Source organism: Pseudomonas sp. DY-1 (assembly GCF_003626975.1).
Taxonomy (GTDB): Bacteria; Pseudomonadota; Gammaproteobacteria; order Pseudomonadales; family Pseudomonadaceae; genus Metapseudomonas.
The window spans coordinates 4,130,001-4,241,928 of the sequence record NZ_CP032616.1; the positions used below are offsets into that span (position 1 = coordinate 4,130,001).

At 64.3% G+C, this 111,928-nt stretch carries 103 protein-coding genes (1 of these 103 running past the window's edge); 47 read left to right on the forward strand and 56 right to left on the reverse strand.

Annotated features, from left to right (window positions below):
• Window positions 1-3: 3 nt before the first annotated feature.
• Both D6Z43_RS19520 and D6Z43_RS19525 read right to left on the reverse strand, forming a co-directional pair.
• Complete coding sequence (locus D6Z43_RS19520; protein ID WP_120653725.1) at window positions 4-1,227, reverse strand: CaiB/BaiF CoA-transferase family protein; 1,224 nt, start codon at window positions 1,225-1,227, stop codon at window positions 4-6.
• Between the two features lie 63 nt (window positions 1,228-1,290).
• Complete coding sequence (locus D6Z43_RS19525; protein ID WP_120653726.1) at window positions 1,291-2,472, reverse strand: acyl-CoA dehydrogenase; 1,182 nt, start codon at window positions 2,470-2,472, stop codon at window positions 1,291-1,293.
• A 192-nt stretch (window positions 2,473-2,664) separates the two neighbouring features.
• On the opposite strand from D6Z43_RS19525, the gene D6Z43_RS19530 reads away from it, so the two are divergent.
• The 13 genes from D6Z43_RS19530 (at window position 2,665) to D6Z43_RS19590 (ending at window position 18,815) form a co-directional block, all read left to right on the forward strand.
• Window positions 2,665-3,573, forward strand: a complete 909-nt coding sequence (locus D6Z43_RS19530; protein WP_120653727.1) for a LysR family transcriptional regulator — start codon at window positions 2,665-2,667, stop codon at window positions 3,571-3,573.
• A gap of 188 nt (window positions 3,574-3,761) precedes the next feature.
• Window positions 3,762-5,528, forward strand: coding sequence for a DUF1302 domain-containing protein (locus D6Z43_RS19535; protein ID WP_120653728.1), 1,767 nt, complete (start codon window positions 3,762-3,764; stop codon window positions 5,526-5,528).
• Window positions 5,529-5,545: 17 nt separating this feature from the next.
• Window positions 5,546-6,913 (forward strand): DUF1329 domain-containing protein, encoded by a 1,368-nt coding sequence (locus D6Z43_RS19540; protein WP_120653729.1) that lies wholly within the window; start codon window positions 5,546-5,548, stop codon window positions 6,911-6,913.
• Between the two features lie 158 nt (window positions 6,914-7,071).
• Window positions 7,072-9,591, forward strand: coding sequence for a LuxR C-terminal-related transcriptional regulator (locus D6Z43_RS27975; RefSeq protein ID WP_162945856.1), 2,520 nt, complete (start codon window positions 7,072-7,074; stop codon window positions 9,589-9,591).
• 620 nt (window positions 9,592-10,211) lie between these two features.
• Window positions 10,212-11,333, forward strand: coding sequence for a Re/Si-specific NAD(P)(+) transhydrogenase subunit alpha (locus D6Z43_RS19550; protein ID WP_120653730.1), 1,122 nt, complete (start codon window positions 10,212-10,214; stop codon window positions 11,331-11,333).
• Window positions 11,334-11,345: 12 nt separating this feature from the next.
• Window positions 11,346-11,660 (forward strand): NAD(P) transhydrogenase subunit alpha, encoded by a 315-nt coding sequence (locus D6Z43_RS19555; protein ID WP_016490057.1) that lies wholly within the window; start codon window positions 11,346-11,348, stop codon window positions 11,658-11,660.
• Between the two features lie 2 nt (window positions 11,661-11,662).
• Window positions 11,663-13,099, forward strand: a complete 1,437-nt coding sequence (locus tag D6Z43_RS19560) for an NAD(P)(+) transhydrogenase (Re/Si-specific) subunit beta (protein ID WP_120653731.1) — start codon at window positions 11,663-11,665, stop codon at window positions 13,097-13,099.
• Between the two features lie 244 nt (window positions 13,100-13,343).
• Window positions 13,344-14,837: an acetyl-CoA hydrolase/transferase family protein gene (locus D6Z43_RS19565; protein ID WP_120653732.1), complete on the forward strand. Its 1,494-nt coding sequence runs from the start codon at window positions 13,344-13,346 to the stop codon at window positions 14,835-14,837.
• A gap of 329 nt (window positions 14,838-15,166) precedes the next feature.
• The gene (locus D6Z43_RS19570; RefSeq protein WP_028627123.1) at window positions 15,167-15,382 is read left to right on the forward strand and encodes a DUF1127 domain-containing protein; all 216 of its coding nucleotides are present in this window, start codon (window positions 15,167-15,169) and stop codon (window positions 15,380-15,382) included.
• 335 nt (window positions 15,383-15,717) lie between these two features.
• The gene (locus D6Z43_RS19575) at window positions 15,718-15,927 is read left to right on the forward strand and encodes a DUF1127 domain-containing protein (RefSeq protein WP_120653733.1); all 210 of its coding nucleotides are present in this window, start codon (window positions 15,718-15,720) and stop codon (window positions 15,925-15,927) included.
• Window positions 15,928-16,032: 105 nt separating this feature from the next.
• Window positions 16,033-16,350: a DUF2388 domain-containing protein gene (locus D6Z43_RS19580; RefSeq protein WP_120653734.1), complete on the forward strand. Its 318-nt coding sequence runs from the start codon at window positions 16,033-16,035 to the stop codon at window positions 16,348-16,350.
• A 166-nt stretch (window positions 16,351-16,516) separates the two neighbouring features.
• Complete coding sequence (locus D6Z43_RS19585) at window positions 16,517-16,837, forward strand: DUF2388 domain-containing protein (protein WP_120653735.1); 321 nt, start codon at window positions 16,517-16,519, stop codon at window positions 16,835-16,837.
• Between the two features lie 37 nt (window positions 16,838-16,874).
• Window positions 16,875-18,815 carry a DUF4105 domain-containing protein gene (locus D6Z43_RS19590; protein ID WP_256661043.1) on the forward strand — a complete coding sequence of 647 codons (1,941 nt, stop codon included), beginning with the start codon at window positions 16,875-16,877 and terminating at the stop codon, window positions 18,813-18,815.
• 118 nt (window positions 18,816-18,933) lie between these two features.
• Here D6Z43_RS19590 and D6Z43_RS19595 read toward each other — a convergent pair whose 3' ends face one another.
• Complete coding sequence (locus tag D6Z43_RS19595) at window positions 18,934-19,335, reverse strand: GFA family protein (protein WP_120653736.1); 402 nt, start codon at window positions 19,333-19,335, stop codon at window positions 18,934-18,936.
• Between the two features lie 102 nt (window positions 19,336-19,437).
• On the opposite strand from D6Z43_RS19595, the gene D6Z43_RS19600 reads away from it, so the two are divergent.
• From D6Z43_RS19600 to D6Z43_RS19610, 3 genes are all read left to right on the forward strand, one after another.
• Entirely contained in the window at window positions 19,438-20,346 is a 909-nt protein-coding gene (locus D6Z43_RS19600; protein ID WP_120653737.1) for an AEC family transporter, read from the forward strand.
• Window positions 20,347-20,608: 262 nt separating this feature from the next.
• Window positions 20,609-21,916 carry a CitMHS family transporter gene (locus D6Z43_RS19605; RefSeq protein ID WP_120653738.1) on the forward strand — a complete coding sequence of 436 codons (1,308 nt, stop codon included), beginning with the start codon at window positions 20,609-20,611 and terminating at the stop codon, window positions 21,914-21,916.
• Between the two features lie 102 nt (window positions 21,917-22,018).
• On the forward strand, window positions 22,019-22,777 hold the full coding sequence (locus D6Z43_RS19610; RefSeq protein ID WP_120653739.1) for a TerC family protein: 759 nt from the start codon (window positions 22,019-22,021) through the stop codon (window positions 22,775-22,777).
• Between the two features lie 153 nt (window positions 22,778-22,930).
• On the opposite strand, the gene D6Z43_RS19615 is transcribed toward D6Z43_RS19610, so the two are convergent.
• Window positions 22,931-24,772, reverse strand: a complete 1,842-nt coding sequence (locus tag D6Z43_RS19615) for a C1 family peptidase (RefSeq protein ID WP_162945857.1) — start codon at window positions 24,770-24,772, stop codon at window positions 22,931-22,933.
• Window positions 24,773-25,044: 272 nt separating this feature from the next.
• Here D6Z43_RS19615 and D6Z43_RS19620 point away from each other — a divergent pair, with 272 nt between their 5' ends.
• Entirely contained in the window at window positions 25,045-25,416 is a 372-nt protein-coding gene (locus D6Z43_RS19620; RefSeq protein ID WP_120653741.1) for a phage infection protein, read from the forward strand.
• A gap of 220 nt (window positions 25,417-25,636) precedes the next feature.
• Here the strand turns inward: D6Z43_RS19620 and recD are convergent, their stop codons facing one another.
• The 3 genes from recD to recC form a co-directional block, all read right to left on the reverse strand.
• Window positions 25,637-27,481, reverse strand: a complete 1,845-nt coding sequence (recD, locus tag D6Z43_RS19625; RefSeq protein ID WP_256660887.1) for an exodeoxyribonuclease V subunit alpha — start codon at window positions 27,479-27,481, stop codon at window positions 25,637-25,639.
• Window positions 27,481-31,008 (reverse strand): exodeoxyribonuclease V subunit beta, encoded by a 3,528-nt coding sequence (gene recB, locus D6Z43_RS19630; RefSeq protein ID WP_120653742.1) that lies wholly within the window; start codon window positions 31,006-31,008, stop codon window positions 27,481-27,483. Before recB ends, recD begins: the two co-directional genes overlap by 1 nt.
• Window positions 31,009-31,245: 237 nt before the next feature.
• Window positions 31,246-34,491: an exodeoxyribonuclease V subunit gamma gene (recC, locus tag D6Z43_RS19635; RefSeq protein WP_120653743.1), complete on the reverse strand. Its 3,246-nt coding sequence runs from the start codon at window positions 34,489-34,491 to the stop codon at window positions 31,246-31,248.
• Window positions 34,492-34,809: 318 nt separating this feature from the next.
• On the opposite strand from recC, the gene D6Z43_RS19640 reads away from it, so the two are divergent.
• Together D6Z43_RS19640 and D6Z43_RS19645 are read left to right on the forward strand one after the other, a co-directional pair.
• Entirely contained in the window at window positions 34,810-36,507 is a 1,698-nt protein-coding gene (locus tag D6Z43_RS19640) for a Na/Pi cotransporter family protein (RefSeq protein WP_120653744.1), read from the forward strand.
• 45 nt (window positions 36,508-36,552) lie between these two features.
• Window positions 36,553-37,572 (forward strand): AraC family transcriptional regulator, encoded by a 1,020-nt coding sequence (locus tag D6Z43_RS19645; RefSeq protein ID WP_120653745.1) that lies wholly within the window; start codon window positions 36,553-36,555, stop codon window positions 37,570-37,572.
• A 61-nt stretch (window positions 37,573-37,633) separates the two neighbouring features.
• On the opposite strand, the gene D6Z43_RS19650 is transcribed toward D6Z43_RS19645, so the two are convergent.
• Both D6Z43_RS19650 and D6Z43_RS19655 read right to left on the reverse strand, forming a co-directional pair.
• Complete coding sequence (locus D6Z43_RS19650; RefSeq protein ID WP_120653746.1) at window positions 37,634-38,632, reverse strand: SDR family oxidoreductase; 999 nt, start codon at window positions 38,630-38,632, stop codon at window positions 37,634-37,636.
• Window positions 38,620-39,534, reverse strand: a complete 915-nt coding sequence (locus D6Z43_RS19655) for a bile acid:sodium symporter family protein (RefSeq protein WP_120653747.1) — start codon at window positions 39,532-39,534, stop codon at window positions 38,620-38,622. The genes D6Z43_RS19650 and D6Z43_RS19655 overlap by 13 nt, the downstream gene beginning before the upstream one ends.
• 189 nt (window positions 39,535-39,723) lie before the next feature.
• On the opposite strand from D6Z43_RS19655, the gene D6Z43_RS27980 reads away from it, so the two are divergent.
• The gene (locus tag D6Z43_RS27980) at window positions 39,724-40,227 is read left to right on the forward strand and encodes a GNAT family N-acetyltransferase (RefSeq protein ID WP_162945858.1); all 504 of its coding nucleotides are present in this window, start codon (window positions 39,724-39,726) and stop codon (window positions 40,225-40,227) included.
• A gap of 91 nt (window positions 40,228-40,318) precedes the next feature.
• On the forward strand, window positions 40,319-41,362 hold the full coding sequence (locus D6Z43_RS19665) for a DUF5924 family protein (RefSeq protein WP_120653749.1): 1,044 nt from the start codon (window positions 40,319-40,321) through the stop codon (window positions 41,360-41,362).
• A gap of 102 nt (window positions 41,363-41,464) precedes the next feature.
• Here D6Z43_RS19665 and D6Z43_RS19670 read toward each other — a convergent pair whose 3' ends face one another.
• Together D6Z43_RS19670 and gltP are read right to left on the reverse strand one after the other, a co-directional pair.
• On the reverse strand, window positions 41,465-42,691 hold the full coding sequence (locus D6Z43_RS19670; RefSeq protein ID WP_120653750.1) for a nucleoside recognition domain-containing protein: 1,227 nt from the start codon (window positions 42,689-42,691) through the stop codon (window positions 41,465-41,467).
• 182 nt (window positions 42,692-42,873) lie between these two features.
• A complete protein-coding gene (gene gltP, locus D6Z43_RS19675; RefSeq protein ID WP_120653751.1) occupies window positions 42,874-44,205 on the reverse strand; it encodes a glutamate/aspartate:proton symporter GltP in 1,332 nt (443 codons plus the stop codon).
• A gap of 307 nt (window positions 44,206-44,512) precedes the next feature.
• Between gltP and wrbA the strand changes: the two genes are divergently transcribed.
• A complete protein-coding gene (gene wrbA / locus D6Z43_RS19680) occupies window positions 44,513-45,109 on the forward strand; it encodes an NAD(P)H:quinone oxidoreductase (RefSeq protein ID WP_120653752.1) in 597 nt (198 codons plus the stop codon).
• A 312-nt stretch (window positions 45,110-45,421) separates the two neighbouring features.
• Here the strand turns inward: wrbA and D6Z43_RS19685 are convergent, their stop codons facing one another.
• The 4 genes from D6Z43_RS19685 to D6Z43_RS19695 are packed head-to-tail and all read right to left on the reverse strand — an operon-like array spanning window position 45,422 to window position 46,478.
• Complete coding sequence (locus D6Z43_RS19685; RefSeq protein WP_120653753.1) at window positions 45,422-45,886, reverse strand: inhibitor of vertebrate lysozyme family protein; 465 nt, start codon at window positions 45,884-45,886, stop codon at window positions 45,422-45,424.
• Between the two features lie 10 nt (window positions 45,887-45,896).
• Window positions 45,897-46,058 carry a DUF1328 domain-containing protein gene (locus D6Z43_RS19690; RefSeq protein ID WP_069081432.1) on the reverse strand — a complete coding sequence of 54 codons (162 nt, stop codon included), beginning with the start codon at window positions 46,056-46,058 and terminating at the stop codon, window positions 45,897-45,899.
• Between the two features lie 25 nt (window positions 46,059-46,083).
• Window positions 46,084-46,218, reverse strand: coding sequence for a hypothetical protein (locus D6Z43_RS28420; protein WP_256660888.1), 135 nt, complete (start codon window positions 46,216-46,218; stop codon window positions 46,084-46,086).
• Between the two features lie 20 nt (window positions 46,219-46,238).
• The gene (locus D6Z43_RS19695) at window positions 46,239-46,478 is read right to left on the reverse strand and encodes a hypothetical protein (RefSeq protein WP_120653754.1); all 240 of its coding nucleotides are present in this window, start codon (window positions 46,476-46,478) and stop codon (window positions 46,239-46,241) included.
• Between the two features lie 450 nt (window positions 46,479-46,928).
• Here D6Z43_RS19695 and algB point away from each other — a divergent pair, with 450 nt between their 5' ends.
• Both algB and D6Z43_RS19705 read left to right on the forward strand, forming a co-directional pair.
• Window positions 46,929-48,275, forward strand: a complete 1,347-nt coding sequence (algB, locus tag D6Z43_RS19700; RefSeq protein ID WP_120653755.1) for a sigma-54-dependent response regulator transcription factor AlgB — start codon at window positions 46,929-46,931, stop codon at window positions 48,273-48,275.
• A gap of 13 nt (window positions 48,276-48,288) precedes the next feature.
• On the forward strand, window positions 48,289-50,064 hold the full coding sequence (locus D6Z43_RS19705) for a KinB sensor domain-containing domain (RefSeq protein ID WP_120653756.1): 1,776 nt from the start codon (window positions 48,289-48,291) through the stop codon (window positions 50,062-50,064).
• Between the two features lie 163 nt (window positions 50,065-50,227).
• Here D6Z43_RS19705 and D6Z43_RS19710 read toward each other — a convergent pair whose 3' ends face one another.
• Window positions 50,228-51,007, reverse strand: a complete 780-nt coding sequence (locus tag D6Z43_RS19710) for an N-acetylmuramoyl-L-alanine amidase (RefSeq protein ID WP_120653757.1) — start codon at window positions 51,005-51,007, stop codon at window positions 50,228-50,230.
• Complete coding sequence (locus tag D6Z43_RS19715) at window positions 51,004-51,597, reverse strand: MarC family protein (protein ID WP_120653758.1); 594 nt, start codon at window positions 51,595-51,597, stop codon at window positions 51,004-51,006. The genes D6Z43_RS19710 and D6Z43_RS19715 overlap by 4 nt, the downstream gene beginning before the upstream one ends.
• A 262-nt stretch (window positions 51,598-51,859) precedes the next feature.
• On the opposite strand from D6Z43_RS19715, the gene D6Z43_RS19720 reads away from it, so the two are divergent.
• Entirely contained in the window at window positions 51,860-53,278 is a 1,419-nt protein-coding gene (locus tag D6Z43_RS19720; protein WP_120653759.1) for a DASH family cryptochrome, read from the forward strand.
• A gap of 5 nt (window positions 53,279-53,283) precedes the next feature.
• Here the strand turns inward: D6Z43_RS19720 and D6Z43_RS19725 are convergent, their stop codons facing one another.
• From D6Z43_RS19725 to D6Z43_RS19745, 5 genes are all read right to left on the reverse strand, one after another.
• Window positions 53,284-55,236: a GGDEF domain-containing protein gene (locus D6Z43_RS19725; RefSeq protein ID WP_120653760.1), complete on the reverse strand. Its 1,953-nt coding sequence runs from the start codon at window positions 55,234-55,236 to the stop codon at window positions 53,284-53,286.
• Window positions 55,237-55,256: 20 nt separating this feature from the next.
• Window positions 55,257-56,111, reverse strand: a complete 855-nt coding sequence (locus D6Z43_RS19730; protein WP_120653761.1) for an endonuclease/exonuclease/phosphatase family protein — start codon at window positions 56,109-56,111, stop codon at window positions 55,257-55,259.
• Between the two features lie 16 nt (window positions 56,112-56,127).
• Window positions 56,128-56,760, reverse strand: coding sequence for a thiol:disulfide interchange protein DsbA/DsbL (locus D6Z43_RS19735; RefSeq protein WP_120653762.1), 633 nt, complete (start codon window positions 56,758-56,760; stop codon window positions 56,128-56,130).
• 142 nt (window positions 56,761-56,902) lie between these two features.
• Window positions 56,903-57,508 carry a cytochrome c gene (locus D6Z43_RS19740; RefSeq protein WP_120653763.1) on the reverse strand — a complete coding sequence of 202 codons (606 nt, stop codon included), beginning with the start codon at window positions 57,506-57,508 and terminating at the stop codon, window positions 56,903-56,905.
• A 51-nt stretch (window positions 57,509-57,559) separates the two neighbouring features.
• Window positions 57,560-57,850, reverse strand: coding sequence for a cytochrome c5 family protein (locus D6Z43_RS19745; RefSeq protein WP_077527577.1), 291 nt, complete (start codon window positions 57,848-57,850; stop codon window positions 57,560-57,562).
• 173 nt (window positions 57,851-58,023) lie between these two features.
• On the opposite strand from D6Z43_RS19745, the gene yihA reads away from it, so the two are divergent.
• Window positions 58,024-58,665 carry a ribosome biogenesis GTP-binding protein YihA/YsxC gene (yihA, locus tag D6Z43_RS19750; RefSeq protein ID WP_120653764.1) on the forward strand — a complete coding sequence of 214 codons (642 nt, stop codon included), beginning with the start codon at window positions 58,024-58,026 and terminating at the stop codon, window positions 58,663-58,665.
• A 277-nt stretch (window positions 58,666-58,942) separates the two neighbouring features.
• Here yihA and polA read toward each other — a convergent pair whose 3' ends face one another.
• Window positions 58,943-61,693 carry a DNA polymerase I gene (polA, locus tag D6Z43_RS19755; RefSeq protein ID WP_120653765.1) on the reverse strand — a complete coding sequence of 917 codons (2,751 nt, stop codon included), beginning with the start codon at window positions 61,691-61,693 and terminating at the stop codon, window positions 58,943-58,945.
• 74 nt (window positions 61,694-61,767) lie between these two features.
• On the opposite strand from polA, the gene D6Z43_RS19760 reads away from it, so the two are divergent.
• A complete protein-coding gene (locus D6Z43_RS19760; RefSeq protein WP_069081419.1) occupies window positions 61,768-62,049 on the forward strand; it encodes a DUF2782 domain-containing protein in 282 nt (93 codons plus the stop codon).
• 29 nt (window positions 62,050-62,078) lie between these two features.
• Window positions 62,079-63,029 (forward strand): homoserine kinase, encoded by a 951-nt coding sequence (locus D6Z43_RS19765; protein ID WP_120653766.1) that lies wholly within the window; start codon window positions 62,079-62,081, stop codon window positions 63,027-63,029.
• Window positions 63,030-63,088: 59 nt separating this feature from the next.
• Here the strand turns inward: D6Z43_RS19765 and D6Z43_RS19770 are convergent, their stop codons facing one another.
• The 3 genes from D6Z43_RS19770 to D6Z43_RS19780 all read right to left on the reverse strand — a co-directional run bounded on the left by D6Z43_RS19770 (window position 63,089) and on the right by D6Z43_RS19780 (window position 67,079).
• Complete coding sequence (locus tag D6Z43_RS19770) at window positions 63,089-63,775, reverse strand: NrdJb (protein ID WP_077527573.1); 687 nt, start codon at window positions 63,773-63,775, stop codon at window positions 63,089-63,091.
• Window positions 63,776-63,791: 16 nt separating this feature from the next.
• Entirely contained in the window at window positions 63,792-65,939 is a 2,148-nt protein-coding gene (locus D6Z43_RS19775) for an adenosylcobalamin-dependent ribonucleoside-diphosphate reductase (protein ID WP_120653767.1), read from the reverse strand.
• A gap of 225 nt (window positions 65,940-66,164) precedes the next feature.
• A complete protein-coding gene (locus D6Z43_RS19780; RefSeq protein WP_120653768.1) occupies window positions 66,165-67,079 on the reverse strand; it encodes a zinc ABC transporter substrate-binding protein in 915 nt (304 codons plus the stop codon).
• 64 nt (window positions 67,080-67,143) lie between these two features.
• Between D6Z43_RS19780 and D6Z43_RS19785 the strand changes: the two genes are divergently transcribed.
• Genes D6Z43_RS19785 through znuB form a run of 3 tightly spaced genes read left to right on the forward strand, consistent with a single transcriptional unit; the run spans window position 67,144 to window position 69,219 of the window.
• On the forward strand, window positions 67,144-67,644 hold the full coding sequence (locus D6Z43_RS19785; protein WP_120653769.1) for a Fur family transcriptional regulator: 501 nt from the start codon (window positions 67,144-67,146) through the stop codon (window positions 67,642-67,644).
• Window positions 67,641-68,441 (forward strand): zinc ABC transporter ATP-binding protein ZnuC, encoded by an 801-nt coding sequence (gene znuC / locus D6Z43_RS19790; protein WP_120653770.1) that lies wholly within the window; start codon window positions 67,641-67,643, stop codon window positions 68,439-68,441. The genes D6Z43_RS19785 and znuC overlap by 4 nt, the downstream gene beginning before the upstream one ends.
• Entirely contained in the window at window positions 68,434-69,219 is a 786-nt protein-coding gene (gene znuB, locus D6Z43_RS19795; protein WP_120653771.1) for a zinc ABC transporter permease subunit ZnuB, read from the forward strand. Before znuC ends, znuB begins: the two co-directional genes overlap by 8 nt.
• Here the strand turns inward: znuB and D6Z43_RS19800 are convergent.
• A complete protein-coding gene (locus D6Z43_RS19800) occupies window positions 69,191-70,819 on the reverse strand; it encodes a GMC family oxidoreductase (RefSeq protein WP_120653772.1) in 1,629 nt (542 codons plus the stop codon). The two genes, znuB and D6Z43_RS19800, sit on opposite strands and share 29 nt — an antisense overlap.
• A 201-nt stretch (window positions 70,820-71,020) precedes the next feature.
• Between D6Z43_RS19800 and D6Z43_RS19805 the strand changes: the two genes are divergently transcribed.
• The 4 genes from D6Z43_RS19805 (at window position 71,021) to D6Z43_RS19820 (ending at window position 74,534) form a co-directional block, all read left to right on the forward strand.
• Window positions 71,021-71,866, forward strand: a complete 846-nt coding sequence (locus D6Z43_RS19805) for a PA5502 family lipoprotein (RefSeq protein ID WP_120653773.1) — start codon at window positions 71,021-71,023, stop codon at window positions 71,864-71,866.
• A gap of 164 nt (window positions 71,867-72,030) precedes the next feature.
• The gene (locus D6Z43_RS19810) at window positions 72,031-73,038 is read left to right on the forward strand and encodes a methionine ABC transporter ATP-binding protein (protein ID WP_120653774.1); all 1,008 of its coding nucleotides are present in this window, start codon (window positions 72,031-72,033) and stop codon (window positions 73,036-73,038) included.
• Window positions 73,038-73,703: a methionine ABC transporter permease gene (locus tag D6Z43_RS19815; RefSeq protein WP_120653775.1), complete on the forward strand. Its 666-nt coding sequence runs from the start codon at window positions 73,038-73,040 to the stop codon at window positions 73,701-73,703. Before D6Z43_RS19810 ends, D6Z43_RS19815 begins: the two co-directional genes overlap by 1 nt.
• Window positions 73,704-73,757: 54 nt before the next feature.
• Complete coding sequence (locus tag D6Z43_RS19820; RefSeq protein WP_120653776.1) at window positions 73,758-74,534, forward strand: MetQ/NlpA family ABC transporter substrate-binding protein; 777 nt, start codon at window positions 73,758-73,760, stop codon at window positions 74,532-74,534.
• Window positions 74,535-74,661: 127 nt separating this feature from the next.
• On the opposite strand, the gene D6Z43_RS19825 is transcribed toward D6Z43_RS19820, so the two are convergent.
• From D6Z43_RS19825 to D6Z43_RS19845, 5 genes are read right to left on the reverse strand one after another with little or no spacing between them, the layout of a single operon-like run.
• On the reverse strand, window positions 74,662-75,297 hold the full coding sequence (locus tag D6Z43_RS19825; RefSeq protein WP_120653777.1) for an SCO family protein: 636 nt from the start codon (window positions 75,295-75,297) through the stop codon (window positions 74,662-74,664).
• Complete coding sequence (cyoE, locus tag D6Z43_RS19830) at window positions 75,294-76,199, reverse strand: heme o synthase (RefSeq protein ID WP_120653778.1); 906 nt, start codon at window positions 76,197-76,199, stop codon at window positions 75,294-75,296. The genes D6Z43_RS19825 and cyoE overlap by 4 nt, the downstream gene beginning before the upstream one ends.
• A gap of 12 nt (window positions 76,200-76,211) precedes the next feature.
• Window positions 76,212-77,297 carry a heme A synthase gene (locus tag D6Z43_RS19835; RefSeq protein ID WP_120653779.1) on the reverse strand — a complete coding sequence of 362 codons (1,086 nt, stop codon included), beginning with the start codon at window positions 77,295-77,297 and terminating at the stop codon, window positions 76,212-76,214.
• A 37-nt stretch (window positions 77,298-77,334) separates the two neighbouring features.
• Window positions 77,335-77,916, reverse strand: coding sequence for a hypothetical protein (locus tag D6Z43_RS19840; protein ID WP_120653780.1), 582 nt, complete (start codon window positions 77,914-77,916; stop codon window positions 77,335-77,337).
• Window positions 77,891-78,619 carry an SURF1 family protein gene (locus D6Z43_RS19845; RefSeq protein WP_120653781.1) on the reverse strand — a complete coding sequence of 243 codons (729 nt, stop codon included), beginning with the start codon at window positions 78,617-78,619 and terminating at the stop codon, window positions 77,891-77,893. Before D6Z43_RS19845 ends, D6Z43_RS19840 begins: the two co-directional genes overlap by 26 nt.
• A 69-nt stretch (window positions 78,620-78,688) precedes the next feature.
• Here D6Z43_RS19845 and D6Z43_RS19850 point away from each other — a divergent pair, with 69 nt between their 5' ends.
• Window positions 78,689-78,892 (forward strand): twin transmembrane helix small protein, encoded by a 204-nt coding sequence (locus D6Z43_RS19850; RefSeq protein ID WP_120653782.1) that lies wholly within the window; start codon window positions 78,689-78,691, stop codon window positions 78,890-78,892.
• 41 nt (window positions 78,893-78,933) lie between these two features.
• On the opposite strand, the gene D6Z43_RS19855 is transcribed toward D6Z43_RS19850, so the two are convergent.
• The 4 genes from D6Z43_RS19855 to coxB are packed head-to-tail and all read right to left on the reverse strand — an operon-like array spanning window position 78,934 to window position 83,146.
• Complete coding sequence (locus D6Z43_RS19855; protein ID WP_120653783.1) at window positions 78,934-79,821, reverse strand: cytochrome c oxidase subunit 3; 888 nt, start codon at window positions 79,819-79,821, stop codon at window positions 78,934-78,936.
• 25 nt (window positions 79,822-79,846) lie between these two features.
• Complete coding sequence (locus tag D6Z43_RS19860; protein WP_120653784.1) at window positions 79,847-80,398, reverse strand: cytochrome c oxidase assembly protein; 552 nt, start codon at window positions 80,396-80,398, stop codon at window positions 79,847-79,849.
• Window position 80,399: 1 nt separating this feature from the next.
• Window positions 80,400-81,989 (reverse strand): cytochrome c oxidase subunit I, encoded by a 1,590-nt coding sequence (ctaD, locus tag D6Z43_RS19865; protein WP_120655313.1) that lies wholly within the window; start codon window positions 81,987-81,989, stop codon window positions 80,400-80,402.
• 29 nt (window positions 81,990-82,018) lie between these two features.
• Window positions 82,019-83,146: a cytochrome c oxidase subunit II gene (gene coxB / locus D6Z43_RS19870; protein ID WP_162945859.1), complete on the reverse strand. Its 1,128-nt coding sequence runs from the start codon at window positions 83,144-83,146 to the stop codon at window positions 82,019-82,021.
• A 384-nt stretch (window positions 83,147-83,530) separates the two neighbouring features.
• On the opposite strand from coxB, the gene D6Z43_RS19875 reads away from it, so the two are divergent.
• Window positions 83,531-84,190 carry a hypothetical protein gene (locus tag D6Z43_RS19875; protein WP_120653786.1) on the forward strand — a complete coding sequence of 220 codons (660 nt, stop codon included), beginning with the start codon at window positions 83,531-83,533 and terminating at the stop codon, window positions 84,188-84,190.
• A 15-nt stretch (window positions 84,191-84,205) separates the two neighbouring features.
• Here D6Z43_RS19875 and D6Z43_RS19880 read toward each other — a convergent pair whose 3' ends face one another.
• From D6Z43_RS19880 to prlC, 7 genes are all read right to left on the reverse strand, one after another.
• Window positions 84,206-85,723 (reverse strand): SulP family inorganic anion transporter, encoded by a 1,518-nt coding sequence (locus D6Z43_RS19880; RefSeq protein WP_120653787.1) that lies wholly within the window; start codon window positions 85,721-85,723, stop codon window positions 84,206-84,208.
• Between the two features lie 111 nt (window positions 85,724-85,834).
• Window positions 85,835-86,566 carry a carbonic anhydrase gene (locus tag D6Z43_RS19885; protein ID WP_120653788.1) on the reverse strand — a complete coding sequence of 244 codons (732 nt, stop codon included), beginning with the start codon at window positions 86,564-86,566 and terminating at the stop codon, window positions 85,835-85,837.
• Between the two features lie 324 nt (window positions 86,567-86,890).
• The gene (locus D6Z43_RS19890; RefSeq protein WP_120655314.1) at window positions 86,891-87,598 is read right to left on the reverse strand and encodes a carbonic anhydrase; all 708 of its coding nucleotides are present in this window, start codon (window positions 87,596-87,598) and stop codon (window positions 86,891-86,893) included.
• 110 nt (window positions 87,599-87,708) lie between these two features.
• Complete coding sequence (locus tag D6Z43_RS19895) at window positions 87,709-88,767, reverse strand: PA0069 family radical SAM protein (protein WP_120653789.1); 1,059 nt, start codon at window positions 88,765-88,767, stop codon at window positions 87,709-87,711.
• Window positions 88,768-88,945: 178 nt separating this feature from the next.
• Window positions 88,946-89,719, reverse strand: a complete 774-nt coding sequence (locus tag D6Z43_RS19900) for a DUF1835 domain-containing protein (protein ID WP_120653790.1) — start codon at window positions 89,717-89,719, stop codon at window positions 88,946-88,948.
• Between the two features lie 21 nt (window positions 89,720-89,740).
• Window positions 89,741-90,007 (reverse strand): YheV family putative zinc ribbon protein, encoded by a 267-nt coding sequence (locus D6Z43_RS19905; RefSeq protein WP_120653791.1) that lies wholly within the window; start codon window positions 90,005-90,007, stop codon window positions 89,741-89,743.
• Window positions 90,004-92,052, reverse strand: a complete 2,049-nt coding sequence (gene prlC / locus D6Z43_RS19910; protein WP_120655315.1) for an oligopeptidase A — start codon at window positions 92,050-92,052, stop codon at window positions 90,004-90,006. Before prlC ends, D6Z43_RS19905 begins: the two co-directional genes overlap by 4 nt.
• A gap of 112 nt (window positions 92,053-92,164) precedes the next feature.
• Here prlC and D6Z43_RS19915 point away from each other — a divergent pair, with 112 nt between their 5' ends.
• Both D6Z43_RS19915 and D6Z43_RS19920 read left to right on the forward strand, forming a co-directional pair.
• On the forward strand, window positions 92,165-92,710 hold the full coding sequence (locus D6Z43_RS19915; RefSeq protein ID WP_120653792.1) for a gamma carbonic anhydrase family protein: 546 nt from the start codon (window positions 92,165-92,167) through the stop codon (window positions 92,708-92,710).
• Between the two features lie 4 nt (window positions 92,711-92,714).
• Window positions 92,715-93,359: an HAD family hydrolase gene (locus D6Z43_RS19920; RefSeq protein ID WP_120653793.1), complete on the forward strand. Its 645-nt coding sequence runs from the start codon at window positions 92,715-92,717 to the stop codon at window positions 93,357-93,359.
• A 133-nt stretch (window positions 93,360-93,492) separates the two neighbouring features.
• Here D6Z43_RS19920 and D6Z43_RS19925 read toward each other — a convergent pair whose 3' ends face one another.
• Both D6Z43_RS19925 and D6Z43_RS19930 read right to left on the reverse strand, forming a co-directional pair.
• Window positions 93,493-93,726 carry a DUF1161 domain-containing protein gene (locus D6Z43_RS19925; protein ID WP_120653794.1) on the reverse strand — a complete coding sequence of 78 codons (234 nt, stop codon included), beginning with the start codon at window positions 93,724-93,726 and terminating at the stop codon, window positions 93,493-93,495.
• A gap of 58 nt (window positions 93,727-93,784) precedes the next feature.
• Window positions 93,785-94,861 (reverse strand): aminopeptidase, encoded by a 1,077-nt coding sequence (locus D6Z43_RS19930; protein WP_120653795.1) that lies wholly within the window; start codon window positions 94,859-94,861, stop codon window positions 93,785-93,787.
• Window positions 94,862-94,917: 56 nt separating this feature from the next.
• Between D6Z43_RS19930 and D6Z43_RS19935 the strand changes: the two genes are divergently transcribed.
• Both D6Z43_RS19935 and D6Z43_RS19940 read left to right on the forward strand, forming a co-directional pair.
• Complete coding sequence (locus D6Z43_RS19935; protein ID WP_120653796.1) at window positions 94,918-95,334, forward strand: hypothetical protein; 417 nt, start codon at window positions 94,918-94,920, stop codon at window positions 95,332-95,334.
• A gap of 53 nt (window positions 95,335-95,387) precedes the next feature.
• Window positions 95,388-95,813 carry a hypothetical protein gene (locus D6Z43_RS19940; RefSeq protein WP_120653797.1) on the forward strand — a complete coding sequence of 142 codons (426 nt, stop codon included), beginning with the start codon at window positions 95,388-95,390 and terminating at the stop codon, window positions 95,811-95,813.
• 57 nt (window positions 95,814-95,870) lie between these two features.
• Here the strand turns inward: D6Z43_RS19940 and D6Z43_RS19945 are convergent, their stop codons facing one another.
• From D6Z43_RS19945 to D6Z43_RS19960, 4 genes are all read right to left on the reverse strand, one after another.
• Window positions 95,871-96,869, reverse strand: coding sequence for an LLM class flavin-dependent oxidoreductase (locus D6Z43_RS19945; RefSeq protein ID WP_120653798.1), 999 nt, complete (start codon window positions 96,867-96,869; stop codon window positions 95,871-95,873).
• 169 nt (window positions 96,870-97,038) lie between these two features.
• Window positions 97,039-97,263: a DUF1161 domain-containing protein gene (locus tag D6Z43_RS19950; protein WP_120653799.1), complete on the reverse strand. Its 225-nt coding sequence runs from the start codon at window positions 97,261-97,263 to the stop codon at window positions 97,039-97,041.
• A gap of 155 nt (window positions 97,264-97,418) precedes the next feature.
• A complete protein-coding gene (locus D6Z43_RS19955; RefSeq protein WP_120653800.1) occupies window positions 97,419-97,634 on the reverse strand; it encodes a dodecin in 216 nt (71 codons plus the stop codon).
• A gap of 59 nt (window positions 97,635-97,693) precedes the next feature.
• A complete protein-coding gene (locus tag D6Z43_RS19960; RefSeq protein ID WP_120653801.1) occupies window positions 97,694-98,584 on the reverse strand; it encodes a LysR family transcriptional regulator in 891 nt (296 codons plus the stop codon).
• A 107-nt stretch (window positions 98,585-98,691) separates the two neighbouring features.
• Between D6Z43_RS19960 and trpB the strand changes: the two genes are divergently transcribed.
• Both trpB and trpA read left to right on the forward strand, forming a co-directional pair.
• A complete protein-coding gene (gene trpB, locus D6Z43_RS19965; RefSeq protein WP_120653802.1) occupies window positions 98,692-99,900 on the forward strand; it encodes a tryptophan synthase subunit beta in 1,209 nt (402 codons plus the stop codon).
• Window positions 99,897-100,706, forward strand: a complete 810-nt coding sequence (gene trpA, locus D6Z43_RS19970) for a tryptophan synthase subunit alpha (RefSeq protein WP_120653803.1) — start codon at window positions 99,897-99,899, stop codon at window positions 100,704-100,706. The genes trpB and trpA overlap by 4 nt, the downstream gene beginning before the upstream one ends.
• Before the next feature lie 120 nt (window positions 100,707-100,826).
• Here trpA and D6Z43_RS19975 read toward each other — a convergent pair whose 3' ends face one another.
• Window positions 100,827-101,195, reverse strand: a complete 369-nt coding sequence (locus D6Z43_RS19975; RefSeq protein WP_120653804.1) for a DOPA 4,5-dioxygenase family protein — start codon at window positions 101,193-101,195, stop codon at window positions 100,827-100,829.
• Complete coding sequence (locus tag D6Z43_RS19980) at window positions 101,192-102,145, reverse strand: LysR family transcriptional regulator (protein WP_120653805.1); 954 nt, start codon at window positions 102,143-102,145, stop codon at window positions 101,192-101,194. The genes D6Z43_RS19975 and D6Z43_RS19980 overlap by 4 nt, the downstream gene beginning before the upstream one ends.
• Window positions 102,146-102,256: 111 nt before the next feature.
• On the opposite strand from D6Z43_RS19980, the gene betC reads away from it, so the two are divergent.
• The 3 genes from betC (at window position 102,257) to D6Z43_RS19995 (ending at window position 106,414) form a co-directional block, all read left to right on the forward strand.
• Window positions 102,257-103,762, forward strand: a complete 1,506-nt coding sequence (gene betC, locus D6Z43_RS19985; protein ID WP_120653806.1) for a choline-sulfatase — start codon at window positions 102,257-102,259, stop codon at window positions 103,760-103,762.
• A gap of 24 nt (window positions 103,763-103,786) precedes the next feature.
• Window positions 103,787-104,713, forward strand: coding sequence for a choline ABC transporter substrate-binding protein (gene choX, locus D6Z43_RS19990; RefSeq protein WP_120653807.1), 927 nt, complete (start codon window positions 103,787-103,789; stop codon window positions 104,711-104,713).
• A 141-nt stretch (window positions 104,714-104,854) separates the two neighbouring features.
• Complete coding sequence (locus D6Z43_RS19995; protein WP_120653808.1) at window positions 104,855-106,414, forward strand: SulP family inorganic anion transporter; 1,560 nt, start codon at window positions 104,855-104,857, stop codon at window positions 106,412-106,414.
• 73 nt (window positions 106,415-106,487) lie between these two features.
• Here D6Z43_RS19995 and aroE read toward each other — a convergent pair whose 3' ends face one another.
• Together aroE and hemF are read right to left on the reverse strand one after the other, a co-directional pair.
• On the reverse strand, window positions 106,488-107,315 hold the full coding sequence (aroE, locus tag D6Z43_RS20000; protein WP_120653809.1) for a shikimate dehydrogenase: 828 nt from the start codon (window positions 107,313-107,315) through the stop codon (window positions 106,488-106,490).
• Window positions 107,312-108,232: an oxygen-dependent coproporphyrinogen oxidase gene (gene hemF / locus D6Z43_RS20005; RefSeq protein WP_120653810.1), complete on the reverse strand. Its 921-nt coding sequence runs from the start codon at window positions 108,230-108,232 to the stop codon at window positions 107,312-107,314. The genes aroE and hemF overlap by 4 nt, the downstream gene beginning before the upstream one ends.
• 135 nt (window positions 108,233-108,367) lie before the next feature.
• Between hemF and D6Z43_RS20010 the strand changes: the two genes are divergently transcribed.
• Window positions 108,368-109,345: an NADPH:quinone reductase gene (locus D6Z43_RS20010; RefSeq protein ID WP_120653811.1), complete on the forward strand. Its 978-nt coding sequence runs from the start codon at window positions 108,368-108,370 to the stop codon at window positions 109,343-109,345.
• On the opposite strand, the gene D6Z43_RS20015 is transcribed toward D6Z43_RS20010, so the two are convergent.
• The 3 genes from D6Z43_RS20015 to D6Z43_RS20025 form a co-directional block, all read right to left on the reverse strand.
• Window positions 109,335-109,889: an L-threonylcarbamoyladenylate synthase gene (locus D6Z43_RS20015; protein ID WP_120653812.1), complete on the reverse strand. Its 555-nt coding sequence runs from the start codon at window positions 109,887-109,889 to the stop codon at window positions 109,335-109,337. The two genes, D6Z43_RS20010 and D6Z43_RS20015, sit on opposite strands and share 11 nt — an antisense overlap.
• A gap of 42 nt (window positions 109,890-109,931) precedes the next feature.
• On the reverse strand, window positions 109,932-111,026 hold the full coding sequence (gene dprA, locus D6Z43_RS20020) for a DNA-processing protein DprA (RefSeq protein WP_120655316.1): 1,095 nt from the start codon (window positions 111,024-111,026) through the stop codon (window positions 109,932-109,934).
• An 84-nt stretch (window positions 111,027-111,110) separates the two neighbouring features.
• Window positions 111,111-111,928, reverse strand: the 3' portion of a protein-coding gene (locus D6Z43_RS20025) for a LysM peptidoglycan-binding domain-containing protein (RefSeq protein WP_120653813.1). 208 nt of this gene lie beyond the right edge of the window; the window shows 818 of its 1,026 coding nt (coding positions 209-1,026); its start codon lies off the right edge, out of view; the stop codon is at window positions 111,111-111,113.

The following is a 111,928-nucleotide window of genomic DNA, read 5'->3' on the forward strand; positions in this document are numbered from 1 at the left end:
CGGTTAGATAACTTCCTCCTTGCGTAGGGCCTCCACCTGTTCCGCCGCCAAGCCCAGTACGCGCTGCAGCACTTCCTGAGTGTGCTCGCCGAGAAGGGGTGGAGGCATGCGGTATTCCACAGGCGTTTCGGAAAGGCGCAATGGACTGGCAACTTGGGGGACGACACCTGCCAAGGGATGTTCTAGTTCGACACGAAGACCACGCGCTAGAACTTGGGGATCGGAGAAGACTGCCGCCAGGTCGTTGATTGGCCCACAGGGAACACCGACTTCTTCCAGTGCGCTGACCCACTGAGCCGTCGTCTTGAAGACAGTGGCCTGGCGAATGAGCGGAATCAGCTCGGCGCGATGTGCCACGCGAGCCTTGTTGGTTGAAAAACGCGAGTCGTCCGCCCACTCCCGATGACCGGCGACCTCGCAAAACTTTCGGAACTGGCTGTCGTTACCCACGGTGAGAATGAAGTCCCCATCCGCAGTCGGGAAGTCCTGATAGGGCACGATGTTCGGGTGGGCATTACCCAGACGCTTGGGCGGATTGCCCGTGGTCAGGTAGTTCATCGCCTGGTTGGCGAGGCAGGCCACTTGTACGTCGAGCAAGGCCATGTCGATGTGTTGGCCCTTGCCGCTGATATCCCGGGAGGACAGTGCAGCCAGCATCGCCACCGAGGAATAGAGCCCGGTGAGAATGTCGGTTAGCGCTACACCCACCTTGACCGGACCGGCACCATCTTCCTGATCGGAGCGGCCGGTAATGCTCATCAACCCGCCCAAACCCTGGATCATGAAGTCGTAGCCGGCACGCTTGGCATAGGGGCCAAACTGGCCAAACCCGGTGATCGAGCAATAGATGAGGCGTGGGTTGATGGCTTTCAGCGACTCATAGTCCAGCCCGTAGGCCGCCAAGCCGCCTACCTTGAAGTTCTCAATGAGAATGTCGGACTTTGCCGCCAGTTCACGAACCAGCTTCTGGCCTTCGGGGCGCGTGAAGTCGACAGTAATCGACTGCTTGTTGCGGTTGGCCGAAAGAAAGTAAGCCGCTTCACTGGTGTCCCGGCCATCGGCTCCCTTGAGGAAGGGCGGCCCCCAGGCACGGGTGTCATCACCGGAGCCTGGTCGTTCGACCTTGATTACCTCGGCCCCCAGGTCCGCGAGGATCTGGCCGGACCAGGGTCCGGCCAACACGCGAGAGAGATCGAGCACACGGATATGGGAGAGAGCGCCAGCCATGGTGTCACCTGAGTTCGTGAAGGGACTCGGGCCTCTCTATATATAGAGAGGCCCGGCCTGAGGTCAGAAGAACGCCTGGATGCCAGTCTGTGCACGGCCAAGGATCAGCGCGTGGACGTCGTGGGTCCCTTCATAGGTGTTCACCACTTCCAAGTTGACCAGGTGACGGGCCACGCCGAACTCGTCGGAGATGCCATTACCGCCAAGCATGTCGCGGGCCATACGAGCGATGTCCAGCGCCTTGCCACAGGAGTTGCGTTTCATGATCGAGGTGATTTCCACCGCGGCGGTGCCTTCATCCTTCATCCGACCAAGGCGCAGGCAGCCTTGCAGTGCCAGGGTGATCTCGGTCTGCATGTCGGCCAGCTTCTTCTGGATCAGCTGGTTGGCGGCAAGCGGGCGACCGAACTGGTTACGGTCCAGCACGTACTGGCGCGCGGTGTGCCAGCAGGCTTCGGCGGCACCCAGGGCGCCCCAGGAGATGCCATAGCGAGCGGAGTTCAGGCAGGTGAACGGACCACGCAGGCCACGCACATCCGGGAAGGCGTTCTCTTCCGGTACGAAGACGTTGTCCATCACGATCTCACCGGTAATGGAAGCGCGCAGACCGACCTTGCCGTGAATCGCCGGAGCGGACAGGCCCTGCCAGCCCTTCTCGAGTACGAAGCCGCGGATCTCGCCGGCATCATCCTTGGCCCAGACGACGAAGACGTCGGCGATCGGGCTGTTGGTGATCCACATCTTGTTGCCGGTCAGGCGGTAGCCGCCATCGACCTTCTTGGCGCGGGTGATCATCGAACCCGGATCGGAACCGTGGTTCGGCTCAGTCAGGCCGAAGCAGCCGATGTATTCGCCGCTGGCCAGTTTCGGCAGGTACTTCTGCTTGGTGGCTTCATTGCCGAACTCGTTGATCGGCACCATCACCAGGGAAGACTGCACGCTCATCATCGAGCGGTAGCCGGAGTCGATGCGCTCGACCTCACGGGCAATCAGGCCGTAGCACACATAGTTCAGGCCACTGCCGCCGTAGGCCTCCGGGATGGTTGCGCCGAGCAGGCCGGTCTCGCCCATCTCGCGGAAGATCGCCGGATCGGTCTGCTCATGGCGGAAGGCTTCCAGCACACGCGGTGCCAGCTTGTCGGCGGCGAACTGCTGGGCACTGTCACGCACCATGCGCTCTTCTTCGGTGAGTTGCTGATCCAGCAGCAGCGGGTCGATCCAGTTGAAGCTTGCTTTGGCGGCCATGGGGAGTGTCCTCGGTAAGCGGAGTTCAGGGGCGGGCCATCGCGGGCCACTGCCTTATTAGTGTTGACGCATCCTAGACAGCCTAGGTCGGATCAGACAAACGAGGATTTCGCATGCTGTTGTGCTAATTTCTCACTCCGAAAAGCCAAAGCACCCTATTTCAAGCCATCACTTGTGATGCAGAGGTACAGTATGCGTCGGAAGATCCCCAGCACTGCCGCCCTGGTCGCCTTCGAATCCGCTGCCCGCCATCAGAGTTTCACCAAGGCCGCCGATGAGCTGGCACTGACCCAGAGTGCAATCTGTCGTCAGGTCGCAGGACTGGAGGAATTCCTGGGACTGGAGCTGTTCCGGCGCTCCCGGCGTGGCGTGAAGCTCACTGAAGCCGGCCTGGCCTATTCCCGTCGCATCGCCGCCCAGCTCGATGCGGTGGAGCGCGACACCCTCGCGGTAATGGGCCAGCAGGGCGCGATGACGGTGGAGCTGGCCATCGTGCCGACGTTCGGTACCCAGTGGCTGGTTCCCAGGCTGAAGGGCTTCCAGCGCCTGCACCCGGAGGTAACGGTCAACCTGACCAACCGCACCCGCCCCTTCCTCTTCGCCGACACTGATTTCGATGCCGCTCTCTACTTTGGCGATGCCGAATGGTCAGGCACTCGCGCCGATTTCCTGATGCACGAACACTCGGTTCCGGTGTGCAGCCCGGCCTTGCTTGAAGGACACGGCAGCCTGGAACCCGATGCCATCGCCCGCCTGCCCCTGTTGCAGCAGACTACGCGCCCCTATGCATGGCGCCAGTGGTTCAGCTCCCAGGGTATGAATGTCGCCCGCGATCTCAGCGGCCCGCGCTACGAGCTTTTCTCGATGCTTGCCCAGGCCGCCATGCATGAAATGGGGGTGGCGCTGATCCCACCCTTCCTGATCCAGCGCGAACTGGCCGACGGTCGCCTGGTAATTGCCCATCCCCACAGTTTCCGCAGCGACAAGGCCTATTACCTGATCATTCCCGAGCGCAAGCTCGAATCCGCCGCCCTCGGCGCCTTCCGCGACTGGCTGGTTGAAGCCGCCCGTACGTATCGAAGCGGGGCCGGTCTGGAGTGAGCTGTAACCACCAGTAGCACCGACCAACCATCTCCCGCACGTCGAACGACCTAAAGCCCTTCCCTGCCCCTCGCACAGCGTCCGCATCACCCACTCGGGTGATGGATGAAATCGCCCGTTCAGGCAGTTATGGCGGGAGGTAGCGCTGATTAGCATGAGGCCTCCCAAGACCCGCTCTGGAGAGCCGCATGACAACAAGAACAATGCGCGGAATCTTCCGGCCGCACACGCTGGCCGCCGCCATCGCCCTGGGCTGCAGCGCCCAGGCCTCTGCCATCACATTCAACATTGGTGAAATCGAAGCCCAGTTCGACTCCTCCCTCTCGGTCGGCGCCAGTTGGGCAGTGCGCTCACCGGACCCGGAATTCATCTCCACCGCCAGCGGTGGCGAGGCACTTTCGCGTACCTCGGACGACGGCCGCCTGAACTTCAAGAAAGGGGAGACTTTCTCGAAGATCTTCAAGGGCATTCACGACCTGGAGCTGAAATACGGCGATACCGGCGTCTTCCTTCGCGGCAAGTACTGGTATGACTTCGAGCTGAAGGACGAACACCGACTCTTCTACGACATCGACGACCACAACCGCAAAGAGGGCGCCAAGTCCTCCGGTGCGCAGCTGCTCGATGCCTTCCTCTATCACAACTACAACCTGGGCGACCTGCCGGGGAGCTTCCGTGTCGGCAAGCAGGTGGTGAGCTGGGGTGAAAGCACCTTCATCGGCAACAGCATCAACTCGATCAACCCGATCGACGTGGCCGCCTTCCGCCGTCCCGGCGCCGAGATCAAGGAAGGCCTCATCCCGGTCAACATGATCTATGTGTCGCAGAGCCTGACCGACAGCCTCTCCGCCGAGGCCTTCTATCAACTGGAATGGGACCAGACGGTGGCCGACAACTGCGGCACCTTCTTCTCCACCTCGGACGTGGTGGCCGATGGTTGCGTCGACCGCCTGGTAGTCAACGGCCCCGATCTGCCGCCCGGCGTTTCAACCAACACCGGCGCCACGCTCTACATCCCCCGCGCCGGAGACCGTGACGCCCGGGACAGTGGCCAATTCGGCGTCGCCCTGCGCTGGTTCGTGCCGGAGATGAACGATACCGAGTTCGGCGCCTACGCGATGAACTACCACAGCCGCGGCCCGATCTTCAGCACCATACGCACCCGAACGCCAAGCGCGGCGATCATTCCCGGCGCCCCCGGCGCGCGCTACTTCATCGAGTACCCGGAAGACATCCGCCTCTATGGCCTGAGCTTCCAGACCAACGTCGAAGGCACTTCGCTGGCCGGCGAAGTCAGCTTCCGGCCGAACATGCCATTGCAGCTCAACAGTACCGACCTCTCCTTCGCCGCCCTTGGCGTGCCCAACTCACCAATCTTCGAAAGCGGCCATTCCCGCAATCGTGCAGGTGAAGAGCTGCATGGATATGTGCGTAAACCGGTTACCCAGGCCCAGGTCACTGCCACCCAGTTCATCGACCAGGTCATGGGCGCAAGCCGTCTGACCCTGGTAGGCGAGGTGGGCTACAACCACATCGGCGGCCTGAATGACGACATCGGCGAACTGCGCTACGGCCGCGACCCCATCTACGGCCCCGGCCAGCTGTCCTCCCGGGCCGTGTGCCTGGCGCTCACCGCCGCCAGCCCCCAGCAACGCGAGTGCAACGACAAGGGTTTCTACACCAGCAGCTCCTGGGGCTACCGCGCCCGCGCCAGCCTTGAGTACAGCAACGTCATCGCCGGTATCAACCTGACCCCGAGCGTCGCCTGGTCTCACGACGTCGACGGCTACGGCCCGAACTTCAACGAAGGCTCCAAGGCCATCAGCGTCGGCCTCAATGCCGAGTACGCGAACACCTATACCGCCAGCCTGTCGTACACCGACTTCTTCGGCGGCCACTACAACGTGACCACTGACCGCGACTTCGTCGCCCTCAGCTTCGGCCTCAACTTCTGATCACAAGGATTCCCGCAATGAAGAGAAGCATCCTGCAAAGTGGCGTCCTGGTCCTCAGCCTGCTCGCCGCCAACGTCATGGCCGCCGTCAGCCAGGAAGAGGCAGCGCAGCTCGGCAACAGCCTCACTCCGCTGGGCGCGGAGAAAGTCGGCAATGCCGATGGCAGCATTCCGGCCTGGACCGGTGGCCTGCCCACCAACGCTGCAGTGGTCGACGCCAACGGCTTCGTCGGCAACCCCTATGCCAGCGAGCAGCCGCTGTTCACCATCACTGCCGCCAACGCCGAGCAGTACAAGGACAAGCTGTCCCCCGGGCAGATGGCGATGTTCAAGCGCTACGCCAGCACCTACAAGATTCCGGTCTACCCCAGCCATCGCAGCGCCGCCGCGCCCCAGGCGATCTACGACGCGGCGAAGCAGAGCGCCATCAATACGCAGCCGGTGGATGGCGGCAACGGCTTGTCCAACTTCGCCGACAGCCACTACTACGCGTTCCCGATTCCCAAAGATGGCGTGCAGGTCCTGTGGAACCACATCACCCGCTACCGGGGCGGCAACGCCCGGCGCCTGGTGGTCCAGGCCACGCCGCAAACCAACGGTTCCTTCACGCCGGTGCAGTTCCAGGACGAGGTCGCCTTCCCCGCGGACATGAACGAGCTGGACAAGGCGAAGTCGGCCAACGTGCTGCTCTACTTCAAGCAGCGCGTGCTGGCACCATCGCGCCTCGCCGGTAACGTACTGCTGGTCCACGAGACCATCGACCAGGTCAAGGAACCGCGTCTGGCCTGGCTCTACAACGCCGGCCAGCGCCGCGTGCGTCGTGCCCCGCAGGTCGCCTACGACGGTCCGGGCACCGCCGCCGACGGCATGCGCACTGCCGACAACTTCGACATGTTCTCCGGTGCACCGGATCGCTACGACTGGAAGCTGATCGGCAAGAAGGAGATGTACATCCCCTACAACAGCTACAAACTGGAATCGCCCAATCTCAAGTACAAGGAGATCATCCAGCCGGGCCACCTGAACCAGGACCTGACGCGCTACGAGCTGCACCGTGTGTGGGAAGTGGTCGCCACCCTGAAACCCAACGAGCGGCACATCTACGCCAAGCGTCACTACTTCATCGACGAAGATAGCTGGCAGATCGCCTATGCCGATCATTACGACGGCCGCGGCCAGCTCTGGCGCGTAGGTGAAGGTCATGCCAGCTACCACTACCAGCGCCAGGTCAGCACCTACGCGGTGGAGGCTCTCTACGACATCATCGCCGGACGCTACATCGCTCTCGGGCTGAAGAACGAAGAGAAGCACGGCATCGAGTTCGGATTCGCCGCCACCGGCGCCGACTACACCCCCGCCGCCCTGCGCAACGCAGGCATCCGCTGAGCACTTCGGACGCCCCGCCAAGCGGGGCGTCCGTTTCCTGCCCATGCCCGTTATGGCGCTGCATAAGCGCTGTCCATGCTGCTTCTAGCCCACCGATTGGCCAACTAGTCTGCGAGGGTCCGGTTCATCCATAACAACAACGCAGTGAGAACCGCCCCATGCCCCGCTCCGGCCAGACATCGCCTGTCCTTCCGTCTCGCCTGCCGCGACTGCCGCCGGCCCACGTTCCACGCCCCAGGCTGGTCGACAGCCTAGCCGCCCAAGATGCCCAGCTGCGCCTACTCTGCGCTCCCGCCGGCTTCGGCAAGAGCGTCCTGCTCAACGAATTCCTCCGTGCCCAGACCGAACCCGGCCTGATCATCTGGATCAACCTCGCCGGCCAACCACTTACCCCGGAACAGCTGCTCGCCGAGCTCGCCACCGAACTCGGCGAAGGTGTTCCCGCGCTGCCTGCCGCCCAGGCACTGCAACAACTGCTGGCCCATCGCGGCGAATGCACCTGGCTGGTCCTGGACGACTACCCGGGCCATCCGCCGGCCGGCCTCGATGACTGCATCGACCAACTCCTCGCTCGCGCCCTGCCGGGACTACGCCTCCTGGTCAGCGTGCGCCAGCGTCCAGCCTGGAACCTTCCGCGCCTGCTGCTGGCGGGCGAGCTGCTGGAACTGGACGCACCCCAACTGGCGCTCGATCGCCAGCAACACGAGCAACTGGTGGATCAGCTCGCACCGCAGACCAGCGCCGCCCTGCGCGAGGAGCTCTGGCAAGAAACCGAAGGCTGGTGCGCCGGTGTACGCCTGCACCTGTCCGGCAAGGCACCGTCCAGCGCCAGTGGCAATCACTGCTGGCTCAAGGAATACCTGGACCACGAACTGCTTAACCGCCTGAGCCCGGAAGAAGCGGCCTGTCTGTTCGCCCTGGCACACCTGCCGAAGGTTTCCGCCGAGCTTTGCCAGCACCTCTGGGAGGACAGCGACGGCGCCGAGCTCTTCGAGCGTCTGCTGGCGCGCCAAGCCTTCTGCATGCCCCTGGACGAACACGGCACTTGGTACCGGGTGCTCCCCGCCGTAGCACGCACCCTGCGCAACCGCATCAGCGAAGCGGCAGCTACACGCCTGCATCTCAGCGCCTGTCGCATGTTCATCGCCGCCGGCCAGGTGGAAGACGCAATCGAACAGGCGCTCTGCGCTGGCCAGCCGGAAGCGGCGGCCAACTACCTGGAACGCCTCGGCCAGGAATGGCTGACCGGCGAACAGCACCTGGCCCACCTCCTGGAATGGCGTGCGCGCCTTCCCGCCGCGCTGCTGGAGAGCACCCCGCGCCTGCTCAGCCTGAACGCCTGGGGACTGCTGATTTCCTGGCGCCTGGACGAAGCCGAAGCCTGCATCACCAAGCTCGGCCACTTCCTGCCGCAGCCAACCGCCCTGCGCAACCGCAAGTTGCTGGCCAACAGTCAGGCCCTGCATGGCGTGCTCGCGGCCCTGCGCAGCCAGGACATAACCAGTGCGCGGCAACACTGCCGCGAGGCCCTGGCACACCTGCCCGAGCACGACTGGATGCCCATTCTGTTCTGCTACTCCAGCCTGGCGCGGGTGGCCATGGCCAGTGGTGCTCCCGAGGATGCACCGCAATATCTGCACAAGGCCCTGGAGATTGCCCGCCGCCACGGCAGCCTGCTCTTCGAAGTGCTGATCAACCTCGACCGCATTCGTCTGCTCCTTCTGCGCGGCGAGTTCGGCCGCGCGCAGACTCTGCTGCAGCAGAGTTTCGCGTTGATCGGCCAGCGCAAGCAGGTCGACAGCCTGATGCTCGGGCGCCTGTATCTGATCCAGGCCGAGCTGCACCTGGTCGCCGACCGCCTGGACGACGCCGAGCGCACCTTGCATGCAGGCCTGGAGCAGGCCCAGGGCTGTCTCGACCCTTTCGCCTTGCACGGTTTCCTCGGCCTCGCGGAGCTCCGTGCCCGCCGCGGGCAGTTCGACCAGTCCTATCAGGAACTGCGCGAGGCCGAACGGCAGATGCATTGCCGCCAGGTCTGGCGCTACGCATACAGCGGCGTGTTGAACCTGCAAGGCATGCGTGTGCTTGCGCGCCAAGGCCGCTGGGATCGAATCGAACCTGTCGCCCTGCGCATTCAGCGCTACTTCGTCGGCGACTGCGCTTGGATGGCGCCACTCGACTACCCCACCCTACCCCTGCGTAATCAATTGCTGCTGGCTCGTGCGCAACTGGAGTCCGGTCGCGCCGAGCAGGCCGAAGCCCTGCTGCAGCCATTGCTGGAGCGCTGTCAGGCGCTCCAGTTCGCGCCATTGGCTTGCGAAGTACGCCTGGCCCTGGCCGCCGCCTGGCGCGCGCTCGACCGCGCCGACGCGGGCTCGCTGCAACGCCAGGCATTGGAACAGGCCGAACGCCTGGGTATGCATGGGCTGCTGCGCGACTATCCGCGCTGTGACAACGCAGCGACCATCGACGGCGACCCGGTGAGCCTGCTCAGCCAGCGCGAGCGCGCCGTGCTGCAGCTGCTGGCCGAGGGCTTTTCCAACCAGGAGATCGGCGGCTACCTGTTCATCTCGGTCAATACGGTGAAAACCCATACCAAGAAGATCAACAGCAAACTCGGCGTGAAACGCCGTACCCAGGCAGTGATGCGCGCCAAGACCCTCGGTTTGCTGGTGTGAGCCCCCCGGTAGCGTGCGCCGCGCGCATCGGAACCCCGCTGGTGCGCATAGTGCCCCCTACGGCCAGCCCCAGGGTCTGGACTGACGACCCCGCGACAATATGGCGCAGCCCGCGAGGCGACTGGCCTGTGCGCGGACTACGCTTCTCCTGGAAAACAGCAAAAATCCAATTCCTGACTCTGTAGTCAACCATTCTAAAAAACTACAGAACGCCCATTTTCCGCAGCCTTATGGCAACTATTAAAAAGTCTGATTAACAGTGCTCCAGCCATTAACGGCAGGATGTTGCGGACTGAAAGCCCGTACTGACGCTGCTTTGATGGAAAGTCATTCAGGACCGGGATACGACTCGACCCTGTCTCGACCGACCAAACGACCTCCTCACTTAGGGTGACGGGGCCTGGAACAGAAACCAGGGGCAGGTGGTCGCAATGTGACTTGTAGTTATTTTATCGTTTGACTCCAGAACTGCTTGAAGGCCTTGCGGTTCCGATTGCAGAATGCCGCGCCACCAAGGTTTCGGCCGTTGCGGTACCAGGCTGTTGAAAGGCGGATTCGCCTCGCCAGAGCACCACACGCAGTGCACTGGTTCACCAGATCGATCACGCAGGAGATTTGAAGTGCACATCGGTGTTCCTCTCGAAACCCACGCCGGGGAGACGCGGGTTGCCGCGACACCCGAGACCATCAAGAAGCTGGTGAGCCAAGGCCACCAGGTGACGGTGCAAAGCGGTGCCGGCGTCAGCGCCAGCATCCCGGACAGCGCCTTCGAAGCCGCTGGCGCCACCATCGGCAACGACTCTGCTGCCTTCGGCGCCGACCTGGTGTTGAAAGTGGTCGCCCCGACCGAGGGCGAGTTGGCGCACATGCGCGCTGGCGCCGTACTGGTTGGCATGCTCAACCCCTTCAGCAACGAAGTCATCGCGCGCATGAACGCTCGTGGCATCACTGCCTTCGCCCTCGAAGCCGCGCCGCGTACCTCCCGCGCCCAGAGCCTCGACGTGCTGTCGTCCCAGGCCAACATCGCCGGCTACAAGTCCGTGCTGCTGGCGGCCCACCACTATCCGCGCTTCATGCCGATGCTGATGACCGCTGCCGGTACCGTGAAGGCCGCGCGCATCCTCATCCTCGGCGCCGGTGTGGCAGGCCTGCAGGCCATCGCCACCGCCAAGCGCCTGGGTGCTGTGATCGAGGCTTCCGACGTACGTCCGGCGGTGAAGGAACAGATCGAGTCCCTCGGCGCCAAGTTCGTCGATGTTCCCTTCGAGACCGATGAAGAGCGCGAATGCGCCCAGGGTGTCGGCGGTTACGCCCGCCCGATGCCGGCTTCCTGGATGGAACGCCAGGCCAAGGCCGTGCACGAACGCGCCAAGCAATCCGACATCGTCATCACCACCGCGCTGATCCCGGGCCGCAAGGCGCCGACCCTGCTCCACGAGGCCACCGTCGCCGAAATGAAGCCGGGCTCCGTGGTCATCGACCTGGCAGCCGCCCAGGGCGGCAACTGCCCGCTGACCGAAGCTGACCAGGTCGTGATCAAGCACGGCGTGACCATCGTCGGCCACAGCAATCTGGCCGCCATGGTGCCGGCGGACGCCTCCGCCCTCTATGCGCGCAACCTGCTGGACTTCCTCAAGCTGGTCATCGACAAGGACGGCCAGTTCCATCTCAACCTCGAAGACGACATCGTCGCCGCGTGCCTGATGTGCCGCGACGGCCAGGTCGTCCGTAACAACGGCTAAGGGGAAGCGGACATGGATCTGATTTCAGACGGCATCTACAACCTGATCATCTTCGTGCTGGCCATCTATGTCGGCTACCACGTGGTGTGGAACGTCACCCCTGCCCTGCACACCCCGCTGATGGCCGTGACCAACGCCATCTCGGCGATCGTGATCGTCGGCGCCATGCTGGCCGCCGCCCTCACCGTCACCCCGCTGGGCAAGGCCATGGGCACCCTGGCCGTGGCACTGGCCGCGGTCAACGTCTTCGGTGGCTTCCTCGTCACCCGACGCATGCTGGAAATGTTCAAGAAGAAAGCGCCGAAAGCGCAGGCGGAGAAGCACTGACCATGAGCATGAACCTGATCACTGTTCTCTACCTCGTCGCCTCGGTGTGCTTCATCCAGGCGCTCAAGGGCCTGTCGCACCCGACTTCGTCGCGTCGCGGCAACCTGTTCGGCATGGTCGGCATGGCCATCGCCGTGCTCACCACTGTCGGCCTCATCTATAAGCTCGGCGCCGAGCTGGCCACCCAGGGCATCGGCTACGTGATCGTCGGCCTGCTGGTCGGCGGCACCGCCGGTTCGATCATGGCCAAGCGCGTCGAAATGACCAAGATGCCGGAGCTGGTTGCCTTCATGCACAGCATGATCGGCCTCGCCGCGGTGTTCATCGCCATCGCCGCCGTGGTCGAGCCGCAGTCGCTCGGCATCGTGGCTGCCCTGGGAGACGCCATCCCGGCCGGTAACCGCCTGGAACTGTTCCTCGGCGCAGCCATCGGTGCCGTCACCTTCTCCGGTTCGGTAATCGCCTTCGGGAAGCTGTCCGGCAAGTACAAGTTCCGCCTGTTCCAGGGTGCCCCGGTGCAGTTCGCCGGCCAGCACAAGCTGAACCTGGTGGTCGGCCTGGCCATCATCGGTCTGGGCCTGTACTTCACCTTCACTGGCAACATCGCAGCCTTCGCCCTGCTGGTGGCGCTCGCCTTCGTCATCGGCGTGCTGATCATCATCCCGATCGGCGGCGCCGACATGCCGGTGGTGGTGTCGATGCTGAACAGCTACTCGGGCTGGGCCGCAGCTGGTATCGGCTTCTCGCTGAACAACTCGATGCTGATCATCGCCGGCTCCCTCGTGGGCTCCTCGGGCGCGATCCTCTCCTACATCATGTGCAAGGCGATGAACCGCTCCTTCTTCAACGTCATCCTCGGTGGCTTTGGTGCCGAAGCTGACGCTGGTGCCTCGAGCGGCAGCAAGGAACAGCGTCCGGTGAAGTCCGGTTCGTCCGACGACGCCGCCTTCCTGCTGACCAACGCCGACAGCGTGATCATCGTCCCCGGCTACGGCCTGGCGGTGGCCCGTGCCCAGCACGCGCTGATGGAGCTGTCCGAGAAGCTGAGCCACCGTGGCGTGAACGTGAAGTACGCGATCCACCCGGTTGCCGGCCGTATGCCGGGCCACATGAACGTCCTGCTGGCCGAGGCCGAAGTGCCGTACGAGCAGGTGTTCGAGATGGAAGACATCAACTCCGAGTTCGGCCAGGCCGACGTGGTACTGGTGCTCGGTGCCAACGACGTGGTCAACCCGGCCGCGAAGAACGATCCGAAGTCGCCCATCGCCGGCATGCCGATTCTGGAAGCCTTCAAGGCCAAGACCATCATCGTGAACAAGCGTTCCATGGCCAGCGGCTACGCCGGCCTGGACAACGAACTGTTCTACATGGACAAGACCATGATGGTGTTTGGCGATGCCAAGAAGGTGATCGAGGACATGGTCAAGGCTGTCGACTGATCCTGTTCCGCGATATCAGGAACCCCGGCCTTGTGCCGGGGTTTTTGTTTACCTGGCGCATACCTTTTTGTGGGAGCGAATTCATTCGCGAATGAATTCGCTCCCACAAGGATTAACACGGCTCGGCAAGCGAACCGACAAAAGGCCCTGAATAGAGCCATCTCTTCGACCTTGGTATAGAAGTCGGGCGCCCCGCCAGCCCCTAGACTGCGCGGCTCCTACCCCGTTGCCCGAGGTTTTCCCGATGTACTCTGATCGCGTGCGCCTGTCCTCCCTGCTGGGCAAGGTGATGAGTGCGGCCGAGGCCGCTGCCCTGATCGAAGACGGCATGACCGTTGGCATGAGCGGCTTCACCCGTGCCGGTGAAGCCAAGGCCGTGCCGCAGGCGCTGGCCGTGCGCGCCAAGGAGCAGCCCCTGCGGATCAGCCTGATGACCGGCGCGAGCCTCGGCAACGACCTCGACAAGCAGCTCACCGAAGCCGGTGTGCTCGCCCGGCGCATGCCGTTCCAGGTGGACGGCACCCTGCGCAAGGCGATCAACGCCGGCGAGGTGATGTTCATCGACCAGCACCTGTCGGAAACCGTCGAGCAGCTGCGCAACCACCAGCTCAAGCTGCCGGACATCGCAGTCATCGAAGCTGTGGCCATTACCGAAGAAGGCCACATCGTGCCGACCACTTCCGTGGGCAACTCCGCCAGCTTTGCGATCTTCGCCAAGCGCGTGATCGTCGAGATCAACCTGGCGCACAACCCCAACCTGGAGGGCCTGCACGACATCTATATCCCGACCTACCGGCCGACCCGCACACCCATTCCGCTGACCCGCGTGGACGACCGCATCGGTGGCACCGCAATTCCGATCGACCCGGCGAAAATCGCCGCCATCGTCATCACCGAACAGCCGGATTCCCTGTCCACCGTGCTGCCGCCGGATCACGAAACCCAGGCCATCGCCGACCACCTGATCGACTTTTTCAAGCGTGAAGTGGAAGCCGGGCGCATGAGCAACAACCTGGCGCCGCTGCAGGCCGGCATCGGCAGCATCGCCAACGCCGTGATGTGCGGCCTGATCGAGTCGCCCTTCCAGGACCTCACCATGTATTCCGAGGTGCTGCAGGACTCCACCTTCGACCTGATCGACGCCGGTAAGCTGCGCTTTGCCTCCGGCAGCTCCATCACGCTGTCCGCGCGCCGCAACAGCGATGTCTTCGGCAACCTGGAGCGCTACAAGGACAAGCTGGTACTGCGCCCGCAAGAAATCTCCAACCACCCGGAAGTGGTAAGGCGCCTGGGAATAATCGGCATCAACACCGCGCTCGAGTTCGACATCTACGGCAACGTCAATTCGACCCACGTGGGCGGCACGAAAATGATGAACGGTATCGGCGGCTCCGGCGATTTCGCCCGCAACGCCCACCTCGCCATCTTCGTCACCAAGTCCATCGCCAAGGGCGGTGCCATTTCCAGCGTGGTGCCCATGGTCAGCCATGTGGACCACACCGAGCACGATGTGGACATCCTCGTCACCGAGCAGGGGCTGGCCGACTTGCGTGGCCTGGCGCCCCGCGAGCGTGCGCGGGCGATCATCGACAACTGTGTGCACCCGGATTTCCGTCAACCGCTACAGAACTACTTCAGCGCGGCTTGCGCCAAGGGCGGCCATACCCCACATCTGCTGCGCGAAGCCATGTCCTGGCATATCAATCTGGAAGAAACCGGGCGGATGCTGGCCAACTGATCTGGTATGAGCAAAACAGTTATGGGCTTGTAACCTTTGATTCTGACAAAAAGGTCAAAAAACAGTTTCTAAAAAACCGGAACTGTACCGTTCAAAAAGCCTGCCTTTCGTTTATTACACAGGAAAAACTACGGTTTCCCGTTGGATCACGAGCGATTCAACGGGATACCCATACAGTTGCGCTCAATTTCAGCAAAACAGTTGATAAGCATGCTAATAAAGACCAACACAATTTAGAGCAACTGTGACTACAGTCGCGGCTGTTCCGGGTAGATCATAGGCACCAGTTGATAACCAAGCCCCGTCACAAGCGGGAAGGACCTGCCGCCATGGAACGTACCCTCAGTTCCGACCTGATTTTCGAAAGCGCCGAACAATCCCCGAAATCCTCGTGGGCCCTGCGCACTATCTCCACCCTGCTGCTGTGGCAGCGCCGCATCGCCAGCCGTCATCAACTGGCCATGCTGGACCACCGCCTGCTGGCTGACGCTGGCATCAGCGAAGCCCAGCGCGAAGCCGAACTGAACAAGCCCTTCTGGCGCTAAGCAGTTCACCGGGCCAAGCGGCCCGACAGCAACACCCCAGACAGAACCCGTCGCCGCCCGCGACGGGTTTCGTCGTTTCTGGACCCTGGAATTTTCAATTTTTGCCGGGTGCGCCATGCGCGGCAGTGCAGGAATGTCAGTCTGTACATCGCGCCCTACGCTCGGCCCTTCAGTGGTTTCGACACAGCTGACGCGAATCAGACCAATACAGTTCACAACAAGAGCAATCTGATGCAGCACAATTCAATCTCACTGTGACTGCACAGTTTTCCTGCGGGACGTGATCATGTCATTCCATAACCCATCCCCGCCCTGCCGCGGGAAGGACAAGCGCCATGGACCGCACCCTCACTGCCTCCGCCCAGTTCCAGACCATCAGCCCGCGTACGCATTGGTACCTGCGACTGTTCGCTACCATCGCCCTGTGGCGGCGCAACGCCCGCACGCGGCACCAGCTCGCGCAGCTGGATTCCCGAGCGCTGGCAGATGTGGGTATCAGTCCGAGCGACCGCTATCAGGAACTGGAGCGCCCCTTCTGGCGCTAGCACACGCACCTGGCCAGTACTGGCCCGCAAGCTTCACTTTGACTAGGCTTTCCCCCAGCCGGCAGCGCTTCTCGTGCTGCCGCACTGGTCTAAAAGGAGCCCCCCATGACCTCACTTCGCCTGCTCAGTGCCGCAGCCCTGCTGGCGCTCGCCACCAGCGCATCCGCTACCAGCTTCGTGGTGACCACTGACGCCGTGGTTGGCGCCATCAAGGCCACCTCGGATGCCACCTCGGACATCACCTCTTCCTTCAACGACGACAAGATCGTGCTCGCCGCGCGTGAAGACGCTGCCAGCTTCGTCGCCAGCGACGGTGACATCCGCGGGGCCCGGCTGGAGGCCGCGTTCAAGCACATCCGTGGCCTGCAACCCCAACTGGCTGCTAGCGACCTACAACTGGCCCAGGCCATTCTCACCCTCTGACCCCGCCTTCCGGGCCGTGCACTGCGCGGCCCTTTGGGCTGCATGCCCCGCAGCGCTTGGCCCTCACCCGCCCATTCCGCTAACCTTCGCGCCCTGTGCCCGCGGCAGAGAACTGCCGTAGGGTATTTCCGTCCAATACCTTAGAAATTTCCTTCGGAGAGCTTCCATGCGCCGCTCGCTGTCTGTCGCAGCCATCGCCCTTTCCCTCGTAGCCGGTGCCGCCCAGGCCCAGACCCTGGTGGCGACCAGCAACATCATCGTCCGCGCGCTGGAGCGCACTCTCGACTTCACCTCAGACACCACGACTTCGATCCGCGACATGAAAGTGGTCGTGGCCGCCCGCGACGACGCCGCCAGCTTCGTCGCCAGCGCCGGTGAGATTCGTGGCGCCCAGCTCGAGGCCGCTTTCGCCGCCCTGCGCGATCAGTTCCCGCAAGCCCGCGAGGCCAGCGATCTGGCGCTGGCGGAAACCATCGTCGCCCTCTGACCTACGCGAGCATCAGCCCCTGAACACCTGGTTGCGCCTGATCGGCCTGGGCGTCCTGCTATTGGCGGGCACTGCCCAGGCCGAGTTGCGCCTGTTGCTGGATGACGAGGGACTTACCACGGCTCAGCGTCAGGCCAGCCAGCAGCTTCTCGATGAAGCTCTCGCAGCCCTGCCACCGACCTTCGTCCACCGACTGGACCGGGACGTTACCGTGGGTTGGAGCGATGACCTGCCCGAGAACGGTTACGGCCGCGCGACACGTTTCGATGCCCTGGTGCTCAACCGCGACCTGTTGACCGGCCTCACCGACGGCACAGCGGCCACGCAGAAGACCGCTCGCGTTCACGGAACGGTGCGCCGCGAAATGCTCGCCACCGTGCTTCACGAGCTGACGCACATCTACGACCGCGCCCGCCTCTGGTCCCCCGCCGAGAAGACGCAACAGTTCCGCTGTCGCAACCAGGCTTCCAGCAACGGCCGTATAGGCCTGCCTGGCGACTGCCGGGGTCAGACCGAGCGCCGCTTCACCTTGAGCGACGATCCGCGCCTTCTCGACCTTGCCGGCTGGCCGCAGTACGTCGGCAAGCGCGGTCAGCGCGAGCAGGAAAACCACCAAGTGGCGCGAAGCCCGGATATCTACGAGCTGAAGAACGCCCGCGAGTTCGTTGCCGTGAACATGGAGTACTTCCTCCTCGATCCGGCCTACGCCTGCCGCCGCCCGGCGCTATACCGCTATTACCGCGAACATTTCGGCTGGGGCCCTGAACTGCAGGCCCCCTGCAACGACGGCTACGCCTACCTCAATGCCGGCCGCGACTTCGGCAAGCAGCCCCTGGGCAAACTCGACCCGGACCGGGTCTACGAAGTCGACTACCTGTTCGCCGAGGCCAACCAGAACTGGGTCAGCCGCTGGGGCCACAGCATGCTGCGCCTGGTGATCTGCGCCCCCGGCCGACCGCGCGGGCCGGACTGCCGCCTCGACCTCGACCAGCATCTGGTGCTGTCCTACCGCGCCTTCGTCGGGGACGTGCAGCTATCGAGCTGGGACGGCCTCACCGGCGCCTATCCCTCGCGCCTGTTCGTGCTGCCGCTGCATCAGGTGATCGAGGAATACACCAAGGTGGAGCTGCGCAGCCTCGCCTCGGTGCCGCTCAAGCTCAGCCGCGAGGAAGTAGAAGCCCTGGTGGAGCGCGCTGCCGAGATGCACTGGAGCTACGACGGCGACTACTGGTTCCTCTCCAATAACTGCGCGGTAGAAACGCTCAAGCTGCTGCGCAGCGGTACTGACCACCCGGCGCTGCGTGATCTCGACAGCATCATGCCCAACGGCCTGCTCAAGCTGCTGGAGGGGCGTGGAGTGGCCGACCGCACGCCACTGGACGATCCCAAGGAAGCGCTACGCCTGGGGTATCGCTTCGATTCCTTCCGCGACCGCTACCAGGCCATGTTCAAGATCCTTCGCGAGCGCCTGAAGGTGCCCCAGGAAGAGGTCGAGGACTGGCTTCAACTCACCGCCGAGCAACGCCGGCCCTGGTTCGACAAGGCCGACCTGCGCGCCAGCGCCGCCCTGCTCCTGCTGGAACAGGCCGCCCAGCGCCGCCAACTCTTGCTGGCCCAGGACGAGCTCAAGCGCAATTACCTCAGCTCCCGCGAGCAGGCCGGGCAAACCCGCTTCGCCAAGGCCGGCGGCACCCTGGAGCAAATGCTCGCCAACAGCGGATTCCTCAGCCGCCCGGCTGAGCTGCTGCAGGGTGGTTACGGCCTGCCGCAGAGTGCGGAGTGGCAGCGCCTGGAATCCGAAAGCAGCACCCGCCAGCAGACCATGCGCAAACTCAGCGACGACCTCGACCGCGAAGTTCGCAGCCTGCTGGAGCCCCAGCGCATGGCTGAGCTGAACGCCACCGAGGCCAACCTCAAGGCCATCGGTGCGCACCTGCGCCAATTGCACAAGGACGCCGGAGGGCTCGTGCTTCCCTGAGCCTTTGTAGCTAGCAGAGTGGAGCCCAACGATCCTGCACTCGGGCCGTCGGGTTTCGCGGAGCCCTACCCAACCTACGAATTGATTGAAATCCCTTTACGTAGGGTACGGCCTCGATTCACAACTGTTCCTCATCCTCCTCCGGCAACTGCGGGTCCAGATGCAGCCAGGGCAAGCGGCTGCTCACCCAGATGTGCCGATCCGCCGGAACGGCCTCCGGATGGTCCAGGGTGGCGATGGTGAGGTCCAGGGTGCTGGGACTGAGGCTGGTAAGCAGCGCCAACTGGCTGCTGCAATGCGGACAGAAGTATCGGATGCAGGTCGCAGATGAGGTGTACTCGGCTGGTGTTCCGGTCGTCCAGCGGAAGCTCGCCAGTGGTACGGTCGCCCAAGTTGTGACTATGCCGCCGGTAGTGCGCCGGCAGATCGAGCAATGGCAATGGGCGACATCGCGCAGCGGTGCTTCAACGACGTAGCGCAGCTGCCCGCAATGACAGCCGCCGGTATGGTGTTCGGCCATGGGGTTCTCCGGCTTGAGCTCTGCCTTTCACCCTAGCAGGCGGTTGCATGCCACCGAGCCGGAACTGAAGATAGAGCGTCCCCAGCTGACCCGGATGTCGCCGTGCTGACCCTTCTCGAAGCCCTCTGGCCGCTCTTTGCCCTGATCGTCGGCGGCTACCTGCTACGCCGCTGGGACTTTCCCGGCGAAGTCTTCTGGCCCGCAGCCGAGCGCCTGAACTACTTCATCCTGTTCCCCGCCCTGCTCTTCAGCAGCCTGGCCACAGCGCCGCTCGACAACCCGGCACTGCCACGCCTTGCCCTGGCGGTTTTCCTCGGCCTCGGGGCCGGTTGGGCCGCCCTGCTTCTGGCGCGGCGCCTGCTGGGCTGGCCGACGACGCGCTTCGGCGCGATCACCCAGGGCATCCTGCGCTTCAACACCTATCTCGGCCTCGCGGCCATCGGCAGCCTCTACGGCAAGGACGGCCTGGCGATGGCCGCGCTGATGCTGGCGCTGATGGTTCCCACGGTGAACCTGATGTCGGTCTGGGCCCTGACCGCAGAGCACGGCGTGAGCCTGCGCGGCCTGTTGCTGCCAATGGGGAAGAACCCGCTGATCCTCGCCTGCCTGGCCGGTGCCCTGGTCAATCTCGCCGGGTTCGGCCTGCCCGGCGGCACCGACCGCCTGCTAAACCTGTTGGCGGTAGCCAGCCTGCCGCTGGGCCTGCTCTGCGTCGGCGCCGCGCTGCGTCCGCAGGAGCTGGCCGGTGAAGTTCCGGCCCTGGCCTGGAACTGCGCCTTGCGCCTGCTGGCCATGCCCGTACTCGCCTTCGCAGTGGCCCGCCTGCTCGACCTGCCCGCCATGGAAAGCAGCATCCTGGTACTGTTCTTCGCCCTGCCCACCGCACCCACGGCCTATGTGCTGACCCGCCAGCTCGGCGGCGACAGCCATCTTATGGCCGGCATCATTACCCTGCAGACCCTGCTCGCCGCGGGCAGCCTGTTGCTGGTGATGCGCACGCTAGCCAGCTGACGCCCCGGCAGTCTGGCCGCCGTTCGTCGACAAATCGCTACGTAATCGGCTCCGATCACCGCCGAAAGCTGGCTGAAAGGTTGCGCGCTTAGCATCCGCCCCATTGCCGGCACGAGACCGGCAACCCGACAACAACAAGATTGGTGATCGCCATGTTCCGTTCCTGCTGCCGTCCCGGCACCCCTCCGCCCGTTCTCCGCACGTCTTCGGCCACGCGCTGACCCGCCCCCCATCCCGCCCGAATCACGCCCGGAGAACTGCCATGCTGACTCTGCTCGGCTTCGCCATGGTCATCTGCTTCATGTACCTGATCATGACCAAGCGCCTGTCCGCCCTGATCGCCCTGATCATCGTCCCCATCACCTTCGCCCTGATCGGCGGCTTCGCCGCGGGCATCGGCCCGATGATGCTGGAAGGCATCAGCAAGCTCGCCCCCACCGGCGTGATGCTGATGTTCGCCATCCTCTACTTCGCGCTGATGATCGACTCCGGCCTGTTCGACCCGGCCGTGCGCAAGATCCTCAAGCTGGTGAAGGGTGACCCGCTGAAAGTGTCGATGGGCACCGCCGCCCTGGCCCTGATCGTCTCCCTCGACGGCGACGGCGCCACCACGTACATGATCTGCGTCGCCGCCCTGCTGCCGCTGTACAGCCGCCTGGGCATGAGCCCGCTGATCATGGCCGGGCTGATCATCCTCGCCGGCGGGATCATGAACATGACCCCCTGGGGCGGCCCCACCGCTCGCGCCGCCAGCGCCCTGCACGTGGATCCGTCGGATATCTTCGTGCCAATGATCCCAGCCATGATCGCTGGCGCCGTCGCCCTGTTCGGCCTGGCCTGGGCCTATGGCAAACGCGAGCGCGCCCGCCTCGGCGTGCTGCACCTGCCGGATGACCAGCTCAACCATGACGAAATCAGCGTTTCGCAGTTCCCGGAAGCCCGCCGGCCCAAGCTGCTGTGGGTGAACGGCGCGCTGACCGCCGCTCTGATGGTGACCCTGATTACCGGTCTGCTGCCGTTGCCGGTGCTGTTCATGATCGCTTTCAGCATCGCCATGATCATCAACTACCCCTGCCTGCAGCAGCAGAAGGAAAGGGTCGCGGCCCATGCCGGCAACGTGTTGGCGGTAGTCGGCCTGATCTTCGCTGCGGGCATCTTCACCGGCATCCTGTCCGGCACCGGCATGGTGGAAGCCATGTCCAAGAGCCTGCTGGCGGTCATCCCGCCGTCCATGGGCCCTTACATGGCGGTGATCACCGCGATCGTGAGCATGCCGTTCACCTTCTTCATGTCCAACGACGCTTTTTATTACGGCGTGTTACCGGTTCTGGCCGAGGCTGCGAGCCATTACGGCATCAGCCCGGTGGAGATGGCGCGAGCGTCTATCGTAGGCCAGCCGGTGCATCTGCTCAGTCCACTGGTACCGTCCACCTACCTGCTGGTGGGGCTGGCCAAAGTGGAGTTCGGTGACCACCAGCGCTTCACGTTGAAGTGGGCGGTGATGATTTGTCTGTGTATCCTCCTCGCCGCCTTGTTGCTGGGTGTGTTCCCGCTCTTCGGATCGCACTGACAGCCGCTGAATGACACCCCGATCAAGCCGGAATCTGCGTAAGCTCTTTCCGGCTTGTTCGTACTCTCCCCAAACCAAGAAACTCACGAGGATCAACGCATCATGGAATGGCTGACCAGCCCGGAAATCTGGGTCGCCTTCTTCACCCTGACCGCCCTGGAGATCGTCCTGGGCATCGACAACATCATCATGATCGCCATCCTCGTTGGCCGTATGCCGCCGCACATGCAGGCACGCACCCGCCTCTTCGGCCTGGCCCTGGCGATGATCACCCGCATCCTGCTGCTGCTCTCCATCACCTGGATCATGCGGCTCACCACTGACCTGTTCCACCTGTTCGGCCAGGGCATCTCCGGCCGTGACCTGATCCTGTTCTTCGGCGGCCTGTTCCTGCTATGGAAAAGCACCACCGAGATGTACCACAGCCTGGAAGGCGAAGATGAGACCGACGCGGCGCCCTCCGGCGCGGCGCGCAACTTCATCGGCACCATCATCCAGATCGCCATCATCGACATCGTGTTCTCCCTGGACTCGGTGATCACCGCCGTCGGCATGGTGTCCCACGTGCCGGTCATGGTCGCCGCGATCATCGTCGCCGTCCTGGTGATGATGCTGGCCGCCGGTACCATCAGCGACTTCATCGACAAGCACCCGAGCCTGAAGATGCTGGCCCTGGCCTTCCTGGTAGTGGTCGGTACCGTGCTGATCGCCGAATCCTTCGAAGTCCACGTGCCGAAGGGTTACGTCTACTTCGCCATGGCCTTCTCCCTGGCCGTGGAGGCGCTCAACATCCGCATGCGCATCGCGCGTGGTCGCAAGGAAGATCCGGTGAAACTGCGCAAGGACATTCCTGGGCAGTAAGCCGAAGCAATGAAGAACGGGGCCGATTGGCCCCGTTTTTCATTGCTCACGGTTTACTTGTAGGGGCGAATTCATTCGCCAAGGGCTGCGCAGCTGCCCCCCCCCGCGGTCCAAGGGCAGGCCTTCGGCCTGCCTGGCGAATGAATTCAATATTCAATACCCCTTCAATTCCTCCGCCTTGAAGCCACGGAAGCTGCCACCGCCCAGCAGCAGTCTCAGCAGGCTGTCCATGGTCTGCAGGTCGTTGTCGAAACCGCCATGGCTGGTGCTCCGGCTGGCCGGGCTGCCGGTGTCGGCCACCACCAGGGAACTGCCGGGCGGCTGCTGGGGCGGCTGGAACTTCTGCATACCGAGCAGCGGTACCCGCCGCTGCTTGTCTTCCAGCGCATTGGAAACCAGGTAGAGCAGCGACTTGCGGTAAGCCCCGGCAACGTTGTCCTCCTGCTCAGCCTGATCTGACAGGATGAACAGAGTCTGCTGGCGAATGCCCTTGCCCAGCGCCTTGAGGAAGGTCGACTGGTATAGCTCCAGGGTGCAGGCCGGGGCAAACAGCACGAGATTGTCGATGACAGGACCATTCAGCGCCTGCCAGACCTGCAACAGACGGGCATGCCAGATGGAGCCGGCGCTGTGCCCAACCAGATGCACCTTGGGCGCCTGCGCCCCCTGGGCCGCCAACCAGCCGACCAGGCGTTGCAGCGCCAGCGTGCCCGCCGCACCCTTGCGGAAGGCCCGCTCGACGTCCAGCTTCATTTCCTGCCAGAGTGCGAACCCGGCCGGCTGCACCAGGCTCTCCATCTGGTTATCCCACCACGAGCTCACCGATCCCACGCGTTCCCCCACCAGCGGCAGCTTGCGGAGCAGGATGTCGCCCAACTCGGCCAGCAGCCCGGTTTCCCAGATGAAATGCAGTTCGTGGATCTCGTTATCGCGACACGCCGGTCGCCACTTGAAGGCGCGCATGGCCGAGCCGTTCACGCTGTTCAGGCCGCCATGGGCATAGAGCAGCAAGTGCTGCGGCCGGCTGTGCTGCAGCTCTTCGATGATGGCGTCCAACTGGGTCAGGTCCGAGGCGTACTGGCCCAGGCCGTCGAAGTGGCCATCGTCGATGTGCAGGTAATGCAGGTAGATGGCCTCCTGGGGCGGGCCCTGCAAGGCCAGGCGCGCGGTGCCGCCATCGGACACGTATCGGGTCGCGGTATCGGTGACGCCATGGTTCACCGCAACGCCCAGCTGGGCGACCCAGACATCCCAGACATTGGCCTCGAAATCGGCATAGCTCCACAGCGCCACACCGGCGTACACGGCCTTGCCCTGACGGTAGCCGCCCCAATCAGGCCCCCAGGAGTTCTGCACCAGGAAGCCGTCACGGGTGTAGCCGACGATGGCGAAGGCGTGCCCACCGCCAACGTCCAGCGCATCCGGCTTCCAGTCGATCACCCCGCGCCGTGGCGAGCGCCAGCCCTCGTGGGTACGCGCCGAGGCGAACAGCACGCCGACGTCACGCAAGGCCGCCTGGACGTCGTTGATCCGCGAGAAGACCCGGAAATACGCGCCCAGCGGCATATCCAACGCCTCCTGCTGAATCGCCGGGGTCAGGCCGCCGCCACCAGCCCAGCTGTCTTCCTGGCAGACACCGTGCTTGTGCCAGCCCTTCATCGCGCCCCGGGCGCTGCTGAAGTCGTAGTTCTCACCTGGCCACTGGTCGTAGCGCCTGGCCATGGCGAAGAGCATCGCCGGGCTGGCCCGGCCGGGCAGCGCGCACCGGCTACGCAGGTAATTGACCGCCGCAGCCAGGCCGAAGCCCGTGCAGGCACCTTCCTCGCCCTGGTCGAGGATGTGCAGCAGTTGCCAGTCCGGGAATAGCTCGTCGGGGAGTGGCGCCAGGGATGCGGAATAGGTGAGGTCGCGAAAATCCATGGAGTCGCGGCGGACATCCAGCTGCCTGGGCGCAGCCCTCCTGCGGGACTTTGTCGTGGCGGTACGCTTGGCCATGCTGACCTCCCTGTGCGGGTCCGGGCGACAAAGGAAGGATTGACCGCTTTCAACGCCTGGGAGGGATTGCTGACGAATGGCGACATGGGTCGGTCGCTCGCCACGCGGCCATTGGCGGCCTCAACTGCCTATATGCAACTGATTCAGAACGACTTTTCATACCATCAACAGCGTTGATGTTCTCTATCTAGAGTGATCACTTTTTAATCGCACCCCCGTCCGTAAGATTGGCTCCGTACCCAGTTTCCAGCCCCCTTGAGGAGCCCCCGATCATGAAAACCCAAGCCTTCGCCGCCCTGTTCATCGCCAGCCTGAGCACCAGTGTCTTCGCCCTGCCGTCCGACTCCCAACCGGTACTGGGCGAGTCGAAGGACGGCGCCTACATCCAGGTCATCGAGCCGGTTGCGGCCGAAGGCAGCTTCATGGTGCTGGACCGCGTAGCCGAAGGCGGTTCCGATCGCACGGGCGCCAACCGCATTGCTGAAGGTGGCTCTGACCGCACCGGTGCCAACCGTATTGCTGAAAGTGGTTCCGACCGCACCAATGGCTTCCGCGTAGCTGAAGGCGGTTCCGACCGTACCAACGCTATCCGTGTAGCCGAAGGTGGCTCCGATCGCCTGCCGCAAGCCCAGCACATCAGCTGATCGCAACTCGCTGTAAACCCTCAAAGCCCGGCGGATGCCGGGCTTGTTGTTTATGGGGCGAATTCTTTCGCAACTGGCCGCCCAGCGGCCCGTAGCCCGTACGCTGGTCCGGGCCAGGCTGGTCGAGCGGAGCTCGGCCTAACGAAGAAACACCCCACCCCGCACCGTTTGGCTTCGTTCCTCTGCCCAACCTACAAGGGCGGTTCCAGCCGCGTCTTGATCAGAACAGGCTCAACTGATCCTGTCCCTTGTCCGCTATGGGTGCCGCCGCTGGTGGGCTGTCGGCCTGCGGCATGAATTTCAGGCGCTCTGCCAATCCTGCTGCTCGCTCGGCGCGAGTCGAGACCGCCTCAGCCAGGCGTGCCGGCAGGCCCCAGATCTCTACCTTCTTCTTCGCCCGGGTGATGCCGGTGTAGAACAGCGCGCGGCTGAGCAACGGGCTGGGCTGTTCCGGCAACGCCAACAACACCTCGGTGAACTCCGACCCCTGGCTCTTGTGAACCGTCATGGCGAAGGCACTGTCGTGGCTGGGCAGGCGGGCCGGGGCGAAGGGGCGATAGCCCTCGTCGCCTTCAAAGAACACCCGCAGGCCATGGGGCGTGGCCAGGCACAGGCCGATATCGCCATTGAACAGACCAAGGGCGTAATCGTTCTGCCGCACCATCACCGCCCGACCGGGGTACCAGCGCTCGCGGGAAGGCACGCCCAGCCGTCGCTTGATGCGCGCCTCGAAGGTTTCGTTGATGCCACTGACACCCCAGGGGCCTTCACGCTGGGCGGTCAGGGCGCGGAAACCGTTGAAGGCGGCGAACGCCGACTCGGGGTCGGCAGTGCGTACAGCAGCGAAGTAGGGGGCATAACCCGCCTCCAGCCGCTCCAGCAAGGCAGTCGGGGTAGGGCCAGCGTTCCAGACCAGGTCCGGATGGCCGCCACGTAGCAATTCCTGAGTGCCGCGAGCATCACCGCCGTTGATGCGCCGCGCCAGTTCGCCAATGCCGCTGTCGCCCGCGAAACGATGGCTATGGGTCAGCAGCACCACGGCATCGCCCAGGCGCGAACGGGGTTGCTCCACCGGCACTGGCTGGCCGGTGATACGCGTGAGGTCTGCCGCCGCCACGGAGTCCAGGCCACGGCCTTCGCAAAGCTCAGCGAACACCGCGCCAGCCTCCACCGCCGCCAGTTGGTCCTTGTCACCCAGCAGGATCAGCCGGGCATTGGGAGGCAGGGCGTCAAGCAGCTTGGCCATCAGCGCCAGGTCGACCATGGAGGCTTCGTCCACCACCAGCACATCCAGCGGCAGCGGGTTATCAGCGTGATGGCGAACCTTTGGCGTGTCGCCACGGCTGCCGAGGAGCCGGTGCAGGGTGCGTGCCTCTTCGGGCAGGACTGCCTTGATAGTGTCGCTCACCGGCAGTTCGGCCTTGGCGTTGCGGATGGCCTCGGCCATGCGCGCGGCGGCCTTGCCGGTGGGCGCAGCCAGGCCGATAGCCAGCCGCTCACCGCCCGGCTGTTCCAGCAAGGCCGCGAGCAGGCGCACCACGGTGGTGGTCTTGCCGGTGCCGGGGCCACCGGAGATCACCGCGAGGTTGCGGCGCACGGCCTGAGCCGCTGCCAGGCGCTGCCAATCCGGCTGCTGGGTATTGCGGGCGAACAGCCGCTGCAAGGATTCGCCCAATTGCACTTCGTCCACCACAGGTCGGGCCAGCGCGCGTTGCAGCAGGTTGTCCGCCAGATGCGCCTCATAGGCGTGGTAGCGGCTCAGGTAGAGCCGGGCGCCATCCAGGGTCAGCGGCGCATAGCCGCCGGGCGGCGCCACCAGGGGCGATGCCTGCAGTGCGGTCAGCCAGACGGGCAGGGTGGGGGCCTGTACACCGGAGCCTCCCTCGACAAACAGCGATTGTCCGGCCCAGCGCGCCAGGGGCAGGCAGACATCACCAGCTCCCAGCGCCTGGCAGCACAGGGCAGCGGCGGCCAGCACAGAGTCCGCCGCCTGCGGATCGAGGCGTTGCAGGCTCTCGGTGAAATGGCGCTCCAGCGGTCCCAGGGACCAGTCGGCCAGGCCCATCAGTGGCCCTCCTCGAACAACAGGTCCAGCGCATCCAGCAAGCTGTCGGCAGGACGATGGAAGAACACACCCGCGTCCGGCATGCCGCGCAGGAACAGGTACCAGGCACCGCCCAGTTGCTCGCTGGAGAAACCGTCCAGGCGCTGGCGCAGGAAGCGCCGCAGCGCTACGAGATAGATCAGGTACTGCAGGTGATAGTGCTCGGCGGCGATGGCTTGCGTCAGGCGATCGCCGCCGTAGTAGCTGGCATCCGGGCCAAGCCAGTTGGACTTGTAGTCGGCGATGTACCAGCGCCCGTCATGCTCGAAAGTCAGGTCGATGAAGCCCTTCATGAAGCCCTTGAGGGTGTCGAACTCCAGACGCTCGGCGGCCGCGCGCATGGCATCCGGCAGTGCGTGGACAGGATCGGTGAGGATCGCCCGCAGACGGCCGACATCCAGCCCGGCCACCGGGAAAGTGAAACCCAGCTCCGGCAACCGTCGGTGAGCGGCGAGGGCGGACAGACTCAGCCCCTGGCCATCCAGGTCGGTATCCAGCACCAGTTGCAGGTGGGCGCTGGCGATGTCCGTCCAGCTGTCCGGCAGGCCGTGGCCCTGCAAATGCTTCTGCACCAGCGCCGACAACTCGCCCTCGCCGCGCATCCAGTCTTCCAGCACCGCGTGCAGGCAGGTACCGGCGCGGGCGCCGCGGGGGAAAGCGAAGAAGCCGCTGCCCGGCTCGGTGGCCGGCGGTATCACCAGACCGTCACGGTCAGGCGCTTCCATATGCAGGCCGGCGGCCAGGCCAGAGAAACTACCCACCCGCCAGGCGCTGGCCAGGGTCCGCTCCAGCGTGGCGAGACCGGCCGGGGGCAGCGCGCGGGATTCGCCTTGCGCACTGGCTTCCTCGGCCTGCAGTTCGACAACCGCAATCTGACCTTCGCTGGCGTTGGCCAGGGTTTCCAGCTCGGCGCGCAGGGCGACGCCATCGCGGCTGGCCAGGTGCCGGGCGAGGGCGGCCAGTACATCGGCCTCGTCCAGTTCGCGGCCATGCAGCAGCCAGGCGAGGGCGCAACTGTGCAGGCCATCCTCCGGAAGCTCGCCATCCTTCTTCGCCTTGGGCAGGGCCACGGGGCCCCAGTGCAGCCAGAGACGGTCGCGGGCACGGGTCAAGGCCACATAGGCCAGGCGCAAGCGTTCGGCAAAGCGTTCGCGGCGGGCAGTTGCGCGATGGTTGTCGTAATCCTCTCCGCCGAGATCGAGCAACGGCGTTCCGTCCTCGGCGTGGCAGGTGATGTCCTCTTCGCGGCGCAACAACGCGCCGTCCCAGAGGTAGGGGCAGAACACCAGCGGGTACTCCAGGCCCTTGCTGGTGTGCACGGTGACGATCTGCACCCGCTCGGCATCGCTTTCCAGGCGCAGCAACGCATCGTCGCCATGGCTCTCGGCGGCACGCTGGGCGTTGAACCAGGTCAGCAGCGGTTCCAGGCCAGGCCGCTGGAGGCTTTCGGTTTGCAGCAGTTCGGCCAGGTGGAGGAGGTTGGTCAGCCGTCGCTCGCCATCGGGCAGGGCAATCAGACGCTCGGCCACGCCTTGCTCATCGAGCCAGGCGCGGAAGGCCCGCATGAAGCCCTGCTGTTGCCAGAGCTGGTGATAACGCTCGGCATTCTCGCGCTCTTCGTCCCAGGCGTGTTCGTCATCCTGGCAGCGCGCCAGTTGCTGCGCGTCCCGGCCCAGCAGGCGGGTGGACAGGGCATAGCGCAGCACGCCTTCACGACCGGGCTCGGCGTAGGCCGCCAGTACTGCCGCCAGTTCCGCAGCCTCTTCGCTGTGCCAGACGCTGTCTCGCCCCCGACGCACGCTGGGTACACCACGGTCGGCCAGCTCGGCAGCCACATCACCGGCCTGACGGTGGCTGGCCACCAGCACAGCGATGTCCCCGCCCTTGAGTGGCGAACGTACGCCATCTTCTTCGAAATATGCCTCTCCACGCGCACTGGCGGCCAGCAGACCGGCAATGCGGCGCGCGGTATCCGTGGCCACCGCACCGCCCGCTTCGCCCTTGCCAAGCGGTTCATCCCCCAGCCACACCAGTTCCAGCGGCGCAACGGCTTCAGGCAGCACCAGCCGCGCGCGAGCCTTGCTGCTGGCTCCCACGGGCGGGTAGTCGAGGCCGGGTTCGGCGAATGGCAGGGGGCGGTCGAAGACCTGATTGAGGGCTGCGATCAGCTGCGGTGTGGAACGGTGGTTGGTGTCCAGGCTGTACTGTCGCGCGGCCTCGTCGCGGGCCTTGAGGTAGGTGGCGAGGTCGGCGCCACGGAAGGCGTAGATGGCCTGCTTGGGATCGCCGACGAAACACAGGTCGCCCCGTTCTTCGTATACCCGGTGGAAGATCGCGTATTGCACCGGGTCGGTGTCCTGGAACTCGTCGATCAGCGCCACCGGATAGCGCTCGCGCAAGGCCTCGCCCAGCGCATCGCCTGCCGGTCCGCACAAGGCGTCGTCAAGGCGATTGAGCAGATCGTCGAAGGCCAGCAGACGCTGGGCAGCCTTGCGTGCCGGCAGCTCTCGGTTGAGGGTGTCCAGCAGGCGTACCTGCAGGTCGATCAGACGGGCCTCACCCGCGGGAGCGGCTTCTGCCAGGGCGTCGAAGAGCCTTTGCAGCGCGGCACAGAGGGCATGGTCCGGCGCATCGAAGCCCTTCTTGGTGGCCTTGGCCAGCGCCTCGGTGCCGAGCTTCTCCAGGCCCGTTGGCGGCGCGAAGAGGGCGGCGGGGTCGGCGAAGTAGGCATCCAGTTCGGTCTGCCATATCGCAAATTTGGCGGCGTCGTAGCTGCGCTTGTTGAGGCCATCGAGCTGGGCGAGCTGGGCCACGCACTCGGCACCCTGGCGTTGCCAGAAAGCCTGGGCGTGGGTCCAGGCTTCGCTGGCAGCGGACAGATCGCCAGCCTTCAGCTCACGCGGTTCGACACGCAGGTAAGGCTTGCCCAGGTGCGAACGCAGGCGCTGGCGCAGCGAGACCGGGGTGATGCGCTTCTGCGCCAGGAAGCGCGCCCAGGCCGGTTCGGCTTCCGCCAGCTCGCGCCGCCAGAGATCGGCGAGCAGCGCATCCAGCACTTCACGGTCGTCGGTTGCCAGTTCGCTGTCGAAGTCGCCTCCGGCCTCGAACGCGGCATCCTGAAGCGCGCGTTGGCAGAAGCCGTGGATGGTGAAGATGGCCGCCTCGTCGAAACCATGCACCGCCAGCAACAGGCGGCGATGGGCGTCTTCACCGGGGTACTGGGCATACAGCCCGGCCAGCACCGGATCGGGCGCCAGCGCGCCCTCGTACATGGCGAGCAATGCCGCCAACCGCGCGCGAATGCGCTCGCGCAGCTCGGCGGTAGCGGCCGTGGTGTAGGTCACCACCAGGATCTGCCCGACGCCGAGCTGGCGCTCCAGCAACAAGCGCGCATACAGGGCGGTCAGGGTCCAGGTCTTGCCGGTACCGGCGCTGGCCTCGATCAGGCTGCGGCCGGTGAAGGGGTCCTTGAGCAGGTCGAGGCTCATGGCTGCTCCTTGTCGGTCAGGCAGGTGACCGGTTTCGCGAATGAACTCGCTCCGACAGGGAGTTCGGGACGGCACCGGACAAACCCCCTCTCCCTCTGGGAGAGGGTTGGGGTGAGGGAAATCAACGCCGCTGCCTGGTTTCGACAGGCAGACCTGCGGTCTGCTTGGCGAATGAATTCGCCCCTACAGATGAATTCGCCCCCAGAAGTGAATTGGCACCTGCTGGGGTACACGGCGTCATTCCTCATCGTCATCTCCCGCCAGGGCATCCAGTGCCGGGCCGAACAGGGTTTCGGCCAGTTGTTCGAAGCGCTCGTCCAGGGGTTCACGATCGCGGAAGGCGAGGGCGTACCAGGGGTCATGGGATTCGCCGAGCGGGCCGAAGTCGATGCCTTCCCAGGCCACACGCGCCTTGGAACGGGCAGCGTCGATCGGCTCCTTGCGACCGGGTTTGCGCAGGCCGTGGGCGAAGCCATAGCTGGCCTTGGTCAACAGAGGCAGGGGCGCGCATAGAGCTTCGCGATAGGCGTGCAACCAGGGCTCCAGCAGTTCGCGGGCGTTCGCCAGGGGACCGGCCTGCCAGTCGCCAGCCGGCGATAGCAGGCGGCTGTCGCGCGCAATGCCGGGCGTGGCGGCGAGGTTGAGCAACAGATGGCGCAGCCAGAACGGCGCGAGCTCCCATTCGCCGAGTCGGTTCAGGCGCCAGCCAAACAGGCCGTCGGGCGTCACCCCATCGAGCCAGCCGTGAATGCGTACACCGGCCAGTTCGATATCCACCAGCAACGGCTGCGGCACCGCCTCCGGTCGCGCCTCAAACAGGCGCGGGGCGAAGGCACGTACCGGGCCACGCAGCTGGCCCCAGAGGGCGTGGCCCAGCTCGCCGACCGGTAGCCAGCCAGCGGCACGGGCAATGCGTCGTTCGTCAGTCTCAGACCAGTCGCGTTCCACGGCGTCCAGGGCGAGCTGGCGCAGGCCGCGCCAGGCCGGGCCTTCAAGGCTGAAAGGCTCGTCGCTGGCCAGGGCTTCCTCGGTGTCCGCCAGACGCAGGCCAAGGCGCTGTTCGAGGAGAAAGCGCGCCGGATGGCGGAAGCACTGGATCAACTGCGAGGGCTCGAGGGTCAGCCAGTCGGCATCGGGCTCCGGTAGCGGCAAGGCGAAGGGCGCCGCGGCGGCCTGGGGCGTTTCCGCCAGACGTTGAGCCGCGCGGAACCAAGGCGCGGCAAAGCCGGCCTGCTGGCCACCGACGAAGTTGCCCGAGGCGAAAGGTTGCAGCGGATGCATCACCAGCACCCGCTCGCTTGCCTTGTGCGCACCGGCAATAGCGGTGAGGTCGATGGTTTCCAGCAGCTCGCTGACCAGCACGGAAGGCGGCAGGTGCGCGTTATCCCGTGGGTCGCGTCCGACAAAACTGAGATAAAGCCCGTCGCGTGCCGATTGCAGGGTTTCCAGCAACAGGTAACGGTCGTCCAGGCGCCGGGCGCGATCACCGCGCCGGGGTTTGCGGCTTATCAGGTCGAAACCGGCCGCCGGGGTACGACGCGGGAAGGCGCCGTCGTCCAGTCCAAGCAAACAGACCTGGCGGAACGGCAGGCTGCGCATGGGCACCATGGTGCAAAAGGTCACCGCGCCGGTCAGGAAGCCCGAAGCGCCGCTGCCCTGGTCCAGGGCTGCCACCAGATGCTGGCGTACCAGGGCCAGTTCCAGCGGGCGCTCGATGCCGGCGGCCTCGGCCTGTTCGCGCAAGGCACCGCAGGCCTGGGACAGCAGCAACAGGGTGTCGCCGGCCTCGCGCTCGTCGAACAGCAGGTCGATCAGGCCCTGCAGGGTTTCCGCCCACTCCGCCAGTGGACGCGGCCGGGCCATGTCGTCGGCCAGGACACCAAGGCGCTGGACGAAGCCGGCGAGACGGCCGAGCAACTGCGCACGAGCGCCCTCCAGGGCATCCAGCGGCCAGTTGTCGCCGAGCAGGGGCGGGGAGTCACCGGCCAGTTGCGGCGGCGCGGCGAAGCCCAGCAGCAGGCGGTCCAGCCCCTGCCTCCAGCTGAAGGCGCCTTCCTCGGGCAGGCCAAGGCGCGCGCGGTGGGCGCCATCACGCCCCCAGCGCACGCCGGCGTCACGCAGCCAGTCGCGCAGCAGCGGAAGGTCTTCGTTCTCGATACCGGCGCGAGCGGCCAGGGCCGGCTGTTCCAGCCAGGCCAGGAGTTCTTCGGCGGCGAAGCGGCTTTGGGGAAGCTCCAGCAGGGCGAGGAAGGCTTCCACCAACGGCAACTCGGCGCGCAGGCTGCGGTCGGCCAGGCTGAAGGGGATGCGCGGCACGCCTTCGCGGGGGGCGAAGACCGCTTCGATATAGGGGGCATAACGCTCGATGTCCGGCGTCAGCACTACCACCTGGTCGGGGGTGAGTGCGGGGTCGGCCTTGAAGCGCGCCAGCAGCTGGTCGTGCAGCACCTCCACTTCGCGCAGGGGCGAGTGGCAAAGGTGGACTTCCAGGGAGCGATCATCCTCGCGCAGGCTCATGCGCTCTTCGGGACGACGGGTGCGCAGGCGCAGGATGTCGTTCTGCACGGCGCGCAGCAGACTGCTGTCATGCAGGTCGTCGTCCTCGGCATAAACGCCGATGTCCTGGCCGCCCAGAGTGAACAACGCATCGAAAAAATCGCGGCCCTGCTTGCCGAGGCTGGCCAGCAGCGGATGGCCGACGTCCAGGTACCAGTCGTCGATGCCCGGCTCCGGCAACCGCGCCAACTCGCGGATATCGCGGATGTCGCCCCATGCCTCGCGGCACGGGTTGAGCGCGAAGAGGATCACCTCGCAATGCCGCGCCAGGCCTTCCAGTACGCGCATGTGATGCGGCGGCAGGCTGCTGATGCCGAACACCACCAGGCGTTCCGGCAGACCTGCAATGCCTTCGCCTGCGTGCAGTCGCGCCAGCAGGTCACCCAGCAGGCGCGCACGATGCGGATGGCCATCGGCAGTGAGTTCGCGCCAGAGCAGCGCCTGCCACTCCTCGTCCGCGCCCAGTCCCAGCAATTCGCCACGCTCCCAGGTGTCGAGCCAGTCGTCGCGGTAGAGCAGGTACTGGTCGAAGACGTCGGCGATGCGTGAGCCGAGGGTCAGGCGGCGGCGTTCGTCGCCGCCTCCCAGGTACTGCGCCAGACGAGGTGCACGGGCTAGGTTGTCGGGTTCGCAGAGCCAGTCGTAGAGGCGCCAGCCCAGGGTCACGGGGTTGAAGGCCGATTGCGGCGGCAACTCGCCCAGCACAAGGCGTGTGACATCCCAGACGAAGCGCGCGGGCAGCTGGATATCCAGATGCATGGCAATGCCTTGCTTGCGCGCCAGTTGCAAGGTCAGCCAACGCCCCATGCCCTGGCTCGGCACTACGACCCGAGCAGGCGCCAGCGGGTCGCGCTGGGGTTGTGCGAGCAGGGTGCAGGCCAGCTCGCCGAGGCTTTCCAGGTCGTTGGCGTGGTAGAGGTTGAGCATGGGAGCGCCGATGTCTGAAGGTCGGCACAGGTTAGCAGCCGATCCGGCCGCAGGTCGCCCCCGTTACAGGGTTCGCAGCATGAGGAAGACCACGCGGAAACCACCTCAGCTTCATGCGCCAAGCCATTGATCGGTAATGAGCAGAATCGCCGAGAAGCGTCTTTAATTGTCATCAGGTGCCATACCAGTCAGGCGACTCGCTGAAATCAGCCAGGACCATGAAGGTCTAACGACAATCGTGTTACACAACGCCTGACCGCGCCGCTGTCTTCCTGCGCATGGATACGGCGGCCTTTCAAGATCGCCAGGAGGGCCACCATGCTGACGTTGCTCAATCTCCTCTCGGCCGTCGCCTTGCTCATCTGGGGCACGCATATCGTGCGAACGGGCATCCTCCGCGTGTACGGCGCCAACCTGCGCCGCCTGCTCAGTCGCAGCGTCCGCCGTCCGCCCCTGGCCTTCGCCGCTGGCATTGGCGTCACGGCCCTCGTGCAAAGCAGCAACGCCACTGCACTGCTGGTCAGCTCCTTTGTCTCCCAAGGGTTGATGCTACTGGCTCCGGCGCTGGCCATCATGCTCGGCGCCGACGTCGGCACGGCCCTGATGGCGCGGGTGCTGACCCTGGACCTGTCGTGGCTGTCGCCACTGCTGATCTTCTTCGGGGTGATCTTCTTCCTCTCCCGCAAGCAGACCCGCCTGGGGCAGCTCGGGCGGGTAGGCATCGGACTCGGGCTGATCATCCTCGCCCTGCAATTGATCATCGCTGCCGCCGAGCCCATCACCACCGCCAAGGGCGTGAAGGTGCTGTTCTCTTCGCTGACCGGTGATGTGCTGCTGGACGCCCTGACCGGCGCGCTGTTCGCGATGATTTCTTACTCCAGCCTGGCCGCCGTTCTGCTCACCGCCACGCTGGCCGCGTCCAAGGTAATCTCCCTCAAGGTGGCGCTCTGCCTGGTGATCGGCGCCAACCTCGGCAGCGGCATCCTCGCCCTGCTCAGCAGCAGCCTGCAGAACCCCGCCGGACGCCGCGTGGCCCTGGGCAGCCTGGCCTTCAAGCTGGCCGGCTGCATCCTCGTACTGCCGCTGGTGGGCCCCCTGGCCAGCTGGATCGACACCTGGCCCATTTCCAACGCCGAACTGGTGATCGCCTTCCACCTGCTCTACAACAGCGTGCGCTGCACTCTCTGCCTACCCCTGACGGTACCCATGGCGCGACTGTGCAACTGGTTGCTGCCGGACCGACCGCAGCCAGACGATGTCGCCAAGCCGCGCCATCTCGATCCAGCCGCCCTGGATACTCCGAGCCTCGCCCTGGCCAACGCCGTGCGCGAGACCCTGCGCATGGGCGATATCGTCGAGCAGATGCTGAACAACCTGTTGCATCTGCTGCGCGGCGGCGACCCGGTGCTGGGCAAGGACATCCACCGCCTGGATGACGACATCGATGCGCTCTACACCGCCATCAAGCTTTACCTGGCGCGCATGCCGCGCGATGACCTGGGTGAGCGCGACAGCCGGCGCTGGGCCGAAATCATCGAGCTGACCATCAATCTGGAGCAGGCCGGCGACATCATCGAGCGCATGCTCGATGACGTGCAGAGCAAGAACAGGGCCCAGGGCCGCGCCTTCTCCGAAGAAGGGCTGGGAGAGATCGTCAATCTTCACGACCAGTTGGTGGAAAACCTGCGCCTGTCGCTGTCGGTGTTTCTCAACGGCGATCAGGAAAACGCCAAGCGGCTGCGTCGGGCCAAGCAGCGCTTCCGCATCCTCGAACGCCGCTACGCCCACGCCCACGTCTCGCGGCTGCACCAGCAGGTGGTGCAGAGCATCGAGACCAGCGCCCTGCACCTTGGCCTGATCAGCGACATGAAGCGCATCAACTCGCTGTTCTGCGCCATCGCCTATGCGGTGCTGGACAACCCGGATGCCCCGGACTCCCTGGAAATCCCGGAGGAAAAACACCCGCAGGAAGAGCCGCAGCGCTATTTCGAACCGGAGATCGGCTCCCATCGTTGAGAATCGCTCTTCCCAGTGAGCAGGCCGCGTGGGCAGAATCCGGGGATGACGCCACACGACCCCTCCAATGCCTCGGTCAGCGCCAGTCTGACCCAGGCGATCCTGCACGCCGCATCCCAGCTCGGCCTTGGCCGCGAGGAGCTGCTGCGCGCCAGCCAGCTCGACGAAAAGCGCCTGGCCGACCCGGATGCGCGTATCGCTTTCAGCACCCAGGAAGCACTCTGGGCGGCCATCCACGCCCGCCTGCCGCATCCCGAACCGGGAATCGCCATCGGCCGCGCCCTGGCCCCCGGCCAGTTCAGCGTGCTCGGCTACCTGTTGCAGAGCAGCCCCACCCTGGGCGAAGCCCTGGAAGCCGAGCTGCGCTACCAGCGTCTGGTAGGAGAGGGCGGCAGCCTGGCGCTGGAAGTACGGGGCGATGAACTCTGGACCCTGTATCGCCCGCTGCACCCGAAGTTGCCGGCCACTCGTGCAAGGGTGCTGGCGCTGATGGCGTTCTGGCTGGAGCTGATGCGGCCGTTGCTGGCCGATCTACGTCTGGTGCGGGCCTGCTTCGTACACCCGGCGCCGGCGGATACCACGCTCTACCAGCAATGCTTCGCCTGCCCGCTGCAGTTCGAGGCGGAGGACTACGCCCTGGTACTGCCCCTGTCACTGCGCTCGGCCGCACTGAAGCAATCCAACCCGCCGCTGCAGGCAGTGCTGCGACAGCACGCCGAGGCCTTGCTCGCACGCCTGCCCAGCGAAGGGCTGCGGGCACGGGTGGTAGCGCTGCTCGGCGCCCAACTGGCGCGCGGCGAACCCGACCGCGGCGCCTTGGCGGCGGCCCTTGGCATCAGTGAACGCACCCTGCAACGGCGCCTGGCAGATGAGGGCAGCAGCTACCAGCAACTGCTCAACGACACCCGTCGTCACCTGGCCGAGCGCCACCTGCAGGAAGGCCGCTTGCCCATCGCCGATATCGCCGTGCTGCTCGGCTACTCGGAGCCCAGCGTGTTCTTCCGTGCCTTCCGCCAGTGGACCGGGCTGACGCCGGGAGAGTACCGGCAGAAGCATCGGGACTGAGCGCTTCTGCTCTTTGTGGGAGCGGGTGGGGCGGGATATCCAGCATCCCCGCCTGATCTCCTCAGGGCCGCCCTTCGGGCTGCTTGGCGAACGAATTCGCCCCTACAGACGCTATCCCCCGCGCCTTGAGGAACGCCAGGAATGCCTCGCGGCTGGAGTACTTCGGCCGATAGCCGAATTCTTCCTTCAGCCGGCGATTGTCCAGCACCGGGCGGTAGCGCAGAAAATCCAGCTGCTCGGGACCGTACTGGGTCAGGCCAAGGGGCTTGAGCAGAGCCAGGGCGGTGCGCAGCAACCCCGCAGGCAAGGGCCGGTAAGGTTTGCCGAGGATGCCGGCGATCTCGGCCATGCTCAGCGCACCATCGCCTGCCAGGTTGTAGATGCCACCGGCGCCGCGCTCCAGGCCTTCGCGGATGATCGCCACCACGTCCTGGTCCCAGATGAACACGAAGCGGCTGTCATGCCCCCTGATGCCCAGCACCGAGCGCTTCTGGAACAGCTCGGTGATCTGGTTGTTCACCTGCTCGCCGAGAATGGTGCCGGGGCGCAGGACCAGCTGGCGCAGCTGTGGATGTTGCCTGCGGGCGTCGGCCAGCAGCAGCTCCACCTCGCGTTTGTGGCGGGCATAGGCGAAGAGGTCGTGGCCGCGCAGCGGGTGCTGTTCGTCGATCCACTCCGCGTTTTCCGGGTAGTAGCCGTAGGCGGCGCCGGAGCTGGTGACGATCAGTTGGCCCACGCCGTGGGCCACAGCCGCGTCCAGCACGGCACGGGTGCCGCCGACGTCGATGGCGTGGAGGCGCGCCTCGCTCATGCCGCGCGGCGGCGTCACCACCGAAGCCAGATGCACGATGGCATCGGGCTTCCAGCGCTGCACGCAGGCGGTCACTTCGCGGGGCAGGCTGATGTCCAGCGAAACCGGCTCGATGTTGGACTTGAGTCCTTGATGGCTCAGCGGGCGGATGTCCGCGGCCACCAGGGTCCAGTCCGGGTGGCGCGTGGCCAGGTCGTTCAATACCTGCTGGCCGATGAAACCGGCCGCACCGGTGATCAGGACGCGCACGGCACTTCCTCCTGGACGCGGGGCGCGCGGCGGCGCCAGACAGCCACCAGCAGGAGGCCGGAAACGATGTGCCAGAGTCCCCAGAAGCCCGCCACCAGAGCCATGTCCAGCTGACCACCAAACTGGGTCAGGATCAGGCCGAGCGCGAGCCCGGAGTTCTGCATGCCGACCTCGATGGTCAGGGCGCGGCGGTCTGCATCGGCAAGTCCGGTCAGGCGCGAGGCGCTCCAGCCCAGCAACAAGGCAGCGGCGTTGTGGCCAACCACCACCAGCAGCACCAGGCCGGCGTTGGCCACCAGCAGTTGCCAGTTGCCCGCTGCCGCCGCAACCAGGAAAACGCCAAAAGCCAGCAGGGAAAAGCGTTTGAACCAGGGCAGCACGCGGGCACTGAAGGCCGGCGCCAGGTTGCCCACCGCCATGCCGGCGAGCAGCGGCAGCACCAGCAGTACGACCAGGCCACCGATGATGCCGCCGGCATCGACGTCCAGACTGCTCATCTGGCCGTGCAGGAAAGCGTAGGTTTCCGGGTTGAGGCTGGCGGTGGCGGCGAAGTTGAGCGGCAGGCTGATGATTGCCAGCAGGCTCGAGAGACTGGTGACGCTCACCGACAGCGCAGTATTACCGCGCGCCAGATGGGTGATGACGTTGGACAGGTTGCCGCCGGGGCACGCGGCCACCAGCAACATGCCCAGCTCCAGTCCGGGGCGCAGGTCGAGGAAGAGAGTGACCACGAGGGTCATCCAGGGCAACAACAGGCACTGACAGAGCAACCCCACCAGCGCCGGCAGGGGCCGTTTCAGTACCAGGAGGAAATGGGCCAGGCGCAGCTCCAGGGCCACGCCGAACATCAGCGCGGCGAGCACCAGCCCGAGAATCAGTTGCTGACTGCTGTCGTAGTTCATCGATGGGTTCTCTTGTTGTTCTTCTGCGGCCATTGGCAGGCGCAAGGCCAGAGCAGCTTAGCCGTCCGACCGGACGGCAGCAGTGGCCGACGTCGCCAGCGCGAGTGGCCAATCGCGACAGTCGCCTCCCGGTTGTCAGCCGGTGCCCCATGGGCCAGAGTGCCAGCATTCACCCAGGACAGGATGCCCATGTCGATCAGGAAGCTGCGCATCAGCGATATCGAAGCCTTGCACCGGCTGTTCGCCGAGGTCAGCGCCGAAGGCGAGTACCTGCTGCGCGCGGAGGCACCGCCCCTTGAGCAGATGCGGGCGCTGTTGCTGCGCTCACTGCCGCTGGACCTGCCGCAGTTCGTCGTCGACGCCGAGGGCGATCTGGTGGGCTCCATTGAAATATTCCCGGCCAGCCTGTGCCAGATGGAGGACGCCTCCGGGGAAGACTTCGGCGTGCTCGGCATGCAGGTGAGGAAGACCCATCGCGGCCGGGGCCTGGGCAGTCAATTGATGGAGGCAGCGCTCGAACATTGCCGTCGGCAGGATATGCGCCGGGTGGAACTTACCGTGCTGAAATCCAACGAAGCAGCGATCCGCCTTTACCAGCGTTTTGCCTTCCATTGGGTGGAGGACCTGCCGCCCGTCACCCTGCCCAACGGCCGCCCCGACCAGCCACAGAAGATGCGCCTGCTGCTGGACTGAGCGACAGGCCGTCAGCCCAGCTCCGACGCGCCTTCTCAGGGCTTCCGGTGGGCAGTATCCTGCGCGCCTCCCCCACGTCCTGTTGCGACCGATGCTGCTGTCGACCTTCAAACCCCATGTGCTCAAGCTGATCGAGCTGCTGCAGCGCCACCCGAGGCTGATCGCCCTCTACGGCTTCTGCTCCGGCATGGCGAGCTTCTTCCTGGTGGAACGAGGGGCGCGGGTGGCCAAGGTGATCGCCATCCTGCTGCTGGTGAGCTGGGTCTGGCTGATGCTGGAGAACCTGTTCCGGCGCAGTGTCGAGCGCCTCTTCGGCGTCGAGCTGCCGCCACCCCTGATGCGTTTCCTGACCCAGCTGATCCACCAGGAAAGCCTGTTCTTCGTGCTGCCGTTCTTCGCCATCACCACCAGCTGGAACAGCGGCCAGGCCCTGTTCACCGGGCTGCTGGGCGTGGCCGCGATCTGCTCGATCACCGACCCGATCTACAACCGCCATCTGTCGTCGCGCCGCTGGCTGTTCCTCGCCTACCACACGCTTACGTTGTTCGCCGTGCTGCTGGCCGCGCTGCCACTGATCCTCCAGCAGACCACCGCGCAGAGCTATCGCTGGGCGTTGGGCATCGCCGTGGCGCTGTCCTTCGTCAGTCTGCTCGGTGTGTTCCGTGGACAGCGCTGGTGGCGCGTCCTGGGCCTGGGGGTGCTGACCCTGGCCCTCGGCGGGCTGGGCTGGGTCTCGCGGGTCTGGGTGCCGCCGGCGACGCTCTGGCTTACCGAAGTGGCGGTAACGCCCGACTTTGACAATCACCAGCGCACGCCAGGCGATGGCGTGGAAGAGGTCAGTGCCGCCGAGCTACGCAGCAAGGGGCTCTACGCCTACACGGCAATCAACGCCCCGCGCGGGCTGAACGAACGCATCTACCACGTGTGGCGCTTCAACGGCCGTGAAGTGGACCGAATTGCCCTGGACATCCACGGCGGCCGCGAAGCCGGCTACCGCGCCTGGACCCACAAGCAGAACTTCCCGGCTGACCCGGCGGGCCGCTGGCAGGTGCAGGTACTGACCGAAGCGGGGCAGATGATCGGTACGCTGCGCTTCCGGGTGACCCCATCCGACCTGCCACCCAAGCCCCACTGAGCACCAAGGTTGTTGGAGCAAGGGGAACGCCGAGTTATTGCTCGCGCAACCATCCGAGCGCGATCTTTTGCGAGCAAGCTCGCTCCTACACAAAGCGGTGACTCAACCGAAGAACCAGTAGCAGACGATGATGGACGCGATTACGCCGGCCAGGTCCGCCAACAGGGCGCAGCCCACGGCGTGGCGGGCGCGCTGGATGCCCACCGAACCGAAGTAGACCGCCAGCACGTAGAAGGTGGTTTCGGTGCTGCCCTGCATGGTGGCGGCCACCAGCGCCGGGAAGCTGTCGACGCCCTGGGTCTGGATCGTCTCGATCAGCATGGCGCGGGCGGCACTGCCGGAGAAAGGTTTGACCAGCCCTGTCGGCAGTGCCTCGACGAAACGGCTGTCCAGTCCCAGGCCTTCGACTACCCAGCGGATGACGTCGAGCAGCTGATCCAGCGCACCCGAAGCACGCAGGGCACCCACAGCGCAGAGCATGGCGACCAGGTATGGCAGGAGGTTCTTCGCCACATCGAAGCCTTCCTTGGCACCTTCCACGAATGCCTCGTAGATCGGCACCTTCCGCAGCGCCCCCATCACCAGGAAACCGAGGATCAGCGCGAACAGGGTGAGGTTGCCGAGCAGGGAGGAGAGGGCAGTCAACGCGGTCGCCGAAAGACCGGCCAGCACTGCCATGAAGCCACCAAGCAGCAACGCGGCGCCGCCGAACCAGGCGAGCAGTACCGGGTCCGTCAGCCTGATCCGCTGCATGAACGCCACCGAAAGCAGCGCCGTCATGGTGGAAATCGCGTTGGCCAGGAGGATCGGCAGGAACACCAGGGCGGGATCGCTCGCACCGGCCTGGGCGCGGTACATGAAGATGGTCACCGGCAGCAGCACGAAGGAGGACGCGTTCATCACCATGAACAGCACCTGGGCGTTGCTCGCCGACGTGCTGCTGGGATTGAGCTCTTGCAGTGCCTTCATCGCCTTCAGGCCGATGGGCGTGGCGGCGTTGTCCAGGCCGAGGCCGTTGGCGGTGAAACTCAAGGTGACCAGACCGAGCGCCGGGTGACCACGTGGAACCTCGGGCATCAGGCGGGCGAACAGTGGCCCGAGCAGACGCGCGAGGATATCCACAAGACCGGCCCGTTCGGCGATGCGCAGGAAACCCAGCCACAAGGTCAGGGTCCCGAATAGCAGGATCATCACATCCACCGAGAGCTTGGCCATGGCGAACAGGCTCTCCACCATCGCCGCCCAGACACCCGGGTCCCCCCCGATCCAACGCACCAGCGCGGCCACCGCCGCCACCAGGAAGAAGCTCAGCCACAGGCCGTTGAGCATTTGCAGTCCCCCAGAAAACAGTGAGGCGGATTCTAGCGGGGGTGTAGCCGCAGGGGCGAATTCAATCTGCCCTTGAGCCCGCGTGAAATCCTGCCTCCCTCACCCCCGCAGGTGCTTGAATCAGGGCGCCAACAAAAAAGCCCCGATCTGGTCGGGGCTTTCTCGTTCAGCACGGCGCGGCCTCAGTCGATGACTGCACGGCCCTTGGCCGAGATGGCGGTGTTGCCGGTGCTCGGCAGGGAGGCCAGGTAACGCTGGCCCTTCTCGGCGTCGTACATGCCTTCCCACTTCGCAATGACCAGTACCGCCAGGGCGTTGCCGATCACGTTCAGCGCGGTACGGGCCATGTCCATGATGCGGTCGACGCCCGCGATGAAGGCCAGGCCTTCCAGCGGGATGCCAACGCTGCCCAGGGTGGCCAGCAGGACCACGAAGGAGACGCCCGGCACACCGGCGATCCCCTTGGAGGTGACCATCAGAGTCAGCACCAGCAGCAGCTGCTGGCTGATGCTGAGATCGATGCCGTAGAGCTGGGCGATGAAGATGGCCGCGATGCTCTGGTACAGGGTCGAGCCATCGAGGTTGAAGGAGTAGCCGGTGGGGACCACGAAGCTGCTGATGGCGCGCGGTGCGCCGTACGCTTCCATCTTCTCGATGATGCGCGGCAGGACGGTCTCGGAGCTGGCGGTGGAGTACGCGAGGATCAGCTCGTCCTTGAAGATGCGCATCAGCTTGATGATGGAGAAGCCGAACAGACGCGCCACCAGCCCCAGGACCATGAAGGCGAAGAAGGCGATGGCGAAGTACACCAGCACCACCAGCTTGGCCAGCGGCAGCAGCGAGGCGAAGCCGAAGTTGGCCACGGTCACGGCGATCAGCGCGAATACGCCGATGGGGGCGTACGCCATGATCATGTGGGTGACCTTGAACATGGTCTCGGACACGCCCTGGAACACCTTCACCACTGGCTCGCGAGTCTCGCCCGGAAGGCTCGAAAGGCCGAGGCCGAACATCACGGAGAAGAAGATGATCGGCAGCATCTCGCCACGGGCCACGGCGGCGAAGATGTTGGAGGGGATCAGGTTCAGCAGGGTCGAGATCAGCGCGTGGTCGTGCTGCACTTCCTGGGCAGTCTGCTGGTACTTGGAGATGTCCACCGTACCCAGGGTGCTCATGTCGATGCCGGCGCCGGGCTGGAAGAAGTTGGCCAGCAGCAGGCCGACGACGATCGCCACCGTGGTGATGATCTCGAAGTAGAGGATGGTCTTCAGGCCGATGCGGCCAAGCTTCTTGGCGTCGCCCACGCCAGCGATGCCGACGACCAGAGAAGCGATGACGATCGGGATGACGATCATCTTGATCAGGCGGATGAAGATGTCACCGACCGGTTGCAGGACGTTGGTGATCCACCAGGCCTTTTCGGCACTGAAGTGGTTGAGCAGGGCGCCAATGGCGATACCCAGCACCAGCCCGATGAGAATCTGCCATGCGAGGCTCAATCTGGCCTTGGTCATAGTCGTCACCCTCTGAGTTCTTGTGGAAGTCGGGAGTACGGCACCGCCGGGATGGCCGAGCGGACCGCAAAAAAGGGGCGACATGATTCATAGGGAGCTAATGATCGTCTAATGCCGTAACCGCCTACCCTATGCCAAATCGGCATGACTAAAACCGGATGGGACCATGGTTCCAGCGCTTCCTAGATAGCATTTCCGGCATGGGAATTTTCCCGGAAGCGGCGACAGCAAAGTCTGTGAGCGCCATCTAGGCTGACAGGGTCCGGCCCGGTCGGGCTGCCAGTTTGTAGATGAATGGAGAGCGGCGATGAAGAAGGTCCTGGTGCTCTATTACTCGATGTACGGTCATATCGAACGTATGGCGGAATCCGTCGCCGAAGGCGCGCGCAGCGTGCCCGGCGTGGAAGTGACCCTCAAGCGTGTGCCGGAAACCATGCCTGAGGATGTGGCCCGTAAAGCCGGCGCCAAGCTGGATCAGGCCGCGCCCGTGGCCAGCCCGCAGGAGCTGGAGGACTACGACGCCATCCTGTTCGGCACGCCGACTCGCTTTGGCAACATGAGCGCACAGATGCGCAGCTTCCTCGACCAGACTGGCGGGCTTTGGGTGAAGGGCGCGCTGATCGGCAAGATCGGCAGCGTCTTCACCTCAACCGGCACCGGCGGCGGTTCGGAAACCACCATCACTTCGTTCTGGCACACGCTGGCGCATCACGGAATGCTGCTTGCCGGACTGCCCTATTCGGCACCGGAACTGACCGATATCAGTGAGCTGCGAGGGGGCTCACCCTATGGCGCGGCTACCGTGGCCGGCAGCGATGGCTCGCGCCAGCCCAGCGCCAAGGAGCTATCCCTGGCGAAATTCCAGGGCGCGCACGTGGCGACTTTGGTCAGCAGGATGAAATGAGGGGAGACCCTTGTGGGGGCGATTTCAATCGCTATGCAGGCCGAAGGACTGCTCGACAAGGTCCCAGGGGGCAACCCTGTCGCCATTCGCGAATAAATTCGCCCCCACAAAAGAAGCATTCATTACTGACGAGCAAATGTTTCTGCTGCCGGGAGCTGGAACTTTCCAACTCCCGGCAGCAGCTCGCCCGACCCGGCCCACATCGTCGTGGAGGCACCCCTTCTGCCCCTAGGTCACGCCGCTCCAGACAACGCGGAACAACCCGGCCCCTTGGTCCATCGGCCCGTCGCCGGACCTTGATCCCTTGAGTCCTCAATACCAGTTCGGGTCCGCTTTCAATTGCTCGTCGAGGATGTGCCGGACTTCTTCGTCCGGCTCGCCGAGCCAGCGATAACTGGCATGTCGACTGGGCGACTTGTCGGATGGCAAGCCGTCCGGCAACTGCACATAGAGTGCCCAGACGTCGTCCTTGTTCCAGCTGAAGGCAACATAGAGGCGCTGGCTGAAGCAGTTCTTGGCTTCGCAGAGCCCGCCCACCAGATACTTGTCACCCTCGTCTTCAACCGCCTTCATTGGCGGCGCAGTGCCCGAAAGATTCATGACCCACTCGGGTAGTCGGCTTTCGTCTTGCACCAGCTCCTGCCAGGTCTCCTGATACTCAGGGTCGCTGCCGAGCAGTTCGTTGAGGCGGTGCTGGGCGTCCGTGTCGGCGGCCAGCGCTTGAGCGCCGGCCAGCCCCAGGAGCAAGGCGGTAACCGCCTTGATCGAGCGATCCATGAAAGCCTCCTCAGGGAGCGCGTCGGCCCATGATGAAGGACACCACGAACAGCACCAGGAAGATGACGAAAAGTATCTTCGCGATGCCCGCAGCGGTTCCGGCGATACCACCGAATCCAAGCACGGCGGCGACGATTGCGATGACCAGGAAAGTAAGTGCCCAACTCAGCATGGCCTTTCTCCTTTTGCTTCTGTTGTCAGCGCGACTGCGCAGGGACCACCGGCACGACGCAGACCGCAGCGTCGGTGGGTGTTGCATACCGTTGGCAGGCGCTGCGCAACATGACGATGCCACACAGCGCGGTAGTCAGGGCGAAGGCAAGGCTCAACATGACGGCACGCCTCTGCTCGATCAGAAGACCCAGCGCGGCTGGGCGCCGGCCTCGGTCCACATGTGCTGACTCACCTCATGCAGCGCGCCATCGGCACGAACCGGGGCCGTCCGGCTGCTCTGTTCCGCAGCGGGAACCTGCAGCGGCGCCGGCTGGATGCGCTCTCGCAGGTGCTGTTCGGCGAGCATGCCGAGCACCACGACCAGCCCGGTCAGAAGGACCATCAGCCATCTGGACGACCACCACTGGAAACCTTTCATCCTCGAATCCTCCCTTGGGGTGGATTTGTGGCCTCGTTACTTCAGATGCATGGCTCACGCCAGCCGCGGCCCTTCAAAAATCCTCACCAGCTCAATGGGTTACTTGAGAACCTCGACCACGCCCGACGGCACTTTGCACGATCAGGCTCAGCTCGCCAGGCAAATTGCATGCTCTTAAAAGGCCCGGAACCTCCCTGTTCCAGGCGGAGCTGTCCTGAAGGTGCACTGGGGTCACAAGAGGTAGAAAGACCGATGCGCCTTCAGGTATCGGGAACATCGCAAGGCCTGTGCCAGTCTTGATAATGAATAAACTTTCTTAGAAATCAGTAAGTTATATTTTGTCTAGGCACTTCACACACTTGCATGCTGCAATGCCTGTAGGAAAAACGCGTGCAACTTGCACGACATTTCTTGGACTAACTTTCTATGACTCGGAAATGGAGTGAGAGCATGGAACAGGTAACCGAGAACCAGGGACGAATCCTGCTGGTGGATGACGAGGCCGCCATCCTGCGTACCTTTCGCTACTGCCTGGAGGACGAAGGCTACAGCGTTGCCACGGCCGCCAGTGCGGCGCAGGCGGAGACGATCCTGCAGAGGCAGGTCTTCGACCTGTGCTTCCTCGATCTGCGTCTGGGCGAGGACAGCGGCCTCGACGTACTGGCGCAGATGCGCGTACAGGCGCCTTGGATGCGCGTGGTGATCGTGACTGCGCACTCAGCGGTCGATACGGCGGTGGATGCGATGCAGGCCGGCGCCGCCGATTACCTGGTCAAGCCCTGCAGCCCTGACCAATTGCGCATGGCCGCGGCCAAGCAGCTGGAAGTGCGCCAACTCACCGCGCGCCTGGAAGCCCTCGAAGGTGAAGTACGCCGCGCGGGTGAGGGACTGTTTTCCCAGAGCCCGCCCATGATGGCCGTGCTGGAGACCGCGAGGCAGGTGGCCGGCACCGACGCCAATATCCTCATTCTTGGTGAATCGGGCACCGGTAAGGGAGAACTGGCCCGCGCCATCCATGGCTGGAGCAAGCGCGCGAAGAAAGCTGTCGTCACCATCAATTGCCCCTCGCTGTCGGCCGACCTGATGGAAAGCGAGCTATTCGGACACAACCGGGGAGCCTTTACCGGTGCCAGCGAAAGCACCCTGGGCCGGGTAAGCCAGGCCGATGGCGGAACGCTGTTCCTCGACGAGATTGGCGACTTCCCCCTGAGCCTCCAGCCCAAACTGCTGCGTTTCATCCAGGACAAGGAGTACGAACGGGTGGGCGACCCGGTGACCCGTCGCGCCGATGTGCGCATTCTCGCCGCCACCAACCTTGATCTGGACGAGATGGTTCGCGACGGCCGCTTCCGAGAGGACCTGCTCTATCGCATCAACGTGATTGCCTTGAGCCTGCCGCCGTTACGCGAACGCCACGAAGACATCCTCGACCTCGCCGAGCGCTTCCTGGCGCGCTTCGTCGGCGAGTATGCACGTCCGGCGCGGGCCTTCAGCGAAGAAGCGACGGCAGCGCTGCTCAACTATCGCTGGCCGGGTAACGTGCGCGAACTGCGCAACGTGATCGAGCGCGCCACGATCATCTGCAACCAGGAGCGAGTCGAGGTCAGCCACCTGGGGCTGGGCGACACACCCACGGCCAATGCGCCGAGGGTAGGAGGACCGCTGAGCCTGGAAGACCTGGAACGCGCACATATCGCCGGAGTACTGGCCACTAGCGAGACGCTCGACCAGGCCGCCCGTACGCTGGGTATCGACGCTTCGACCCTGTATCGCAAACGCAAGCTTTACGGCCTCTGAAGGGGTCGCCGCCATGCGACTGCGCACGCGACTGTTTCTGAGCATCTCGGCACTGATCACCGTCGCCCTCCTGGGATTGCTGCTGGGCCTGGTCAGCGTGATGCAAATGGCAAGCTCCCAGGAACGCCTGATCAACCAGTCCTTCGCCACCATCGATATCAGCCTGCGGATGCGCCAGCAGCTGGGCGACCAGATGGTCAACCTGATGGGCAGGGACCTGGACCTGCCGGCCTTGCAGGCCTCGCAGCAGAAGTTCCTTGCGGCGTTGGATGAGGGCCTGCACTCGACCACGGATGAGCAGACCCTCGCACACTTCCAGCGGATCGCCGCGTCCTACAAGATCTTCCTCGACGTCGTGCGACAGCCCGTCAGCCTGCGCTGGAGCCTGCTGGACGACGACGACTTCAGCCACTCCCTGGATATCCTGCGCACCAGCATGGTGGAGCTGCAGCGCCATTCGCTGTCCGTGGTCGGCGACGCCGAAGGCGCTGCGCGCAATCGGGCGCTGCTGGTTGCAAGCCTGCTCGGCCTGCTCGGTATAGCGGTCCTGGCGGTCGGCCTCATTACCGCCCAGGGCATGGCTCGTCGCTTCGCCGAACCCATCGACGCACTGGCCAAGGCCGCCGACCAGGTGGGCCGGGGAGATTTCAAGGTCACGCTACCCCTGTCGCCGGTGAACGAGATGTCCACGCTGATCCGTCGCTTTGGCCTGATGGCCGAGGCCCTGCGCATGTTCAAGGAAACCAATGTCGAGAAACTGCTGGCCGAGCAGCAGCGCCTGAAGGCAGTCCTCGACAGCATCGACGACGGCCTGCTGATCCTTGATCGGCAGGGGCGCATCCAGCACGCGAACCCAGTGGCACAGCGGCAGCTCTCCTGGGAGGAGGTCGTCCCCGGCCAGCTGCTGTCGCAGGCCCTTGGCCGGCCAGAGCTGGACGAGCTGGCCCAGCGGGTGCTGCGCGGTGAAACCCTGGACGAAGCGCCCGAGGACCTGGAAGTAAACGCGGACGGCGAGCAACGCCTGCTGAACTGGCGGCTGGTGCCGGTGGCGCTTGACGCAGAGCGCCTGCAGGGTGGAGTGATGGTGCTGCGAGACGTAACTGAAGAACGTGCCTTCGAGCGGGTACGTAACGAGTTCGTGCTGCGCGCCTCCCACGAGCTGCGGACACCGGTAACCGGCATGCAGATGGCCTTCGGTCTTCTCAACGAGCGCCTGAACTTCGACCCCGAAGGCCGCGAGGCGGACTTGCTGAAGACGGTGGACGAGGAAATGCAGCGGCTGGTACGCCTGATCAACGACTTGCTCGACTTTTCCCGCTACCAGAGTGGCGTGCAGGTACTGGAGCGCGAGCCCTGTGACCTGGAGGAACTGCTTGTAGCTCTACGTCAGCGCTACGAGCCCCAAGCCAGCGAGCACGGTATCGAGATCGAACTGGAGCTGCACCCACCACTACCGCGGATGAGCCTCGATCGACTGCAAATCGAGCGGGTGCTGGACAACCTGGTGGGCAACGCGATTCGCCATAGCCCGAATGGCGGGCATATCCGCTTGCAGGCCCGGCGACACGGCGAACGGGTGCTGTTGAGTGTGGCGGACGACGGCGAGGGCGTGCCCTACAGCCAGCAGTCGCGGATCTTCGAGCCATTCGTGCAGGTTGGCCACCGCAAAGGTGGTGCCGGCCTTGGCCTGGCCATGTGCAAGGAGATCGTGCAACTGCACGGCGGGCGCATCGGCCTGTATTCACGCCCTGGGCATGGCGCGCAGTTCTATATGACGTTGCCGATGTAAGGGCGCGCTCGGAGCCTGCTTGCTTGTAGGGGCGAGTTCATTCGCCAAGCAGGCCGAAGGCATGCCCGCAAGGTTGAAAGGGTGCAGCTGCGCTGCCCTTGGCGAATGAATTCAACCCTACAGAAGAGAAGTCCGTGCACTGGGTAGATTCGCGGCTCGCCCCTTAACGCGGCATGCCGTTGAGCACCAGCAGCAGGGCGGCGGTCTCGGCATCGGGCTGGCCGTCGTAGAGGCGCTGGCGGTACTTCATCTGGAAGGCGGCGATGACGTTGCGGGTTTCCTTGTCCAGGACCCCGCTCTGCGGCGTGCTGTAGCCCTGGCGAATGAGCTGCTGTTGGAACCAGCCGACCGTGGGTAGAGCCGCAGCGAAACGCGCCTGTTCACGGGCCACCGCTCGCGCGTCCGGCCAGGGCAGCAGCCCGGCGTCGGCCAGGCGTTTCCAGGGGAACAGCGGGCCCGGGTCGACCTTGCGCTGGGGCGCGATATCGCTGTGGCCGATGATGCTGCCCAGTGGCAGGTTGTGGCGCTGGACGATGTCCTTGAGCAGCAGGATCAGGGCCTCGATCTGCTCCTCGCTGAACGGCTGGTAGACGCGCCCGGCTGGAGTATCGCGGTAGCCATTGTTGACCAGTTCGATGCCAAGGGTGCTGGCGTTCAACCAGGTACGCCCCTGCCACTCGCTGACGCCCGCATGCCAGGCGCGGCGATTCTCATCCACCAGGCGATAGACCTTGGCTGGATGGTCGCCAATCAGGTAATGGCTGCTGACGCCGTCACGGGTCAGCAGGCGCAGGGAGCTCTCCATGTCGGTGGAGGTGTAGTGCAACACCACGTACTGCACACGGCTGCTCTGGCTCACCGAACGGTGGCTATCGTCAATGCGCAGTCCGCCGGCGCAGCCACCGAGCAGAAGCAGGGCAAGGCTCAGGACAAGGGCTTTCATGGGGTCAGGTGAAGGATGCTTTGCAGGTTGTCGAGCAGCATGTCGACGCTGAGCATGATCAGCAACATGCCGGTCAGGCGCTCCACGGCCATCAGGCCACGGTCACCGAGGAAGCGTTGCAGGAAGGCAGCCTGCAGCAGGATCAGGGCCGTGCAGGCCCAGGCCAGCAGCACCGCGACATAGAGTTCCCAGAGCGCTCCCTGGTGGGTGTTGCGCAGGGTCATCAGTACCGCGAGGGCCGACGGACCAGCTACTGCCGGGGTGGCCAGCGGCACCAGCATCGGTTCGCCGCCGGGCAGGTCGCCGAGCACGCCTTCGGGTCGCGGGAAAATCAGACGCAGAGCGATGATGAACAGGATGATGCCGCCGGCGATGGCGATGGACTCGCGGGAGAGGCCGAGGCCGCTGAGGATCTTGTCGCCAAAGGTGAGGAACAGCATCAGCAGGGCCAGCGCGAACAACAGTTCGCGCAGGGCGACCCTCAGGCGGCGCTCGGGCGCCACGCCCTTGAGTGCGGCGATGAAAATGGCGATGTTGCCGAAGGGGTCGGTGACCAGAAAGATCAGGACGGCAATGCCTAGGATTTCCATGGGGTGTCCCCTCAAACCAATGGGCAGAAGTGTAATGGCCGGTTGCGCTGGCGTCTGCGCGCAGTCTCGGGCGCCGGGTGGCGAACCTGTTGCGAAATCTTCCCCGGACTCGTACTCCCGGAAGAAAAAGGGCGCGGATTATAGCCTGTTGCCACTGTGCTAATCGGACATGGGGCCTACAGACTGGGATGAACGGCGACGTGGAAACGGCCGCCACAGGTAATGTTGTAGGTAAGGGAAATCCCCGCCGAGGAAGACCGCCATGCGCCGCGCGCTGCTCTGGTTCAAGCAGGATCTCAGGCTCGATGACCACCCGGCGCTCCAGATCGCGCTCCAGGCTGACCGCTTGCTGCCCCTGTACGTCTTCGACCCCGCGCTGCTCGGTCCTTCTCCGTTGGGGCCGCGTCGCCTGGGTGTGCATCGGGCGCGCTTCCTCCTGGAAAGCCTGGCGGCCCTGGACTCCGGCCTGCGCCAGCACGGCTCACGGCTTCTGGTGGTACAGGGCCACGCGGAGCTGGTGATACCCACCCTGGTTGAGCACCTGGGCCTGGAGGAGGTACTGACCCTGGGTGAAATAGCGCCCTACGAGCTCGATGAGGTACGCCGTGTGCGTCATGCCTTGGGCGTGCCCCTCGTCGAGATGCCGGGTAACAACCTGTTGCGTGAAGAAGATCTGCCCCGCCCGCTGATCGAACTGCCTTCAGTCTTCAACCAGTTCCGCGACCTGATGGATGAGCGCCTCTACGTCTTCCAGCCGCGTCCTGCTCCTCCCACGCTGCCACCATTGCCCAGCGGCGCGCTGAGCCTGATGGTGCCCCTGCCAACGCTGTCCCGCCTGGGCCTGGGCGAGCCCCTGGGCACACCGGCCACCGCGTTCCCTTTCGCCGGCGGCGAGCCTGCCGCCCAGGCTCGGCTGCGCGACTATCTCTGGGAATCCCGGGGCGTGCACCAGTACCAGGAAACCCGCAACGGCATGATCGGCAGCGAGTACTCGTCCAAGCTGTCGCCCTGGCTGGCCAACGGCAGCCTGTCACCACGCCGGGTCGCCGCGGAGCTACATCGTCTGGAGGCACAGCATGGCCGCAGTGAGTCGACCCAGCAGCTGTGGATGGAGTTGCTCTGGCGCGAGTTCTTCCGCTGGACCCTGCTGCGCTTTGGTGGCGCCCTGTTCCGCTCGGATGGCCTGAAAGCCACCGCGCGGGCGCCGAACAATCTCGACGAGCGCTACCTGCGTTGGTGCAACGGCCGTACCGGTATGCCGCTGGTGGACGCCAACATGCGCGAGCTGATGATGACAGGCTGGATGTCCAGTCGTGGCCGCCAGGTGGTGGCAGCTTACCTGGTCAACGACTTGCAGCAGGATTGGCGCTATGGCGCGGCATGGTTCGAGGAGCACCTGCTGGACTACGACCCGGCAAGCAACTGGGGCAACTGGGCCTACCTCGCTGGGGTGGCCAGCGACCCGCGTCGCGCGCGGGCCTTCAATGCGCTGCGCCAGGCCCGGCAATACGACCCGGACGCCTCCTACGTCAGTCTCTGGCTACCGGAACTGCGCGGCCTGCCGATCGAGCAGCGCCACACTCCATTCATGCTCAGCGAACTGCAGTTCGCCGGGCTGGATTACCCGCGCCTGGAGCACATTCCGGACAATTGGAAACCTTATATCTCCAGTGCCGCCTGACAGGTTCAGCCTGGTTGCGAGAGGCCTTGGGGGTCGGGCTCGCTGCGCCCAGCCGAAGGTTTCGGCAGGGCCAGCTCGATGCGGTTGCGCCCCTGGTGCTTGGCCCGGTAGAGCGCCTCGTCCGCTCGCTGAAACGCGATGTCGCTCGGCTCACCGGCAATCAGCGATGTCAGGCCGCCCGAGAGGGTGATGGAAACCCGCTCCCCCTTGAAGTGGAACGGGCAGGCTTCGATGGCCAGTCGCAGGCATTCCATCAATTGCGCGCCGCCTTCCACCGGAGTCGCAGGCAACAGGACGGCGAACTCCTCACCGCCGAAGCGTGCGATGAAGTCGGTCTTGCGCAGTCGCCGGTGGAGTTCGCCGGCAATAATCTTCAGTACCTTGTCGCCGGCCAGGTGGCCAAAGCCATCGTTGATGCGCTTGAAATGGTCGATGTCGATTACCGCCAGCAACAGGTCGCCACCGTAGCGCTGCTGCCGGGCCAGTTCGATTTCCAGTCGCTCGTTCCAGGCCGCACGGTTGGGTAGGCCAGTGAGCGGGTCCCGCAGGGCCTTCTGGCGCTGGACCTCGAGGTTGTTCTGGAAGGTCTTGGCTTCTTCTTCCATGGTCGCCACCCGCGTCATCAGCACCTGCAGTCGCTCACCGACTTCGTGCTCGCGGGCCGAGCGCTGCTGCTGATAGCGGTTCATGGTATCGAGCAGACCGTCCAGGCGCTGTTCCAGGCTCTCCTTGAGGTGGTTGAGGTCGGTAGCGTCCTGCACGCTGGCCTGCAAGCCGCTGACCTGTGCGCGCAGCTGGTCGTCCAGGGCGCGGGCACTGTCCAGCGACTCGGAATAACCCTCATGTGCCGCGCTCAGGTGCTCGAGGAACAGCACCAGGCGCTGGTTCAGCTGTTTGAGGTAACCGGCGAATTCGCGGTGTCCGCTGTCGGTCACTGCCAGCACCAGCACTGCGAAGTCATCCAGCACGGGCACCAGTTCGTACCAGTTCAGCCCCCCTTCCAGGCGTTGGCGCAGGGCCGCTGCCTGCGGCTGGTGGTGCTCGGGAAGGTCCAGCTCGTCCAATAGTGAGCGCAGGCTGTCCGCCACATGGGGGGCGATAGCGCTGTAGCCCGGCTCCGGCAGGCCGGGCAGAGCGTACTCGGGGTTGCCGTCGCCGGTCAGAATGGAAGCGGAAAGCGGCAAGCTGTCCAGAGCGTTGCTGCGCACGGGGGCGGCGTCGACGATTGCGTGCTCAGGTTCAACAAGGGCGTTGGCCGGCAGGGTGGCCACAGGGTCAATCGACTTCGCCGATTCCTGAGAGGCTGGAACAGGCTCGGGCGAGCTCAATTTCTGGGCGGCCTGCGCTGGCTCTGCGCGTCGATACGCTTCGGGTTTCGCGACTTCCGCCCCTGTTGCTGCCGCCGGAGTCGGATCAGCTGACGCCTCCTCTCGGTTGCTGCCGAAAAGCCGTTGCAGCAGACCAGGCTTGGCAACTGACGCGTCGGCACTGGACAGCACTTCAAGCGCCTGCCCCTGTAGCACACCGAGTTCGGCCAGCAGCGCCGGCAGCTCACGGGGTTGGCGCGCACGCTCATCGATGCGTCTGGCGAACTGCTTGATCCCCTTGCGCACTTCGCGCGGCAAATCGAGCGAGAGCAGGCGACTGGCGATCCCCGAGAGGGCGCTGACGTTCTGTTCCACGCGTTGCTGGCGACGCTGCTCGGAGTCCAGCACCGCCTTCTCAAGACGCGGGATCAGCGCCGAAAGACCGGCGTCCATCTGCTCACTGCGGATGATTTCCCGCAACTCCTGCATGCACTGGTCAACCGCCTTGTCTGAACCCTCGGCCGCCAAGGAGCTGCGCACCAGGCCACGACGCAGCAGGTCGAGGCGAGCGTCCCAGCGCTTCTCGAGCTTCTCCTGCTGTTCAAGGCTTTCCAGGTATTTGGCTTTCCAACGCTGGGCGTCGTCGCTCATGCAAGGGTTCCGCGCAAGGGTTAGCTGAGGGCAAGGGGCAGGTCGGCCTGCAGCTCAACCGGCAGGCGAATGTCCACCGCCACGGGCAGATGGTCGGATATGGGTTGGCTGAGCACCGCCACTCGCTCCAGGGTCAGGCTGGAGCTGAGCAGGATATGGTCGAGACAGCGTTGTGGCCGCCAGCTGGGGAAAGTCGCCTCGACCTGCGGCGCCAGCAAGCCGAGATCGCGCAGGGGCGAATGCTCCAGCAGGTCGTTGGCATGGGTGTTCATGTCGCCCATCAACACCAGGTGGCGAAAGCCACTTACCCGCTCGCGGATATAGGCCAGTTGGCGGGTACGGGTACGGGCGCCGAGCGACAGGTGCATCATCACCACGGCGAGTGCATTCTTGCCTGAACCGAAGCGCAGCAGGATCGCACCGCGGCCGGGCGGGCCGGGCAGGGGGTGGTCTTCCAGGAGACTGGGCTGCAGACGGCTGAGCAGGCCGTTGCTGTGCTGGGCGATGCGCCCGAGATTGCGGTTGAGCTGTTGATACCAGTACGGGAAGGCGCCGAGCTGGGCGAGGTGCTCGACCTGATTGATGTAGCCGGAGCGGATGCTGCCGCCGTCGACCTCCTGCAGCGCGACCAGATCGTAGTCGCCAAGCAGGTCGCCAATGCGCTGGAGGTTTCCAGCGCGGCCTGTGTGCGGCAACAGATGCTGCCAGCCGCGGGTCAGGTAATGGCGGTAACGCTCGGTGCTGATGCCGACCTGGATGTTGAAGCTGAGCAGGCGCAAGCGGCCGTCGGCAGGCAACCCGCCCCTGTCGCAGTGGGGGTTGACCCGTGCATCGCACGGGCCTGCCTCCCGCTCACCCACCCAGCGTCGAAGCATCGGGCGAATGCGCCGCTTACTTCGCGGCGCGCTCCTTCTCGATCAGGTGCTCGGCGACCTTGAGGGTCTGCTCCGGGCCACCCGAGGAGCTGATATCGAAGCGGTACTTGCCGTTGACCACCAGGGTCGGTACGCCGGTGATCTGGTAGGCCATGGCCAACTTCTTGGCTTTCTCCATCTGGCCCTTCACCGCAAAGGAGTTGTAGGCCTTGAGGAAGGCGTCCTTGTCCACGCCCTGACCAGCGAGGAATTCAGCCATTTCCTCGGGGGTCGCGAGTTTCTTGCCTTCCTTGTGGATGGCATCGAACACGGCTTTGTGGACCTGATGCTCGACTTTCATGCTTTCGAGGGTGATGAACAGCTGGCCGTGGACATTCCAAAGGCCGCCGAACATGGCAGGAATGCGGACGAAGTTGACGTCTTCCGGCAGTTTCTCGGCCCAGGGATTGAGGGTCGGTTCGAACTGGTAGCAGTGCGGGCAGCCATACCAGAACAGCTCCACCACTTCGATCTTGCCGGGAACCGACACCGGAACCGGGCTGCTCAGCTCGACATACTGCTTGCCGGCTTCGATGTCCTCAGCCTGGACGGCGCTCATGCCCAGCAGGCTTGCGCCGGCAAGAACGGCGGAAAGAATCAGGTTACGCATGCTTCACTCCTTGAGGGGTAATAGGGCCGCGAAGGCCATGTTTCGACCTGCGGCGACACAGCGGGTTCCGGCCATTGTAGCGGGCCGAAGAATGAAAAAGGGTGGCCTAAGCCACCCTCTTTCACATTCCAGACAACGGGTCTCAGTGCAGGCCCTGGATGTAGCTGGATACCGCTTCGATGTCCTTGTTGCTCAGCTTGGCGGCGATGCCACGCATGATCATGCTGTCGCCATCGTTGGTGCGGTTGCCTTCGCGGAAATCAGTCAGCTGCTTGGCCACGTACTGGGCATGCTGGCCACCCAGGTGCGGGAAGCCGGCTGCCGCGTTACCGGAACCATCGGGAGCGTGGCAACCCGTGCAAGCGGGCATGCCCTGTTCCAGTTTGCCGCCGCGGAAGAGCGCTTCGCCGCGTGCCACGACTTTCGGATCGGCTGCGCCGACGCTGCCCTTCTGACTAGAGAAGTAGGCGGCGATGTCAGCCAGATCCTGATCGCTGAGGTTGTTCAGCAGGCCGGTCATTTCCAGCACGGTACGGTTACCAGCCTTGATGTCCTTCATCTGCTTGAGCAGGTAGCGTTCGCCCTGACCAGCCAGTTTCGGGAAATTCGGGGCGGCGCTGTTGCCGTCCGGACCATGGCAGGCGCCACAAACTGCGGCCTTGGCCTGACCAGCCTTGGCGTCGCCAGCGGCGTGGGCCATGCCGGTGATGCCCAAGGTCAACAGCAGACTCACGATTACTTTGTTCATCAGCTAATCCAACTACGGCTAAAGGGTAAAGGTGTTATGCACCGGGCTACTTTATTGGCTCATCCACTGGATGACGGCCTTGTAGTCCTCGGCACTGCAATCCATGCACAGACCTTTCGGCGGCATGGCGTTCAAACCGTTGGTGACGCTCTGTACCAGAGTGTCCATGCCCTTGGCCAGGCGCGGTTCCCAGGCAGCCTTGTCGCCCTTCTTCGGCGCCATCGGCAGCTGACCAGTATGACAGGCGCCGCAGGCCCGGTTGAAAACCGCTTCAGGATCCTGGGCCGCTTGCGCGACGAAGGACAGCGCCGCAAGGCTAGCAGCGAGCAGTACTTTCTTCATGATCAACCTCATCGGGGGGCTTCGCCGCGCATTCTGTCGTGCGTCGGTCATGCCGTGGACACCAGACCCTGGGGGATAAAGCGCACACTAAATCTGCGGCATTATATACTGGCGATGCATAAACGGAAACGAAACCGCCCTATGCGACACCGCGTCGCACCCCTGGATTCCTAATGTCATCGAAGAACCCGATCCTCGGCCTGTGCCAACAGGCCCGTTTTCTCATCAGTGCTGCCAAGGTCGACCAGTGCCCATCGGACACCGGACTGGAGGTGGCTTTTGCCGGGCGTTCCAACGCCGGAAAGTCCAGCGCGCTGAACACCCTTACCCATGCCAGTCTGGCGCGCACCTCGAAAACTCCGGGGCGCACCCAGTTGCTGAATTTCTTCTCCCTGGACGAAGAACGTCGCCTGGTGGACCTGCCAGGCTACGGCTACGCCAAGGTGCCGATCCCGCTCAAGCAGCACTGGCAGCATCACCTGGAGGCCTATCTCAGCAGCCGCGAAAGCCTCGCCGGGCTGGTCCTGCTGATGGACATCCGCCACCCGCTGACCGACTTCGACCGCCTGATGCTGGACTGGTCGAGCGCGGGCAACATGCCCATGCACATCCTGCTGACCAAGGCCGACAAGCTGGCTTTCGGTGCCGCGAAAAATGCCCTGCTGAAGGTTCGCCAGGAAATCCGCAAGGGTTGGGGCGAGGGTGTCAGCATCCAGCTGTTTTCCGCGCCCAAGCGCCAGGGCATCGAGGAAGCCCATGCGGTGCTTGCGCACTGGCTGCAGCTGGATCTGCAGGATGACGAGACCGAAGCCTGAATTCCGGGCAAAAAAAACCCCGGACTTCGTATGGGGAGGGGGAAGTTCGGGGTCTAAGTCTGAACCGCTAGGGCGGGGTTCAGATATCTGCCAACACTAAACACAGCAAAAGGAGCATCGAAAGGCTTCACCAGCCATTCATGTGTGTGACTCCCCCGCCTTGCAGAAAGTTCAGACTGGATTTCAAAACAGTTTGCTATCAAAAGAAACTTTTTATTCGATCAGGAAATAAGAATCTGTTTCTCTCCTGATACAGATGCCCGCCCTGAAGGCGCACTCAGTGCGCCTCGTCCCAGTTGTCGCCCACGCCCACTTCCACTACCAGCGGCACATCCAGCTCGGCGGCACCGCTCATGAGCGGACGAATCTGCTCGCTTACCTGCGCGACCAGCTCCTCGCGCACTTCCAGGACCAGTTCGTCGTGAACCTGCAGGATGACGCGAGCGTCCAGACCACTTTCCTGCAGCCAATCGTCCACCGCGACCATCGCACGCTTCATGATGTCAGCTGCGGTGCCCTGCATCGGCGCGTTGATCGCAGTGCGCTCAGCGCCCTTGCGCATGGCCTGGTTCTTGGAGTGGATTTCCGGCAAGTAAAGGCGACGACCGAACAACGTCTCGACGAAGCCCTGCTGCGCGGCCTGCTCGCGGGTGCGCTCCATATAGGCCAGCACGCCGGGATAGCGGGCGAAGTAACGGTCAATGTAAGCCTGGGCCTCCTTGCGCTCGACGCCGATCTGTTTGGCCAGGCCGAAGGCGCTCATGCCGTAGATCAGGCCGAAGTTGATCGCCTTGGCACTGCGTCGCTGGTTGTTGCTGACTTCCTCCAGCGCTACGCCGAACACCTCCGATGCGGTGGCACGGTGCACGTCGCGATCATGGCGGAAGGCGTCCAGCAGGCCTTCGTCCTTGGCCAGGTGGGCCATGATGCGCAGTTCGATCTGCGAATAGTCCGCCGCCAGCAGCTTGTAGCCCTTGGGCGCGACGAAGGCCTGACGGATGCGCCGCCCTTCGGCGGTACGAATCGGGATGTTCTGCAGGTTCGGGTCAGTGGATGACAGGCGACCGGTAGCCGCCACCGCCTGGTGGTAGGAAGTGTGGATGCGCCCAGTACGCGGGTTGATCTGCTGCGGCAGCTTGTCGGTGTAGGTGCTCTTGAGCTTGCTCAGCGAACGGTACTGCATGATCACCTTGGGCAGCTCGTAGTCCTGCTCGGCAAGGTCGGCGAGCACGTTCTCGGCAGTGGAAGGCTGACCGGTAGCCGTCTTGGCCAGAACCGGCAGGCCGAGTTTTTCATAGAGGATGGCGCCTAGCTGCTTGGGCGAACCGAGGTTGAACTCCTGTCCGGCAAGCTCATAGGCCTGACGCTCCAGTCCCACCATCTTCTCGCCCAGTTCCAGGCTCTGCTGGCCCAGCAGCTTGCCGTCGACATAGGCACCATTGCGCTCGATTCGCGCCAGCACCGGCACCAGCGGCATCTCGATTTCCTTCAGCACCTTGGCCAGGGACGGGATGGCCTCCAGCTTCTGCCAGAGGGTCTGGTGCAGCCGCAGGGTGACGTCGGCATCCTCGGCCGCATAGGGGCCGGCCTGTTCAAGAGCGATCTGGTCGAAGGTCAGCTGCTTGGCGCCCTTGCCGGCAATGTCCTCGAATCGGATGGTGCTCTGGCCCAGGTACTTGAGGGCGAGACTGTCCATGTCGTGGCGGGTGGCGGTGGAGTCCAGCACGTAAGACTCGAGCATGGTGTCGAAGGCGATCCCCTGCACGGCGATCGGGGTGGAGGCATTGGCCAGGACGTTCATGTCGTATTTGGCGTGTTGGCCGACCTTGGCTTTGTGCGGATCTTCCAGCAGCGGCTTGAGGGCCTTGAGCACGGAATCACGATCGAGCTGCGCCGGCACACCCATATAGCTGTGGGCAAGCGGAACGTAAGCCGCCTCACCGGCTTCGACGGCGAAGGACACGCCCACTACCTGCGCCTGCTGGGCGTCGAGGCTGGTGGTCTCGGTGTCGAAGGCGAACAGCGGGGCGGCCTCGAGTTTCTTCATCCAGGCATCGAGCCGAGGTTGTTCCAGCACAACCTCATAGCGCTTCTCGGCCTCGGCAACCGGTGCTTCTTCCAGCGCCAGTTGTTCTCCGCCGGACTTGGCCGCCTGGCGCTGCAGGTCATCGAGCCAGGTTTTGAATTCCAGGGTGCGATAGAGCTCGGCCAGGGCATCACGGTCTGGTTCGCCAGGATGCAGCGCATCGATTTCGACGTTCAGTTCGACGTCGCACTTGATAGTGGCGAGCTTGTAGGACAGGTAAGCCATGTCCTTATGCTCTTCGAGCTTGGCCGGCAGGCCCTTGGCACCACGGATCGGCAGTTCCGGGACCTTGTCCAGGCTGGCGTACAGCATATCGAGGCCGCCACCCACGCCGGTGAGCAGGCCGAGGGCAGTCTTCTCGCCGACACCGGGTACTCCCGGAATGTTGTCGACCTTGTCGCCCATCAGCGCCAGGTAATCGATGATGAGTTCAGGACCGACACCGAATTTCTCCTTCACGCCATCAATGTCCAGCGTGCTACCGGTCATGGTGTTGACCAGCGTAATGTGCCCGTCGACCAGCTGCGCCATGTCCTTGTCGCCCGTGGAGATCACCACCGGCCGACCACCGGCCGCGCTCTGTCGGGCCAGGGTGCCGATCACATCATCGGCTTCCACGCCTTCCACGCAGAGCAGCGGCAGGCCGAGGGCGCGCACGCTGGCGTGCAGAGGTTCTACCTGCACCCGCAGTTCGTCCGGCATCGAGGGGCGATTGGCCTTGTACTGGGCGAACATCTCATCGCGGAAGGTCCCGCCCTTGGCGTCGAAGACCACCGCAAAGGGGCTGTCCGGATACTGCCGACGCAGGCTCTTGAGCATGTTCAGCACGCCTTTTACCGCACCCGTTGGCAAGCCGGCGGAGGTTGTCAGCGGCGGCAGGGCATGGAAGGCGCGGTACAGGTAGGAGGATCCGTCCACCAGGACGAGGGGGGCTTGGCTCATGCGTGAATTCAACCTTTATTCACCGGACCCGAAGTAGAATGGACCGATCATTGACGAGAAGGGACAAGGTTACCATGCGCGCACTGAACCGCCTTTTACTGGCCAGCCTGCTGGCCATCGCTCCAGTCGCCACGTTCGCCGCCGACGAGCCATCCGCCGAGCCGGACGTCACCATCCGCCAGGAAGGCGACAAGACCATCCAGGAATACCGCGTCAACGGTTTCCTGTACGCCATCAAGGTGACCCCGAAGAACGGCAAGCCCTACTTCCTGGTCCGCGCCGATGGCGAAAGCAACTATGTCCGCTCGGACAACCCAGACATGCTCATCCCCGCGTGGGAAATCTTCAGCTGGTAGCGCACGCAACCCCGTAACAAGGTAGTCCAATGTCCGTATTCACTCCGCTCGAACGTCCGGAACTGGAAGCTTTCCTCGCCCCTTACGGGCTTGGCCGGCTGAAGGATTTCCAAGGCATCGCCGAAGGCTCCGAGAACAGCAACTTCTTCGTCAGTCTGGAGCGGGGTGAATTCGTACTGACCCTGGTGGAGCGCGGCCCCAGCCACGATTTACCGTTCTTCATCGAGCTGCTCGATGTGCTCCACGAAGCGGACCTGCCGGTTCCTTTCGCCCTGCGCACCGCGGATGGAAAAGCCCTGCGCGAACTCGCCGGCAAGCCAGCGCTGCTGCAGCCGCGCCTGCCGGGAAAGCATGTGCACCTACCCAATGCCCACCATTGCGCGGAAGTTGGCGCCCTGCTGGCGCGCCTGCACCTGGCAACGCGCGAGCGCGTGCTGGAACGCAAGAGCGATCGCGGCCTGGACTGGATGCTCAATGAAGGTCCGGCGCTGGCCCTGCAACTGGACGACACGGCCCTGCCGCTGATGCGTGATGCACTGCGGGAAATCGGTGAGGTGAAGGAGCGTTTCCTCGCCCTGCCGCGCGCCAACCTGCATGCCGACCTGTTCAAGGACAACGCGTTGTTCGATGGCACCCACCTATCCGGGGTGATCGACTTCTACAACGCCTGCTCCGGGCCGATGCTCTACGACCTGGCCATCTGCCTGAACGATTGGTGCTCTGATGCCGATGGCCGCCTCGACAAGTCGCTTGCCCGCGCCTTGCTGGGCGCCTATGCCACATTGCGCCCCTTCACCGCCGCCGAGGCCGAACTCTGGCCAACGGCCCTGCGCATCGCTTGCGTACGCTTCTGGCTGTCGCGTCTGATCGCTGCCAATGCCTTCGCCGGGCAGGACGTGCTGATCCACGATCCCAATGTGTTTCAGATGCGACTGGCGCAGCGCCAGAAGGTCGAGCTTCCGCTGCCGTTTGCGCTCTGAAGTCAGGATGGATCCGCTTTTCGTAGGGGCGAATGAATTCGCCCCCACAAGGTTTCGGCTCACCCGCACTTGGAATGGCCGCAATTGAGGCAGGTTGCACAGCCGTCCATCTGCACCACTGCCTGGGTGTTGCACTTGCCGCAGAGCTGGGCGCCGGGCGGAAAACCCTCTCCGGGTTCGGCCTTGGATGTGCCCAGGCTGGCTTCGTAGGCGGCGCGCTTCTCGGCGAGATAGAGCTTGTGTTCCTCGTCCAGCTTCTGGCCTTCCATCAGGCCGATGGCCACCAGATGGCGCTCCAGCACAGCGCCGATCTCAGCCACCAGTGACGGCATATAGACGCCGCCGCGCTTGAGGTAACCGCCGCGCGGATCAAATACAGCTTTCAGCTCTTCCACCAGGAAGGTGCAGTCGCCCCCCTTGCGAAACACCGCCGACATGATGCGGGTGAGGGCGACGATCCACTGGAAGTGCTCCATGCCTTTGGAGTTGATGAAGATCTCGAAGGGTCGACGCTGCTCGAAAGCGGTGCCCGGGTTGAGCACGATGTCATTGATCGTCACGTAGAGCGCGTGCTCGAACAGCGGCGACTTGATCTTGTAGGTGGCGCCTACCAGGGTCTCCGGCCGCTGCAGCGTCTCGTCCATCTGCACCACGGCGGCCGCTTCCTCGGCAGCCTTGCGCGCCTTTTCCTGGTCCAGATCGACCAGGCTGAAACCCTTGATCTTCTTCTCGATCTTGATGGTCATGACGGCCTCCGAGCATTCAATACCTGCCGTAATAGCCTTCCTTCAAGGCGTCGAAGAGGTTCGCGGCGGTGTGCAGCTCACCGTCGTATTCCACCTCCTCGTTGCCGCGCAGCTCCACCAGCGTGCCGTCTTCCAGTTCGAAGCGGTAGACGGTCCTCTCCAGGTCCGAATCCTTCACCAGCACGCCCTGGAAGGCCGCCGGGTTGAAGCGGAATGTCGTGCAACCCTTGAGTCCCTGGCGCCAAGCCTGGAGGTAGATGTCCTTGAAGTCCTCGAAGGGGAAGTCAGTGGGCACGTTGGCCGTCTTTGAGATGGAGGAGTCGATCCATTTCTGCGCGGCCGCCTGCATGTCCACGTGCTCCGCAGGGCTGATGTCGTCAGCACTGACGAAATAGTCCGGCAAGCGTTGCGCCGGATGTTCGGTGTCCGGACGTGCCTGGGTGTTGACCAGCGCGCGGTACGCCAGCAGCTCGTAACTGCAGACGTCGATCTTCTCCTTGGTCTTGCGCCCGGGGCGGATCAGGTTGCGCGAATACTGGTGAGCGTAGCTCGGCTCGATGCCATTGGATGCGTTGTTCGCCAGGCTCAGGCTGATGGTCCCGGTGGGGGCGATGGAGCTGTGATGGGTGAAGCGAGCCCCTACTTCGGCCAGCTCGGCGACCAGCTCCGGCGCATGTTCGGCGATGCGCTGCATATAGCGGGAGTAGCGGGCATGGAGGATGCGGCCAGGTACCCGGTCGCCGACCTTGTAGCCATCGTCCACCATTTCCGGGCGCTTGCGCAGCATGGCGGCGGTAACCTCGTAGTCCTGCATCAGAATCGGGGCCGGGCCCTTCTCCCGCGCCAGTTCCAGTGCCACCTGCCAGCCGGCCAATGCCATTTCCCGCGCCACCTCTTCGGTGAATACACAGGCCTCTGTACTGCCGTAGCGCAACCCCAGCAGCGCAAGTGCTGAGCCGAGCCCCAGGAATCCCATGCCGTGGCGGCGCTTGCCGAGGATTTCCTCGCGCTGGCGCGGTAGCGGCAGGCCGTTGACTTCCACCACGTTGTCGAGCATCCGGGTGAACACCCGCACGACCGCGCGGAAGCGCTCCCAATCGAAATGCGCCTCGCCGGTGAAGGGCTCCTCAACGAAGGCCGTGAGGTTGATCGAGCCCAGCAGGCACGAGCCGTAGGGAGGAAGCGGCTGCTCGCCGCAGGGGTTGGTCGCGCGAATCGCCTCGCACCACCAGTTGTTGTTCAGCTCGTTGACCCGGTCGATGAGGATGAAGCCCGGCTCGGCGAAATCGTAGGTGGACACCATGATCATGTCCCACAGGTGCCGGGCCTGGACGCGACCGTAGACCTTGCAAGCCACCAGGCCATCCTCGCGGACGATGTAGCCGTCGTGCACCGGCCAGTCACGCCAGATCACCTGGGTAGGATCGCCAAAGTCCAGTTCATCCCGTTCCTTCGGGTGCACCGGATAGAGCAGCGGCCACTCGGTGTCATTCTCCACCGCATGCATGAAGGCATCGCTGACCAGCAGGCTGAGGTTGAACTGGCGCAGGCGGCCGTCCTCGCGCTTGACGCGGATGAATTCGCGCACATCGGGATGGCAGACATCGAAGGTGCCCATCTGCGCTCCCCGGCGGCCGCCAGCGGAGCTCACGGTGAAGCACATCTTGTCGTAGATATCCATGAAGGACAGGGGCCCGCTGGTTTGCGCGCCGGCGCCGGATACGTAGGCGCCTCGCGGGCGCAAGGTGCTGAATTCGTAGCCGATGCCGCAGCCGGCCTTGAGCGTCAGCCCGGCTTCATGGACCTTGCCGAGAATGTCGTCCATGGAGTCGAGGATGGTGCCGGAAACGGTGCAATTGATAGTGGACGTGGCGGGCTTGAAGTCCTGGGCACCGGCATTGGAGATGATCCGTCCGGCGGGGATGGCGCCATTGCGCAGGGCCCAGAGGAAGCGCTCGTACCAGTGCTCGCGCGCTGCAACATCGGCCTCCACCTCGGACAAGGCGCGAGCCACACGCTGCCAGGTGGCGTCCGGTGTGAGATCGATGGGGGTACCGTCCTTGTGCTTCAGACGGTACTTGCTATCCCAGATTTCTTCCGACGCCGCCTGCAAGGCGATGCCATGATTGCCCTGGACCTGTTTGGGCGTTCCCGTCCTGGCCATCCGCTGCCCTCCTGCAATGAAGAGTCCAGACTAGTCGACCACGAATGCCGGCCGCTGATTCACATCAACGCGGCCCGCGGCCCCTCTCTCACATTAGCAGGCGGCTCCAACCCATCGCAGGTTGGTGCGGGCCACGCTGGGCCGAGCGAGGCGAGGTCCAATGATCGGAGGCGGGCCGGACACGATCGGCCGCCCCCCTCTCTTAGAGGGAGAGGGGAGAACGACTCAAAGTGCTTCCAGGCAACCCGCCAGGCCATCGCCCAGATTCTGCAGCAAGGTCTCGTAGCCGTTGGCGGCCACCGGCGCACTCATGCCCAAGGCGTCCAGCTCAGCCAGGCGCACTTGCAGGCCGGCGGTCAGGGTATCGGCGAGACGTGGTCGCACTGGCGGTTCATTGAATACGCAGCTCGGACCAGCCTTCTGCAGCCGCTCGCGCATGGCGGCGACGTGTCGGGCGCCGGGCTGCACTTCACTGGCGACGCTGAACACACCCGCATGGCGCAGGCCGTAGGCGCTCTCGAAGTAGTCGAAAGCTTCATGGAAGACGAAGAACGGCTTTCCGGCGACCTTGGCCATGCGCGTCTTCATGCGGGCGTCGAGCTGGTCCAGACGGTCTTCGAAGGCCTTCAGGTTGGCCTGGTAACGAGCGGCGTTGGCCGGGTCGGCGCTGGCGAGGTCAGCGGCCATGCGTGCGGCGATCACCCTTGCGTTGGCCGGCAGCAGCCACAGGTGCGCGTCGATAGAGCCAGGGCGATGGTCATGATCGTGCTCGTGTTCATCGTGCTCGTCTTCGTGCTCATCGTGCAGCGCTTCGAAATGGCGCAGCGTCAGGCCCGGCTCACCCTGCAGCGCCACGCTGGGCTTGTCACGACCTTGCAGCACGCGGGGCAAGAAACCTTCCAGATCGGGGCCGATCCAGTAGAACAGGTCCGCCTCGCGTACCCGGCGCACGTCGGACGGGCGCAAGGCGTACTGGTGCGGCGAAGCGCCCGGAGGCAGCAGCACGTCAGGCTGGCCAGCGCCATCCTGTACGGCAGCGGCGATCAATTGCAGCGGCTTGATGCTGGTCAGCAGGCGCACATCGGCCTGCGCCGACAGGGCACAGGCACTGAGGAACAGGGGGACGAATAGACGGAACACGGCACAGACTCGGCGGTAAAAGAGTTATAGAATAACGTCTCTTTCACCAGACGTCGCCGCCGCCATGCTCAAGCCGATCAGCGCAAAAGCCCCCCTGGCCTGTCGCCCCCACGACCATTCCCATTGCGTGTCCAACGCCCTGGCCGAGGCCGACGCCATCTGCAGTCGCCATGGCCTGCGCCTGACTGCGCTGCGCAAGCGCGTACTGGAGCTGGTCTGGCAGAGCCACAAGCCGCTGGGCGCTTACGACATCCTTGGCGTGCTGACGGAAGAAGACGGTCGCCGCGCGGCGCCGCCCACCGTTTACCGCGCCCTGGATTTCCTCCTGGACAACGGCCTGGTACACCGCATTGCCTCGCTCAACGCGTTCGTCGGCTGCAACCATCCGGGCGAGTCCCACCAGGGTCAGTTCCTCATTTGCCGCAACTGCCAGACCGCCATCGAGCTGGAGCAGTCGAGCATCAGCCAGGCCATCGTCGACAGCGCCAAGTCCGTCGGCTTCGTCGTCGAAGGCCAGACCGTCGAAGTCGTCGGCCTCTGTGCCAGTTGCCAGGTGGCTGCATGAGCGACGTCCTGATCCGCCTCGACAAGATCGGTGTCGATTTCGCCGGCCTGCCGGTACTGCAGGATGTGCACCTCGCGGTAAAGGCCGGGGAAATCGTGACCCTGATCGGCCCCAACGGCGCCGGCAAGACCACCCTGGTGCGCACCGTGCTCGGCCTGCTCAAGCCGGACAAGGGCGAGGTCTGGCGCAAGCCGCGCCTGCATATCGGCTACATGCCGCAGAAGCTCCAGGTGGACGCGACCCTGCCGCTCACCGTGCTGCGCTTCCTGCGCCTGGTGCCGGGTGTCGACCGCAAGGCCGCCCTCGCAGCGCTGGATGAAGTGGGTGCCGCCCAGGTGATCGACAGCCCGCTGCAGAACATCTCCGGCGGCGAATTGCAGCGCGTACTGCTGGCCCGCGCCCTGCTGCGCGAGCCCGAGCTGCTGGTGCTGGACGAACCGGTGCAGGGCGTCGATGTCGCCGGCCAGGCCGAGCTTTACCGCCTGATCACCCGTCTGCGCGACCGACATGGCTGTGGCGTGCTGATGGTCTCCCACGACCTGCACCTGGTGATGAGCGCCACCGACCAGGTGGTCTGCCTGAACCGCCATGTCTGCTGCTCCGGCCACCCGGAACAGGTCAGCTTCGATCCGGCCTTCGTCGAGCTGTTCGGCCAGGATGCCAAGAGCCTCGCGGTCTATCACCACCACCACGACCATGCCCACGACCTGCATGGCGAAGTGGTGAAGCAACCTTTCCCCAGCGGCACCCGTTTCACTCCTGTCCACCAGCACGGCCCCGACTGCAACCATGGCTGATTTCCTCCTCAACGCGCTGCTCGCCGGCCTCGCCCTCGCCCTGGTGGCCGGCCCGCTCGGTTCCTTCGTGGTCTGGCGGCGCATGGCCTACTTCGGCGACACCCTGTCCCACGCCGCACTGCTCGGCGTGGCCCTCGGCCTGATGCTGGACGTCAACCCGACCCTGGCGGTGACCGTCGGCTGCGTGCTGCTCGCCGTGCTGCTGGTAACCCTGCAACAACGCCAGCCACTGGCCTCGGACACCCTGTTGGGCATCCTCGCCCACAGCACGCTGTCCCTGGGCCTGGTGGTGCTGAGTTTCATGAGCGAAGTACGCATCGACCTGATGGGCTATCTCTTCGGCGACTTGCTGGCGGTAAGCCGTACGGACCTCGCCTGGATTCTCGGCGGCAGTGCGCTGGTGCTGCTGGTGCTGATCCCCATGTGGCGGCCGCTGCTCGCGATCACCGTGCACGAGGAATTGGCGCGGGTAGAAGGCCTGCCCGTTGCGGGCATCCGCCTCGCCCTGATGCTGCTGATCGCCATCGTCATCGCCGTCGCCATGAAGATCGTCGGCGTGCTGCTGATCACTTCGTTGCTGATCATTCCGGCCGCGGCCGCCCAGCGCCATGCCCGCAGTCCCGAGCAGATGGCCCTGGGCGCCAGCCTGCTGGGCCTGGTGGCGGTCTGTGCGGGCCTGGCGCTGTCCTGGTTCAAGGACACACCGGCTGGCCCGTCCATCGTTGTCTCCGCGGCCAGCCTGTTCCTCTTCAGCTTTGCCCTGCCGCGACGCGCCTGAGGTCGGCGAGCACCAGGGACGCGGCCTTCTCCGCGATCATCAGGGTCGGCGAGCAGGTGTTGCCGGAGACGATTTCCGGCATCACCGAGGCGTCGGCAATTCGCAATCCCGGCACGCCGTGCACCTTCAGCTCGGCGTCCACCACAGCCTCCGGGCCACGGCCCATGCGACAGGTGCCCACCGGGTGGAAGATGGTGGTGCCGATCTGCCCCGCCGCCTCATGCAGCTCCTCTTCGCTCTGTAGCGCCGGGCCCGGCAGGTATTCCTCCGGCCGATAGCGCGCCAGCGCGGGCGCGGCGGCGATACGCCGGGTGAGGCGTATGGCATCAGCGGCGACTCGCAAGTCCTCGGCATCACTCAGGTAGTTAGGCCGGATCAACGGCGGCGCCTTGTGATCGACCGAGCGGATATCCACCCGGCCGCGACTCTGCGGGCGCAGGTTGCACACCGAAGCGGTGAACGCCGGGAAGGGATGCAGCGGTTCGCCGAAGCGCTCCAGTGACAGCGGCTGCACGTGATATTCGAGGTTCGCCCGGGTCTGCTCAGGACCGGAACGTACGAAGGCGCCCAGCTGACTCGGTGCCATGGCCAGCGGACCGCTGCGACTGGCGAGATACTGCAGCCCCATGCCCAGCTTGCCCCACCAATTGCCAGCCAACTGGTTGAGGGTCGGCACCCCGGACACCTTAAAGATCAGGCGCAGCTGAAGGTGGTCCTGCAAGTTGCCGCCCACACCTGGCAGTTCGTGGCGCACGCCAATACCGAGCCGCTCCAGCAAGGGCCTGGGACCTATCCCGGAGCGCTGCAGCAACATGGGCGTACTTACGGCACCGGCACAGAGGATCACTTCGCGGCGCGCACGGAACTCCTGCTGCAGGCCTTCCCAGCGCCCAACCACACCCACTGCACGCCCCCGCTCCAGCAGTAGTCGATCCACCTCCACGCCCGTACGTACGGTCAAGTTCGGCCGATGCATTACCGGGCGCAGGAATCCCTTGGAGGCATTCCAGCGCACACCGCTGCGCTGGTTCACCTGGAAGTAGCCGCAGCCCTGGTTGTCGCCGGTGTTGAAGTCCTCGACAGGCGCAATCCCGCAATCGCCGGCAGCCAGCCGGAAGGCGTCGAGGATTTCCCAGGACAGGCGCTGGCGCTCGACCCGCCACTCGCCGCCTTCGCTATGAAACTCACTGGCCCCGCCGAAATGGCTTTCGCTCCTGAGGAACAGGGGCAGCACGTCCTTCCAGCTCCATCCCGGATTGCCCAGCGCCTCCCAGCGATCGTAGTCGGCGGACTGGCCGCGCATGTAGATCATCCCGTTGATCGAGGAACTGCCGCCCAGCACCCGCCCGCGCGGGTAGCCCAGGCTGCGGCCATGCAGGCCGGGCTCGGCCTCGGTGCGATAGCACCAGTCGGTACGTGGGTTGCCGATGCAATAGAGGTAGCCAACCGGAATGTGGATCCAGGGATGGTTATCCCGGCCACCGGCCTCCAGCAGCAGTACGCGCACCTTGGGGTCCGCCGAGAGCCGGTTGGCCAGTAGGCAACCGGCAGGGCCGGCGCCGACGATGAGGTAGTCGAATTCCTCGTGGGCAGGGTACATGGCAATCCTCGCCGTTCTTGTCGTTATGACTGGCCATAGTGCAGCAGCTGCGCATCGAACAGGAGCCTGGATGACATATCCAGGACCGCTGGGATGCCTCCAGAAATGCCATCCTCGCGGCCGATTTGCCCCTACTTTTTGTCCTGAAGAGTGCCGCAGTGTAGAATCGCGCGTTTTTTGAGCAATCAGAGACCCGCCGGAATGAAGCAGTTCGCTACTCGTTGCCTGCCTGTTGTCGCCTTTTCCCTGCTGCTGGCCGCCTGCCAGACCGCCCAGCAAGTGGCCGAATTGCCAACGGACGAACTGGTGAGCAGCTTTCAACACCTCGACCGTGACCTTACCGAAGGCAAGCTCACCGAAGCAGAAGCCCGTCTCGAGGACCTCGAGCGTAGCGCCGCTGGCGATACCCGCCTGGAGCAGTATCAGCGCCAGCTCGCCGATGCCTGGCTGAAGCGTGGCCAGGCCGCCCTGCAACAGGGCGACCTGGACAACGCCGCCAAGGCCCTCAGCCATGCCCGCAGCCTGATGCCTCAGGCGCCGGCCCTGACCACTGGACTGGACGGAGCCATCGACAAGGCCCGTGAGGACGCCGAAGCTCGCGCAGAGCAGGCCCGCCGCGCCAGCGAAGCCGCAGCTGCCAAGGAAAACGCAGCGCGCCTGGAACAGGCCCGCCAGTTGCGCGAAGCCGCCGAGCGCCAAGCCGCCGCCATCCAGGCGAACGCCACACTGCCCAACGCCCCCGAGGGTGAAAAACCCGTCGCCCAGGCCGCCAAACCGCTGCGCGCCTTACCGCCGCTGGTGGAAATGCCCCAGCTCGACCGTGATGACAACGAGAACCTGCGTCGCCTGCTGGATGGTGTGGCCGCCGATATCGTCGCTCACGATTGCGCCGTGCAGATTCAGGTGCGCGAGGCCAAGGACTATCCATGGGTCGCCGCCCTGCTGTCGGCACGGGTGAAGAAACTCGACCCTGGTTTCAAGACGCAGTACAGCCAGGCCCTGAAGCCCGACCAGGTCCCGCGCCTGGTGCTCAGCCCCCGCCACTGAACGCCCCTGCCGGGCGGCGACTAGACTGCACGAAGTCCACCTGTCGCTTATTCCTCGTTGCTATAGCCTTAGGTCCAGAAAGATTTTCTGTGCCTATGTGCCAGCAGGTAAACTTGCCGGTTTTTAGCCGATCCGGCTAACGACGAACCCACAAGGTTTCCGCAGTGATCGAATTCCATAACGTCCACAAGGCGTACCGCGTTGAAGGCCGCGAAATCCCGGCCCTGCAGCCGACCGACCTCGCCATTCAGAGCGGCGAAGTATTCGGCCTGATCGGCCATTCGGGTGCCGGCAAGAGCACCCTGCTGCGCCTGATCAACCGCCTTGAAGAGCCCACCGGCGGTCGCATCGTCATCGACGGCGACGACATTACCGCCCTGGACAGCGAAGGCCTGCGCCGCTTCCGCCAGCGCGTCGGAATGATCTTCCAGCACTTCAACCTGCTGTCGTCCAAGACCGTCGCCGAGAACGTCGCCTTGCCCCTGAAGCTGGCAGGCGAGCTGTCGCGCACCGAGATCGATCGACGCGTCGCCGAACTGCTGGCCCGCGTGGGCCTCAGTGACCACGCCCGCAAGTACCCGGCGCAACTCTCTGGCGGCCAGAAGCAGCGCGTGGGCATTGCCCGAGCCCTGGCTACGCAGCCGAAAATCCTGCTCTGCGACGAGGCCACCAGTGCCCTCGACCCGCAGACCACGGCCTCGGTGCTGCAACTGCTTGCCGAGATCAACCGCGAACTGAAGCTCACCATCGTCCTCATCACCCACGAGATGGATGTGATCCGCCGGGTGTGCGACCGCGTGGCAGTAATGGACGGCGGCGTGATCGTCGAGCAGGGCACGGTAGCCGATGTGTTCCTGCATCCCCAGCACACCACCACCCAGCGCTTCGTGCTGGAAGATGAGCAGGTCGACGAAGGCGAGCAGCGTGACGACTTCACCCACGTCAGCGGCCGCATCCTGCGCCTGACCTTCCGTGGCGAAGCTACCTACGCCCCGCTGCTGGGCACCGTCGCGCGCCAGACCGGCGTCGACTACAGCATCCTTGCCGGCCGCATCGACCGCATCAAGGACACCCCCTACGGCCAACTGACCCTGGCCCTGGCCGGCGGCGACATCGACGCCGCGCTTGGCTGCTTCCGCGCGGCGGACGTGCACCTGGAGATCCTGCGCTGATGGAAGCCTTGCTCGCCAATATCGACTGGTACGAAATCTGGCTCGCCACCCTCGACACCTTCCTGATGCTGGGTGGCTCGCTGCTGTTCACCGTGCTGCTGGGCCTGCCGCTGGGCGTGCTGCTGTTCCTTACCGGCCCGCGCCAGCTGTTCGAGCAGAAGACCATCTACGGTCTGCTGTCGCTTCTGGTGAACGTGCTGCGCTCACTGCCCTTCATCATCCTGCTGATCGTGATGATCCCGTTCACCGTGTTCATCACTGGCACCTCCCTGGGTGTCGCCGGTGCCATTCCACCGCTGGTGGTGGGTGCCACGCCGTTCTTCGCACGCCTGGTGGAAACTGCCTTGCGCGAGGTGGACCGCGGCATTCTCGAAGCCACCCAGGCCATGGGCGCCACCACGCGCCAGATCATCTGGAACGCCCTGCTGCCGGAAGCGCGGCCGGGCATCTTCGCCGCCATCACGGTCACCGCCATCACGCTGGTGTCCTACACCGCCATGGCGGGTGTGGTGGGCGCGGGTGGCCTCGGCGACCTGGCCATCCGCTTCGGCTACCAGCGCTTCCAGACCGACGTGATGGTGGTCACCGTGGTCCTGCTGCTGGTGCTCGTACAGATCCTGCAAACCGTCGGCGACAAGCTGGTGGTGCATTTTTCCCGTAAATGACCTGGTGCCGGCGCCATCCGCGCCGGCCCGATGACTTCCCAAAAGGAGCCGTTCATGAAGAAATTGCTGGTGGCCTTCGCCGCACTGACCGCCCTCTCCGCCCAGGCCGACACGCTGAAAGTCGCCGCTACCCCGGTGCCTCATGCGGAAATCCTCGAGTTCATCAAGCCGCAGCTGGCGAAGGAAGGCGTGGACCTGCAGGTGAAGGTCTTCACCGACTACGTGCAGCCCAACGTGCAGGTTGCCGAAGGCCGCCTCGACGCCAACTTCTTCCAGCACCAGCCCTACCTGGATGAGTTCAACAAGGCCCGTCAGACCAAGGTGAAGCTGGTATCCGTGGTTGGCGTGCACGTCGAGCCCTTCGGCGCTTATTCCAGCAAGGTGAAGTCCCTGGCCGAACTGCCGGAAGGCGCCCAGGTGGTCATCCCCAACGACGCCACCAACGGCGGCCGCGCCCTGCTGCTGCTGGACAAGGCCGGCGTGATCAAGTTGAAGGACAACACCAGCATCACCGCCACCCCGAAGGACATCGTCGAGAATCCGAAGGGCATCAAGGTGCGTGAACTGGAAGCCGCCACCCTGCCGCGCGTGCTGAACCAGGTGGACCTGGCGCTGATCAACACCAACTACGCGCTGGAAGCCAAGCTGAACCCCACCAAGGACGCCTTGGTGATCGAAGGCAGCGACTCGCCCTACGTGAACATTCTGGTTGCCCGCGAGGACAACAAGGCCAGCGCCGACATGCAGAAACTGGCCAAGGCCCTGAACAGCCCCGAGGTGAAGAAGTTCATCGAGGAGAAGTACAAGGGCGCCGTAGTGCCGGCGTTCTGATCACTTCGCGCTGAATGAAAAAGCCCGCTCGATTGAGCGGGCTTTTTTGTGGGTGCCGAGGTATCGGTGGGCAGCGCCACCTGTAGGGGCGAATTCATTCGCCAAGGGGTGCGAAGCGGCCCTGAGCTCAGCCCTTCGGCGTCACCAGCCCCGGCAGTTGTTCCTTGAGCTTCTGATTGTTCAGCGGCGAACGGATGAAACCGCGCTGGGTGCCGTCAGGGCCCAGGACCACCAGGTTGCCGCTGTGGTCCACGGTGTAGTTTTCCTTGCTGGTGTCAGCCGGGATGAAGGGGATGCTTACCGCATTGGAGAGTTTCTGCAGGGTCGGCAGGTCGGCGGTCAGGCCAATGAAGGCCGGGTCAAAGTAGCCCAGGTACTGCTTTAGCTGTTGCGGCGTGTCGCGGCTTGGGTCGACGCTGACGAGGATGATCTGCAGGTTGTTGCGCGCCGCCTCCGGCAGCAGGCCCTTGAGTTCGCGCATCTGCGCCAGCGTGGTGGGGCAGATGTCCGGGCAGAAGGTGTAGCCGAAGAACACCAGGCTCCACTTGTCCTTGAACTGGTCGACGCGCATCTTTTCACCGTCCTGGTTGGTCATTTCCAGCGCCGGCAGGGTGCGGCTCTGCGGCAGCAGGACGATGCCGGCATCGAGCAACTTGGTCGGGTCGGCCTGAGCCTGGCTGGTCAGGACCTTGTGCACGGTGAGGCCGAGCACCACGGCAACCAGGGCGACGAGGACGAAGACGGTTTTCTGGATTCGGGTCATAGGTTCAGCATCAGGTAGTGGTCCACCAGCAGGGCGATGAACAGCAGGAAGAGGTAGGCGATAGAGTACTTGAAGGTCTTGATCGCGGCGTGCGGTCGGCTGTCACGGTACAGCACCCAGGCCCATTGCAGGAAGCGCGCACCCAGGGCCACCGCGCAAACCAGATAGAGCACGCCGCTCATGTGGATGGCATAGGGCAGCAGGCTCACCGCGAACATCACCAGCGTATAGAGCAGGATGTGCACCTTGGTGTAGTGCTCACCGTGGGTCACCGGCAGCATCGGGATATCGGCCTTGGCGTATTCCTCTTTGCGATGAATGGCGAGCGCCCAGAAGTGCGGTGGGGTCCAGGCGAAGATGATCAGTACCAACAGTAGCGGCTCTGCGGTGAGATGGCCGGTCACGGCGACCCAGCCGAGCAGTGGTGGTGCAGCGCCGGCCAGGCCGCCGATGACGATGTTCTGCGGCGTGGCGCGCTTGAGAAATCCGGTATAGAGCACCGCGTAACCCACCAGTGAAGCCAGGGTCAGCCAGGCGGTCAGCTCGTTGGTGAAGGCCAGCAGCAGAGCCTGGCCGAGCACCGCCAGGACGAAGGCGAATCCCAATGCCGCAGTCGGCGAGACGCGACCGTTGACCACGGGCCGCTTCAGCGTGCGCGCCATGATCGAGTCGATGCGTCGGTCCACCACATGGTTGACCGCCGCCGCCGCACCGGCACACAGGCCGATGCCGAGGTTGCCGAACAGCAGCACTGTCCAGGGCACACCGGCGCGGGTGGCGAGGAACATGCCGACCAGGGAAGTGATGAGCATCAGCACCACCACCTTGGGTTTGGTCAGTTCCAGGTAGTCGCGCCAGCTGGCACGGGCCTGGCTGTGTCCTTGGCTGAGCAGAGTGGCCATGGCGTGTTCTCCTTATTTACTGTGCGAAGTGATCGCCGTAGGAGCGAGCTCTGCTCGCGAATCCCCGGCAATCCCGCGTTCGCGAGCAGAGCTCGCTCCTACAAGAAGTGCTGAAGCGCGCACCCGGTAGTTGACCGAAACCAGCACCAGCAGCAGCAACGCGCCGCCGCCGTTGTGGGCGACCGCCACCGGGAGCGGCAGATGGAACAGCACGTTGCTGATGCCCAGACCTATCTGCAGGCACAGGGCAGCCAGCAGCAATCCGGCAAGACGCGGCAGGCCCGCGCCGCGCAACTGCCAGGCGAGGGCCAGCAGCACCAGGGTCACGGCTAGAGCGCCGAGACGATGCGTCATGTGAATGGCGGTGCGGGCGTCACTGTCGAGCTGGCCGCCCAGGTAGTTGGGGCCGATGTGCTGGGTCAGGTGGAAGCCGTTGGCGAAGTCCATCGCCGGCCACCACTGCCCATGGCAGGTGGGCAGGTCGACGCAGGCAACCGCCGCATAGTTGGAACTGACCCAGCCGCCCAAAGCGATCTGCCCGATCGCCAGTGCCAGCCCCAATGCCGCCCAGCGTCGCAGCCGAGCAGGCAGCGCCAGGGCAGGGAAGGCATTGGACAGGCGCAAGGAAAGCAGCAGCAGCAGGGACAGCGTGGTGAATCCTCCCAACAGGTGCGCAGTGACCACCTGCGGCCAGAGTTGCAGAGTCACCGTCCACATGCCGAACGCGGCCTGGGCGACGACCACAACCACCAGCAGCAGCGGTAGCTTCAGCGGCTGACCGTCACGGCCGCGCAAGCTCACGGCATGGATAGCCAGGCCAAGGATCACCAGGCCGAGGGTTCCGGCGAAGTAGCGGTGGACCATCTCGTTCCAGCCTTTATCCGCTTCCACGGGTGCGTGGGGGAAGTTGGCTTCGGCGTGGGCCAGCTGGGCCTCGGACTGCGGCACGCTGATGAAGCCATAGCAGCCCGGCCAGTCCGGGCAGCCGAGGCCGGCGTGAGTCAGGCGGGTATAGGCGCCCAATAGCACCACCACTACCGCCAGCAGGGTGGCGAACAAGGCGAAGTGAAATCCGGGCCGGTTCTTGTACTTGTCCACAGCAGCCGCTCCTCACCTTTCCGGAGAAAGGGGTCGTTCAACCGATATTGGAAAGCTTCAGCAGGTGACGCAGGTCGTTGAGGATCTTCTTGCCTTTGGTGGTGCCGTCGTAACGCAGGACGAGATTGCCGTGGGGGTCGACGATCCACAACTGGGCACCACCGAGGTTCTCGGTGGCCTTGCTGTAGGTGGCCGGTTCCAGGCCATAGCGCTTGAGGCGTGGATATTCCTGTTTGAGTTTTTCGGCGTAGTCGGCCGGCATCCCGGTAACGGCCACGGCATGACTGGCACGAGAGGCATCACGCCCCAGACCGATGTGGATCTGCCGCGCGACGAACACCATTTGCTGGCAATCCTGCTCGCAACCTACCGGGGCGGTGACCAGCAGTTGCCAGGTTTGCTCTGGCATCGCGTCCCGCACACCCAGTTCGGCGATGGTCTGGCCATTGCCAATGAGTGTGCCGTGATAACTGCGCCCCTCAGGCACCCAGAAGCTGAACTTGTACATGGCCGTGGCCAGCAGCATCGGACCGATCACCACCATCAGGATCAGCAGCAGCTGGATGCGACCACGGCGCCGTGGCGGTGCGTTCTCAGGCATGGCGAGTACTGGGTTCATTGTTGTTTTCCCGTCCTTTGCGCAATCCGAAGTAAATGAACAGGCCGAGCAGAGCGGTCGCCAGGGCGAACCATTGCACGGCGTAGCCGAGGTGTTTTTCCGGTCCCATGGCGACCACGGGCCAGTCGGTGCGGTACGCCGCCGGGCCTTCCTCCAGGCGCAGCTCAAGAGGCACGCCATTGCGGCCCAGGCTCTGCCAGAGGGCGACGGCATCCACTTGGCTGACCAGTTGCGGCCAGCCGCTCGCTTCAAGGTGTTTGAGTTCGAACGCTACGCCCGGCGGCACGTAGGCCCAGGCTGTCAGTTGCTGAACGCCATCAGGGGTGCTGAAGATGGGCGCGACGCGGCGATCAGGCCAGGGCAGCCAGCCACGGTTGACCAGCAGCCAACGGCCGCTCGAGTCGTCCTGGAAGGGTTGCAGCAGCTCAACCCCAGCCTTGCCATCCCGGATGCGGCTGTCCAGCAGCAGGCTGTGCGCAGCATCGAAATGCCCGTGTAGGCGCACCCGCAGGTAGGCGGGGTTGGCACTGGTGAGGAAGTCATCTAAGGCGAGCGGGGCGGAGATACGGCGGGCCTCGGCGGCAGCCAGCAGCTGGCGTTTTTCCTCTGCACGGGACAGCTGCCAGAAGCCCAGGCCGATCAGCACCGGCAACAGCGCGAGTACCACCAGGGTAGGTACCAAGCCGGGCCGGAATGCACTCATGGGCGTCGTCCGTGACGCTGAACAGGGCTGGCTATACTGCACAACATCCCCCTTCCCCCGGAGTCACGCATGCTCAAGGCTGCGATCGTCCTCATGTTGCTTGCCACAGTGGTCAGCCTGTTCAGCGGCCTTTTCTTCCTGGTCAAGGACGAAGGCCGCAGCTCCCGCGTGGTCAATGCGCTAACGGTTCGTGTAGTTCTGACCGCCCTGACCCTGGCACTCATTGCCTGGGGTTTCTACAGCGGCCAGTTCGTTTCCCATGTCACCTGGTAAGCCAGAGGTCCCCACCTCTGGCCACCGCCGTCACAACATCTTCAAAGTACGTAGACGAAGGTAAACAGTCCGATCCACACCACGTCCACGAAGTGCCAGTACCAGGCCGCCGCTTCGAAGCCGAAGTGGTGCTCGGCGTCGAAGTGGCCACGCAGGATGCGCACCAGCATCACCGTCAGGATCAACGCGCCCATGGTCACGTGGGCACCGTGGAAGCCGGTGAGCATGAAGAAGGTCGCGCCGTAGATACCCGAGCCGAGAGTCAGCCCCAGTTCCTTGTAGGCGTGGATGTACTCCTCGGCCTGGAAGCCCAGGAAGGTCAGCCCCAGCAGGATGGTCACCGCCAGCCACAGCTTGAGCGGACCGCGCTTGTTCTTGCGCAGCGCGTGGTGGGCAAAGGTCACGGTGAAGCTGGAGGTCACCAGCAGGAGGGTGTTGATCAGCGGCAGGTGCCACGGGTCGATCACCGCCTTGGGTGGAGGGAACAGCTTGGAATCCGGGTTGTTCAGCAGCGGCCAGGTGTACTCGAAGTTTGGCCACAGCATGTTGGCGACGCCCTTGGCACCCTCACCGCCGAGCCAGGGACCGGCGAAGTGGCGGATATAGAAGAGGGCACCGAAGAACGCGGCGAAGAACATCACCTCGGAGAAGATGAACCAGCTCATGCCCCAGCGGAAGGAGCGATCCATCTGCGGGCTATACAAGCCGCCGCGACTTTCGCGGATCACATTGCCGAACCAACCAAACAGCATGTAGGCCAGGATAAGGCCGCCGACGAAGAAGACGATCGGCCCGTTGGAGTCCGGTCGCGCCGCCTTGAGGTCGTTGAACCAGGTGCCCAGGCCGTAGACCGTTGTCAGCAGGCCGATAGTGGCAATGATCGGCCATTTGCTCTGGGCCGGGACGTAATACTGCTCGTGACTAGCCATCGTTGTTGTTCTCCTTATCGGCCCGTCAGCCGTCATTCCTGGCGACTGGTGGCTTGCGGGCGGTGATATCGAACAGCGTGTAAGCGAGTGTCAGGTGATGTACATCGGCCGGCAGGTCACGGTCGACGATGAAGCGCACCGGCATCTCGATGCGCTCGCCGGGCTGCAGGACCTGCTGGGTGAAGCAGAAGCATTCGGTCTTGTGGAAGAAGGCCGCCGCCTTGGACGGCGCCACGCTGGGAATCGCCTGGGCGGTCATTGGCTTGTCGGTCGGGTTGTAGGCGACGAACAGCATCTCGTTGCTCGCGCCCGGATGCACCACCAGGTCATCCGCCCTGGGGCGAAATTCCCAGCTCATCCCTGCCGCGTTGGTGGCGAGGAACTGCACCCGCACCTGACGTTGCTGGTCCTCGGACTGCGCTCCCTCGTAGGCCGAGCCCGTGGTCTTGCCATTGATGCCGAAGGCCTGGCACATCACGTCGTAGATCGGCACCAGGGCAAAACCGAAGCCGAACATCGCCACCACCAGCACCAAAAGGCGCTGGATCAGGCGGCGAGTGCTCAATTCCCCGTTCATTTCACTTCACTTCCGGTGGCGTGGTGAAGGTGTGGTAAGGCGCCGGCGAAGGCACCGTCCACTCCAGCCCCTCGGCGCCATCCCAGGGCTTGGCCGGGGCTTTCTTGCCGCCACGGATGCACTTGATGACGATGAACAGGAAGAGGAACTGGGTCGCGCCGAAGCTGAAGGCGCCGATGGACGAGATCATGTTGAAGTCGGCGAACTGCAGGTTGTAGTCCGGAATCCGCCGCGGCATGCCTGCCAGCCCTACGAAGTGCATCGGGAAGAACGCCATGTTCATGCCGACGAAGCTCAGCCAGAAGTGCAGCTTGCCGAGGGTCTCGTCGTACATATGGCCAGTCCATTTCGGCAGCCAGTAGTAGGCCGAGGCGAAGATGCCGAAGATGGCGCCAGGCACCAGAACGTAGTGGAAGTGGGCCACCACGAAGTAGGTGTCGTGGTACTGGAAGTCTGCCGGGGCAATGGCCAGCATCAACCCGGAGAAGCCACCGATGGTGAACAGGATGACGAATGCCACGGCGAACAGCATGGGCGTCTCGAAGGTCAGCGAGCCTTCCCACATGGTGCTCACCCAGTTGAACACCTTCACCCCGGTGGGCACGGCGATCAGCATTGTGGCGAACATGAAGAACAGCTCACCGGTCAGCGGGATACCCACGGTGAACATGTGGTGCGCCCAGACGATGAACGAGAGAAAGGCAATCGACGCCGTGGCGTAGACCATCGAGGTGTAGCCGAACAGCGGCTTGCGGCTGAAGGCCGGAATGATCGCGCTGACCGCACCGAAGGCGGGCAGGATCATGATGTACACCTCAGGATGGCCGAAGAACCAGAACACATGCTGGAACAGCACCGGGTCACCGCCGCCGGCAGCACTGAAGAAGCTGGTGCCGAAGTGAATGTCCATCAGCATCATCGTCACGCATCCGGCCAGTACCGGCATCACCGCGATCAGCAGGAAGGCGGTGATCAGCCAGGTCCAGACGAACAGCGGCATCTTCATCAGGGTCATGCCCGGAGCGCGCAGGTTGAGGATGGTGGCGATCACGTTGATCGCCCCCATGATCGAGCTGATGCCCATCAGGTGGATGGCGAAGATAAAGAAGGTCACGCTTTCCGGCGCGTAGGTCGTGGATAACGGCGCGTAGAAGGTCCAGCCGAAGTTGGGCCCTCCGCCGGCGGAGAACAACGTGCTGACCAGCAGGCCGAAGGCAGCCGGCAGCAGCCAGAAGCTGAAGTTGTTCATCCGCGGCAGCGCCATGTCCGGCGCGCCGATCATCAGCGGGATCATCCAGTTGGCCAGGCCGACGAAGGCCGGCATCACGGCGCCAAACACCATGATCAGGCCGTGCATGGTGGTCATCTGGTTGAAGAACTCCGGCTGCACGATCTGCAGGCCGGGCTGGAACAGCTCGGCGCGAATCACCATCGCCATCGAGCCGCCCAGCAGGAACGCGGCGAAGCTGAACCACAGGTACATCGTGCCGATGTCCTTGTGGTTGGTGGTCAGCACCCAGCGCATCAGGCCCTTGGCCGGACCGTGGTGGTGATCATGCCCGGCATGATCGTGGTCGATCACTGCACTCATGTCAGTCTCCATATAGGCCGGTGTCTTCTTCATTGGCTTTCCGCCTGTTTCAGAGCCAGCACTTCCTTGGGCGTCACCATGTCGCCCTTGTTGTTGCCCCAGGCGTTGCGCTCGTAAGTGATGACGGCGGCGATATCGACTTCGGAGAGCTGCTTGCCGAAGGCGGCCATGGAGGTACCCGGCTTGCCGTGGAAGACGATGTTCAGGTGGTCTTCCTTCGGCCCGGTGGCGATCTTCGAGCCCTTCAGCGCCGGGAACATGGGCGGCATGCCCTGACCTTCAGGCTGGTGACAGGCGGCACAGGTCGTGTGGTAGACCTTGTCGCCTCGCGCAACCAGTTCGTCCAGGGACCATTCCTTGTCGGTCAGCTCCTTGAGCTTGGCGGTCTCTTCCTTGCGCGCGGCCAGCCACTTGGCGAAGTCCTCCTGGGACTTGGCCTCGACCACGATGGGCATGAAGCCGTGGTCCTTGCCGCACAACTCCGTGCACTGGCCACGGTAGATGCCCGGCTTCTCGATGCGGGTCCAGGATTCGTTGACGAAGCCGGGGATCGCATCTTTCTTCACCGCCAGCGCCGGCACCCACCAGGAGTGGATCACGTCGGCGGCGGTGATCAGGAAGCGCACCTTGGTGCCAACCGGCACCACCAGGGGCTGGTCGACTTCCAGCAGGTAATGCTCGTCCTTCGGCGCCTTGTTATTGATCTGCTCGGCGGGCGTGGCCAGGTTGCTGAAGAACTCCACGTCCTGGCCCAGGTACTTGTAGTGCCACTTCCACTGGTAACCCGTGACCTGCACATCCAGTCCCGACTCGGAGGTGTCGTAGATGTCGATCAGGGTCTTGGTCGCCGGCACCGCCATCAGCACGAGGATGACGAAGGGCACGACGGTCCAGAGGATTTCCACCGTTGTGCTCTCGTGGAAATGCGCCGGCTGCTGGCCGGTGGAACGGCGGTGGATAATCATCGACCAGAACATGGCACCGAAGACCAATACGCCGATAACGACGCAGATCCAGAAGATGGTCATGTGCAGATCGAAAACGGTGCGGCTGACCTCGGTAGCACCGGGCGCCATGTTGACTGTCCAGGCAGCCTCCGCCTGGCTGAGAACAGACAGCAGCAGGAGTCCCATCCAGACTCGTGGATGTCGCATCATTGCGGGTTCCCCTTCTCGTTCTTGTTATCCCGCCGGCTGGGCCAACGGCTTGGGGACGGCTGTCCGGACTACCGCACTCGGACCGCCGACCTCGGCACGCAGGTGCACAGTCGGGTTCCATCAGGTAATGCCTTTCGAGTCGGAGTATAGACAGGGACTTCGGCTGCGCAACGCGCCGCAGAAAATGGCTGAAGGCGCGTAAGCCTTGTCCTAAACGCCACGGCTGGCGCGGGCCACCAGTGGATGGCAAAGTGCTTTTATAGCGCGCCCGAATAACTGTGAAGCGATTATGACAATCCGGTCTTAGCAGTTCCTCAGGGCGAGCTAAGGTCTCTGCTTCACCTCGCAATCCATCGAACCGCCATGTCCTTTTCAGGAGCAGTCATGAACACCGCCGCACTGCGCGAAGTCATCCAGCGCGCCCTTGAGAACGAAGCTGCCTCAACGCAACTCAGCCAGATCCTCGAAACCCAGATTGCCAGCCTTCACCCCGCCATTCGCCTGCCGGCAGAAGACGCCCAAGGCGTGCTCACCCGCTTCATCGCTGCCTATGTGGAGCAGGTTCCGGACGTGCTGGACGCCGCCGCCACTGTCGCCCGCGAAGCCGGCATCGAGTCCCGCATCAAGCCGGTACTCAAGGTCGCCGAACAGTTCTTCCTGCAACCACCCGCCCTGATGGCCGGCCACGATGGCCTGGAAGGCCTGCTCGACGAGGCCTACCTGGCCCATCGCCTGGTGGAGGAAGTCAACGACCGCTACATCGTCCACTTCGGCCAGCCACTGATCCCGCTGGACACCACGGTGGCCAACCTGATCGCCCACCAATTGATCGGCGAACCCTTTGCCAACCAGTTGGACGAAGCCGTACATCACGCCGTGGACGGCCTGCTGGATGAGGACGTGTTCAGCCAACCCTCGGCCCAGGCCTATCGCCAGCAGCTGCACGACCCCAAGGTGGAAGAAGCGTGGAAACGCTGGCCGTGCATGTCCGAGCAACTGGGCGTCGGCCTGGAACTCAACCCAGGCCAGCGCGCGACAGGTTGAGCCGCAACTAGAGCATTACCCCACCCGGGCCAGACGACCTTCGAGCCGTCTGTTGAGCGCGTGCTGTTCGATCAGCAGGGCACCTCCCTGCTGACGCGCAGCGCGTCCCCAATCTTCCAGCAACTCCATGCACGCGTGATCGATGTAGCTCAGATGCTCCATCGGAACGTGCAGCCGCGTCTTCGGACTGACACTCTCCAGCACATGGGACAGACGCGGCACCTTGAGAAAAGTGGCCGCCCCCACCAGGCGCAGCTCGGCATGGCCGGGCTCGCCCTGGACCAGGCTGATCTTAAGGCGCGAGGCCTTCCACGCCAGCTTCGTCAACGTCAGGGCAAAGCCCAGCAGCACGCCGCTGAGAAGATCGACCGCGACGATGCCGAACGCTGTGGCGCCGTGGATGAACATTGGCATGCGGCCATAGTGGCCGAGATTTCGCACCGCCTTCAGGTCTACCAGCTTGAAACCGGTGTGCACCAGCACCGCCGCAAGTGCCGCCACCGGGATGCTTTGCAGCACCATTGGCAGCAATGCGACAAAGGCAAGCAACCAGACGCCATGCAGTACCGTGGACAGACGAGTGCGGGCGCCGGCCTGGACGTTGGCCGAGCTGCGCACGATCACACCTGTCATGGGCAGGGCACCCAACGCACCACATATCATGTTGCCGATGCCCTGGGCCGACAGCTCGCGATCGAGGTTGGAGCGTGGGCCGTTGTGCATGCGATCAACCGCGGCGGCGGACAACAGGGTTTCGGCACTGGCGATGAAGGCCAACACGAGTGCAGCCAGCAGCAACGATGGTTCGGCCAGGCGCATCAGGTCGACTGGCTGCACCCAGTCGATGGCGTCCGACAGCGTCGCGGGCACCTCCACACGACGCACTTCCAGTCCCAGCCACAAGCTGGTCAGGGTCGCGAAGGCCACGCCCACCAATGCACCGGGCAGGAAGCGCAGTCCCTGCGGACGCAGCTTCTCCCAAAGCAGGATAGAAACAATGGTGCCGAGACCGAGCAAAGCAGCGGCCAACCCGTCTCCGCTCCCCAGGCCGGGCAGGGCTTCACCCAAGGTCGCGGGGAAGGCCAGCAGATTTTCCAGCCCCGACGCCATGGGTTTGGCATCGAACATCACGTGAAGCTGGGACAACACGATTAGCACGCCGATACCGGCGAGCATGCCGTAGACCACCGCTGGCGCAGTGACACGAAACCAGCAGCCCAGCCGCAGGCGTCCGGCCACCAACTGGAACAGTCCGGCCAGCAGCAGGATTGGCCCAAGCATCGCAATGCCATGGCTGCGCACCAGCTCGAAGACCAGTACGGCCAGCCCGGCTGCCGGGCCACTGACCTGGAGCGGCGAGCCCGCCAGCCAACCCACCAGCAAACCACCGACGATGCCAGTGACCAGCCCCTTGGCCGGAGGCATGCCGGAAGCGATGGCGATACCCATGCACAGGGGCAGGGCGACCAGAAAGACCACGAAGGACGCGAGGGCATCCCGTGGCAGAGAGGTTTTTAGTGACGCAAGGTTCATCGCGCGTTTCTCCTGCAGTTTCGGCGCATGAGTGAACTCGACACCGGGCGGAATGCGCGGCATCGGGCAGGCAGAAGGAAGGGTGTGATCGGCTCTCTGGCGGAGCCTGTTTCACCAGGTCTGGTAGCGAGCCTTGGGCGTCGCCATGGGGGGAGTGCTGTCGTCCAGCGGCCGGAACCGACCGAGCACGGCGTCATAGGCGCGAATAGCGCAATGCTCGATGTCGTAGACCCAGCCATGGATGAACAGCTGACCGCTGGCTACGCGTGCCGCTACCGAGGGATGGGTGCGCAGATGATCGAGTTGGGCCACCACGTTTTCTTCGGTCAGTACCGGCAATTGCTCATGGACCTGGCAATTGCAGCTCTCAGCCAGCATCGTGCGAGCCACCTCGGCGTGACGCAGCCACGCCTTGACCGTGGGCATACGCTCCAGTGCCTGCGGGTTCAGTACCGCTTTCATCGCCCCGCAGTCGGAATGGCCGCAGACGATGATGTGCTGTACGCCCAGGGCCATAACCGCATACTCGATGGCCGTGGAAACGCCGCCATTCATTTGGCCATAGGGCGGCACGACGTTACCGACATTGCGGGTGACGAAGAGGTCGCCGGGCGAACTCTGGGTGATCAGCTCAGGAACAATGCGCGAGTCGGCGCAGGTGATGAACATTGCCCTCGGGTTCTGCTGGTGGGCGAGCTTCCGAAACAGCGCTTGCTGTTGGGGAAAGACATCGCTGCGAAAGCGCATGAAGCCGTCGACCAGTGCACCGAGCGCAGCTTCGGCGCCCTCGGCTTCGCTGGATGCGCGGGCGCCTGGCGTGATCGTGCTTGTCGTATGGGTCATGGTTCCTCCTTAGGGTTCAGCTTGTTGCTCCGCACGGGCCACAGGCCCGGATGACCTGCCGAATAACGGCAGAATGCCATGTGACCAGCCGGTCACAGCGCATTCGACCCTAGCGGAAAAAACTTAATCGAAACTGAACGAGAGGCTCTGGAACGGGCATTCCAGACGAACGGGTAGTGGCCGGTTGCCACAGTTTTCGTGACAGTGACTGCTCACCCCCGGCGCGATCCGGCAGGAGCGGATTCATTCACCAGAAGGCTGGGGACGGGCCGGAAAAAAACAAAGGCGCCGCAAAAAAGGGCTGCATCAGCAGCCCCTTTTTCATCACTCCGCCAGGTAGCGCGGCCGCGGCGTGGCCATCGGCAGCGGACCGTCGCCGATGGGGCGGAAGCGGCCCTGCTCGGCGTCGTATGCCTTGATCACCGACGTCTCGATGTCATAGACCCAACCGTGGATGAACAACTGGCCGCTGGCCAGGCGCGCCGCCACCGAGGGGTGGGTGCGCAGGTGGTCGAGTTGGGCCACCACGTTCTCTTCGGTGAGCACTTCCAGGGTCTCGTGGTTGGCGCAGCCGCAGTTTTCCTGCACCACGATCTTCGCCACCTCGGCATGGCGCAGCCAGGCTTTTACGGTAGGCATGCGTTCCAGGGTCTGCGGGTCCAGCACCGCCTTCATGGCGCCGCAGTCGGAGTGGCCGCAGATGATGATGTGATGAACGCCAAGAGCCATCACCGCGAACTCGATCGCGGTGGAGACACCGCCGTTCATCTGCCCATATGGCGGAACCACGTTGCCGACGTTACGGGTGACGAAGAGGTCGCCCGGGGAACTCTGGGTAATCAGTTCGGGGACGATGCGCGAGTCGGCGCAGGTGATGAACATGGCGCGCGGTTTCTGTTCATGCGCGAGCTTCTTGAACAGTTCTTCCTGTTGCGGGAAGACTTCATCGCGGAACCGCTGGAAGCCCTCGACTATGTTCCGCAGGGCCTCTTCGGCACTTTCACTGCCCAGCTTGTCGTGCTCGTTGCTCATGCTGCCAACCTCGGTCATCGTAGGAATTGTCTTTTATGCCGCTCATTATCTACTGATTGCCGGCATTTGAATTCCTACAGGACTGTTGTTACCACCCGCCGAGTCACACCTCAAAGTAACGACATTTGTCCACCGGGCGGACAGAAGCGCGAACAATCCAGTTCATAGTCGCGCCGGCGATTGAGTCCAAGCTTGCGAATGGCCACGGCGAAACGCTGGGCCAGCAGTTCCGCGAACGGGCCCTCGCCCTTGAAGCGGTGACCGAAACGGCTGTCGTAGATTTCTCCGCCGCGGCACTGGCGGATGATGCTCATCACATGAGCCGCACGCTGCGGGTAGTGCGCTTCCAGCCACTCCTCGAAAAGTGGACCCACCTCCCTGGGTAGGCGCAGCAGCATGTAGTTCGCTTGCCTCGCTCCGGCGTCGCGCGCCGCTTCCAGCAGGCTCTCTAGCTCCATGTCGTTGATCATCGGGATCATCGGCGAGCAAAGCACACCCACCGGAATGCGGTTCTCGCCGAGCACACGGATCGCCCTCAGGCGTGCCGACGGAGCTGCAGCGCGGGGCTCCAGGGTGCGTTTCAGTTCGTCATCGAGGGTGGTCAGGCTGATCATCACCGCCACCAGGTTCTGTTCCGCCAATTCGGTTAGCAGGTCGAGGTCGCGCAGCACCAGCGAACCCTTGGTGACGATGGTCACCGGGTGGCGATAGCGCAGCAGCACTTCGAGGGTCTGGCGGGTGAGGCGATGTTCCCGCTCGATGGGCTGATAAGGGTCGGTGTTGGAGCCGAGGTTGATCGGGGCGCACTGGTAACCGGGTTTGGAGAGCTGTTGTTCGAGCAGGGCAATGGCGTTGGTCTTGGCGATCAGCCGGGTCTCGAAATCCAGCCCCGGCGACATGTCCCAATAAGCATGGCTGGGTCGGGCATAGCAGTAGATGCAGCCGTGCTCACAGCCGCGATAGGGATTCACCGAACGGTCGAACGGCAGGTCCGGCGACTGGTTGCGGGTGATGATGCTCTTCGCGGTTTCCAGCCTTACCTCGGTGGCGCGGCTGGGCGGTACTTCCTGGAACCAGCCGTCATCCATTACCACCGAGGTGGTCGGAGCGAAGCGATTGAAAGGGTTGCTGGCGGTACCACGGCCACGGGAAGGAAGGGGCGCTGGCATGGAAAGAACTCCGCAAACTGTATATTCATACAGTATATGCAGCTTTTTCCCACAACTAGCCAGAATTCTGCCGGATGGCGAATCAAACGGAGTACTTGTGCAGGTTGGGCCGAGTTACGCGTGACCCAGCGTGCGAGGCCGATACCTGGGCGTTGGCTTCGCTGCGCTCAGCGCCAACCTACCCGAGGCGGACGCTGAGTCCGCCGTAGCCGTGCTGGCCGGCAGTCCCGCCCAGTTCGATGCGGCCCCGGGCGGCCAGCTCGCGGGCGCGCCAGAAGGAGAAGAAGTCGGTGGCGAAAAAGCCGTCATTGCCAGCCATGACTTCGGCCATCACCCGTGGCAACGGTTGCCATTCTGGGGTACAAGCGGCAAGCAGGATGGCATCCACCGCACGGTGGTCATCGCCGTGGAATTCGCCATCACGCCAGCGGCGAATATCGGCGTTGGCCGCCATGGCGGCGCGCCATTGCGCGGCGAGCTGCGCCTTGCGCCCGGCCTCGACCCTTTTCGGCAGGTGATAGGCACCCAGGGCGGCAGGTTCGATCATGCCTACAGCGCGACGCATGCGAACGCTGCTGTCGCCAGTGCCACAAGACACTTCCCAAAGCGGCAACTCGCTTTGCACCAGGGCAGCCGCCACGCGCGCCAGCAGGAGTTGCTCCGAGCAGCTGTCACCATGCCAGACGGTGACTGCCTGATCCTGCCGGGCAAGACCGGCGAGCCAGCTTGCATCGGCGCTGAGGTCCGGACCGAAGTCCGGCCGTGGCGTTACCGCGCTGGGCCAGACGTCCAGCCAGAACCCGGCGCGAGCGGAGCAAGGTGGCTGCTCGACATCGACCAGCGGCCCCACCGCCAGGTCGTCACGCAGGACGCGCACGCCCTTTGCGGCGTCCTCACCCAGCACTTGGGTAACGCCCACCGCCGCCACATCGCCACAAACCAGATGCCACATGCGCCCTCCTTGGCCTTCACATCAGTCGCCGGGTTTCTTCAGCTTCGGATTGGGGAAGAACTGCACCCCCTGCACCTTGGGATCAGCCACCTTGGGCTTGGGCTGATTGACCCGAGTACCGAGCTCCTTGGGCACCGACTGGCCCTGGGCGTTGAGGGTGTCGGCGTAGCCGCAGGCCACGCAATGGCGGTGAGGCACGCCGTCCTCGTCCCACATCTGGATCTTGTCCATTTCGCTGCACGCCGGGCACACGGCACCGGCGATGAAGCGCTTCGGGGTCGTGGTCATGCCGCGTCCTCCGACAGACCGCTGTGGCGCAGCAGGGCGTCGATGGACGGCTCGCGACCGCGGAAGTCGACGAACAGCACCATCGGCTCCTGGGAGCCACCTCGGGCCAGGATGGCATCGCGGAAGGCGCGGCCGGTGGCCGGGTTGAGAACACCTTCTTCCTCGAAGCGCGAGAAGGCATCGGCAGACAGCACTTCCGCCCACTTGTAGCTGTAGTAACCAGCCGCGTATCCGCCGGCGAAGATGTGCGCGAAGCTGTTGGCGAAGCGGTTGAACGCCGGCGGGCGCATGACCGCCACTTCGGAACGGATGGCCTCCAGCACCTCGAGCACACCCCGGCCATCGCCATGGGTCGCATGCAGTTCGAAGTCGAACAGGGAGAACTCCAGCTGACGCACCATCATCAGGCCGGACTGGAAGTTCTTCGCCGCGAGCATCTTATCCAGCAGGTCCTGAGGGAGCGGTTCGCCGGACTGATAGTGGCCGGAGATCAGCGCCAGGCCTTCCGGTTCCCAGCACCAGTTCTCCATGAACTGGCTCGGCAGCTCCACCGCGTCCCAGGCCACACCGTTGATGCCGGACGCGCCGGCATGCTCGACGCGGGTCAGCAGGTGATGCAGGCCGTGACCGAACTCGTGGAACAGGGTGGTGACTTCGTCGTGGGTCAGCAGGGCAGGTTTGTCGCCGACCGCCGGGGTGAAATTGCAGACCAGATTGGCCACCGGTGCGATCAGCTCGCCGCGGGTGTTGCGGCGCTTGTCGCGGGCGCCGTCCATCCAGGCACCACCGCGCTTGTTGGCGCGGGCGTAGAGGTCGAAGAAGAAACGGCCGACGTGCTGGCCGTTCTCACTGATCTCGAACAGGCGCACATCCGGGTGCCAGGTGTCGAAGCCGGACAGTTCCTTGATCTCGATGCCATAGAGCCTCTGTACGATGGCGAACAGACCCGACAGCACCTTGTCGATGGGGAAGTAGGCGCGCAGGGTTTCCTGGGAAATGCTGTAGCGCTGCTCTCGCAGTTTTTCGCTGAAGTAGCCCACGTCCCAGCTCTGCAGGTCGGCCACACCGCGCTCGGCGGCGAAGGCCTTGAGCTCTTCCAGATCCTGGGCGGCAAAAGGTTTGCTGCGCTTGGCCAGGTCACGGAGGAAGCCCAGCACCTGCGGGGTGGATTCGGCCATCTTGGTGGCCAGGCTCAAGTCGCTGAAGTGGGCGAAGCCGAGCAGGTGGGCCAGCTCCTGGCGCAGGTCGAGGATCTCGGCCATCACCGGGCCATTGTCGTTCTGTCCGGCATTCGGTCCCTGGTCGGAGGCTCGGGTGCTGTAGGCGGTGTACACCTCTTCGCGCAGGGCACGATCATCGGCGTAGGTCATCACCGCGTAGTAGCTGGGGAATTCCAGGGTGATCAGCCAGCCTTCCAGGCCCTTGGCCTCGGCGGCCTGCTTCATCTGCGCCTTGGCCGAATCGGTGAGACCGGCCAGGGCCGCTTCGTCGTGAACCTCTTTGGTCCAGGCCTGAGTGGCATCCAGCAGTTGGTTGGAGAAGCGGCTGCCCAGTTCGGACAGCTTCATCTGGATTTCGCCATAGCGCTGTTGCTTGTCCGCCGGCAGGTCGATACCGGACAGGCGGAAGTCGCGCAGGGCATGGTCGAGGATGGTCTTCTGCGCCACGTCGTAGCCGGCAGATTCAGGGCTGGCGGCCAGGGCCTCATAGGCCTGGAACAGTTCACGGTTCTGGCCGATCTCGGTCCAGTACTCGGACAGTTTGGGCAGGCAGGCCTCATAAGCGTTGCGCAATTCGGCGTTGTTGCACACGGCATTCAGGTGGCTCACCGGGCTCCAGGCACGGCCCAGGCGCTCGCCCAGCTCGTCCAGCGCCAGCACCAGGCCTTTCCAGGTGGGCGTGCCGTCCTGGCGCGCCAGCAGGTCGGCGATGGCGGCACGGTTGTCGGCAAGGATCTGGCCGACGGCCGGCTCGACATGTTCCGGACGAATGGTGGAGTAGGGCGGCAGGTCGAAGTCTTGCAGGAGGGGATTGCTCAGGGTCACGGCATTCACCTGTATTCAGGAAGGGGCGCGGGCTGGATGAGTAGACGAGACATAGCCCGGATGGGAGCCATCTTAATTACAATCGCCGGCTGACGCAGCCTCAGGAAAAGCTATGAACCCGATCAGAACCTACCAGGGCACTACCCCGCAGCTTGGCGAGCGGGTCTTCATCGACGCTTCCGCCGTGGTCATCGGCGACGTGCAGCTCGGTGACGACAGTTCAGTCTGGCCCATGGTGACCATTCGTGGCGACATGCACCGTATCCGCATCGGCGCGCGCACCAGCGTGCAGGATGGCAGCGTGCTGCACATCACCCACGCCGGCCCCTTCAATCCGGATGGCTATCCGCTGGAAATCGGCGAAGACGTAACCATCGGCCACAAGGCACTGCTGCACGGTTGCAAGGTCGGCAGCCGGGTACTGATCGGCATGGGCAGCATCGTCATGGACGGCGCGGTGATCGAGGATGACGTGGTGCTTGGCGCCGGCAGCCTGGTGCCGCCCGGCAAACGCCTGGAAAGCGGCTACCTCTACGTTGGCAGCCCGGTGAAGCAGGCCCGCCCACTCACCGACAAGGAGAAAGCCTTCTTCACCTACAGTGCGGCGAACTACGTGAAGCTGAAGGACCTGCACATCGCCGAAGGCTACAGGGTCTGACGCGATGCACTATCAGAACATCCTCTTCGATCTCGACGGCACCCTCACCGATCCGCGCGAAGGCATCACCCGCTCGGTGCAATACGCGCTGGCCAAGCTCGATATCCATGAACCGGACCTGGTGAACCTGGAGCACTTCATCGGCCCGCCGCTGCTGCAGTGCTTCATGCAGACCTACAGCCTGACCGAGGAGCGCGCCTGGGATGCAGTCAATCACTACCGCGACCGTTTCAAGGTCACCGGGCTCTATGAGAACCGCGTATTCGACGGCATCGATGCGCTGCTCGGACGCCTGCGCGAACAGGGCCGCACCCTGTTCATCGCCACCAGCAAGCCAACCGTGTTCGCCCGCGAGATCGCCCGGCATTTCGGCTTCGACCGGCACTTCAGGCACATCTATGGCAGCGAACTGGATGGCACCCGCACCAACAAGGTGGAACTGATCGCGCACCTGCTGGAGGCAGAAGGCCTGGATCGTGCCGACACGCTGATGATCGGCGACCGCAAGCACGACCTGATCGGCGCCAGCCGCAATGGCCTGCATGGCGCGGGGGTGGGCTATGGCTTCGGCAGCCGCGAGGAGTTGATGGGAGAGGCTCCGGCTTACTACTTCGCAAGCCTGGACGAGTTGAGCCGGGCGTTTGGCTGAGGGTGGGGCACATCCTGTGGGAGTGATATCAATCGCGATGCAGGTCGAAGACCTGCCCAGCCGGATTTCCACGTAGGGCCGCTGCGCGGCCTTTCGCGAATGAGTTCGCTGCTACAAGGCAAACCGCAACAGATCAATCCCCGTTGCGCTGATAGATGATCTTCTTGGTGCCGTTCTCGCAGGTCCCGACCACCATGTTCTGGTCCTTCACTTCGGCGTTGGGGACGATTTCCAGGGTGTAGGTCGTCACCCCGGCGGCCTGGATCTTCACTTCGATTTCCTGCTTCAGCTCCTCGCAGGGCTTGGGCGCTGCCAGGGCGGTACCCACCAGCATGCCCAGCATCAGGACTACAGCAATTCTCTTCATCGCCTACTCCATTTCCTTGATGTCCTGGCCATTGGACTGAGGGCCATCCAGGCAAGTTCTAGCGGTTTGCCATCAGCCTTTCCAGTGCTTGAGTGCGCGCATCTTGGGGCAGGTCGCCCAGTTCACGAGCACGTTGGTAAAACGCCGGCCAATTTCCTCCCGTCTCGCGGAACAGGGCCGCAAAGGCCGGTACCCACTGGTCATAGAGACCAAATGGCAACAGTTTGGCGTTGTTCATAGGGCCTTCCATCCACGCGTCGTAACGGTTGTAGCCGTCCCAGTCGCGGTCGCGCATGGCGCGGTAGTCACGACGCATGCGCTCGAATTCCTCGGCCTTGGCCATGCGCATGCGTTCGGCGGACAGAGCGCTGGCGTAGAGCTGCGCCAGTCGCTCGCGGGTATCCAGCACCAGGCGAGTGAGGGCGTCGCGGCGGTCGGAGGCGTCATCTGCCTCAACCGAAAGGCCGCGACTGGCACGCCACTGGTTCAGTCCTTCGCGCTCGACAAAGCTGGCGAAGGACTCGTTGAAGGCCGTGTCCCCCGGTACATAGAGCCGCTGGTGGGCCAATTCGTGGAAGATCAGCGCGGCCAGGCGGTCGTCACCCCAGCGCAACATGGTGTTGAGCAGCGGGTCGTCGAACCAGCCAAGAGTGGAGTACGCCTCTACACCTCCCACCCAGGTATCCAACCCTTGCTGCTTGAGCAGCGCCGCGGCGCCACGGGCGCGCCCCAACTGGTAGTAGCCGCGATAGGCGACACAGCCGGCGACAGGGAAGCAGTGGGTCTCGGGCTGGAGGGAGAACTCCGGCGTGGCGAACAGGTTCCAGACCACATAGGGCCGCTGGATATCGGCGTAGACGCGGTAGCTGCCGTTGTCCGGCAGCCCCAGCGAACTACTGGCAAAGGTCCGCGCTTCCTGGGTCAGGGCCAGGCGCTGGCGCAGCGCCTGCGACTGCGAGGTATCGTCGATCAGCGCCTGCACCGGTTGCCGGGCATACAGCAGCGCCATCTGTCCGCGGGCCAATTGGCTGTAGTAGTCGAGACTGGAACAACCGCTCAGCAGCAATATGCCCAACAGGGGAACCGAGGGGCGGCGGATGCGGTCAAGCAGTTCGATAAGAAGGGTGGTCGGCATGCCGCGACACTAGCGCATCAGAGCCACCCACCACTACTGGCCTGTTGGAGCCTTCCATGCGCCCTCTGCTGCTTTCCCTGCCGCTACTCAGTCTTGGCGGCTGCGCCATGCTCATGCCCAGCCACGACCCGAACCAAGCCTGGATTTCCCTGCAGAAGCAGGAAGGACAGCACATCCAGGCCAGCCGGGTGGACAACCAGACCCTGACTGACCCGCGCTTCTTCCAGGTCACCCCGGGCCGGCACGAACTGGAGGTCCGCCTGGAGTTCGAGGTGGGTGGCAAGGACATCGGCCAGGGCAGTTCCGGCTACCGACGCACCTGTCTGCTCAAGCTGGCCTACAGCGATTTCGCCGCGGGCGAACGTTACCAGCTCGAAGCCGGTGGAATCGGCTTCCGCCCTTGGGCGCGGCTGTATGACGAGCAGAGTCGAGAGGTTGCCAAGGCCCGGGAAAGTCGCTGCGGCGATGTCTGAAAACTCCGACATGGGGGTATGCTGAACGCACTCACCCCACAAGGAGCCTCGCCATGCGCACGCTGTTGGCCCTGACGCTGCTGGCCAGCCTCACCGCCTGCGCCAGCAAGCTGCCCGAGCCCGATCCGCGATTTGCCTGGATCGACATCGTTCCCGACCCCAGCGACACCCTCATGGCCAACCGCCTCGACGACAAGCGCTGGAACGACGGCCGCTATTACAAGGTAATGCCCGGCAGGCATGAGCTGGAGCTGCGCTATCAGTTCGAGGTGGGCGGCGCCGGTGGCGGATTCGGCATGAATGCCGAACCCTCTCGTATCACCTGCTACATGGAGCTGCACTACGACAACTTCGAAGCGGGCAAACGCTACCGCGTGGAAGCCCGTAACGCCGCCAACCAGCCGATGGCCTGGCTCTATGACGAAAACCGCAACGTGCTCGCGCGCCACGAGATATTCCCGCGTTGCGGCCCCTTCTAGGCAGAAAGGCGATCCACCCAGCCGAAGTCGCGTCATCAGCGGCCTCGCCCATCTGCATCAATCCCGCAGGCTAGCCAGGATGTCGAACGCCCGCAGTCGATGCTCGTGCTGGTAGAGGTCGCAGGTGAAGATCAGCTCATCGGCATCGGTCTGATCCAGCAGCACCTGCATTCGCGCACGGATTTTCTCCGGTCCGCCTACCATGGCCAGCGCCAGGAAGCTGCCGACTGCTTCCTTCTCGTGGGGTAGCCAGCGACCGGCCATGGTCTCCACCGGCGGACGCAGAACCAGGCTTTCGCCACGCATCAGGGCAAGAACCCGCTGGTAGACGGTGGTCGCGAGGAACTCCGCCTCTTCGTCGGTAGGTGCCGCCACCAGCGGCACGCCCAGCATCACATAGGGTTTGTCGAGCACGGCCGAGGGGCGGAAATGATTGCGATAGACGCGAATCGCTTCATGCATGTAGCGCGGCGCGAAATGCGAAGCGAAGGCATAGGGCAGTCCTTTCTGGCCCGCGAGCTGGGCGCTGAACAGGCTGGACCCGAGCAGCCAGATGGGCACATTGGTATCCACCCCCGGCATGGCAATCACCTTCTGGTCCGGCTGGCGCGGGCCGAATAGGGCCTCCAGTTCCTCGACATCCTGTGGGAAATCGTCGGCGTCGCCGAGACGGTCGCGGCGCAATGCTCGCGCGGTAAGATGGTCAGCCCCCGGAGCGCGTCCAAGGCCTAGTTCGATGCGGCCCGGATAAAGGCTGGCGAGGGTGCCGAACTGCTCGGCGACTACCAACGGCGCGTGATTGGGCAACATGATGCCGCCGGAGCCCAGGCGAATGTGCGAGGTGCCGCCGGCGAGATAGGCGAGCAGCACGGCGGTGGCCGAACTGGCGATGCCATCCATGTTGTGGTGCTCGGCCACCCAGAAGCGCGAGAAACCAAGACGCTCGACATGGCGCGCCAGCTCCAGGGAATTGTGCAAGGCCTGGGTGGCACCACCGTGATCACGGACAGGTGCCAGGTCGAGAACGGAAAGGGGCAGGTTGGTAAGGGCAGACATGGGCAAGACCTTGGCAGGGGACAGGCGTGAAGCCTAATCCGAGTGAATCAGTAGGTCTTACTCTAGGGATTGGCGTCCAACGCCGCTAGAAGGCACTTTTCGGTAACCAGGGCACCAGAAGGTAAGGATTGGGCCGGCATGCGCTGCCGGCCCGGGCAATGCGGGGCAATCAATTGCGCTGGTAGACGATCTCCTTGCTGCCACCTTCGCAGGTACCCACCACCTGCTTGCCTGCGGCGGCGCCCTTGTCGACGATTTCCAGGCTATAGGAGGCAACGCCCTTGGCCTTCAGCTTGGCGTCGATCTCGGCCTTGAGCTCCTCGCAGGGTTTCACCGCGGCGAAAGCCGAACCGGCCAGGGCGAACAGGCCAAGGCCCAACAGCAGTTTCTTCATGGGTAACGCTCCCTCGTGATGGATGATGGGCTCGCATGAGCCGTCCGCTCCCGCCAGGTTCCAAAGGCCAGGGGCGGACGCTCAGAGCCTAACCGAAATTCCCCACGGGAGGATGTGCGTCCCCTCGCGGCCCCATCCGGGAGCGGGTGCGGGGCTCAGCTGTCGCTGATGCGGAAGCCGATCTTCAGGGTCACCTGGAAGTGCGCGACCTTGCCATTCTCGATATGCCCACGGGTATCCACGACCTCGAACCAGTCCATGTTGCGAATGGTCCTCGAAGCTTCACCAATGGCGTTGGTGATCGCATCGTCGATGCTGGTGCGGGAGGAGCCGACTATCTCGATCTTCTTGTAGGTACGGTGATCAGACATGGTGTATCTCCTGTGCCGGGCACGAGTGGGTTCCCCAGCAAGGCTAGCCAAGAATGCCGCTATCGGCCCGCCAGCTCTTCACGCAGCCACAGGGCCAGTCGCTCCGCACGACGATCCAGTTGCCGTGCCGGCACCCAAAGAGCCAGGCGTGCCGGCGTTTCGACGAAGCCCCAAGGCGCCACCAGCCGGCCCGAGGCGAGTTCATCGGCGACCAGTTGCTGCGGGGCGATAGCCACCCCGAGCCCGGCCACTGCCGCCTCCAGCAGGTAATAGAGGTGTTCGAAGCCCTGGCCATGACGCAGGCGCCCCGCTTCCAGCCCCTGGGCGGCCGCCCATTGTGGCCAGGCCTGGGGCCGCGAGACCGTGTGCAGCAGGGCCTCATTCAGCAGTACCGCCGGCGCAGCCCCGACAAGCGCCTGGTGGCCCGCATAGCGCGGGCTCAGCACAGGACCGATGGATTCTGCCGCCAGTTCGAACACCCGCATGTCCGCTGGCCAGGGGGGCTCGGCGAAGCAGAGCGTGGCGTCGACCCCCGGACGGCGCGGGTCCAGCTCGCCCTCGCTGGCCGAGAGCTGCAGGCGCAGTTCAGGGAGCTCACGGTTGAGCCGATCCAGCCTTGGAATGAACCAGCGAGCCAGCAGGCTGCCCGGGCAGCCGAGAACGAAGGGCGCATCTTCGGCGCGTCGGGCGAGATCGACACAGACGCTGCGCAGGCGTTCGAAGGCCTCACCTGTGGCATCCCGCAGGCGCTGGCCGGAATCCGTGAGTTTTACGCCTCGCCCTTCCTTGCTGAACAGCGCAACGCCGAGTTCCTCCTCAAGCATCCGCACCTGGCGGCTCACCGCACCGTGGGTTACATGCAGCTCTTCGGCTGCGCGACTGATGCTCTGAAGGCGGGCAGCCGCTTCGAAGGCACGCAGAGCATTCAACGGAGGGAGGTCTCGGCTCATGATGATCCGTGAGTTTTACTAACAGGTTAAAGCAATCTAATCGCTTTTCCGCCGGCCAGCCAGCGGTAGAATGGCCGGCATCGGATACCACTCCCAGGAGTTCCACCATGACCTCATTGCGCAACGGCCCGGACGCCAAGGGCCTGTTCGGCGCCTTCGGCGGCCAGTATGTCGCCGAGACCCTGATGCCGCTGATCCACGACCTTGCCCGCGAGTACGAAAAGGCCAAGGTTGATCCGGAATTCCAGAAAGAGCTGGCCTACTTCCAGCGCAACTACGTCGGCCGCCCGAGCCCGTTGTACTTCGCCGAGCGTCTGACCGAGCACTTCGGCGGCGCGAAGATCTACCTCAAGCGCGAGGAGCTCAACCACACCGGCGCGCACAAGATCAACAACTGCATCGGCCAGATACTCCTGGCCCGGCGCATGGGCAAGAAGCGCATCATCGCTGAGACCGGCGCCGGCATGCACGGCGTGGCCACCGCCACCGTGGCCGCCCGCTTCGGCCTGCAATGCGTGATCTACATGGGCACCACCGACATCGATCGCCAGCAGGCCAACGTGTTCCGCATGAAGCTGCTCGGCGCCGAAGTAATCCCGGTCACCGCCGGCACCGGCACCCTGAAGGACGCGATGAACGAAGCCCTGCGTGACTGGGTGACCAACGTCGACAGCACCTTCTACCTGATCGGCACCGTTGCCGGCCCGCACCCTTACCCGGCCATGGTCCGCGACTTCCAGGCCGTGATCGGCAAGGAAACCCGCGAGCAGCTGGCCGAACAGGAAGGCCGCCTGCCCGACTCGCTGGTCGCCTGCATCGGCGGTGGTTCCAACGCCATGGGCCTGTTCCATCCCTTCCTCGATGACAAGAGTGTCGCGATCATCGGCGTCGAAGCCGCCGGCCACGGCATCGAGACCGGCAAGCATGCCGCCAGCCTGAACGGCGGCGTTCCAGGCGTGCTGCACGGCAACCGTACCTTCCTGCTGCAGGACGAGGACGGCCAGATCATCGACGCCCACTCGATCTCCGCCGGCCTGGACTACCCCGGCATCGGGCCGGAACACGCATGGCTGCATGACATCGGCCGCGTCGAGTACACCTCGATCACCGACCATGAAGCCCTGGAAGCCTTCCACCAATGCTGCCGCCTGGAAGGCATCATCCCGGCCCTGGAGAGTTCCCACGCCCTGGCTGAAGTGTTCAAGCGCGCGCCGAAACTGCCGAAGGACCACCTGATGGTGGTGAACCTGTCCGGCCGTGGCGACAAGGACATGCAGACCGTTATGCACCACATGCAACAGGAGCAGAAAGCATGAGCCGCCTGCAGACCCGCTTTGCCGAACTGAAGGAACAGAACCGCGCCGCCCTGGTGACCTTCGTCACCGCCGGCGACCCGAACTACGACGCATCCCTGGCGATCCTCAAGGGCCTGCCGGACGCTGGCGCCGACGTCATCGAACTGGGCATGCCCTTCACCGACCCGATGGCCGACGGCCCGTCCATCCAGTTGGCCAACATCCGGGCCCTGGGTGCCAAGCAGAACCTCGCCAAGACCCTGCAGATGGTTCGCGAATTCCGCACCGGCGACCAGACCACTCCGCTGGTGCTGATGGGCTACTTCAACCCCATCCACTACTACGGCGTGGACCGTTTCATCGCCGACGCCAAGGAAGCCGGCGTGGATGGCCTGATCGTGGTCGACCTGCCGCCGGAACATAACGAAGACCTCTGCCACCCGGCCCAGGCCGCAGGCGTGGACTTCATCCGCCTGACCACCCCGACCACCGATGACAAGCGCCTGCCCGTCGTGCTCGAGGGCAGCTCCGGTTTCGTCTACTACGTGTCGGTGGCCGGCGTGACCGGCGCCGGCTCCGCGACCCTGGAACACGTACAGGAGGCGGTCACCCGCCTGCGTCGCCACACCGACCTGCCGGTAGCCATCGGCTTCGGTATCCGCACCGCCGAACACGCCGCGAGTATCGCCAGGCTGGCCGATGGCGTAGTGGTGGGCTCGGCCCTGGTGGACCAGATCGCCAATGCCGAATCTCCCGAGCAGGCCGTGAACGGCGTCCTGGGCCTGTGCAAGACCCTCGCCGAAGGTGTACGCGCCGCTCGCGCCTGATTCACACCCGCAGCACAAGAAAGCCGCTGTCCCTCTGGGGAACAGCGGCTTTTTCGTGCAGTGGGGGCGAGAGCTGCTTTGCGGCCCTTTTCGAATGAGTTCGAACCCACAGGCAAGGCGTCAAAGCTCGTACTCGATCGCCCCATCCTCGAGGTCCGACAAATCCAGCGGCCGCATCGCGCCCATCCACATTGGGTAGTCGCGGTGATCGCGCAGATCGCTGCCGGTAATGGGATGCACCAGCACGGTTAGGCCGTCCCGGTGCAGCGCCAGCCAGGGGATCACCTCACCGAACAGCTCCGGCTTGAACGCCAGCTGGCAGCTCCAGTCCGGATGCGGTCCGACAGGCTTTTCATGCACGCGTCCCATCTTCAGCGGGAAGCGCCGCGCAGCTTCTTCGCAGAGCGCGCGAGCCTGGTCGAGGGTGCTGGCGTCGAAGTAGACGTGCGCGTGGAAACCCTTGATCCGGGGAGTAGGTGTCTGGGTCATATGGCGATTCCCTCCCGATGTTTGATGAGCTGGGCCTGGCGCGCCTCGTCGCCCAGCTCCTGCTGCAGCCAGTCGACGAAGCACTTCATCAGCTTCGCACGCCGTTTGCGTTCCGGCTGCACCAGGTAATAACCCAGGTCCGAGCGGACGCTGGTGTCCAGCACGGGTACCAACAGGCCCTGAGAGAGCAGGTCATCCACCAGGTAGCGCCAGCCGATGGCCACGCCCTGGCCGGCGATGGCAGCCTGGATCAACAAGGTGTAGTTGTCGAAGCGCAGCATTCCCGACCCCGGCGGCTGGGCGATGCCAAGCTCACGGAACAACGCGTTCCAGTCGAACCAGCGGGTGCGCACTTCAGGCTTGAGGTGCAGTAACGGCAATTCCGCGAGGGCCGACACCGGCAATGGCTGGTCGCGTCCGGCCAGCAAGCGCGGGCTGGCGATGGGAAAGACCTCTTCGCGAAACAGCAGCAGCGCCTCGCCGTGCTTGAAGCGACCGTCGCCAAAGGCAATGGCAATGTCCACTTCCGAGCGCAGCATGTTCATGGTGCGGTCGCTGGTGACGATGCTGACATCGATCTCCGGGTTGGCCTCGTGGAAACGGTGCAAGCGCGGCATCAGCCAATAGGCGGCGAAGGCAAAGTCAGTGGCCACCTGCAGCACTTCATGCTGCGGCCGGGAGCCGATGGCTTCCAACCCGGCGCTGATGGCCTGCAAACCCTCCTGCACATGGAGGAACAGCAGCCGACCGGCGTCGGTGAGTTCGATGCCGCGGTAAACGCGGTCGAACAGGCGCGTTGCCAATTGTTTTTCCAGGCGCTGGATCTGCTGGCTCACCGCCGGCTGGGTGGTACCCAGCTCGACCGCAGCCGCGGTGAAGCTGAGGTGGCGAGCGGCGGATTCGAACACCCGCAACAGGTCCAGGGACAGCTCAGCCTGTAGTTCTGCCATAACGTTTGCTTATCCGAGTCATGCTTCGCTGTGCGCTTTACCGGGATGACTGCTGACGCAATCATCGTTCCACGCACTTTCGCATAATTCGACGGTATGGATAAGCGAACGATGAAACGTCCCAACATCCTCTTCATCATGGCCGACCAGATGGCTGCGCCGATGCTGCCTTTCTACGCTGCCTCCCCCATCAAGGTGCCGCACTTGTCGCGGCTCGCTGCCGAGGGTGTGGTGTTCGATTCGGCCTACTGCAACAGCCCGCTCTGCGCGCCCTCGCGCTTCACCCTGGTAAGCGGTCAGCTGCCGTCGAAGATCGGCGCCTACGACAACGCCGCCGACTTCCCAGCGGATGTACCGACCTACGCCCATTACCTGCGCCGCCTGGGTTACCGCACGGCGCTCTCCGGCAAGATGCACTTCTGCGGCCCGGACCAGTTGCACGGCTATGAGGAACGCCTGACCAGCGACATCTACCCGGCGGATTACGGTTGGGCAGTGAACTGGGACGAGCCCGACGTTCGCCCGAGCTGGTACCACAACATGTCCTCCGTGCTGCAGGCCGGGCCCTGCGTGCGCACCAACCAGCTGGATTTCGACGAGGAAGTGGTGTTCAAGGCGCGCCAATATCTGTACGACCATGCGCGCGAAGACACCGGACAGCCCTTCTGCCTGACCGTGTCCCTGACCCACCCCCACGATCCCTACACCATCCCGGTGGAGTATTGGGAACGCTACGAGGAGGCGGACATCCCGCAGCCCCGCGTGCACTTCACCGACGCCGAGCAGGACCCGCATAGCCAGCGCCTGCTCAAGGTCATCGACCTCTGGGACAAACCGCTGCCTGAGCAGAAGATTCGCGATGCGCGGCGTGCCTACTTCGGTGCCTGCAGCTACGTCGACGACCAGATCGGCGCCCTGCTGAAGACCCTGGCCGACTGCCGACTGGAGGAAGACACCATCGTCGTGTTCTCCGGCGACCACGGCGACATGCTTGGCGAGCGTGGCCTCTGGTACAAGATGCACTGGTTCGAAATGGCCGCCCGTGTGCCGCTGCTGGTCCACGCCCCCGGCCGCTTCCAGGCGCACAGGGTCAGCCAGTCAGTGTCCACGGTCGACCTGCTGCCCACTCTGGTCGAGTTGGCCGGAGGTGCGTTGGAGCGCGACCTGCCGCTCGACGGCCGCTCGCTGCTACCACACCTGCAAGGCCTGGGTGGCCACGACGAGGTATTGGGCGAGTACATGGCCGAAGGCACCACCAGCCCGCTGATGATGATCCGTCGCGGCCCTTACAAATTCATCTACTCCGACAAGGACCCAATCCTGCTCTTCGATCTGGCGAACGATCCGCAGGAGCTGGAAAACCTGGCGACTTCGACGGACCACCAGACCCTGCTTGCGGCGTTCCTCGACGAGGCGAAGACTCGCTGGGACATCCCGGCCATCGCCGAAGCCACCCTGGCCAGCCAGCGCCGCCGCCGCTTCGTGGCCGACGCGCTGACCCACGGCAAGCTCGCTAGCTGGGACCACCAGCCTTTCGTCGACGCCAGCCAGCAGTACATGCGCAATCACATCGACCTGGACGACCTGGAGCGCCGCGCGCGCTTTCCCCAACCCTGACTCACTCTTGCGAGGAACCAAGGCATGAAGACGATCAATGCGGTACTTGCCGGCAGCGCGCTGCTGACCGGTTTGGCGTTCAACGTCCAGGCTGAGGACGCCAGCTGCGCGACGGTGAAGCTGGGCGATCCGGGCTGGAGCGATATCGCCGTGACCAACGGGGTGGCGCGTTTTCTTCTCGATGGACTGGGCTACCGCACGGAAACCCCGACCCTCGCCGTGCCGATCATCTTCGCTGGCCTGCACAAGGGCCAGATCGATGCCTTCCTTGGCAACTGGATGCCGGCGCAGCAGAGCAACTACGACAAGTTCGTCGCCGCCGGCAGCGTCGACAAGGTGGCGCAGAACCTCTCAGGCACCGAATACACCCTGGCGGTGCCGCGCTATGTCTATGACGCCGGCGTGAAAACGTTCGCCGACCTGGACAAGTTCGCCGACAAGTTCGACCACAAGCTCTATGGCATCGCTTCCGGCTCACCGGCCAACGTCTCGATCCAGCAAATGATCAAATCCGACGAGTTCGGCCTGGGTGACTGGAAGTTGGTGGAGTCCAGCGAGCAGGCGATGCTGGTGCAGGTGGGGCGCGCGGTGAAGCGCCAGCAGTTCGTGGTCTTCCTCGGCTGGACTCCGCACCCGATGAACGTGCAGTACGACATGGTCTATCTCAAGGGCGGCGAGAAGTACTTCGGCGAGAGTGGCAGCGTGAACACCCTGGCGCGCAAGGGCTACGCCGAGCAGTGCCCGAACGTGGGCAAGCTGCTGACCAACCTGCAGTTCACCCAGGAAATGGAGAACGCCATCATGGATCAGGTGCTCAACGGCAGCAGCAACAACGATGCGGCGATCAAGGCCTGGCTCAAGTCCAACCCGCAGGTGATCGATGGCTGGCTGCAGGGCGTGACCACCCGCGAAGGCGGCAATGGGCTGGCGGCGGTGAAGGCGAAGCTTTGACGGATCGCCCCACAGGGGCAACTGCCTCCCTGTAGGGGCGAATTCATTCGCCAAGGATCGCGAAGCGGTCCCTCGACATCCTCTGGCAGACCTCCGGTCTGCTTGGCGAATGAATTCGCCCCTACAAGAGCCTGGCCGGACGTGAAACTCACCCACCTCCTCCCCTTCCTCACCTGGCTGCCCGCAATCCGTCCACGCGGCCTGGGTCGCGATGCGCTGGTCGGCCTGACCGGCGCCATCCTCGCTCTGCCGCAGTCCATCGCCTACGCACTCATCGCCGGACTACCCGCGGAGTACGGACTTTATGCCGCGGTGGTCCCGGTAATCGTCGCCTGTCTCTGGGGTTCTTCCCGGCACCTGATCTGCGGACCGACGGCGGCGATCTCGGTGGTGCTCTTCGCCAGCGTCAGCCCGCTGGCCCTGCCGGGAAGCCAGCAATACATCAGCCTGGTCCTGCTGCTGACCTTTCTCGCCGGTGCGTTCCAGTGGCTGGTTGGGTTCCTGCGCTTCGGTTCCCTGGCCAACTTCGTCTCCCAGTCGGTGGTGCTCGGCTTCACCCTGGGCGCAGCTCTGGTGATCGCCCTTGGCCAGGTGCCCAACCTGCTCGGCCTGGCCAACCTGGAGGGGCGCGCCACCGCCTGGCAGAGCGCGCTGGACCTGGCCGGGCATGTACGCGAGGCGCACTGGCCATCGCTTTGGGTGGCCGTTTTTACCCTCGGGCTCTCGATCCTCGTGCGCAAGCTGTGGCCTCGCCTGCCGGCGCTGCTGATCGGCATCAGCGGCGGAAGTCTGCTGGTGCTGGCCATGCCGGTCACCTTCGCCAGCGTCGAGCTGGTGCATCCCTTCAGTGGCAGCCTGCCGCCGCTGGCCTCGATCCGCTTCGATGCCGAGGACGTGCTGCGCCTGCTGCCGTCTGCCGTGGCCTGCGGTCTGCTCGGCCTGGTCACCAGCCTGTCCATCTCCCGCGCACTGGCCAGCCAGTCGCGGCAGGTGCTGGATGCCAACCAGGAAACCCGCGGCCAAGGTCTGTCCAACCTGATCGGTGCCTGTTTTTCCGGCTATCTCTCGGCGGGCTCCTTCACACGCTCGGCGCTGAATCTCCAGGCCGGTGCACAGTCGCCGCTCGCCGGGGTGTTCTCCGCCCTCTGGGTGGCGCTGTTTGCATTGCTGGGTGCACGGCTGATCGCCCATATCCCACTGCCCGCCATGGCGGCGAGCATCCTGCTGATCTGCTGGGGTCTGCTGGATGGGCGCGGTGTCCGCCAGCTGTGGCGCGTCAGCCGGGCGGAGTTCGCGGTGATGGCACTGACCTGCGCGGCCACGCTGCTGCTGGAACTGCAAACCGCCATCTACGCCGGTGTGCTGGCGTCACTCTTCTTCTACCTCAAGCGCACGTCGCAGCCACGGGTGCTGCAAGCGCAGGAGGGGGATGCTGAGATTTTGCGCATCGAGGGATCGATCTTCTTTGGCGCCTGCCCCTATCTGCAGAAGCTGATCCAGCGCAGCCGCGCCGGGCGTCTGGTGCTGGATGCGCACCATGTGAATTTCATCGACTTCGCCGGGGTGAGCATGCTTCACGACGAAGCACGGCGACTGGGCGGGGAAGGGCGAAGCCTGGTGTTGCGCCGTGCCCGGCCGCAAGTGGAACGGGAGCTACGCAAGCTGGAAGGCGAGGGCAGCGGCCTGTTGATCGAGGGGTAGCAGGGCCGCGACCTTTACTGTGGGATCGAATTCATTCGCGAGAAAATTCGCTCCCACAAAGGGAGGGAAAGGCTCAAGCCTGCGCCAGTTGGCGACGCAGTTCGGCGAGTACCGGAGTGCTGTCGGGCAGCACTCCACGCCACAGCAGGAAGGCTTCGGCAGCCTGTTCCACCAGCATGCCCAGGCCGTCGAGCGTACGCGCGGCGCCATGCTCGGCGGCCCAGCGGTTGAAGGCAGTCATTTCCTTCCCGTACATCATGTCGTAACAGACGGTGTGGCCAGGCTTGATCAGGCTCGGTGAAATTGGCGGCAGGTCGCCGGCGAGGCTGGCCGAGGTGCCGTTGATGATCAGGTCCACAGGCTCTTCCAGCCAGTCGAAGCCGCTGGCGGATACCGGCCCGAGCTCGGCGAACAGTTGGGCCAACGCCTCGGCCTTCTCCACGGTGCGGTTGGCAACTACCAAGGCAGCTGGTTTCTCGGCCAGCAACGGTTCGATCACGCCGCGCGCGGCGCCGCCAGCGCCAAGCAGGAGGATGCGCTTACCGGCCAGATCGAGCCCGGCGTTGCGGGTGAGGTCGCGCACCAGGCCTGCGCCATCGGTGTTGTCGCCGAGGAGGCTGCCGTCATCCAGCCGCTTCAGGGTGTTCACCGCGCCGGCGCGCTGGGCACGGGCGCTGAGGCTGCCGGCCAACTGGTAGGCCTGCTCCTTGAAGGGCACGGTGACGTTGCCGCCCTTGCCGGTTTCGAAGAACCGCCGTGCGCAACCGGTGAAGTCGTCCAGCGGCGCCAGCACGGCCTCGTAGGTGAGCGGCTGGCCGGTCTGCTCGGCGAACAGGCGGTGGATCAGCGGCGACTTGCTGTGGCCGATGGGGTTGCCAAAGACGCAGTAGCGATCAGTCACAGCCCTGCCTCCCCGAGCCAGTCGCGATCCTTGAGGAAATACTCGGTCAGGCGCGCTTCTTCAGTGCCCGGTTCCGGCTTCCAGTCGTAGCCCCAGCGCACATGCGGCGGCAGCGACATGAGGATGGACTCGGTACGACCGCCCGACTGCAGGCCAAACAGGGTGCCACGGTCGAACACCAGGTTGAACTCTACGTAGCGGCCACGACGGAAGGCCTGGAACTCACGCTGCTGTTCGGTGAAGGGGGTGTCCTTGCGCTTCTTCAGAATTGGCAGGTAGGCCTCCAGGTAGGCATCGCCGATGGCGCGCATGAAGGCGAAACTGGTATCGAAGTCCCACTGGTTCAGATCGTCGAAGAACAGACCACCGATACCGCGCGGCTCATTGCGATGCTTGAGGTGGAAGTAGCGATCGCACCATTCCTTGTAGCGCGGGTACACATCGGCACCGAAGGGCGCGCAGGCGTCGCGGGCAATCTGGTGCCAGAGCACGCAGTCTTCCTCGACGGCGTAGTAGGGGGTCAGGTCGAAGCCACCGCCAAACCACCATACCGGCTCTTCACCTTCCTTCTCGGCGCAGAAGAAGCGCACGTTGGCGTGGGAGGTGGGGATGTGGGGGTTTTCCGGGTGGATCACCAGGGACACGCCGAGGGCCTGGAAGCCACGGCCGGCCAGTTCCGGACGATGAGCACTGGCCGATGGCGGCAGGCTGGCTCCGAACACATGGGAGAAGTTCACACCGCCCTTTTCGATCAGTCCGCCGTTCTCGATTACCCGGGTACGGCCGCCGCCGCCAGCGGGACGGGTCCAGGCGTCCTCGATGAATTCAGCCTTGCCGTCCTCGGCCGCCAGCGCGGCGCAGATGCGGTCTTGCAAATCGAGCAGATAGGCCTTCACGGCCTCGATACGGTCAGTCACGTGGTCAACCCTGGCAGCGGTTAGGTGGCGGAAAAATGAGCAGGCAAGCATACCACCGCGCAAGGGCTGTCGTGGCTTGACGGGAATCAAGGCGAGGCGTTGGATGGGAGCTTTTCCGACCAGGAGGTTGCAAGCATGGCCAAACGCATCCAGTTCTCCGCCTACGGCGGCCCGGAGGTCCTCGAATACGCGGACTACCAGCCCGGGGAGCCGGGACCGCAAGAAGTGCGCGTGCGCAACCGCGCCATCGGTTTGAACTTTATCGACACCTACTATCGCAGCGGCCTCTACCCGGCGCCGAACTTTCCCACCAGCCTGGGCACCGAAGGCGCCGGCGAGGTAGACGCCGTGGGCAGTGCGGTCACCCAGTTCAAGGTGGGGGACCGGGTCGCCTACGCTACCGGCCCGCTGGGCGCCTACAGCGAGTTGCACGTACTGCCTGCAGACAAACTGGTACGCCTGCCCAATGGCATCAGCTTCGAGCAGGCGGCAGCGGTGATGCTCAAGGGGCTGACCGTGCAATACCTGCTGCGTCAGACCTACGAGCTGAAGGGTGGCGAGACTATCCTCTTCCACGCGGCAGCCGGCGGCGTCGGGCTGATCGCCTGCCAATGGGCCCGCGCTCTCGGCGTAAAGCTGATCGGCACGGTCAGTTCGGCCGAGAAAGCCGCACTGGCCAAGGCCAACGGAGCCTGGGCGACCATCGACTATAGCCACGAGAACGTGGTGCAAAAGGTGCTGGAACTCACGGACGGCGCCAAGTGCCCGGTGGTCTACGACTCTGTGGGCAAGGACACCTGGGAAATCTCGCTGGACTGCGTGGCACCGCGCGGCCTGATGGTGAGTTTCGGCAACGCCTCGGGACCGGTGACCGGGGTGAACCTGGGCATCCTGGCGCAGAAGGGGTCGCTCTACGTCACCCGGCCAACGCTGTTCGGATACGCCAGCACACCTGAACGCCTGCAGGCCATGGCGGATGAGCTGTTCGCGCTGATCGCCGATGGCCGCATCAAGGTGGAGGTGAGCCAGCGTTTCGCCCTGGCTGACGCAGCCAAGGCGCACACTGCCCTGGCCAACCGCCAGACTACCGGCTCCACGGTGCTTATCCCCTGAGCACGCGTCCGCTGGCCAGGTCGCGGATCACACTGGGGTTACGGCGTCCCCCGAGGGCGCCTCCCAGCACTGCGTCCAGGGTGTCGCCGAAGTACTGCTGGACCCGCAGACGCGAGTAGGCGGAAGGACGGCCGGTGGGATTGGCGGAAGTGGATACCAGCGGCCCGGTGAGGGCGCAAAGGTCACGCACCAGCGGATGGTCGCTGACACGCAGGGCTACGCTGTCGTGCTGCCCGGTGATCCACTCGGGGAGCAGGTTCTGGTGCGGCACCAGCCAGGTGTTAGGGCCTGGCCAGGTGCTGGCGAGCTTGTCGATCCAGGCGTCCGGCAGACCTTCGAGGAGGAAATCGAATTGGCGAATGTTGTCTGCCACCAGGATCAGCCCCTTTTCCACAGGACGTTCCTTGAGCGCCAGCAGGCGATAGACCGCATCCTCGTTCCAGGGATCGCAGCCCAGACCCCAGACCGCCTCGGTGGGATAGGCGATCACTCCACCTTCACGCACGACCCGCGCCACTTGCTGCACTCGCCAACTACTGACCATTCCCCGTACCCCACAAAACTGGATCGGCAAAGTGTACAGGGCTCAACCTTGGCGATGCACCCAGCAACCGGCCTCACGGGCTACGTGCCCCTGCAGCTCCAGGTCGGTGAGTTCGGCGAGCAGGCGAGGCAGCTCCCAGCCGCTGATCGCGGCAAGCCCTTCGCTGCTGTAAGGCGATGCGCGCAGCAGGTCGAGCAATGGATGGGCCTCTGTCGCCAGGACTTCGGTCCCGGCAGCGGAAGCCACGGCCTGCCAGCCACGTAGCGCTTCGAGAATGTCTTCCACCTTCTCCACCAGTGCCGCGCCTTCGCGGATCAACTGGTGACAGCCGCGCGCGCCGGGGTGGTGGATGGAGCCGGGGATGGCGTAGACCTCGCGCCCCTGCTCGGCCGCCAGCCGCGCAGTGATCAGCGATCCACTGGAGGGGCTGGCTTCCACCACCAGGACACCAAGTGACAAGCCGCTGATGATGCGATTGCGCCGGGGAAAGTTGGATGGCTGGGGTGGGCAGTCCAGCGGCAGCTCGGATACCAGCGCGCCGCCTTCTTCGACGATGCGCGTTGCCAGGCCACGATGGCGATTGGGATAGATGCGCTCCAGCCCGGTGCCAAGCACCGCGACAGTCTTGCCGGCGACATCCAGCGCGCCCTGGTGGGCGGCGCCGTCGATGCCAAGGGCCAGCCCGCTGGTGATGACGAAGCCTCCTCCCGCCAGGCTGCGGGCGAATGCCCGGGCAGTATCCAGGCCCGCCGCAGAGGCACGACGACTGCCGACCATAGCCAGTTGCGGGCGCTCCAGAAGCGATGCGTCACCGGCGACATACAGCAGTGGTGGAGCGTTGCCGATTTCGGCGAGCAGAGCAGGGTAGCCAGGGTCGTCCCAACAAAGCAGTTGTCGGCCGGAGTGTTCCTGCCAGGCCAGGGCACGGGCCGCGGCATCACGGATTTCCGGACTGCGCCGACACTCGGCGCTAGCCTCCGGCAGGCGCAGGGATCGCCAGGCAGAGGCCGGGGCACTGAGTGCCGCCGAGGCGGAGCCGAAGGCTTCGAGCAGACGACGGAAACGGGAAGGGCCCAGTTCGGGAAGGTGGTGCAGGCGCAGGCGAGCTTCCAGCTCGGCGGGGGAGATTGATGACACGTCGATCGGTCCTTGATCGCGCCGCTGATGCGGCAGAACGGCCATCAATACAACAAGCCCCCGCAGGGCGGGGGCTTGGAGGTGTTACGGGTTGTGTACCTTGTCCAGCACCGCCAACTGGCGGGTGGCGGCCAGTACCAGGCCGTAGCTGAGCTTGTCGTAGGTGCGGAACACCATCAGCAGTCCTGCACGCTCGTCAGGGATCTTGATGAACTCGTCGGTGACGCGGTCGCGCACCGTCTCGCCGGTCTTGTAGACAGCCAGCACGTTGCCTTCCACCAGGCCGTCACGCTTGCCCTTGTTGATGGTCACCACATCGAACTGGCCGATCTGGGTCACGCCGCGCGGTACATCGAGGATCACGCCGCTGATGTCGCGCTCTGGTGCGCTGGGCATGAAAGTGGAGTTGATAGCGCGTTCCTCGGTGGGGAACAGACGATCGCCCAGACGGACTTCCTGGGTGGAGCGGGTCAGCTCCAGAGTGCCGATGTCGCCTTCGTCCGCCACCATCTCGCCGCCGCCGATGTCGTCGGCATTGATACCGAGGAACTCCTTGGTTTCCGGGTCCACATAGGTCTTGCCCTGGCGGAAGATGCCGTAGACCGGTTGCTCGTGGGAGAAGTTGCCACGGGCATAGACGCGGTCACCGGCGCCACTCACCACGCGCTCGGCATTGCCGGCGACGATGTAGGGTGCGGCCTGGAACTGCTCGGGATCGTCGACGATGCGGTTGGTCAGCAGGAAGGCGTTGATCGCTTCCAGCGGAATCGCCGGAATGGCTTCGGCCATCGGCGTGCTGCGCACCTGCGGCGACAGCTTGATGGTGCCGCGGGACGCGCCACGATTCAGCATGAGGCGCGGCTGACCATCGACGTAGACAAGGCTGAGCACGTCGCCGGGAT

Excerpts from the sequence above, each read along its gene's own strand:
- D6Z43_RS19845 (WP_120653781.1), bottom strand. The coding sequence starts at position 78,619 with ATGAGTGCATTCCGGCCCGGCTTGGTACCTACCCTGGTGGTACTCGCG.
- D6Z43_RS19710 (WP_120653757.1), bottom strand. The coding sequence starts at position 51,007 with ATGAAAGCCCTTGTCCTGAGCCTTGCCCTGCTTCTGCTCGGTGGCTGC.
- D6Z43_RS19720 (WP_120653759.1), top strand. The coding sequence starts at position 51,860 with ATGCGCCGCGCGCTGCTCTGGTTCAAGCAGGATCTCAGGCTCGATGAC.
- D6Z43_RS19670 (WP_120653750.1), bottom strand. The coding sequence starts at position 42,691 with ATGCTCAACGGCCTGTGGCTGAGCTTCTTCCTGGTGGCGGCGGTGGCC.
- recB (WP_120653742.1), bottom strand. The coding sequence starts at position 31,008 with ATGAGCCTCGACCTGCTCAAGGACCCCTTCACCGGCCGCAGCCTGATC.
- D6Z43_RS19850 (WP_120653782.1), top strand. The coding sequence starts at position 78,689 with ATGCTCAAGGCTGCGATCGTCCTCATGTTGCTTGCCACAGTGGTCAGC.
- D6Z43_RS19980 (WP_120653805.1), bottom strand. The coding sequence starts at position 102,145 with ATGGCAGAACTACAGGCTGAGCTGTCCCTGGACCTGTTGCGGGTGTTC.
- D6Z43_RS19645 (WP_120653745.1), top strand. The coding sequence starts at position 36,553 with ATGACGCCACACGACCCCTCCAATGCCTCGGTCAGCGCCAGTCTGACC.
- D6Z43_RS19900 (WP_120653790.1), bottom strand. The coding sequence starts at position 89,719 with ATGTGGCATCTGGTTTGTGGCGATGTGGCGGCGGTGGGCGTTACCCAA.
- D6Z43_RS19875 (WP_120653786.1), top strand. The coding sequence starts at position 83,531 with ATGAACACCGCCGCACTGCGCGAAGTCATCCAGCGCGCCCTTGAGAAC.
- D6Z43_RS19530 (WP_120653727.1), top strand. The coding sequence starts at position 2,665 with ATGCGTCGGAAGATCCCCAGCACTGCCGCCCTGGTCGCCTTCGAATCC.
- D6Z43_RS19655 (WP_120653747.1), bottom strand. The coding sequence starts at position 39,534 with ATGAACTACGACAGCAGTCAGCAACTGATTCTCGGGCTGGTGCTCGCC.
- D6Z43_RS19800 (WP_120653772.1), bottom strand. The coding sequence starts at position 70,819 with ATGTACCCTGCCCACGAGGAATTCGACTACCTCATCGTCGGCGCCGGC.
- D6Z43_RS19890 (WP_120655314.1), bottom strand. The coding sequence starts at position 87,598 with ATGAGCAACGAGCACGACAAGCTGGGCAGTGAAAGTGCCGAAGAGGCC.
- D6Z43_RS19575 (WP_120653733.1), top strand. The coding sequence starts at position 15,718 with ATGGACCGCACCCTCACTGCCTCCGCCCAGTTCCAGACCATCAGCCCG.
- trpB (WP_120653802.1), top strand. The coding sequence starts at position 98,692 with ATGACCTCATTGCGCAACGGCCCGGACGCCAAGGGCCTGTTCGGCGCC.
- wrbA (WP_120653752.1), top strand. The coding sequence starts at position 44,513 with ATGAAGAAGGTCCTGGTGCTCTATTACTCGATGTACGGTCATATCGAA.
- D6Z43_RS19695 (WP_120653754.1), bottom strand. The coding sequence starts at position 46,478 with ATGAAAGGTTTCCAGTGGTGGTCGTCCAGATGGCTGATGGTCCTTCTG.
- recD (WP_256660887.1), bottom strand. The coding sequence starts at position 27,481 with ATGGGCCTGGCCGACTGGTCCCTGGGACCGCTGGAGCGCCATTTCACC.
- D6Z43_RS19815 (WP_120653775.1), top strand. The coding sequence starts at position 73,038 with ATGGAAGCCTTGCTCGCCAATATCGACTGGTACGAAATCTGGCTCGCC.
- D6Z43_RS19570 (WP_028627123.1), top strand. The coding sequence starts at position 15,167 with ATGGAACGTACCCTCAGTTCCGACCTGATTTTCGAAAGCGCCGAACAA.
- yihA (WP_120653764.1), top strand. The coding sequence starts at position 58,024 with ATGTCATCGAAGAACCCGATCCTCGGCCTGTGCCAACAGGCCCGTTTT.
- D6Z43_RS19740 (WP_120653763.1), bottom strand. The coding sequence starts at position 57,508 with ATGAACAAAGTAATCGTGAGTCTGCTGTTGACCTTGGGCATCACCGGC.
- D6Z43_RS19595 (WP_120653736.1), bottom strand. The coding sequence starts at position 19,335 with ATGGCCGAACACCATACCGGCGGCTGTCATTGCGGGCAGCTGCGCTAC.
- D6Z43_RS27980 (WP_162945858.1), top strand. The coding sequence starts at position 39,724 with ATGTCGATCAGGAAGCTGCGCATCAGCGATATCGAAGCCTTGCACCGG.
- D6Z43_RS19620 (WP_120653741.1), top strand. The coding sequence starts at position 25,045 with ATGAAAACCCAAGCCTTCGCCGCCCTGTTCATCGCCAGCCTGAGCACC.
- D6Z43_RS19735 (WP_120653762.1), bottom strand. The coding sequence starts at position 56,760 with ATGCGTAACCTGATTCTTTCCGCCGTTCTTGCCGGCGCAAGCCTGCTG.
- D6Z43_RS19930 (WP_120653795.1), bottom strand. The coding sequence starts at position 94,861 with ATGCCGACCACCCTTCTTATCGAACTGCTTGACCGCATCCGCCGCCCC.
- cyoE (WP_120653778.1), bottom strand. The coding sequence starts at position 76,199 with ATGGCCACTCTGCTCAGCCAAGGACACAGCCAGGCCCGTGCCAGCTGG.
- D6Z43_RS19940 (WP_120653797.1), top strand. The coding sequence starts at position 95,388 with ATGCGCACGCTGTTGGCCCTGACGCTGCTGGCCAGCCTCACCGCCTGC.
- D6Z43_RS19615 (WP_162945857.1), bottom strand. The coding sequence starts at position 24,772 with ATGGCCAAGCGTACCGCCACGACAAAGTCCCGCAGGAGGGCTGCGCCC.
- D6Z43_RS27975 (WP_162945856.1), top strand. The coding sequence starts at position 7,072 with ATGCCCCGCTCCGGCCAGACATCGCCTGTCCTTCCGTCTCGCCTGCCG.
- D6Z43_RS19855 (WP_120653783.1), bottom strand. The coding sequence starts at position 79,821 with ATGGCTAGTCACGAGCAGTATTACGTCCCGGCCCAGAGCAAATGGCCG.
- D6Z43_RS19915 (WP_120653792.1), top strand. The coding sequence starts at position 92,165 with ATGAACCCGATCAGAACCTACCAGGGCACTACCCCGCAGCTTGGCGAG.
- D6Z43_RS19730 (WP_120653761.1), bottom strand. The coding sequence starts at position 56,111 with ATGCTTCGACGCTGGGTGGGTGAGCGGGAGGCAGGCCCGTGCGATGCA.
- znuC (WP_120653770.1), top strand. The coding sequence starts at position 67,641 with ATGAGCGACGTCCTGATCCGCCTCGACAAGATCGGTGTCGATTTCGCC.
- D6Z43_RS19555 (WP_016490057.1), top strand. The coding sequence starts at position 11,346 with ATGGATCTGATTTCAGACGGCATCTACAACCTGATCATCTTCGTGCTG.
- betC (WP_120653806.1), top strand. The coding sequence starts at position 102,257 with ATGAAACGTCCCAACATCCTCTTCATCATGGCCGACCAGATGGCTGCG.
- choX (WP_120653807.1), top strand. The coding sequence starts at position 103,787 with ATGAAGACGATCAATGCGGTACTTGCCGGCAGCGCGCTGCTGACCGGT.
- D6Z43_RS19960 (WP_120653801.1), bottom strand. The coding sequence starts at position 98,584 with ATGAGCCGAGACCTCCCTCCGTTGAATGCTCTGCGTGCCTTCGAAGCG.
- D6Z43_RS19820 (WP_120653776.1), top strand. The coding sequence starts at position 73,758 with ATGAAGAAATTGCTGGTGGCCTTCGCCGCACTGACCGCCCTCTCCGCC.
- D6Z43_RS19745 (WP_077527577.1), bottom strand. The coding sequence starts at position 57,850 with ATGAAGAAAGTACTGCTCGCTGCTAGCCTTGCGGCGCTGTCCTTCGTC.
- trpA (WP_120653803.1), top strand. The coding sequence starts at position 99,897 with ATGAGCCGCCTGCAGACCCGCTTTGCCGAACTGAAGGAACAGAACCGC.
- D6Z43_RS19955 (WP_120653800.1), bottom strand. The coding sequence starts at position 97,634 with ATGTCTGATCACCGTACCTACAAGAAGATCGAGATAGTCGGCTCCTCC.
- D6Z43_RS19560 (WP_120653731.1), top strand. The coding sequence starts at position 11,663 with ATGAGCATGAACCTGATCACTGTTCTCTACCTCGTCGCCTCGGTGTGC.
- D6Z43_RS19565 (WP_120653732.1), top strand. The coding sequence starts at position 13,344 with ATGTACTCTGATCGCGTGCGCCTGTCCTCCCTGCTGGGCAAGGTGATG.
- D6Z43_RS19715 (WP_120653758.1), bottom strand. The coding sequence starts at position 51,597 with ATGGAAATCCTAGGCATTGCCGTCCTGATCTTTCTGGTCACCGACCCC.
- D6Z43_RS19895 (WP_120653789.1), bottom strand. The coding sequence starts at position 88,767 with ATGCCAGCGCCCCTTCCTTCCCGTGGCCGTGGTACCGCCAGCAACCCT.
- D6Z43_RS19705 (WP_120653756.1), top strand. The coding sequence starts at position 48,289 with ATGCGACTGCGCACGCGACTGTTTCTGAGCATCTCGGCACTGATCACC.
- polA (WP_120653765.1), bottom strand. The coding sequence starts at position 61,693 with ATGAGCCAAGCCCCCCTCGTCCTGGTGGACGGATCCTCCTACCTGTAC.
- D6Z43_RS19880 (WP_120653787.1), bottom strand. The coding sequence starts at position 85,723 with ATGAACCTTGCGTCACTAAAAACCTCTCTGCCACGGGATGCCCTCGCG.
- D6Z43_RS19825 (WP_120653777.1), bottom strand. The coding sequence starts at position 75,297 with ATGACCCGAATCCAGAAAACCGTCTTCGTCCTCGTCGCCCTGGTTGCC.
- D6Z43_RS19525 (WP_120653726.1), bottom strand. The coding sequence starts at position 2,472 with ATGGCCGCCAAAGCAAGCTTCAACTGGATCGACCCGCTGCTGCTGGAT.
- D6Z43_RS19725 (WP_120653760.1), bottom strand. The coding sequence starts at position 55,236 with ATGAGCGACGACGCCCAGCGTTGGAAAGCCAAATACCTGGAAAGCCTT.
- D6Z43_RS19690 (WP_069081432.1), bottom strand. The coding sequence starts at position 46,058 with ATGCTGAGTTGGGCACTTACTTTCCTGGTCATCGCAATCGTCGCCGCC.
- D6Z43_RS20015 (WP_120653812.1), bottom strand. The coding sequence starts at position 109,889 with ATGGTCAGTAGTTGGCGAGTGCAGCAAGTGGCGCGGGTCGTGCGTGAA.
- D6Z43_RS19665 (WP_120653749.1), top strand. The coding sequence starts at position 40,319 with ATGCTGCTGTCGACCTTCAAACCCCATGTGCTCAAGCTGATCGAGCTG.
- D6Z43_RS19840 (WP_120653780.1), bottom strand. The coding sequence starts at position 77,916 with ATGAACCCAGTACTCGCCATGCCTGAGAACGCACCGCCACGGCGCCGT.
- D6Z43_RS20010 (WP_120653811.1), top strand. The coding sequence starts at position 108,368 with ATGGCCAAACGCATCCAGTTCTCCGCCTACGGCGGCCCGGAGGTCCTC.
- D6Z43_RS19585 (WP_120653735.1), top strand. The coding sequence starts at position 16,517 with ATGCGCCGCTCGCTGTCTGTCGCAGCCATCGCCCTTTCCCTCGTAGCC.
- coxB (WP_162945859.1), bottom strand. The coding sequence starts at position 83,146 with ATGATGCGACATCCACGAGTCTGGATGGGACTCCTGCTGCTGTCTGTT.
- D6Z43_RS19805 (WP_120653773.1), top strand. The coding sequence starts at position 71,021 with ATGAAGCAGTTCGCTACTCGTTGCCTGCCTGTTGTCGCCTTTTCCCTG.
- D6Z43_RS19950 (WP_120653799.1), bottom strand. The coding sequence starts at position 97,263 with ATGAAGAAACTGCTGTTGGGCCTTGGCCTGTTCGCCCTGGCCGGTTCG.
- D6Z43_RS19605 (WP_120653738.1), top strand. The coding sequence starts at position 20,609 with ATGCTGACTCTGCTCGGCTTCGCCATGGTCATCTGCTTCATGTACCTG.
- D6Z43_RS19580 (WP_120653734.1), top strand. The coding sequence starts at position 16,033 with ATGACCTCACTTCGCCTGCTCAGTGCCGCAGCCCTGCTGGCGCTCGCC.
- D6Z43_RS19685 (WP_120653753.1), bottom strand. The coding sequence starts at position 45,886 with ATGGATCGCTCGATCAAGGCGGTTACCGCCTTGCTCCTGGGGCTGGCC.
- D6Z43_RS19945 (WP_120653798.1), bottom strand. The coding sequence starts at position 96,869 with ATGTCTGCCCTTACCAACCTGCCCCTTTCCGTTCTCGACCTGGCACCT.
- D6Z43_RS19885 (WP_120653788.1), bottom strand. The coding sequence starts at position 86,566 with ATGACCCATACGACAAGCACGATCACGCCAGGCGCCCGCGCATCCAGC.
- D6Z43_RS19935 (WP_120653796.1), top strand. The coding sequence starts at position 94,918 with ATGCGCCCTCTGCTGCTTTCCCTGCCGCTACTCAGTCTTGGCGGCTGC.
- znuB (WP_120653771.1), top strand. The coding sequence starts at position 68,434 with ATGGCTGATTTCCTCCTCAACGCGCTGCTCGCCGGCCTCGCCCTCGCC.
- D6Z43_RS19535 (WP_120653728.1), top strand. The coding sequence starts at position 3,762 with ATGACAACAAGAACAATGCGCGGAATCTTCCGGCCGCACACGCTGGCC.
- D6Z43_RS19920 (WP_120653793.1), top strand. The coding sequence starts at position 92,715 with ATGCACTATCAGAACATCCTCTTCGATCTCGACGGCACCCTCACCGAT.
- ctaD (WP_120655313.1), bottom strand. The coding sequence starts at position 81,989 with ATGAGTGCAGTGATCGACCACGATCATGCCGGGCATGATCACCACCAC.
- D6Z43_RS19540 (WP_120653729.1), top strand. The coding sequence starts at position 5,546 with ATGAAGAGAAGCATCCTGCAAAGTGGCGTCCTGGTCCTCAGCCTGCTC.
- D6Z43_RS28420 (WP_256660888.1), bottom strand. The coding sequence starts at position 46,218 with ATGTTGAGCCTTGCCTTCGCCCTGACTACCGCGCTGTGTGGCATCGTC.
- D6Z43_RS19925 (WP_120653794.1), bottom strand. The coding sequence starts at position 93,726 with ATGAAGAGAATTGCTGTAGTCCTGATGCTGGGCATGCTGGTGGGTACC.
- D6Z43_RS19975 (WP_120653804.1), bottom strand. The coding sequence starts at position 101,195 with ATGACCCAGACACCTACTCCCCGGATCAAGGGTTTCCACGCGCACGTC.
- algB (WP_120653755.1), top strand. The coding sequence starts at position 46,929 with ATGGAACAGGTAACCGAGAACCAGGGACGAATCCTGCTGGTGGATGAC.
- D6Z43_RS19770 (WP_077527573.1), bottom strand. The coding sequence starts at position 63,775 with ATGACCATCAAGATCGAGAAGAAGATCAAGGGTTTCAGCCTGGTCGAT.
- gltP (WP_120653751.1), bottom strand. The coding sequence starts at position 44,205 with ATGACCAAGGCCAGATTGAGCCTCGCATGGCAGATTCTCATCGGGCTG.
- D6Z43_RS19775 (WP_120653767.1), bottom strand. The coding sequence starts at position 65,939 with ATGGCCAGGACGGGAACGCCCAAACAGGTCCAGGGCAATCATGGCATC.
- D6Z43_RS19905 (WP_120653791.1), bottom strand. The coding sequence starts at position 90,007 with ATGACCACGACCCCGAAGCGCTTCATCGCCGGTGCCGTGTGCCCGGCG.
- D6Z43_RS19760 (WP_069081419.1), top strand. The coding sequence starts at position 61,768 with ATGCGCGCACTGAACCGCCTTTTACTGGCCAGCCTGCTGGCCATCGCT.
- D6Z43_RS19765 (WP_120653766.1), top strand. The coding sequence starts at position 62,079 with ATGTCCGTATTCACTCCGCTCGAACGTCCGGAACTGGAAGCTTTCCTC.
- D6Z43_RS19610 (WP_120653739.1), top strand. The coding sequence starts at position 22,019 with ATGGAATGGCTGACCAGCCCGGAAATCTGGGTCGCCTTCTTCACCCTG.
- D6Z43_RS19640 (WP_120653744.1), top strand. The coding sequence starts at position 34,810 with ATGCTGACGTTGCTCAATCTCCTCTCGGCCGTCGCCTTGCTCATCTGG.
- D6Z43_RS19785 (WP_120653769.1), top strand. The coding sequence starts at position 67,144 with ATGCTCAAGCCGATCAGCGCAAAAGCCCCCCTGGCCTGTCGCCCCCAC.
- D6Z43_RS19520 (WP_120653725.1), bottom strand. The coding sequence starts at position 1,227 with ATGGCTGGCGCTCTCTCCCATATCCGTGTGCTCGATCTCTCTCGCGTG.
- recC (WP_120653743.1), bottom strand. The coding sequence starts at position 34,491 with ATGCTCAACCTCTACCACGCCAACGACCTGGAAAGCCTCGGCGAGCTG.
- D6Z43_RS19860 (WP_120653784.1), bottom strand. The coding sequence starts at position 80,398 with ATGAACGGGGAATTGAGCACTCGCCGCCTGATCCAGCGCCTTTTGGTG.